Origin of the sequence: Novosphingobium sediminicola (genome assembly GCF_014196525.1) — a bacterium.
GTDB classification, from domain to species: Bacteria; Pseudomonadota; Alphaproteobacteria; order Sphingomonadales; family Sphingomonadaceae; genus Novosphingobium; species Novosphingobium sediminicola.
In genome coordinates this window covers 172,860-288,202 of the sequence record NZ_JACIDX010000003.1, presented here as the reverse complement: position 1 = coordinate 288,202, position 115,343 = coordinate 172,860, and the positions used below count along the sequence as shown (strand labels likewise).

Annotated in this window: 97 protein-coding genes (2 of these 97 cut by a window edge); 33 read left to right on the top strand and 64 right to left on the bottom strand. The window is 64.1% G+C overall.

The window, feature by feature from the left end; genetic code table 11:
- Window positions 1-528, top strand: the 3' portion of a protein-coding gene (locus tag GGR38_RS05470; RefSeq protein WP_183623478.1) for a DUF1838 family protein. Its footprint begins 390 nt before the window's first position; the window shows 528 of its 918 coding nt (coding positions 391-918); its start codon lies beyond the left edge, outside the window; the stop codon is at window positions 526-528.
- A gap of 33 nt (window positions 529-561) precedes the next feature.
- On the opposite strand, the gene GGR38_RS05465 is transcribed toward GGR38_RS05470, so the two are convergent.
- Together GGR38_RS05465 and GGR38_RS05460 are read right to left on the bottom strand one after the other, a co-directional pair.
- The gene (locus GGR38_RS05465; protein ID WP_221227013.1) at window positions 562-1,461 is read right to left on the bottom strand and encodes a formylglycine-generating enzyme family protein; all 900 of its coding nucleotides are present in this window, start codon (window positions 1,459-1,461) and stop codon (window positions 562-564) included.
- A 1-nt stretch (window position 1,462) separates the two neighbouring features.
- Window positions 1,463-2,551: a Gfo/Idh/MocA family protein gene (locus tag GGR38_RS05460; protein WP_183623476.1), complete on the bottom strand. Its 1,089-nt coding sequence runs from the start codon at window positions 2,549-2,551 to the stop codon at window positions 1,463-1,465.
- A 169-nt stretch (window positions 2,552-2,720) separates the two neighbouring features.
- Between GGR38_RS05460 and GGR38_RS05455 the strand changes: the two genes are divergently transcribed.
- From GGR38_RS05455 to GGR38_RS05445, 3 genes are read left to right on the top strand one after another with little or no spacing between them, the layout of a single operon-like run.
- Window positions 2,721-3,521 (top strand): alpha/beta fold hydrolase, encoded by an 801-nt coding sequence (locus GGR38_RS05455; RefSeq protein ID WP_183623474.1) that lies wholly within the window; start codon window positions 2,721-2,723, stop codon window positions 3,519-3,521.
- Window positions 3,496-4,509 (top strand): phosphotransferase, encoded by a 1,014-nt coding sequence (locus GGR38_RS05450; RefSeq protein WP_183623472.1) that lies wholly within the window; start codon window positions 3,496-3,498, stop codon window positions 4,507-4,509. Before GGR38_RS05455 ends, GGR38_RS05450 begins: the two co-directional genes overlap by 26 nt.
- Window positions 4,509-5,846, top strand: a complete 1,338-nt coding sequence (locus tag GGR38_RS05445; protein ID WP_183623470.1) for an MFS transporter — start codon at window positions 4,509-4,511, stop codon at window positions 5,844-5,846. The genes GGR38_RS05450 and GGR38_RS05445 overlap by 1 nt, the downstream gene beginning before the upstream one ends.
- Here the strand turns inward: GGR38_RS05445 and GGR38_RS05440 are convergent, their stop codons facing one another.
- The 9 genes from GGR38_RS05440 to GGR38_RS05400 form a co-directional block, all read right to left on the bottom strand.
- The gene (locus GGR38_RS05440) at window positions 5,847-6,704 is read right to left on the bottom strand and encodes a DUF1838 family protein (protein WP_183623468.1); all 858 of its coding nucleotides are present in this window, start codon (window positions 6,702-6,704) and stop codon (window positions 5,847-5,849) included.
- Entirely contained in the window at window positions 6,701-6,994 is a 294-nt protein-coding gene (locus tag GGR38_RS05435) for a DUF1330 domain-containing protein (RefSeq protein ID WP_183623466.1), read from the bottom strand. Before GGR38_RS05435 ends, GGR38_RS05440 begins: the two co-directional genes overlap by 4 nt.
- Window positions 6,995-7,100: 106 nt before the next feature.
- A complete protein-coding gene (locus GGR38_RS05430) occupies window positions 7,101-9,533 on the bottom strand; it encodes a TonB-dependent receptor (protein ID WP_343058993.1) in 2,433 nt (810 codons plus the stop codon).
- Window positions 9,534-9,999: 466 nt separating this feature from the next.
- Window positions 10,000-10,962, bottom strand: coding sequence for an alpha/beta fold hydrolase (locus GGR38_RS05425; protein ID WP_183623461.1), 963 nt, complete (start codon window positions 10,960-10,962; stop codon window positions 10,000-10,002).
- Window positions 10,959-12,023, bottom strand: a complete 1,065-nt coding sequence (locus GGR38_RS05420) for a DUF3089 domain-containing protein (protein ID WP_183623459.1) — start codon at window positions 12,021-12,023, stop codon at window positions 10,959-10,961. The genes GGR38_RS05425 and GGR38_RS05420 overlap by 4 nt, the downstream gene beginning before the upstream one ends.
- A gap of 105 nt (window positions 12,024-12,128) precedes the next feature.
- Window positions 12,129-13,334, bottom strand: a complete 1,206-nt coding sequence (locus tag GGR38_RS05415; RefSeq protein WP_183623457.1) for a class I SAM-dependent methyltransferase — start codon at window positions 13,332-13,334, stop codon at window positions 12,129-12,131.
- Window positions 13,335-13,347: 13 nt separating this feature from the next.
- The gene (locus tag GGR38_RS05410; protein ID WP_168601467.1) at window positions 13,348-13,710 is read right to left on the bottom strand and encodes a hypothetical protein; all 363 of its coding nucleotides are present in this window, start codon (window positions 13,708-13,710) and stop codon (window positions 13,348-13,350) included.
- Window positions 13,703-14,272 (bottom strand): ureidoglycolate lyase, encoded by a 570-nt coding sequence (locus GGR38_RS05405; protein ID WP_183623455.1) that lies wholly within the window; start codon window positions 14,270-14,272, stop codon window positions 13,703-13,705. The genes GGR38_RS05410 and GGR38_RS05405 overlap by 8 nt, the downstream gene beginning before the upstream one ends.
- Entirely contained in the window at window positions 14,269-14,889 is a 621-nt protein-coding gene (locus tag GGR38_RS05400; RefSeq protein WP_183623453.1) for a cytochrome b, read from the bottom strand. The genes GGR38_RS05405 and GGR38_RS05400 overlap by 4 nt, the downstream gene beginning before the upstream one ends.
- 192 nt (window positions 14,890-15,081) lie before the next feature.
- Here GGR38_RS05400 and GGR38_RS05395 point away from each other — a divergent pair, with 192 nt between their 5' ends.
- Window positions 15,082-16,641, top strand: coding sequence for an FAD-binding oxidoreductase (locus tag GGR38_RS05395; RefSeq protein ID WP_183623451.1), 1,560 nt, complete (start codon window positions 15,082-15,084; stop codon window positions 16,639-16,641).
- A 64-nt stretch (window positions 16,642-16,705) separates the two neighbouring features.
- Here GGR38_RS05395 and GGR38_RS05390 read toward each other — a convergent pair whose 3' ends face one another.
- Window positions 16,706-17,746: a DUF1838 family protein gene (locus GGR38_RS05390; protein ID WP_183623449.1), complete on the bottom strand. Its 1,041-nt coding sequence runs from the start codon at window positions 17,744-17,746 to the stop codon at window positions 16,706-16,708.
- A 204-nt stretch (window positions 17,747-17,950) separates the two neighbouring features.
- Here GGR38_RS05390 and GGR38_RS05385 point away from each other — a divergent pair, with 204 nt between their 5' ends.
- Both GGR38_RS05385 and GGR38_RS05380 read left to right on the top strand, forming a co-directional pair.
- Window positions 17,951-19,180 (top strand): class I SAM-dependent methyltransferase, encoded by a 1,230-nt coding sequence (locus GGR38_RS05385; protein WP_183623447.1) that lies wholly within the window; start codon window positions 17,951-17,953, stop codon window positions 19,178-19,180.
- A gap of 11 nt (window positions 19,181-19,191) precedes the next feature.
- Window positions 19,192-19,554, top strand: coding sequence for a hypothetical protein (locus GGR38_RS05380; RefSeq protein ID WP_183623444.1), 363 nt, complete (start codon window positions 19,192-19,194; stop codon window positions 19,552-19,554).
- A gap of 113 nt (window positions 19,555-19,667) precedes the next feature.
- On the opposite strand, the gene GGR38_RS05375 is transcribed toward GGR38_RS05380, so the two are convergent.
- The 6 genes from GGR38_RS05375 to GGR38_RS05350 form a co-directional block, all read right to left on the bottom strand.
- Entirely contained in the window at window positions 19,668-20,564 is an 897-nt protein-coding gene (locus tag GGR38_RS05375; RefSeq protein ID WP_183623443.1) for an alpha/beta fold hydrolase, read from the bottom strand.
- A 20-nt stretch (window positions 20,565-20,584) separates the two neighbouring features.
- Complete coding sequence (locus GGR38_RS05370; protein ID WP_183623441.1) at window positions 20,585-20,971, bottom strand: c-type cytochrome; 387 nt, start codon at window positions 20,969-20,971, stop codon at window positions 20,585-20,587.
- A gap of 56 nt (window positions 20,972-21,027) precedes the next feature.
- On the bottom strand, window positions 21,028-23,181 hold the full coding sequence (locus GGR38_RS05365) for a TonB-dependent receptor (RefSeq protein WP_183623439.1): 2,154 nt from the start codon (window positions 23,179-23,181) through the stop codon (window positions 21,028-21,030).
- Between the two features lie 171 nt (window positions 23,182-23,352).
- Complete coding sequence (locus GGR38_RS05360) at window positions 23,353-24,738, bottom strand: MFS transporter (RefSeq protein WP_183623437.1); 1,386 nt, start codon at window positions 24,736-24,738, stop codon at window positions 23,353-23,355.
- 109 nt (window positions 24,739-24,847) lie between these two features.
- Entirely contained in the window at window positions 24,848-25,495 is a 648-nt protein-coding gene (locus tag GGR38_RS05355; protein WP_183623435.1) for a hypothetical protein, read from the bottom strand.
- Window positions 25,492-26,307, bottom strand: coding sequence for an alpha/beta fold hydrolase (locus tag GGR38_RS05350; RefSeq protein ID WP_183623432.1), 816 nt, complete (start codon window positions 26,305-26,307; stop codon window positions 25,492-25,494). The genes GGR38_RS05355 and GGR38_RS05350 overlap by 4 nt, the downstream gene beginning before the upstream one ends.
- Window positions 26,308-26,470: 163 nt before the next feature.
- On the opposite strand from GGR38_RS05350, the gene GGR38_RS05345 reads away from it, so the two are divergent.
- Window positions 26,471-27,709 (top strand): MFS transporter, encoded by a 1,239-nt coding sequence (locus GGR38_RS05345; RefSeq protein WP_183623430.1) that lies wholly within the window; start codon window positions 26,471-26,473, stop codon window positions 27,707-27,709.
- Here GGR38_RS05345 and GGR38_RS05340 read toward each other — a convergent pair.
- The 6 genes from GGR38_RS05340 to GGR38_RS05315 form a co-directional block, all read right to left on the bottom strand.
- The gene (locus GGR38_RS05340; protein ID WP_183623428.1) at window positions 27,703-27,990 is read right to left on the bottom strand and encodes a cupin domain-containing protein; all 288 of its coding nucleotides are present in this window, start codon (window positions 27,988-27,990) and stop codon (window positions 27,703-27,705) included. The two genes, GGR38_RS05345 and GGR38_RS05340, sit on opposite strands and share 7 nt — an antisense overlap.
- A gap of 44 nt (window positions 27,991-28,034) precedes the next feature.
- The gene (locus GGR38_RS05335; RefSeq protein WP_183623426.1) at window positions 28,035-28,559 is read right to left on the bottom strand and encodes a cupin domain-containing protein; all 525 of its coding nucleotides are present in this window, start codon (window positions 28,557-28,559) and stop codon (window positions 28,035-28,037) included.
- Between the two features lie 101 nt (window positions 28,560-28,660).
- Entirely contained in the window at window positions 28,661-29,851 is a 1,191-nt protein-coding gene (locus tag GGR38_RS05330) for an MFS transporter (protein WP_183623424.1), read from the bottom strand.
- Window positions 29,852-29,962: 111 nt separating this feature from the next.
- Window positions 29,963-30,844, bottom strand: a complete 882-nt coding sequence (locus tag GGR38_RS05325; protein ID WP_246404244.1) for an EamA family transporter — start codon at window positions 30,842-30,844, stop codon at window positions 29,963-29,965.
- A gap of 39 nt (window positions 30,845-30,883) precedes the next feature.
- The gene (locus GGR38_RS05320; protein WP_168601450.1) at window positions 30,884-31,084 is read right to left on the bottom strand and encodes a hypothetical protein; all 201 of its coding nucleotides are present in this window, start codon (window positions 31,082-31,084) and stop codon (window positions 30,884-30,886) included.
- Window positions 31,085-31,154: 70 nt separating this feature from the next.
- Complete coding sequence (locus GGR38_RS05315; protein WP_183623422.1) at window positions 31,155-31,868, bottom strand: glycosyltransferase family 2 protein; 714 nt, start codon at window positions 31,866-31,868, stop codon at window positions 31,155-31,157.
- 244 nt (window positions 31,869-32,112) lie between these two features.
- On the opposite strand from GGR38_RS05315, the gene GGR38_RS05310 reads away from it, so the two are divergent.
- Window positions 32,113-33,246: a ThuA domain-containing protein gene (locus GGR38_RS05310; protein WP_183623420.1), complete on the top strand. Its 1,134-nt coding sequence runs from the start codon at window positions 32,113-32,115 to the stop codon at window positions 33,244-33,246.
- A 4-nt stretch (window positions 33,247-33,250) separates the two neighbouring features.
- On the opposite strand, the gene GGR38_RS05305 is transcribed toward GGR38_RS05310, so the two are convergent.
- Window positions 33,251-33,853: an RBBP9/YdeN family alpha/beta hydrolase gene (locus GGR38_RS05305; RefSeq protein WP_183623418.1), complete on the bottom strand. Its 603-nt coding sequence runs from the start codon at window positions 33,851-33,853 to the stop codon at window positions 33,251-33,253.
- Window positions 33,854-34,125: 272 nt separating this feature from the next.
- Between GGR38_RS05305 and GGR38_RS05300 the strand changes: the two genes are divergently transcribed.
- On the top strand, window positions 34,126-36,585 hold the full coding sequence (locus GGR38_RS05300) for a TonB-dependent receptor plug domain-containing protein (RefSeq protein WP_183623416.1): 2,460 nt from the start codon (window positions 34,126-34,128) through the stop codon (window positions 36,583-36,585).
- A gap of 43 nt (window positions 36,586-36,628) precedes the next feature.
- Here GGR38_RS05300 and GGR38_RS05295 read toward each other — a convergent pair whose 3' ends face one another.
- From GGR38_RS05295 to GGR38_RS05230, 14 genes are all read right to left on the bottom strand, one after another.
- A complete protein-coding gene (locus GGR38_RS05295; protein WP_183623414.1) occupies window positions 36,629-37,570 on the bottom strand; it encodes a glutathione S-transferase family protein in 942 nt (313 codons plus the stop codon).
- Window positions 37,571-37,584: 14 nt separating this feature from the next.
- A complete protein-coding gene (locus GGR38_RS05290) occupies window positions 37,585-38,136 on the bottom strand; it encodes a YceI family protein (RefSeq protein ID WP_183623412.1) in 552 nt (183 codons plus the stop codon).
- A gap of 20 nt (window positions 38,137-38,156) precedes the next feature.
- Window positions 38,157-38,726, bottom strand: a complete 570-nt coding sequence (locus GGR38_RS05285; RefSeq protein WP_183623410.1) for a cytochrome b — start codon at window positions 38,724-38,726, stop codon at window positions 38,157-38,159.
- Between the two features lies 1 nt (window position 38,727).
- A complete protein-coding gene (locus GGR38_RS05280; protein ID WP_183623408.1) occupies window positions 38,728-39,315 on the bottom strand; it encodes a YceI family protein in 588 nt (195 codons plus the stop codon).
- A 104-nt stretch (window positions 39,316-39,419) separates the two neighbouring features.
- A complete protein-coding gene (locus tag GGR38_RS05275) occupies window positions 39,420-40,466 on the bottom strand; it encodes an FUSC family protein (RefSeq protein ID WP_183623406.1) in 1,047 nt (348 codons plus the stop codon).
- 37 nt (window positions 40,467-40,503) lie between these two features.
- Window positions 40,504-41,244, bottom strand: coding sequence for an MgtC/SapB family protein (locus GGR38_RS05270; RefSeq protein WP_183623404.1), 741 nt, complete (start codon window positions 41,242-41,244; stop codon window positions 40,504-40,506).
- A 72-nt stretch (window positions 41,245-41,316) separates the two neighbouring features.
- A complete protein-coding gene (locus tag GGR38_RS05265) occupies window positions 41,317-42,225 on the bottom strand; it encodes a LysR substrate-binding domain-containing protein (RefSeq protein WP_183623402.1) in 909 nt (302 codons plus the stop codon).
- Complete coding sequence (locus GGR38_RS05260; RefSeq protein WP_183623400.1) at window positions 42,218-43,291, bottom strand: FUSC family protein; 1,074 nt, start codon at window positions 43,289-43,291, stop codon at window positions 42,218-42,220. Before GGR38_RS05260 ends, GGR38_RS05265 begins: the two co-directional genes overlap by 8 nt.
- Before the next feature lie 57 nt (window positions 43,292-43,348).
- Window positions 43,349-44,290, bottom strand: a complete 942-nt coding sequence (locus GGR38_RS05255; protein WP_183623398.1) for a SphA family protein — start codon at window positions 44,288-44,290, stop codon at window positions 43,349-43,351.
- Between the two features lie 62 nt (window positions 44,291-44,352).
- The gene (locus tag GGR38_RS05250; protein WP_183623396.1) at window positions 44,353-45,813 is read right to left on the bottom strand and encodes an aldehyde dehydrogenase; all 1,461 of its coding nucleotides are present in this window, start codon (window positions 45,811-45,813) and stop codon (window positions 44,353-44,355) included.
- Complete coding sequence (locus GGR38_RS05245) at window positions 45,810-46,202, bottom strand: c-type cytochrome (protein ID WP_183623394.1); 393 nt, start codon at window positions 46,200-46,202, stop codon at window positions 45,810-45,812. Before GGR38_RS05245 ends, GGR38_RS05250 begins: the two co-directional genes overlap by 4 nt.
- A gap of 13 nt (window positions 46,203-46,215) precedes the next feature.
- Window positions 46,216-47,787: an FAD-binding oxidoreductase gene (locus GGR38_RS05240; RefSeq protein WP_183623392.1), complete on the bottom strand. Its 1,572-nt coding sequence runs from the start codon at window positions 47,785-47,787 to the stop codon at window positions 46,216-46,218.
- 20 nt (window positions 47,788-47,807) lie between these two features.
- A complete protein-coding gene (locus tag GGR38_RS05235; RefSeq protein ID WP_183623390.1) occupies window positions 47,808-48,137 on the bottom strand; it encodes a c-type cytochrome in 330 nt (109 codons plus the stop codon).
- Window positions 48,138-48,143: 6 nt separating this feature from the next.
- Window positions 48,144-48,476, bottom strand: a complete 333-nt coding sequence (locus tag GGR38_RS05230; protein WP_183623388.1) for a hypothetical protein — start codon at window positions 48,474-48,476, stop codon at window positions 48,144-48,146.
- Window positions 48,477-48,785: 309 nt separating this feature from the next.
- On the opposite strand from GGR38_RS05230, the gene GGR38_RS05225 reads away from it, so the two are divergent.
- Entirely contained in the window at window positions 48,786-50,384 is a 1,599-nt protein-coding gene (locus tag GGR38_RS05225) for a sigma-54-dependent Fis family transcriptional regulator (protein ID WP_183623386.1), read from the top strand.
- Here GGR38_RS05225 and GGR38_RS05220 read toward each other — a convergent pair.
- From GGR38_RS05220 to GGR38_RS05200, 5 genes are all read right to left on the bottom strand, one after another.
- Complete coding sequence (locus GGR38_RS05220) at window positions 50,363-50,656, bottom strand: Dabb family protein (RefSeq protein ID WP_183623383.1); 294 nt, start codon at window positions 50,654-50,656, stop codon at window positions 50,363-50,365. The two genes, GGR38_RS05225 and GGR38_RS05220, sit on opposite strands and share 22 nt — an antisense overlap.
- Window positions 50,657-50,670: 14 nt before the next feature.
- Window positions 50,671-51,759: a Gfo/Idh/MocA family protein gene (locus GGR38_RS05215; protein WP_183623381.1), complete on the bottom strand. Its 1,089-nt coding sequence runs from the start codon at window positions 51,757-51,759 to the stop codon at window positions 50,671-50,673.
- A 67-nt stretch (window positions 51,760-51,826) separates the two neighbouring features.
- Window positions 51,827-53,071: a dicarboxylate/amino acid:cation symporter gene (locus GGR38_RS05210; protein ID WP_183623379.1), complete on the bottom strand. Its 1,245-nt coding sequence runs from the start codon at window positions 53,069-53,071 to the stop codon at window positions 51,827-51,829.
- Between the two features lie 41 nt (window positions 53,072-53,112).
- Complete coding sequence (locus tag GGR38_RS05205) at window positions 53,113-54,627, bottom strand: sensor histidine kinase (RefSeq protein ID WP_183623377.1); 1,515 nt, start codon at window positions 54,625-54,627, stop codon at window positions 53,113-53,115.
- On the bottom strand, window positions 54,617-55,282 hold the full coding sequence (locus GGR38_RS05200; protein WP_183623375.1) for a response regulator: 666 nt from the start codon (window positions 55,280-55,282) through the stop codon (window positions 54,617-54,619). The genes GGR38_RS05205 and GGR38_RS05200 overlap by 11 nt, the downstream gene beginning before the upstream one ends.
- Window positions 55,283-55,566: 284 nt before the next feature.
- Here GGR38_RS05200 and GGR38_RS05195 point away from each other — a divergent pair, with 284 nt between their 5' ends.
- From GGR38_RS05195 to GGR38_RS05170, 6 genes are all read left to right on the top strand, one after another.
- Window positions 55,567-57,897 (top strand): TonB-dependent receptor, encoded by a 2,331-nt coding sequence (locus GGR38_RS05195; protein WP_183623373.1) that lies wholly within the window; start codon window positions 55,567-55,569, stop codon window positions 57,895-57,897.
- Window positions 57,898-57,959: 62 nt separating this feature from the next.
- On the top strand, window positions 57,960-59,258 hold the full coding sequence (locus GGR38_RS05190) for a M20/M25/M40 family metallo-hydrolase (RefSeq protein WP_246404243.1): 1,299 nt from the start codon (window positions 57,960-57,962) through the stop codon (window positions 59,256-59,258).
- 19 nt (window positions 59,259-59,277) lie between these two features.
- Window positions 59,278-60,381, top strand: a complete 1,104-nt coding sequence (locus GGR38_RS05185) for a nucleoside hydrolase (RefSeq protein ID WP_183623371.1) — start codon at window positions 59,278-59,280, stop codon at window positions 60,379-60,381.
- Window positions 60,382-60,404: 23 nt separating this feature from the next.
- On the top strand, window positions 60,405-61,688 hold the full coding sequence (locus tag GGR38_RS05180; RefSeq protein WP_221227010.1) for an NCS2 family permease: 1,284 nt from the start codon (window positions 60,405-60,407) through the stop codon (window positions 61,686-61,688).
- An 11-nt stretch (window positions 61,689-61,699) separates the two neighbouring features.
- Entirely contained in the window at window positions 61,700-62,821 is a 1,122-nt protein-coding gene (locus GGR38_RS05175) for an adenosine deaminase family protein (RefSeq protein ID WP_221227009.1), read from the top strand.
- Between the two features lie 37 nt (window positions 62,822-62,858).
- The gene (locus tag GGR38_RS05170) at window positions 62,859-63,389 is read left to right on the top strand and encodes a nucleoside 2-deoxyribosyltransferase domain-containing protein (RefSeq protein WP_246404242.1); all 531 of its coding nucleotides are present in this window, start codon (window positions 62,859-62,861) and stop codon (window positions 63,387-63,389) included.
- Here the strand turns inward: GGR38_RS05170 and GGR38_RS05165 are convergent.
- The 5 genes from GGR38_RS05165 to rutB form a co-directional block, all read right to left on the bottom strand.
- On the bottom strand, window positions 63,376-65,130 hold the full coding sequence (locus GGR38_RS05165; RefSeq protein WP_183623366.1) for an amidohydrolase family protein: 1,755 nt from the start codon (window positions 65,128-65,130) through the stop codon (window positions 63,376-63,378). The genes GGR38_RS05170 and GGR38_RS05165 overlap by 14 nt on opposite strands.
- A 105-nt stretch (window positions 65,131-65,235) precedes the next feature.
- Window positions 65,236-66,294, bottom strand: coding sequence for a pyrimidine utilization protein A (rutA, locus tag GGR38_RS05160; RefSeq protein WP_183623365.1), 1,059 nt, complete (start codon window positions 66,292-66,294; stop codon window positions 65,236-65,238).
- 4 nt (window positions 66,295-66,298) lie between these two features.
- The gene (gene rutD / locus GGR38_RS05155; RefSeq protein WP_183623363.1) at window positions 66,299-67,105 is read right to left on the bottom strand and encodes a pyrimidine utilization protein D; all 807 of its coding nucleotides are present in this window, start codon (window positions 67,103-67,105) and stop codon (window positions 66,299-66,301) included.
- Complete coding sequence (gene rutC / locus GGR38_RS05150) at window positions 67,105-67,488, bottom strand: pyrimidine utilization protein C (RefSeq protein WP_183623639.1); 384 nt, start codon at window positions 67,486-67,488, stop codon at window positions 67,105-67,107. The genes rutD and rutC overlap by 1 nt, the downstream gene beginning before the upstream one ends.
- The gene (rutB, locus tag GGR38_RS05145; RefSeq protein ID WP_183623361.1) at window positions 67,488-68,228 is read right to left on the bottom strand and encodes a pyrimidine utilization protein B; all 741 of its coding nucleotides are present in this window, start codon (window positions 68,226-68,228) and stop codon (window positions 67,488-67,490) included. The genes rutC and rutB overlap by 1 nt, the downstream gene beginning before the upstream one ends.
- A gap of 160 nt (window positions 68,229-68,388) precedes the next feature.
- On the opposite strand from rutB, the gene GGR38_RS05140 reads away from it, so the two are divergent.
- From GGR38_RS05140 to GGR38_RS05125, 4 genes are all read left to right on the top strand, one after another.
- Complete coding sequence (locus GGR38_RS05140) at window positions 68,389-69,030, top strand: TetR/AcrR family transcriptional regulator (protein ID WP_183623359.1); 642 nt, start codon at window positions 68,389-68,391, stop codon at window positions 69,028-69,030.
- A 435-nt stretch (window positions 69,031-69,465) separates the two neighbouring features.
- Window positions 69,466-70,737, top strand: a complete 1,272-nt coding sequence (locus GGR38_RS05135) for an efflux RND transporter periplasmic adaptor subunit (RefSeq protein WP_183623357.1) — start codon at window positions 69,466-69,468, stop codon at window positions 70,735-70,737.
- 19 nt (window positions 70,738-70,756) lie between these two features.
- Window positions 70,757-73,936 (top strand): efflux RND transporter permease subunit, encoded by a 3,180-nt coding sequence (locus GGR38_RS05130; protein WP_183623355.1) that lies wholly within the window; start codon window positions 70,757-70,759, stop codon window positions 73,934-73,936.
- Between the two features lie 11 nt (window positions 73,937-73,947).
- Complete coding sequence (locus GGR38_RS05125; RefSeq protein WP_183623353.1) at window positions 73,948-75,354, top strand: efflux transporter outer membrane subunit; 1,407 nt, start codon at window positions 73,948-73,950, stop codon at window positions 75,352-75,354.
- 32 nt (window positions 75,355-75,386) lie between these two features.
- On the opposite strand, the gene GGR38_RS05120 is transcribed toward GGR38_RS05125, so the two are convergent.
- The 7 genes from GGR38_RS05120 to GGR38_RS05090 form a co-directional block, all read right to left on the bottom strand.
- The gene (locus GGR38_RS05120; protein ID WP_183623351.1) at window positions 75,387-76,373 is read right to left on the bottom strand and encodes a DUF6607 family protein; all 987 of its coding nucleotides are present in this window, start codon (window positions 76,371-76,373) and stop codon (window positions 75,387-75,389) included.
- A 24-nt stretch (window positions 76,374-76,397) separates the two neighbouring features.
- Entirely contained in the window at window positions 76,398-78,602 is a 2,205-nt protein-coding gene (locus tag GGR38_RS05115) for a TonB-dependent hemoglobin/transferrin/lactoferrin family receptor (RefSeq protein ID WP_183623637.1), read from the bottom strand.
- Between the two features lie 226 nt (window positions 78,603-78,828).
- On the bottom strand, window positions 78,829-79,587 hold the full coding sequence (locus GGR38_RS05110) for a GntR family transcriptional regulator (protein ID WP_183623349.1): 759 nt from the start codon (window positions 79,585-79,587) through the stop codon (window positions 78,829-78,831).
- A gap of 137 nt (window positions 79,588-79,724) precedes the next feature.
- Window positions 79,725-81,431, bottom strand: a complete 1,707-nt coding sequence (gene nagE / locus GGR38_RS05105) for an N-acetylglucosamine-specific PTS transporter subunit IIBC (RefSeq protein ID WP_183623347.1) — start codon at window positions 81,429-81,431, stop codon at window positions 79,725-79,727.
- On the bottom strand, window positions 81,431-83,941 hold the full coding sequence (gene ptsP / locus GGR38_RS05100; protein WP_183623345.1) for a phosphoenolpyruvate--protein phosphotransferase: 2,511 nt from the start codon (window positions 83,939-83,941) through the stop codon (window positions 81,431-81,433). The genes nagE and ptsP overlap by 1 nt, the downstream gene beginning before the upstream one ends.
- A 1-nt stretch (window position 83,942) precedes the next feature.
- Window positions 83,943-85,094 carry an N-acetylglucosamine-6-phosphate deacetylase gene (nagA, locus tag GGR38_RS05095; RefSeq protein ID WP_183623344.1) on the bottom strand — a complete coding sequence of 384 codons (1,152 nt, stop codon included), beginning with the start codon at window positions 85,092-85,094 and terminating at the stop codon, window positions 83,943-83,945.
- Complete coding sequence (locus GGR38_RS05090) at window positions 85,091-86,116, bottom strand: SIS domain-containing protein (RefSeq protein ID WP_183623635.1); 1,026 nt, start codon at window positions 86,114-86,116, stop codon at window positions 85,091-85,093. The genes nagA and GGR38_RS05090 overlap by 4 nt, the downstream gene beginning before the upstream one ends.
- 536 nt (window positions 86,117-86,652) lie before the next feature.
- Between GGR38_RS05090 and GGR38_RS05085 the strand changes: the two genes are divergently transcribed.
- The 4 genes from GGR38_RS05085 to GGR38_RS05070 all read left to right on the top strand — a co-directional run bounded on the left by GGR38_RS05085 (window position 86,653) and on the right by GGR38_RS05070 (window position 95,322).
- Window positions 86,653-89,310 (top strand): TonB-dependent receptor, encoded by a 2,658-nt coding sequence (locus tag GGR38_RS05085; protein WP_246404241.1) that lies wholly within the window; start codon window positions 86,653-86,655, stop codon window positions 89,308-89,310.
- A 112-nt stretch (window positions 89,311-89,422) separates the two neighbouring features.
- Entirely contained in the window at window positions 89,423-91,708 is a 2,286-nt protein-coding gene (locus tag GGR38_RS05080; RefSeq protein ID WP_183623340.1) for an alpha-N-acetylglucosaminidase, read from the top strand.
- Window positions 91,705-92,826 carry an acyltransferase family protein gene (locus GGR38_RS05075; protein WP_183623338.1) on the top strand — a complete coding sequence of 374 codons (1,122 nt, stop codon included), beginning with the start codon at window positions 91,705-91,707 and terminating at the stop codon, window positions 92,824-92,826. The genes GGR38_RS05080 and GGR38_RS05075 overlap by 4 nt, the downstream gene beginning before the upstream one ends.
- 15 nt (window positions 92,827-92,841) lie before the next feature.
- Window positions 92,842-95,322, top strand: a complete 2,481-nt coding sequence (locus GGR38_RS05070; protein WP_183623335.1) for a glycosyl hydrolase 115 family protein — start codon at window positions 92,842-92,844, stop codon at window positions 95,320-95,322.
- Between the two features lie 45 nt (window positions 95,323-95,367).
- Here GGR38_RS05070 and GGR38_RS05065 read toward each other — a convergent pair whose 3' ends face one another.
- Together GGR38_RS05065 and GGR38_RS05060 are read right to left on the bottom strand one after the other, a co-directional pair.
- On the bottom strand, window positions 95,368-96,498 hold the full coding sequence (locus tag GGR38_RS05065; RefSeq protein ID WP_183623333.1) for an alkaline phosphatase: 1,131 nt from the start codon (window positions 96,496-96,498) through the stop codon (window positions 95,368-95,370).
- A 172-nt stretch (window positions 96,499-96,670) separates the two neighbouring features.
- Window positions 96,671-97,450 (bottom strand): TIM barrel protein, encoded by a 780-nt coding sequence (locus GGR38_RS05060; protein WP_183623331.1) that lies wholly within the window; start codon window positions 97,448-97,450, stop codon window positions 96,671-96,673.
- Between the two features lie 569 nt (window positions 97,451-98,019).
- On the opposite strand from GGR38_RS05060, the gene GGR38_RS05055 reads away from it, so the two are divergent.
- The 6 genes from GGR38_RS05055 to dld all read left to right on the top strand — a co-directional run bounded on the left by GGR38_RS05055 (window position 98,020) and on the right by dld (window position 104,047).
- A complete protein-coding gene (locus tag GGR38_RS05055; RefSeq protein ID WP_183623329.1) occupies window positions 98,020-99,225 on the top strand; it encodes an MFS transporter in 1,206 nt (401 codons plus the stop codon).
- Window positions 99,226-99,243: 18 nt separating this feature from the next.
- On the top strand, window positions 99,244-99,906 hold the full coding sequence (locus GGR38_RS05050; RefSeq protein WP_183623327.1) for a TetR/AcrR family transcriptional regulator: 663 nt from the start codon (window positions 99,244-99,246) through the stop codon (window positions 99,904-99,906).
- A 65-nt stretch (window positions 99,907-99,971) separates the two neighbouring features.
- Window positions 99,972-100,826, top strand: coding sequence for a fumarylacetoacetate hydrolase family protein (locus tag GGR38_RS05045; RefSeq protein ID WP_183623325.1), 855 nt, complete (start codon window positions 99,972-99,974; stop codon window positions 100,824-100,826).
- A complete protein-coding gene (locus GGR38_RS05040) occupies window positions 100,826-101,566 on the top strand; it encodes an SDR family oxidoreductase (RefSeq protein WP_343058987.1) in 741 nt (246 codons plus the stop codon). The genes GGR38_RS05045 and GGR38_RS05040 overlap by 1 nt, the downstream gene beginning before the upstream one ends.
- Complete coding sequence (locus GGR38_RS05035) at window positions 101,563-102,342, top strand: SDR family oxidoreductase (RefSeq protein WP_183623323.1); 780 nt, start codon at window positions 101,563-101,565, stop codon at window positions 102,340-102,342. Before GGR38_RS05040 ends, GGR38_RS05035 begins: the two co-directional genes overlap by 4 nt.
- A 13-nt stretch (window positions 102,343-102,355) precedes the next feature.
- On the top strand, window positions 102,356-104,047 hold the full coding sequence (gene dld, locus GGR38_RS05030) for a D-lactate dehydrogenase (protein ID WP_221227008.1): 1,692 nt from the start codon (window positions 102,356-102,358) through the stop codon (window positions 104,045-104,047).
- 9 nt (window positions 104,048-104,056) lie between these two features.
- Here dld and GGR38_RS05025 read toward each other — a convergent pair whose 3' ends face one another.
- The 4 genes from GGR38_RS05025 to GGR38_RS05010 all read right to left on the bottom strand — a co-directional run bounded on the left by GGR38_RS05025 (window position 104,057) and on the right by GGR38_RS05010 (window position 107,550).
- The gene (locus GGR38_RS05025) at window positions 104,057-104,662 is read right to left on the bottom strand and encodes a TetR/AcrR family transcriptional regulator (protein ID WP_183623319.1); all 606 of its coding nucleotides are present in this window, start codon (window positions 104,660-104,662) and stop codon (window positions 104,057-104,059) included.
- An 80-nt stretch (window positions 104,663-104,742) separates the two neighbouring features.
- Window positions 104,743-105,147 carry a C-glycoside deglycosidase beta subunit domain-containing protein gene (locus GGR38_RS05020; protein WP_172340381.1) on the bottom strand — a complete coding sequence of 135 codons (405 nt, stop codon included), beginning with the start codon at window positions 105,145-105,147 and terminating at the stop codon, window positions 104,743-104,745.
- 21 nt (window positions 105,148-105,168) lie between these two features.
- Window positions 105,169-106,071, bottom strand: a complete 903-nt coding sequence (locus tag GGR38_RS05015) for a sugar phosphate isomerase/epimerase family protein (RefSeq protein ID WP_343058986.1) — start codon at window positions 106,069-106,071, stop codon at window positions 105,169-105,171.
- 33 nt (window positions 106,072-106,104) lie between these two features.
- Complete coding sequence (locus tag GGR38_RS05010) at window positions 106,105-107,550, bottom strand: MFS transporter (RefSeq protein ID WP_183623317.1); 1,446 nt, start codon at window positions 107,548-107,550, stop codon at window positions 106,105-106,107.
- A gap of 294 nt (window positions 107,551-107,844) precedes the next feature.
- Between GGR38_RS05010 and GGR38_RS05005 the strand changes: the two genes are divergently transcribed.
- Together GGR38_RS05005 and GGR38_RS05000 are read left to right on the top strand one after the other, a co-directional pair.
- Window positions 107,845-109,062 carry a Gfo/Idh/MocA family protein gene (locus GGR38_RS05005; RefSeq protein WP_183623315.1) on the top strand — a complete coding sequence of 406 codons (1,218 nt, stop codon included), beginning with the start codon at window positions 107,845-107,847 and terminating at the stop codon, window positions 109,060-109,062.
- 33 nt (window positions 109,063-109,095) lie between these two features.
- The gene (locus GGR38_RS05000) at window positions 109,096-110,079 is read left to right on the top strand and encodes a 3-keto-disaccharide hydrolase (RefSeq protein WP_183623313.1); all 984 of its coding nucleotides are present in this window, start codon (window positions 109,096-109,098) and stop codon (window positions 110,077-110,079) included.
- Between the two features lie 63 nt (window positions 110,080-110,142).
- Here the strand turns inward: GGR38_RS05000 and GGR38_RS04995 are convergent, their stop codons facing one another.
- Window positions 110,143-113,496, bottom strand: coding sequence for a glycosyl hydrolase (locus GGR38_RS04995; protein WP_221227021.1), 3,354 nt, complete (start codon window positions 113,494-113,496; stop codon window positions 110,143-110,145).
- A 148-nt stretch (window positions 113,497-113,644) separates the two neighbouring features.
- Window positions 113,645-115,343 carry the 3' portion of a TonB-dependent receptor gene (locus GGR38_RS04990; protein ID WP_183623309.1) on the bottom strand. Its footprint extends 515 nt past the window's final position, so the window shows 1,699 of its 2,214 coding nt (coding positions 516-2,214); its start codon lies off the right edge, out of view; it ends in the stop codon at window positions 113,645-113,647.

Genomic DNA, 115,343 nt, shown 5'->3' with positions numbered 1-115,343 from the left:
AAACGCAAAGTCTGGCAATTCTACGGCGGCCCTTTCAGCGTCGCCATCGGCCCGGACGGCATCGTCACCAAGGGGGCTGACCTCAACCCGGTCGTGCTGCCGATGGAGGAACTGGGTGATATGGTGATCGTGCCCACCTCATCCTCGGCGGCCTTTCCCAATGCTGCCACGCCCGATGCCTATCCGCATCTCTCGGCGGGCAAGACCATTTTCTGGGAAAGCCATGCCACCTATGGCGCGCGGGCGCAGGATGCGTTCAACGAAAAGCTGACCAACGCGCCTGCCTTCTGCACATTCCAGAATATGGCGACATGGCACCCGTGGCTGGGCATGGGCGGTCGGGCCGAGACCACATCAGGCCGTACATGGGGCCGCGCCTATGGCGCCAAGATCAGCAGCCTTGACGAGATCCCCGCCGCCGCGCGCAAATCGCTGGAAAGCCACACGCCCGACATTTTCAAATGGAAGGAATGGACCGGCTTTCGCAACGATATGGGCGATTATCTCAAAACCGTGCCCAAGGGCTGACCGGCGTGGGGGCCTTTACCAAGGCCCCCATCATCACGGCAGATCGCGCGCGACGCGAAAGCCCAGATGGTTGTTGCGCTGTTGCGGCGGATCACCGATGCGCTGGGCCACATGCAAGGTCCAGTCGAGCAGGCTCCACCCTCCGCCTCGCACATTGCGCTTGGTGCAATCGCCTCCCGCGATCCATGCCGATCCATCGCCGGGCGCGCCCGTAAAATCGGGGTGATGGCAATCGGCCACCCATTGCGCAGTGTTGCCCGCCATATCATACAGGCCAAACCGGTTGGGCGGATAGGGCCCCACCGGCGTCGTGCGGTCATAGAAATTGCCGTAATTGGCGTCATCATGGGTGATGCGCGTGCCGAAATAGAAGGGCGTGACCGTGCCGGCGCGCGCGGCATATTCCCATTCCGCCTCGGACAGCAGGCGATAGGGCTGGCCGGTTTTGCGGCTGATCCAGGCGACGTAGGCCTGCGCATCGTCGTAATTCACGTTGATCACCGGCCGCCGTCCGCGCCCCCAGCCCTCATCTGCCGGACGATAGACGCCGCAGCCGCCATCGGCCACACAGGCATCCCATTGAGCGAAGGTGACGGCATAGCGCCCCACGGCGAAGGGCCGCGCGATGGTAACGGGATGCACCGGCCCCTCCATCGCATCGAACATCGGCCATACGCCCACCGAGCGATTGTCCTTGGCCGTGGTGCCCATCATGAAGCGCCCGGCGGGCACCACCACCATTTCGGGCAGGTCGGCCCCATCGGCAAAGGCCGATCCGGGGCGAAGCGAAGGAAAGCCGGGCGCAGGCGCGGCCCGGATGATCGGCGTACCGTCCGGCCCCAATTCAGGTTTGGGCGGAGTTGCGCCCATGACCGCCGCGCCTATCGCCATCATGGCCGCGCCGCGCATCCATCGAGACAGAACATCGCGCATCTCAGGCCTCCTTGCGACGGCTGAACGCATCGGCCTGCACATTGGCGGTGATGTCCAGCGCGAGTTCGGGCGGGGGTGACGGATCGATGGCGTCGGCGCCATTGCGCCGCGCATCGGCCAGAATGCGGTCGATGAGCGCGATGGTGCGCGCGGCGTCAAAACCGCTGACGCTGCGATGGGGGCGGCCACGCGCGGCGGCAATGAATTCCTCCATCTGGATGCGGAAATAATGGCCCAGATCGCGCCCGCCCATCACGCGGGCATCACGCACCACGCCGGGCGCGGGCTTCACCAGCAATTCGCGGTTGAAACGCAGAAATTCGCCATCCTCGATTTCGACCACACCCTTGCTGAAATGCAGGACCTTGCGGTCGATGATGCTGGGCTGGTTATAGCTGATATGGACGCTGGCCATGCGCCGCCCCGGATAGGCGAGCAGGATCATAGCCTGATCCTCGCCCTGCCATCCGGTCTGCCAGCGGGCGGCTTCGGCATGGACCCGGATGGGATCATCCGCCCCCATGCACATCTGCACGAAATCGAGCGAATGGGGGGCAAAAAGCGAGAGGATCAGCCCTTCCTCGGGCTTGCGCGTGGCCCACCATGGCGCCTGCGGGCCGTTCCAGCGCACGCAGGAGGTGACCTCCACCGCCATCAGCTTGCCAAAATTCTGCCAGTGGTCGAGCAGATAATGGAAGGCCGGACCCTGACGATAGGTATGCCCGGCGGCCAGCACCACGCCCTTGTCCGCTGCGGCCTGCGCCAGCGCGAGGGCCTGCGCGCCGGTGGGGGCCAGCGGTTTTTCCACCAGCACATGCTTGCCCGCCGCAATGGCCGCCATCGCCTGTTCGGCATGCAGGTCATTGGGGCTGGCGATCAGCACCGCCTCAACCTCGGGCATGGCCAGTACCTGCGCCAGATCATCGCTGGCCACAGCGCCAAAGGGCTGCGCCGCCGCCTGCGCTGCGGCCAAATCGCGGTCCACCGCCGCAACCAGCCGCACCCGGTCCGCCAATTGCCCGACCGCGCCCAGATGCGCGCCCGAAATCCGCCCGCATCCCACCAATGCCAAACCCAGCGGGTTCTCCATCTGCCATTCTCCTGTTGCGGCAAGCCATCAGGATGGCGCGACCGGCCGCAATGCCATGCCCCGATAGCCCAAATCTCCGCCCAGCGGAGAGTCCGCCGTGACGCCCTGTTGCGCAATCCGCGTGGGATCATGTTGGCGCAATAATTATACGGACACCCCCGATCCGATCATGACCCTGTCGCGCGCCTATACCACCTGTCGCTATGGCCAACTGCATTACCGGCAGGCGGGCGTCGATGGCGCGCATCCGCCTTTGGTGATGCTGCATCAGAACCCGTCCTCGGGCTGGGAATATGAGCCGCTGATCGCCGCCATGGCCCAGGACCGCCGCGTGATCGCCTTTGACACGCCTGGCCATGGGATGAGCGATGCTCCCCCCGCGCCGCCGGGCATGGCCGGTTATGCCGCCGCCTTTGCCGATGGGCTGGCCGCGTTGGGAGTGGATGGGCCGATTGATCTTTACGGCTATCATACCGGGTCGCTGCTGGCGGTGGAACTGGCGCTGGCCTTGCCGGGGCAGGTGCGGCGCATGGGCCTGACCGGCATTCCCATGTATCCGGCCGAAATCCGCGCCGCCAAATTGCGCGAGGCCGAGGAATTTCCCGAGGCCGACGAAGATGGCACGGTCATTATCGACCTATTGACGCGGCTGTGGGCCTATGTGGTCAAGGCGCGCAATCCGCGCCAGTCGCTGCCCCGCGCGATCCGTCATTTTGCGGACAAGGCCTTCATCCTTGACCGCTTCACATGGGCCTATCGCGGCGTATGGTCCTATGACTATGCCCGCCTTGGCCAGATCACCTGTCCGGTACTTTTGCTGCAACCGCATGAAGCCCTGCGAGAGCCTGCGCTGGCGGCGGCGGCGTTGATACCGGATATTTCCATCCGCGATCTGCCCCAATTGGATCGCGATATTTTCGACATTGCTCCAGAGGTGCTTGCCCGTGAATTACGTCTCTTCCTTGGTTGAATCCGGCCTGCCGATTGCCGACATTTCGCATTCGGTGCTGCACCCCGACTTTATCGCGCGCGAGGTCAAGGCCCGCTATCCGGTGGTGGGCAAGCTGGACGTGTGGCTGCTCTATCGCGGCATGAACGATGTCTATCTGGTTCAGGACGAGCAGACGAAATATGCGCTGCGCGTGTGGCGCAAGACGTACCGCGATGTTGACGATGTCGCCTATGAACTCGATTTCCTCGCTTTCCTGAAGGATAAGGCCTTCCCCGCCAGCGTCGCCGTGCCCCAGCATGACGGATCGCTCTATTGGAAAGCCGCCACGCCCGAAGGCGCGCGCGCAATTGCCATGTATGACTGGGCGCCGGGCCGCAAATTCGGCGATATGCTGTCGGAGGAAACCTCGTTCCGCATCGGGGCGGCATTTGCCAATCTGCACCTTCAGGGCTTTGAATGGGCGGGCAAGGACCACAAGTTCACCACCGACACGGCCAAGGATTACAACATCTGCATGCCCGCGCTGATCGACTTTGTGTATGATCGGCCCGATGACCTGCGCGACTATCCGATCATTGCCGCCAATATGGACAAGCGCCTCGATGAACTGGCCGCCGCGGGGGTTCCGCTGGGCGTGTGCCACCGCGATTTCCACCCCTCCAACGTCCATGTCGATGATGCGGGCACGATCACGCTGCTCGATTTCGACGCAGCGGGTGAGGATTTCCTGATGCAGGATGTGCAGAACTTCGTCTGGGGCAACCTGTTCTACGGATTTTCGGAAAGCTATGGCACGGCGTTTGAGGACGGCTATCAGTCGGTCCGCCCCTTCACCGCCGAGGAAATCGCCAACAAGGAACTGTTCCTGATGGGCAAGGCGCTGCGTCTGGTGGCGGGCATGGCCCATTCCAGCACGGCGGTCGGGCGCGGCACGCTGCGTTTCCGCAACCTTGACTGGCTGGGCGATTATATCAAGACGCGCGCCCGCGCCTGCGGCCTGCTCTGATGCGGGCCCCGGCCGAAAGCTGGCCCCGCGCCGCCACCGCATGGTGGATGGTCGCGTTGCTGTTCCTTGCCGGGATCTGTTCGGTCATCGACCGGGCGATCCTGAACATGGTGGTCGATCCGGTGCGCCATGATCTGGGCATTGGCGATGGCGCGATCGGTTTGTTGCAGGGGCTGGCCTTCGGCCTGTTCTATGCCTTTATGGGCATGCCGATGGGGTTGGCGGCGGATCGCGTGTCGCGCCGCAACCTGTTGACCGGGGGCATCGCCCTATGGTCTCTGGCCACGATCGGCAGCGGCCTTGCGGCGGGTTTCGGGCAATTGTTCGCCGCCCGCCTGCTGGTGGGCCTTGGCGAGGCGGCGCTGGGACCATGCGCGATCTCGCTGATTTCCGACCTGTTTGCGCCGGACAAGCGCGGCCGCCCAATCAGCATTTATATGATGGGCCAATCTCTGGCGCAGGGTCTGGGCATTGCCTTCACCGGCATCGTGCTGAGCGCGGCGGCCAAGGGTGCCTTTGTCCACTGGCCCGTGCTGGCCGGGCTCGCCCCATGGCGCACGGTTTTCGTCATTTCCGGCTCGCTGGGCCTGATCGTCGTGCTGGGCATGATGACCACGCGCGAACCGGTGCGGCGGGGCCTCTCGCCGCTGGCCGCGCATCCGGGCTTGGGCGAAAGCGCGGCATGGTTCTGGCGCAACCGGGCGGTGCTGGCGCCGCTCTATCTGGGCTTTGGCGTGTGCTTTATCGCAGCCTATGGCGGCGCGGCGTGGCAGCCCACGATGCTGATGCGCGGCTTTGGCGTTTCGCCGCAATTTGTCGGCGCATGGCTGGGGCCGCTCTCCATGCTGTTTTCGGCCACCGGGCCGCTGGTGGGCGGTTGGCTGCTCGACCGCTCGATGAAGGCGGGCAAGCCCATGCTGCGTTTCCGCCTGCTTTCCTTCATGCCGCTGCTGGCGCTGCCCTCGACGCTGGCGGTGCTGGCGGGCGATGCGCGGACGGCGGCCTTTGTCGTGGCCACGGGCAATGCCATATATGCGGTCTGCGGCACGCTGATGTTCGCCACCTTGCAGGCCATTGTTCCGGCGCGGATGCGCGGCACCTCGATCGCGCTGACGCTGGTGCTCAACACATTGCTGGGCGCGGCCAGCGGGCCTTTGCTGGTGGCCAGCGTCAATGGCGCGGTGCTGCATGATCCCGCCAAGGTGGGCTGGGCGATTGCGCTTGTGGCGGGGCCTGCGGTGATCGTGGCGGCGGGCCTGTTCAACATGGGCCGTATCGCCATGGCGCGCGCGGCAAAACAGGGCGACGAGACCGCCGCCCTGCTGGGTGTCGTCTGACTACTTTTCGTTCCAAAGAGGCGCGATCAGCGCTGCCGGATCTTTGAGCACTTCCGGGCGGAACTGGCGGGTCGCGGCCTGCCATTCCGCCGGGATGCTCTCCATCGCCGCGCCCTGTTTGCCGATGCCGATGGCCGACATATGGCCCGCAATATCACCCATCTCCATCCATGGGCGCCAACTGCACACATTGGTGAAGCTCACATCGCTGGGCACATGGCGCGCGCCTGAGAGCACATCCGACAGCCGGGCATGGAACGTGTTGCTCTCCGAATAGCGGAAAGGCTTGGCGCCGGGGGCAAAGCGCATCGCGGTGCGCGAACGTTCGGTGATATAGAGATCATCGCCCCGCACCTCGAAGGGCAGCACCTCATGCTCGATCTCCAGCCCCGGCACCGGCTTGGCCAGCCCAAAGCCCAGATCGGGGCGGATGAACACCTTGGACGGCGCATAGCCCCCCATCGGCACCTTCACATCGCGCCCGGTATAGGGATTGCGCCATTGGGTCAGAACCGCGCCCGTATCAGGATCGGTGAACCAGGCGATTTCGGCATTGATGGCCTCATAGCCGCCATCGGAGGCCGGGCGATAGCGCGCAAAGACCGCCGAGCGCACATTGAACAGAGGCCGCATCTCATCGCCGGTGATGCCGTAATAGCGCGCCGAGACCCAGCTCGCGATCAGCCGGTCATCCAGACTGCCGCGCATTTTGACAAAAGCCTTGAGCCGGTCGGCAGGCGCGGCCAGATCCAGCCCCCGAACCGGCCCCCGCACCGCCGCCAGCGCGGGCACGGCCAGCAACAGCCCCCCCGCCCCCAAGGCGCCGCCCAGCACCGCGCGTCGCGACGCGCCCGTCATGACGCCACCACAAGGCGCGAATTGACCGATCCGCCCGCCCCTTCACGCAGCGCCTTTGCGGCTTTGTAGCCCTCGCTGTTCATATAGGCGCGCGCGGCATCGGCATCGGGAAAGCGGATCAGCACCGCCCGGCCCGCATCCTCGCAATCGCCCTCAAACACCTGATCGATCAGACCGCGCACGATATATTCTCCGCCAAAGCCCACCGCGACCTGCGCCGCCGCGCGAGCATAGGCGAGGAATTGTTCAGGCTCGCCGCTTTTTACCGTGGCCCAGATATAGGCTGTCATATGCCGCTCTCCTCTGACAAAAAAGGCTGGCCCCGCATGCGCAGAGCCAGCCCGAAACCATTTGCCGGTCCGGGACGACGGATCGCGCCGCCGCCCCGTCGGGCCATTACATCTTGACCTTGAGCTGCAGACCAAAGGTGCGCAGTTCGGGCAGACCCACCACAGCCGCCGAGTAGAAGCCAAAACGCGAGAGCGTGTTGTCGATGGCATAATTGTCGCCAATCGAGGTGTAGGTGTGGTTGTTGAACAGATTGTTCACGAAAGCCTCAACCGAGACATTGCCCTTCGACACCCCGCCGCGCAGGTTGAAGATATGGCGGTCGGGCGTGCGCAGGATATTGGCCTCATTCGACCACATGCCCGACTTGAAGTTCCAATCGAACCGGGCAAACCACTTGCCATCGCTCACCGAGGGCAGGTCGCCATGCAGCAGGATGCCCAGATTGGCCGAGTATTTCGAGGTGTTCTTCATCTCCTTGCCGGAGAAATCGAACATGCCCGTCAACTGGCTGACCGTGGTGCTGCGATACTGCTTGATGTCCGAGGCATTGATCGCACCGGCGCCGTCCAGCGTGATGAGATCATTGACCTTGAGCGAGAAATCGCCCTCAACACCATAAAGGTCGACATTGCCGGTGTTGGCGGACACGTTCTGGAAGCTGGTGCCTGTGGCCGAGGTGGGGTCGGCCACGATGATCGAGATCGCGTTGATCTGATCGCGCCACTGGGCATAATAGGCCGCAGCGGTATAGCGCAGGCGGCCGTCCAGCAGCTTGCCCTTCACACCCAGTTCGTAGTTGGTGACCTTTTCCGGCTTGATCGAAAGCTCGCCGCCCGCAGCGATCGCGGCATTCTGGATGGCCGAGCTGGTAGCCAGAATGGCGGTGTTGAACTGCGCCGGGTTCACGCCCTTGGCCCACGAGGCATAGGCCATGAAGCTGGGCGTGAACTGATAGTTCACAATCGCACGCGGGGTGAAATTGTTATACTTGGCCGAAGCCAGCATGCTGCCGCCGGTATAGGTCCCGGCAGGCAGATAACCGGCCTGAATGGTCTGGCCCGAGGGACGGGCAAAAGCGCCGAGCCAGTCGATCTGATAACGCCCTTCGACGCTGGCCGACAACTTGTCGGTAAAGTCATAGGTCGCACCAAAGAACATACCCGTCGTGCGGCTTTCCGCCTTGCCGCCCGGCAGCAGCACGGCCGGGCTGAGCGCGGCAAAGCCGCCGCCGCCGCCCTGAAGCTGTTGCGCCTTGAGGTAGGAGGCGCCCACCACACCGCGCAGTCGGCCGAACTTGTAATTCAAACGGCCTTCCATCGACCAGTCATTGGTCTTGCGTTCGATCAGGTAAGGATAGTCCCAATAGCCCTTGGGGTTGGCGGCATAGGTGATGCTGCTGGTGTCCAGACCGTCAAGGTCGATCACCGTGGACCAGACTTCGCGGTTGTAACCGGCCAGAACCGTTGCCGTGATATTGGGGTTGATGACCCATTCGGCATTGGCATGGGCATGGTGGCTGATGCGGCGCAGGCCATAGCCATCGACGGCTTCGCTTGGGTCGACGATGCGGTTGGTCGGGCTGGACAGCCACGAGCGCAGCGCATCATTGTTGGTCACGTTGGCCGAAACCGGATAGGCCAGCTTGGGCGTGACGCCGCAAAGATAAGCGTTGGTGACGGCGCTGCCCTGACCGGCGACGCCGCGGGTATTGCCCTGGAACGAACAGTTCGACTGGCTGGGCGCGATGATGGCGCCGGAGCTCGACTTGATGTCATAGGCATAGAGGCGGGCCTGCGCCGGGGCGCCGTCGCGGTCTTCGCTCATCAGGCCGAACAGCTTGAGGGTGAAGTTGGGGGCAGGCTTGAACAGCAGCGTGGCGGTGCCGATCGTGCTCTTCTGGTCGCCCAACGTGCCGCCGCCGGCAGCGTTATTGGCCCACGAACCGCTCTTGGCCCAGCGGTCGCCGGTGATGCGGAAGGTCAGCACGTCACCAAAGATCGGACCTTCGACCGAGCCCTGCAGGCGATAGTTGTCACGCGTGCCCACCATGCCCAGCAGGGTGCCGTGCCATTCCGAGGTCGGGTCCTTGGTGCTGATGTTGATCGCGCCGGCGAAGGTGTTGCGGCCGTAATAGGCGCTCTGCGGACCCTTGACGACTTCGACCTGCTTGGGATCGGAAATCGACATGATCGCCGAGGGCGAGGCAACCGCCACGCCGTCGATGAACATCGAGGTGGTGGTGGCCAGCGTGGTCGAGGGCGTGAAGCCGCGGATCACGATCTGCTGGAACGAGCGGTCGGCGTGGCCCGATGAATTGTCGTTGATGTTGATGCCGGGGGTCGACTGCGCCAGACCGGTCATCGAAATGACGCCCTTTTGCGCCAGCGTTTCAGCCGTAAGCGCGGTGACCGTCACGGGAACCTTGAGAATGTCTTCGCTGCGTTTGCGCGCGGTGACGGTGATGGTGCCGGCATCCTCGACGGGCGCGGCGGCGGCCGGTTCAGCGGCCAGCGCGGGCGTGGCAACCCCAAGTGCCACGAAAATCGCAAGAGCGGAGGTCGTTGTCGCCACAGAGGCTTTCAAAAAGCGAGTTTCCATTTTTCCCTCACTGGATAATTGTTATGTCGGCACATTTCAGTTGAATTGGGCCGATCCAGAATTTGTTCTAGTTCCCGCTGCTATCTGTTATTATGAAATTCTATCCGCATGTTGTTCACGCGGCGCCAATTGGCGCGATCCATCCAGCAGGGAATGTGGCGAATTACGCATCGCGTAAAACACCCCGGCCCCAAAGTAGGCCGTTTGACTTGAACTCCCCTATCTGGCCGATTCCGCTTATCCCTTTCGGCTGAAGAGAGAGTGCCTTGCCCCCGCCCCGCGTGGCGCAGGAAATACGGCCTATTCGCCTGTCGGATGCAGAGGCCCGACCAAACAGTCACAAAAGCGTGCTAGGCACTGCGCGTCCAGCGTGAAATTCGCAGGAATCCGTAATTGACGGGGCAATTTAGCGGGAAATACGGCCCAGAAAGGCCTGCACGGACGCCAATGAGGCCTGCGGACATTCCAACGGCATCATATGGCCGCAATCCTTAACGACAGCCATCGCCTTGTCCTTTGCCCCCAGCCTTTCCAGCGTTTGCCGCCCGTCTTTGGCCAGCGGCACTTCGGGATCGCGATCCGACCACAGCACCAGCGTGGGCGTGGTGATGGCCGCCAGATCTGCGGGCGTGCCGGAAAAGGGCGGCGCCTTGCCGAAATGGCGCGGCCAGCCCTGCGCGCGATTGTTCAGTTCGGCCCATTCACGCGCCAGTTCGGGCGATACGCGGGCCGGATCGGCATAATTCATCCGCAGGATACCGCCCCACATCGCCGGTATGTGATGCCCACCCAGCAGACCGTCAAAGGCCAGCACCGCCTTGAACCATGGCGTGAAATGCGGGGCCGGTTTCAGCGGCCCGGCGGCAATATTGGCCAGCACCAGACCGCGCAGCGCCTCGGGATGCTGCGCAGCATAATGGGCCACGCCCTCGCCCGCGCTGCTGGTGCCCACCAGCACGAAAGGCGGCAGATCCATTTGCCGCGCCAGCGCCGCGATCAGCGCCGCCTCGGCATCGCCATTATACAAACCCTGCGGCTGCGGCCCGGAAAGGCCCATTCCGGGGCGGTCAAAACGGATCACGCGATAGCGGTCCTTCAAACCCGCCGCCCAGCCATCCCACATATGCACCGAGGCAAAGGAACCATGCACCAGCATGACGACGGGCACATCGGCGCGATGAGGGCCTTCATCCACCACATGCAGCGCCTGACCGTCCACCGTGATGAAGCGCGAGGCGGGCGTGGCATAGCGCGCGCGCATGTCGCCCTCATCCGGGCGCAGCCATCCGGCCCGCGCCGCCCCCACATAGGCCCCAGCCCCCAAGGCCGCCGCGATCAGCGCGGCCCCCGCCCAGCGCCAGAGCTTCACTTGCCACCCGCCAGATAGGCGCGGGCGCGCAGCACGGCATTGGCGCTGGTATCGGCCCAGAACAGACCCAAGTCGTGATAGTGCATCGCCCCGCCCGGCAAAGGCTCCAGCCCCAATTCCTTGTGAGGCCGGACCAGCAACAGGCCGGAATCGCAACGCGCCGAAACCGCCCCTGCCTTCAAAGGCTGCATGGCGCCAAAGCCCGGACTGCCCGGCACCGCGCCCTTGGCCGCCGCCGATGGCGCCTCCTTCAGCTTTGCGTCAAAGGTCAATGGATTGACGCAAAGCGTGACCTTGCCCGCATCATCGCCATATTTCTGCACATAGGTCGATTGCGAGTAGCCCGCCATTTTCGCCACATCGGCCACGTCATCAAGATAGGCGTTCCATTGCACCACGCATCCGGTCTGGTCCGGCGCGGCGCAGGGCGTCACGCTCTTGAACCGTTTGCCGAAATCGCCCTGCGCCAGATTGATGCCGATGATATAGGCTGCCACCAGCCGCTTTTGCAGCGCCGCGCCGTCGATCCGCCGCTCCAGCAAGGTGGCCGAATGGAAGGCCCCCTGCGAATGGCCCGCGATGATGAAGGGGCGGTCGGCGATCTGTTTCAGAAACGCATCAAAAGCCCGCTCGACATCGCCATAGGCCAAGGCAAATGCCGCCTCGCGCACCGGGCCGCTGGCGAAACTGTTATAGGTGGCGGCGCGATAGCGCGGGGCATAGACATCGCAACAGGCGGCAAAGACGCTGGCCTGTCGGGCGATGCTGCTTTCATCGGTCCAAGTGTTGGCCTTGGCATCGGCCGTGTTCTGGTTCAATTCGCCCGTCTCGCTGCGCAGCGTGGTGGGGTGGAGGAAAAAGACCGCAACCTTTGCCGCGCGGGCCGGTTTGGCCGCGCCCGCCGGCAGGGGCGAGGCCCAGCCCTTGGAGGCAAACACCGACCAATTGGCGCGCATGGCGTAATCGGGCGCAGGCGGCGCCTTGGCGGCCACCCCATCCTGCGCCCTGACCGGCCCCGACACCGCAACAGCAAGCAACATCCCAACAATCGCTTTACGCATTCCAGACCCCTTACCCACCAAAACGGCCGCCATCATGCCCGGATCATGCAGGGCAAAATGGCGGCCGGTCTTGCGCTCGAAACTCTAGCCGACTGGCGGACAGGATCAGTCCTTCACCGCCGCGCAGGCATACCAACTGCCCATCAGCGTGCGCCCTTCCGGGTGGCCCTCGGTAAAGAAATCCTCCGTGTTCGGATTGAGGAAATAGCTGCCCTTGCGATAGCCGACCGCCACCTTGTCCGCCGCGAAACCGGCATCGGTGGCCACTTTCATCCAGTCCGTGCGGGCCAGCGAGGTCATGAAGGGTTCGTTATTGTAATGCGATTCAAAATCGCAGCGCATCTGGTCCCACAGGCTCAGATGTTCGTGGCGCGGCGGCACATCGACATGGCACATGATCCCGCCTGAACGCAGCAGGCGGTGGCTCTCCTTGAAGATCTGGCGCATGCCCTTGGCCGAGGTTTCATGCAGCGTGGCCGAAGAGCAGACCAGATCGAAGCTGCCGTCCTCGAAATCGGTGTGTTCGGCGTCCTGCTGGCTGAAATGGATGGCCACGCCCATGCTTTCGGCCCGCGCATGGCCATAGCGCAGCATCGGCGCGCCCACGTCCAGCGCATAGACCTCGGCATCGGGAAAGGCCTGCGCGATGGCCACGGTCGAATGGCCCACCGCGCAGCCCAGATCGAGGATGCGCTTGGGCTTGAAATCGGGGAAGAAACCCTGAACATGGCTGGCCAGCGTATGGCCGCGCCCGTCATTCTTCCACCCGCCGTTCAGATTGCGCAGATAGGTCGAGGCGAAACGGTCATACAGAGCGCCTGCGCGGAAATCGGCATCCGACGTATCGGTGATATAGCCGCCCGCCATGCGGTGATGGTCGATCGAGCTGATATAGCGCGGCATGACCAGATCGGGGTTCAGCCGCAGCGAACCCTTGGGATTGGCCGCCTGCTCGGCCACCTTGCCCGCCAGTTCGTCATATTGCCGGTCAATCGCGCCATCCAGCGCCTGCCAGATGCGGTCCTGATAGAACAGCGAGAGGGTCAGCCAATATTGGTGCAGCGGATGGTTTTCCAGCGCATTGCGCACCTCGGTGCTGCGGGTGGGCGCCTTGCCCGTTTTCGCGGTCACTTCCGGCACGATCACCTCGTCCAGCAGGCGCCGGTCGAGCGGGTCCATCTTCTGGTTGGTCCACATGCGCATGGCCAGAAAGTGATCCTCCAGCGCCTGTTCGTCATGGGTGGCCTGGGGCATCACGGCATGGCCGTAATGGGTGGAATTGGGGCGGGCGGTTTCAGCAAGAGTGGCCATGGGGGGAACCTCCTCAGTTAGCATCGGCGGCGACACGCGCCAGTTCGTTTTCATAGGCGTTCTGATCGGCCAGCGCCTCAGGCAGCAGCCGGTCGCGGGCCACGCCCAGCACACGCTCATAGGCCTTCTGCTTATAAGCGCCGCGACAGGCGCGCGCCTCGGCATCGGGGTGATAGGCGTCAATATCCTCCGGCCCATGCAGCCCGGCGGCCTTGAGCAGCCGCTCATTGGCGTCCAGCCGGTCCTTCAGCACCATCACCTCGCCCAGCAGCGCCAGCACCATGCCCGCCAGCGCATCCTGAGTCGCGCTTTCCAGCACCACGGGCTGGCTGCCTTTGGAACGGGCGGTCCGGTCCAGATTTTTGCGTTCAACCAAGATCTTGCTCCAAACTGAATCGAAACAGACGCCCTGTGCGGGCGCGAATGTCTTTCTTGTCGAGGTCCGGCCCATGGGCCTCCTCGGTCACCTCGTCCTTGGCTTTGAGATCATACCCCGTCTGGCTGGAAAGCAAGACGACGATCTGCGTATCGGGCAGCAAGGCGAAGGGAAATTCGTGCCATGTGCCGCGATGCATGGCAAAGCCCGCACTGCCGTCGAAATGGAAGGCGCGCACGGCCGAGAGATCAGGCAGATCGCCCTCGCAAGGTGGGGCCATCACCGCAACAAAGGGCTTGCCGCCCAGCGGGATGAAGGCCTGCGTATGCTGGGCATGGCGCTCCATATAACGCACTTCGCCGGGGCGCGGGTCCATGCTGGCCAGAGTGATCTCGACCGGATGGTCGCATTCAAAGGGGGCGGGATAGCTCATCCGCACCGCGCCCTTATAGAAATCGACCGCCACGCTCTTGGCCCCGCTGGCCGCGCCGATGATCGCGCCAAAGGGGGCCAGTGCCTCGGCCGTGGCCGGTTCCGGGATCAGGGTGATGATCTCACTCATTGCCCGCCTTTCCACATGCGGATCAGCACATCGCTGCGCGCGATAAAATGCTGTTTGAACGCGCCCGCAATATGCAGCACCAGCAAACCCCCGCCCAGCCACAGACCCCAGACATGGATACGGGCAAACAAGCCATACTTGAACAGAACCGGCGCATTCCACGCCACGGGCGGCACGATATGCGGGATGAACCCATGCGGGCCAAAGCCATCCGTGCCAAAGAACCACATCTCTGGCGCGGGATAGCCCGCCCCCGCCGCCATCGAGGAAAGCGCCGCCCAGCCCGAAAGCGGCAGCGCCAGCAGCAGCAGATAGAGCAGCCCCTGCACGGCGGCGGCCAGCACCACCTCAAAGCGGCTGGACGTGGCGGGCGGCGGCGGCGTGTCATGGGTCAGGCGCCAAGCAATGCGAAACACCACCGCGAGCAGCACGAACAGGCCCAGCGTATGATGAATCTGGCTGGAAAGAATATGGTTGGCCTTGCCCCCCGGATCGCGGGCGGCATAGGTCCAGCTCATGATAAAACCGGCCGGAACCTCGACCAGCACGGCCAGCGCCGTGCCCCAATGCAGGGCGCGGGCGATACGGTTCCAGCCTGATGCGGCGGATGCTCCCATGGGCGACTCTTTCTCCCGCCGCGTATGATCTGCGGCTTTGACGGGAGGATGCATGCGATCCCGTCCGGCCCGCTGCCCCTCGCCCGATTTGCCCGCAGGCCGGATAAATCACCCCCATGCCTCGCCCGGCCCCCTTGCTTGCGCCAGCGATAGAGGCTGAATATGCCCCCGACAGATGAAAGGCCCGGACCGATGAGCGCAACAATGCAGGATGACACGCTGAAGGCGCGGCTGGTTCAGGCGCTGGGGGCCGGGGCGGTGGTGGTGGATGCCGGTCGCCTCGCCTATGTGGCCAATGACGTTTACCGGACCGGCGGCGCGCCCTTGTGCATCCTGCGCCCGGCCAGCGTGACAGCGCTGCAGACCGCCGTGCACCTCTGCGCCGAGGCGGGCGTGGCGATTGTACCGCGCGGGGGCGGGGCCTCCTATACCGATGGCTATCTGTTCCCGGCGGGCGGCCATGTGCTGATCGACACGGGCGCGCTGACCGCAATGGAGATTGACGAGCGCAACGCCATCGTCACCGTCGAGGCGGGCGTGACTTGGGCCGCGCTGAAGGAAGCGCTGGATGCGCGCGGGCTGCGCACGCCCTTTTGGGGGCCGTTTTCGGGCATTGCGGCCACTGTCGGCGGATCGGTCAGCCAAAACAGCGTCAGCCATGGCACCGCCGCCCATGGCATTTCGGCGCAAAGCGTGCTGGGGCTGGACGTCGTGCTGGCCAATGGCGAATTGCTGACCACCAATGCCGCCGAAGCGATGCGTTTCTATGGCCCGGACATCACCGGCCTGTTCACCGGCGATTGCGGTACGCTGGGGGTCAAGGCGCGCATCCGTCTGCCGCTGATCGCCGCCCTGCCCCATGCCGAGGCGCTGTCCTTTGCCTTTGACAGTTTCGAAGCCTATCACGCCGCCGTGCGCCGCGCCCAGATCGCACGGATCGACGACAGCCATTTCATGATCGACCTTGCCCTTTCACAAGGCCAGATCGGGCGCCAGCAAAGCATGGGCGCGCGGATGCAGATCGCGTGGAGCGTGTTCAGCAAGGCGCCCAACAAGCTCAAAGGTCTGGCGCAAGTGCTGAAAATGGCGTTGGCGGGCGAGAACCCGATGCGTTCGGGCCAGTATATGTGCCATTTCATCGTCGAGGGCTTTGACCCCGCCGATGCCGCCCACCGGGCCGAGCGCCTGCGCCGGATCATCGGCGATGACGGGCGCGAGATCGCCAACACCATCCCCGCCTTTGTCCGCACCATGCCTTTCGCGCCTTTGGGCAATATCCTTGGCCCCAATGGCGAACGCTGGGTGCCGATCCATGGCGTGCTGGCCCATGAAAAGGCCGTGCCGTTTCACAGCGCGTTCAAGGCGATGCTGGCCGGGCGCAAGGCGGATATGGATCGCTTGGGCATCTGGACCGGGACGATGGCCTCGCCGGTCAATTCCAGCGGGTTCCTTTATGAAATCGCGCTTTACTGGCCCGATGCGCGCACGCCCTATCATCTCGAAACGCTGGGGCCGGACTGGATCGCGGGGCTGAAAGACTATCCGGCCAACCCCGAGGCCAAGGCCTATGCCAATGAGCTGAAGGAAGCGATTGTGGCCTTGATGCAGGACTATGGCGCGGGCCATTTCCAGATCGGCCGCGCCTATCCCTATCAATCGCGCCTGACGTCGCAGGCCAGCGTGCTGGTGCGCGCGCTGAAAGATCAGCTTGATCCCAAGGGCGTGATGAACCCCGGCGCACTGGGCTTCTGATACTCCGGGCATGAAAAAGGGGGCGGGAAGGTTGATCCCTTCCCGCCCCCTTTTTGTTTACCCCTTACTTGGCCGCAAAGGGATTGCGCGGCGCGGGCGGCTGGGGCGGGCTCCAACCGGCAGGCACCGGCGCGGGCTTCTGCTCGCGGGCATAATTCTCAAGACTGGAAAGCGAGGGGCCGTAATCCGTCTCAGGCGCGTGCAGCCACTTTTCATCCATCGCGCGGGCAGCCGCCACCAGATCCTTGGGCAGACCGGCGATGCCATCGGGGATGGTCGAGAAATGGGTGAAATAGGACATATGGCCCGGCGCCTGCCCCATCAGCATCCACGGCAGCCAGGGGGTGATGCGGCTCCACGACCCGGTGTGGGGGATATGGGTCATATGCGGATTTTCGACATCCTCTTTCTTGACCACATAGATGAACTGTTCCGACACGCGGTTCATAAAGCCCGAGCTTTCACGCGGCCATTTGTCGGGCTGCAGCGCGTTGGGATACATCATGTCGATCCCGGTGTTCAGGATCATCGTGCCTTCCGGCCCCCATTGCCAGTCCTGAAGGAAGGGCTTGGGCTCGCGCTTCACCGTCTGCAAGCCGCCATAGCTGGGCGGTTCGGGGACAAATTCGCTGATGGTGAAGTTGAACGGGTCATTGGCGATGGGCACCACGCGGACGCGCTCGCCCGTATAGGGATTGTCCCAGAACTTCAGGATCTCATTGGTGTTGATGTCGCGGTAGAACACGATCTCGCGCAGCAGGCGGCGCCACGAACCATCGGCCTGACGGTTGATGCGGACGAAGGAAAAGCCCTCGACATTCATCAACGGGCGCACCGGCTCATTGTCGCGCACGCCAAAGATCTTGCCGCGAATCCAGCCGCACTTTTCCTTGCCTGGCTCGACATTGGCGTCAAGGCGCGCATAGGTATCGCGGGTCCACTTGGGGTCCTTGAAGTCGATCTTGGTCACGAAATCGATCTTGGGCTTGCCCTTGGGGGCGGCTTTCTTGGCCGCCGCATCGGCCGCAACCGGCACCAGCGCCGCGCCGGCCGCCGCGCCTGCCATGCCCAGCGCGCCGCGCCGACTTACCTTCATCTCGTCCATTTTCATCCGACTCCTGATACGCCCAAGCGGGGGATAATCTTGGGCGCAGTTTTCCGTATTCCTGTCTGCACCACACGGCGGCAGGCTGACGCTGTCCACCAGACGGATAGCGCAGGACGCTCTGCCTTGCCATCCGGCCCGCAACCACCCATTTCTGGTGTCAGATCAAAATCCCCCGGTGCCCATTTTTCCGATGGAGTCGAGATGCTCAACACGTTTCAGCAAGCGAGCCACAAGATGCTCCCCACCGCGACGGCCGATGAAGCCGCGCGGCAGGAATTTGCCAAGAGCCTCAAGGGCTTTGTCCAGAGCACCCTGCTCCCCGGCCTGACGCCGGTTTACAATACGCGCGTATCGGCGGCCTTTGAAAAAGAACATGACCGCAAGCCGCAAAACCGCCGCGACATCCGCAACGGCATGGTCAAGGACGCCTATTTCCAGCATTACGCCGCCACCAACCGCATCGCGCAGGAATTGCTGTGGGAATCGGTCAACGTCTCGGTGGACCGTCAATTGCCCGAACTGATCGAACGGGCGCGCGAATTGTCGGCCGGGACCAAGGCCGAACTGCGCATTCCCGAAGGCTTCGTGCCGCCGCGCTATGTCACGGCTTTCGATATCCACTGCATGCCCGGCGGCTATTGCAGCGAAGTGGCCAAGGATGACGTCTCGGTGGGCGCACTCTATGATCGGGGCGTGTTCCTCTATGCGATGGGCTATACCGGGCCGGACAATGACGACATGGGCCGCAGCGTGTGCAACTATCTGCGCCGCCATGCGCCCGATTTCAAACCGCGCCGCATTCTGGATATGGGCTGCACGGTGGGCCATTCGACCCTGCCCTATAAGGAATATTTCCCCGAGGCCGAGGTCTGGGGCATTGATGTGGGCGTGCCCTGCGTGCGTTATGCCCATGCCCGCGCCGCCGGGATGGGGCTGGAGGTCAATTTCGCCGCGATGAATGCGGAGGAAACCACTTTCGAGGACGGCTATTTCGACCTCGTGGTCAGCCACATCCTGCTGCATGAAACCAGCGGCAAGGCCATGCCCCGCGTGTTTGCCGAAGCGCATCGCGTGCTGGCGCCGGGCGGCATGATGATCCATGCCGATCTGCCGCCGTTTGACCTGATGGACCCGTTCACCCAGTTCATCCTCGACAATGAGACCTGGTACAATAACGAGCCGTTCTGGGGCGCGATGCGCGACATGGACCAGATCGCCCTGGCCGAAAAGGTCGGGTTTGACCGCGCCGCCGTGAAATTCGACACCGCGCCGATGGCGGTGATGGAATTTGCCGCGCAAGCCGATGGATACAGCCAGCAGGCCGCCGAAGACGTGGCCGAGCGCGAATTCACCGCCGGCGAATTTGCCCCCGGCGGCGGCTGGGAAGTGCTGATCGCGCATAAGGCTGACGCTGCGGCTCTGGCCGCCTGAGAGGACAAGAGATGACCGACACCATTGAACGCCCGCACGTCATCCGCGATGCCAAGGGCAAGCGCCCGCAATTCTATGACACCGACGGGCTGGACACCGCCATGTCGATGATCATGGTGCTGGCCAGCGAAATCTCGACCCTGCGCGACCGGCTGGACAGCGCCGAACGCGCGGCCAAAGTGCAGGGGATCGACCTTGCCGCCGGAATCGAGGCGCTGGTGCTGGATCAGGAAGCGCTGGAAGAGCGCGAGGCGCGGCGGCAGGATTTCCTTGGTCGCCTGTTCTACCTTGCCCGCAAGGACGCGCAGGAAGCCCGCGATGCCGAAACCGAAGCCGGGTTTGCCAAGGCGATTGAGGAGATTGCCGAGCAGTAAGTTTAGGGGTGCGAGGGTCTAGACCCTCGCGCTCCCGTTACTGTCTATGTCGTGCCAAGGATTTGGCCTCGGCACGCAATACGCAGCGTTGCAGGCCCAAAAGCCTGCGGCGCTTATTTTTTCATCAAACGCACCGGCAGGTCGGGCGATACAGCACGGTCCAGCGCGGTCAACGCCCGCTTATCTCCCTGCCCATAGGCGCCAAGGAACAGGCCCGCGATGCGGTTCGCATCCTTCAGCCCCTGCAACGCAGGCGGTCCCTTTTGCGCATAGTCACAGATCAGCCCGCCGAAATAATGGCTGACATCCGAAAGCACCAAGCCATAGCGATGCCCCTCCGGCGCGGCGGCCTCATAGGCGTCGAGATGCACTTTCCAGCCATCGGGATCGGCAGCCGTCATCCCCGGCACCAGATCGAGCGTACCGGTCTGGACCAACGCGGGCACGGACAGCTTGCCATAACCCTCACGCGTGATCAGCACCGGAATCGCGGCGGGCGGGGAAAACGCAATGACCGCCTTGGCCTTGCCGTCGCTCTGCGGTCCGCTCCAGCCCTGCGGCGCGACGCTCTGCGCGCCCCCCAGCACCAGAGCCGTCAGCCCGCCATAGGAATGGCCCACCGCCACATAGGGCCGATGCCCGATATGGGCAGTCAGCGCGGCAAAATCCTCAAGCCGCGCCTTCCAACTGGCCAATCCGGCGAACTTGGCCGTATCGGGATGTTCACGCGAATCCACATGCAGCGGAGCCAGCACATGCCAGCCCGCCGCGACCATCGGGCCGATCATCGCCTCGTAAAAGCGCGGGGATGAAGCCGCACCATGGCTGAACAGGATCGTGCCGACCGGGTGGGCCGGACGCCATTGGGTGATGGACACCTTGCGCCCGCCCGCCGCCTCGATCTCGAACACAGTGGACACCGGTGCAGCCAGCGCGGGCAACGCCGCCCCCACCCCAAGCGCCGCGCCCGATGCGATCATGGCACGGCGGGAAAGCAGCGCGCCGCTCATTTGCCCGCTCACTTCCCCACTCACTTCAACGTCTTGATATAAGCGATCACCGCCTTGCGATCTTCGGGCTTGGGCAGGCCGGGGAACAGCATGATCGTGCCCGGCGCCAGCTTGGCAGGCGCGGCCAGCCACTTGTCCAGATTGCCCTCATTCCAGGTCAGGCCGGCCTTGGTCAGCGCGGGCGAATATTTGAAACCGGCCGCTGCGCCCGCCTTGCGCCCGAACACGCCCGACAGGTTCGGCCCCACCTTGGCCGGAGCGCCCGGCACCACAGCATGACACGCCCCGCATTGCAGAAACAACAGCTTGCCCCGCACCGCCGGATCGGCGCCCTGCGCCTGCGCGGCGCCCGCCGTTGCCAGCCCCATGGCCATGACCGTCAGACCCATGAAACGCGAAACCTTCATCCCTCTTTCTCCATTGCGCGCGCGGGCGGCACCCGATGGCCCCGCCCGCCCGTATTTTACATCTTATAGGTGAACGTCAGCTGCCATGTGCGCGGATCGCTCATGTAACGCGGGCGCACCACCGAGAAGCCAAAGCCGGTGGTCCACACGATCTGGTTGGTCAGGTTCTTCACATTGGCGCGCAGCGACCAATTGTCCTTGCCAAAGCCCAGATAGGCATTGGCGATCGTGGTCGAAGGCACATGGCCGATGTAGAGATTGTCGGGCGTCGAATAGTAATCCGAACGCGCGGTGGTGTTGATACCCATGGTCACCTCGCCGCCATGGGCGGGGACGGAGGCGTCTGCCCCGAAGGAAGCCTGATATTTGAACACATTGGTCATCGCATTGCCGACATAGGAGGCAACGCCCGCAACCGTGGCGGCCGATGCCTTGTACTTGCCGTCATTATACGTGCCATTGGCCCAAAGCGTCAGGCCGGTGATGGGCCGAAGCGAGAATTCAGCCTCGATGCCCTTGTGATCGGCGGCGTAATTCTGGGTGATGAAAGCGCCCGTGCCGGTCACGCCCTGCTGTTGCAGGCTGGAATAATCGTTGAAGAAGGCCGAGATGTTGAGCTTGCCTTTGCGGTCAAGAAACTCGGTCTTCAGGCCCAGTTCGTAAGCCTTCATCTTTTGCGGGGCAAAAGGCGAATTGAGCGCCACCGCATCGCTGGCCAGACCATTATAGCCGCCCGCCTTGAACCCTTCGGAGAAGCTGGCATAGGCCATCACGCGCGGGGTGATCTGATATTCCAGCGCCGCTTTGGGCAGGAACGTGCCCCAACTGTCCTTGCGGTTGACGGCGGTGCCGCTGATCACCGCATTCAGCTTTTTGTCGTCCTGCGTATAGCGCCCGCCCAGCGAGAGCGTCAGTTCCGGCGTGAAATGGATGCCGATCTGACCAAAGGCGGCATAGGAATTGGTCTCGATGTTAAAAACCGTGGTCGAGGGCGTGAAGAAGATGCTGGAGAGCAGCGTCTGCGCACCCGTCTCGCGGAAGAAATAGAGCCCGCCGACATAGCTGACCTTGCCGCCCAGCACATCGCCGTGAAGCTGCAATTCCTGGCTGAAGGACGTGTCATGCAGCGAGGAGGTGCGGTCGAACAGCGAAGTATAGCCCGGCAGCGGCGAACCCAGCGCCGACCATGGCACACCGCCCGAAAAATCCTGCGCCCAATTGTCGCGCAGATGGCTCCAGCCCGTGATCGAGGTCAGCTTGGCGCTGCCCACATCGGCCTCGATGTTCAGATTGGCGCCGTACTGCACCACCTTGGTAAAGCTCTTCGACGGGCTGAGCACGGTCTGATACGAACCGCTGGTGGGCGCCACGGCCAGATAGTCATTGCCCGCATAGGTTGGCGAGAGCGCGGAAGGATAAAGCCCATCGCCATCCAGCGTCGAATAATAGCCCGACAGGCGCGCGGTCAGACCGGCGCCGACATAGGCCAGATCGCCCTTCACCCCGTAATAATTCTCCGCGCCGACCTTCTTGCCCAGCGTGGCGTTATACTGACGCCCGCCATCCTGGCCGCGATAGAGCGCCGAAACCCCGGCGCGCCATGCGCCATCGGGCGACAGCGGCGTATTGCCCACCAGCTTGATGCTGCGCCCGTCCCAACTGCCTGTGCCGAATTCCAGCTTCAGCCCCGGCGTGGCGCCCGGCGTGCGGCTGACGATTTTGAGCGCGCCCGCGCTGGAATTGCGCCCATACAGCGTCCCCTGCGGCCCGCGCAGCACCTCGATCCGCTCAATATCCAGCAAGTCGATAAAAGAGGCCGCCGCGCGCGGTTGATAGACATCGTCGATATAGATGCCGACTTCAGGTTCCGACGTCACATTCGCGCCATCCGTCACCCCGCCGCCGCGGATATAGGGCGTGATGCCCGCTGACCCGCCCGAAACGGTGCGGATCTGAACGTTGGGGGCAATCTGGCTGATGTCCTTGACGTTGGTGATGCCCTGCTTGGCAATCGTCTCCGCGCCCAGCGCCGTCACCGCCACGGCAACCTTTTGCACGGTCGAGGCGGTGCGGGTGGCGGTCACGGTGATGTCGGCATTATCCGTGGTGACGGGGGCGGTGGTGGCCGGCGCCTGCTGCGCCCGCGCCGCGCCGCCGATGCCCAGCACCAGCAGCGCCGCGCCAGCGTAAAATCGGTAAGAATTCCTCATGTTCACTTAACTCCCCTGGCATGGTTGATCCCATGCCTATGCGGGGAAAGTTTGCGGCACTTGAAGCGGCGGACCATCGCTCGACGGGGCTTTCTCCGCAGAGTGGGCAAATTCTGTTCGCCCTGCGAACACATGTGCCATAGCGGTGAAAAGCCAAGACAGGACAAGGGCTTATCCGCCAATTACAGGCAGGCGATAGCGGCTGAACACCAGCAGCGCGAGGCCCTGCATCACGGCGGGAATCACGCTGTAGAGCAGGATGATCCCGGTAATCGCATGGTGAGTCTGGCTCGCCGCGCCGCCGGTCGAGGAAACGAAGCCGAAAGCGCTCATCACCAGCCCGGCAATCACCGGCCCCATGGCAAAAGCCAGCTTTTCAAAGGCGGAAAACAGCCCGGCAAACACGCCTTCATTGGCCACGCCCATCAACCGGCGTTGATAATCGACCGTATCGGTCATCATCGAAAGCGCCAGCAGGATAAACCCGCCATTGACCATGCCGATCACCACCGCGCGGGCCAGCACCAGCACATGCTGCGTGCCCAGCGCCTGCGCGCCCAGATGGCCGACCACATCATCGGCAGGCCCGGCCCAGAGCCAGGTGATCGTCACCGCCACCCAGACCAGCGCGGCGACCATATAGGCGCGCGGCTTGCCGATGCGGCGCGGCAGCCAGAGCCAGAGCGGCTGGGCGGCAAGGCTGGCCGCCGACATGCACAGGATGAAGATCGGGATCAGCCAGATCGCCTCCAGCGCATAAAGGAACACAAAGCCGATCACCGTATAGGAGGCGGCCTGACCGATGTTCGAGATGAAGCTGGTGAGCAGCAGCACGAGGAAAGGCTTGTTCTGCTTTACCAGCGCCAGTTGCTGCCACAGATTGCCCGGCACATCGCCCGCCATGATCAGCGGCACCCGGCGCAGCCCGCTGGCCGTGGTCAGCATGGAAACCAGACAGATCGCGCCCAGCACATAGCTCATCATATGCCAGCCCGCCGCGCCGCCGCCGAAATGCTCGATGATCGGTTGGGCCACGCCCACCCCGATCAGCACGCCGAACGTGGCAAAAAACATGCGCAGCACCATGATCCGGTTGCGCTGATGCGGATCGCCCGACAATTCGGCCGCAATCGCCAGATAGGGCACCGAATAGATGCTGAAGGCCGTGGACCCCACGAAAAACAGCGCGCAAACGGTGGCCGCCGCCCAATAGGGGCTGGAGAAACTGGTCGCGGCAAACAGCGCAACAAACGAGGCCGTCGTGCCCAGCGCCCCGCCGATCAGAAAAGGCGTGCGGCCATAGAGCGCCTTGACCCGGTCCGACCATGCGCCGACCAAGGGATCGCACAGGATCAGCCACAATTTCGGCCCCAGCACCACCAGCCCCGCCAGCCATGCCGGAACACCCAGCATCGTGGTCATGAACAAAGGCAGCAGCACGGCGGGCGTATCGCGAAACACCTGCGCGCCCAACTGGCCCACGCCATAGCGCAGCACGACGCCGGTGGGCACCGTGTCGTGAAGATCGGCCTGAAGGGTCGTGGCGGGGGATGTCATTGCGGGCAGTCCTGTGGGTTCGGGGGGATAGATTTGGTGACCGGATTGTTCCGGCCCGCCCATGCGCATTCTTGCGCAAGCGCGGCTATAGGCGTGTCTTCACCCAGACTTATCCGCCCTGCGGACAATCATGCCAGTGGGTCAGTTCAAACCATGCCGGAACCATGGCCCAGCGCATCATCAGGAACAAGCCGTCGCCCGCGCGCACCCACAGATCCGCCGGTGGCCAGTCATCACGCCAGCACAGCCGATAATGCCATGCCGCAAACTGCCCCGCCGCCACATTCAGCGCCGTTTCGCCCATATAGGCGACCGCGATCTCCATTGCCTGCATATGCAGATCCTCCTCGCCATTGGGCGAGATGGAATTGGTGATCGCGGCGATGGGGCGGTAGTCACCGGGCGCATCGGTCCCGCGCTGATGGATGATCAGCGCATCGCCCGACAGCGGGTGCAGGCCCAGATAGGGCAAGGGGGCGGCCAGCGGCAGCGCCTGATCGCCGCAAACCGCCTGATCCGGCCCGATGGCAAAACGCATCAGGCTTTCGGCCCCACCCTGCCAGATGCGGCATTGCCCATCGCGCGGGCGGAAGTCATCGCCCATGCCGATCGAGACTTCGCGGATCAGGCCGATGTCCTCCATCACGCAAAGCGCGCGCAGCAGGCGGCGGCCCTGCGCGGCGATGAGATCGAAGGTTTCATACCCCGTCTCCCGCCCCGCCGCGTCGCGATAGGCGATCCGCCCGCTCTGGATCACAGCGATTTCAGGAAATGGGCGACAGCATCGGCCCAGCCATGCGGATCTTCATCGCAAATGTCGATGCCGCCGCCCGCAATCTCGGCATAGGCGAAATCGGGGCAAAGGGCGCGGGCGGCCTGCGCCCATGGATGGGTCATATCGCCCGTGTTCGACAGGATCAGCACCGGCAGGCTCAGCCTTTGCAACGGAGCGGTGTGGTCATAGGCAAAGGCCGCGCTGTGCCCATAGGCATAGGCCCCCATGCGATAGGCCTGCATCGCCTGAACCACATAATCGGTGATGCGATCGGGCGCGATCCGCCCTTCCGACAGCCTTTCGCGGATGCGCGCCACATCGACGAAATGCGCGCCCTCGGCCCGTGCGGCAAAGGCGATTTCGCGCGTGCAAATATCCTCGGTCAGCGCCTTGCGTTCCTCCTCCGGCAGGATCATCGGCCCGTGGATCACCAGCGCCTCGACCCTGTCGGGCGCGGCAAGGGCGAATTCAGTGCCCACCAGCGCCCCGGTGTGATGCCCCGCCACCGCCGCCCGGCCGATGCCCAGCGCATCCAGCACCGGCGCCACACAGCGCGCATAATCGGCAATCACGGGCGCGACCGGGGGCGCATCCGACAGGCCAAAGCCCGGCATGTCGATGGCGATGGGCGCAAAACCATGCCCGATCAGCGGGGCAAACACATGGTCGAACTGCCCGCTTGCCATGATCGCCTGATGCAGCAGCACCAGCGGGCGGGCGCCCTCGGCCAGACTGGCTGATGCATATTGATAGTGGATCTGGCCAAAAGGCCCGTCGGCATAGGCGCGGCGCATCAATTCCTCCTGCTTGGTCGGCGGGCAGACTGCCCATAGCCCGCGCCAAAGCCTTGGCCCCGGCGCGGATTATCCGCACAGCGGAGTGCGGGCCGTGGCATCATTGCCGCCGACCCGCCCTGCTGCGCCAAATCGCCTCTTAAACCACAAGCACCGAGGCCCCATGAGCGATATGCCCCAACAAACCCTTACCGCCCGCGAGGAATTCTCGCGCGGGTGGGGCGTCATTCTGGCCTCCACTCTGGGCATAGGTCTGGGGATGGCGGCGGTGCCGACCTATTCGATGGGCCTGTTCGCGCCCTATCTGGTGCGCGAATTCGGATGGTCGGTGGGCCAGATCATGGCCTCGATGTCGATCATCACGCTGATGTCGCTGTGGGCGGGGCCGTCCTATGGCGCATGGGCCGAAAAGATCGGGGCGCGGCGGATCATTCTGGTGGCGATCCCCTTGTGGGGGCTGGGCTTTGTCTCGCTCTCGCTGCTCACCGGATCATTGGTGCAATTCTATCTGACATGGCTGGCCATCGGCCTTGTCGGCGCGGCCACCTTGCCGATCACCTTTACCCGCGCGGTCAATCGCGGGTTCGACCGGGCCAAGGGGCTGGCGCTGGGGCTGGCCATGACGGGGACGGGCCTGTTCGGCATTTTCGGCAAGCCCTTTCTGGGCGCGGTGCTGGCGGCCTATGGCTGGCGGATGGGCTTTGTCGCGGTGGGGCTGTTGCCGGTGCTGATCGCCTTTCCCGCCGCCTTTTTCCTGTTCCGCGAGGATGAGCGCAGCACACCCGACGGCCATCACGCCCCCGTCGAACGCCCCGGCATGACCGTGCCCGAGGCGCTGCGTGACTGGCGCTTCTGGCTGATCGCGGCGGCGCTGGTGCCGACCTCCTTTGCCATGGGCGGGCCGGTCCCCAATCTGGAACTGATCCTGAAAGACGGCGGCCTCTCGCCCGAACAGGCGCTGACCGTGACGCCGCTGATCGGGCTTGCGGCCATCATCGGGCGGCTGGTAGGGGGCTGGCTGCTCGATCGGATCTGGGCGCCGCTGGTGGGTTTTGTGATCCTCTCGCTGCCTGCCATCAGCCTGTGGTATCTGGGCAGCGGGCTGCTCGATGTCGGCCATGCGCGGCTTGCCACCTTCACGCTGGGTTTCGCGCTGGGTATCGAATACGATATGGTGGCCTTCTTCGTGGCGCGCTATTTCGGATTGCGGCGCTATGGCGCGATCTATGGGCTGCTCTATGTCTGCTTTGCCGCCGGGGCCGGGTTTTCGCCGATGGTGTTTGGCCATAACCATGACACCACCGGCAATTTCCATGCGATCCTTTCGGCTTCCTCCGTGGCGCTGGTCCTGTCCGCCGCCAGTTTCCTGCTGCTGGGCAAATATCGCCGCTTTGATCAGTAACGCGCGGGCGGGGTAAAAGGCATATCGGCCAGATGCGCCAAACGCGGCGGCAGGTCCGGCCGATAGGGCGCGGCGAAATCAAAGCCTGCCTCCGCCTCGGTCCAGATGTTGACATGCGCCCCGCCGACAAAGCGCATCAGGCACACGCTGCCCCAGCGCGCGCCATAGGGGCCGTGGGCAATATGGGGCGGCCGCCAGAAATAGGCGCCGGGATACATCGTCCCCTGCGGCCCGGTCAGCGATCCGGCGATGAGATAGCTTTCCTCGACCACCGGATGCATCTCCTGCGGCCCCTTGTTGCCCTGCGGGATCGCCTGAGGCAGGATCAGCGAGAGGAAGGTGCGCTCGCCCGTTCGGGATCGCGGCGCAGATCCTTGCGACTGATGCCCAGATGTTTGAGCTTGGGATCGTTCAGGCTCATGTCCCATGGCATGGCCGCCACATCCAGATAGGGCACCGCGCGGGCTGATTGCTCGGCCCGGCCATCGCCCGCATGGGCCACCAGCACCGGATCGGCGCTGTAAAAGGCGATCAACACACAGCCCGTGCGCGTCGAGGTCGTGTTCCGCGTCCACCCTGCGGGCAGGAAGGCATAGGTGTCCTGCGCGTAGTTCTGCCCGTTCAGTTCGATCTGGCCTTCGAGGACATAGAATTCCTCATCAGCCAGCAGATGCTCCGGCCCCTCCCTGCTCCACCCCGGCGGAAAGCGTAGCAGGACCGAACAGGCCCCGTCGCCCTCATCGCGGCTGAGCAGTTTGATCTCGGCATCGGGCCGCGCCAGGCCGGGACCGATGCGCAGCCATGGCAGCATCTGCGCCTGGACAAATTCGATATGTTCGCGTTCCAGCATCTCTGGCCTCCCTTGATGACAAGGGGGCAGATTGGACCAGCACGGCGGCGCCACTCTTGCGTCAGCGCAAAAGCGGCATCCGACAGGCGGAGAGTGCCGGATTATTCCTGCGCGCGATAAGGCCCAAGGCAGGCGATCAGCACCACCACCAGCCCCAACCCCAGCCCCGATCCGGCCAAAGCCGCGCCATAGCCGCCCGTCGCGTCCACGCTATATCCCACCATCATCGGTCCCAACGCCGCGCCAAGGCTGAACGTGCCAAGGATCACGCCATAGGTGGCACCGTAATTCTTCATCGCGGCATAACGGCTGGTGAAAAAGGCCAGCATGTCAACCTCAGCCCCCGCCGCCAGCCCCAGCATCAGCGCAGCAGGCAGCACCGGCCCGCCCAGCCCCAACAGCACGCATGACCCCACCGGCATCGCCAGAAACACCGCCGCGACATAGGGCGCATGGAAACGGTCAAACAGCCAGCCCACGATCACCCGCGCCGCGATCACGGCAAGGCCGATACTGGCCGCCATTTTTGCCGCAAGGCCCGCGTCCATCCCCCGGTCCACCAACATAGGCACCAGATGGATGATCAGCCCCGCCACGATCACCCCCACCAGAAAAGCAATGGCCAGCAGCATGAAAACCGGCCGGTTGCGTTCGAAGTGGCCTCCTTTCTCGCGCATAACCGGCGCAGGCGCCTCGCGGCTTTGCATCAGGCCCAGCGGGATGCCCACCAGCGCGGCGGCTCCGGCCATCACCAGCGTGGCCGTGCGCCAGCCATCATGGGCAAAGATCGGCCCCAGCAACGCAGGCACCAACGCTGCGGCCAACCCCGTGCCCACCAGCATCAGCCCCAGCGCCAGCCCGCGCGCCGCATCGAAACGCATTGAAACCATCCGCGCCCATGCCGCCGGTGTCGTCCCGCATCCGGCCAGCGAGACCAGCAGCCACAGCCCATACCAGCCCCACACCGAAGGCCCCGCCATGGAGAGCGCCACCAGCGCCAGCGGCATGGCGATATAGGAGGCAATCGCCAGAGGGCGCAGCCCGATCCGGTCCGCCAGCCGCCCGACCAGCGGGGCGGACAGGAAAATGCCCAGTTGCTGAAACGTGGCCGCGCCCGAAACCGCCGCGCGACTCCAGCCGAATTCGGCCTGAAGCGGTTTGACAAACAGGCCCAGCGAATAAAAGCCGATGCCCATGGTGCCAAAACCCACGCCCAGCGCGGCGGCCAGCACGATGGGCCAATGACGCGCCAGTTCCTGGCGCGCGGTGATGGGGGAATTGCGATCCGTCATGGCAATCATGATTGCGGGCATCGCCGTTGCGCTGCAAGCCGGACCTATCCGACAGGCGGATAGTTCTGAAAAATTCCGGTGACGGCGCCTTTGCCCGGTTTCCCAAAGAAATCAGGCGCGCCGCCCCGCCAGCGATCCGCCCGCGCTGGCCGCGATCATCAGGGCGATGGCCAGCCATTGCGCCGGGGTCAGCCGCTCGCCCAGAATGATGAAGCCGACCAGCGCGGCCACGGCGGGCGCGGCGCTGGTCAGCACGCCAAAAACCCGCGCGCTCAAATGGCCCAGCGCCTTCATTTCCAGCACATAGGGCAAGGCGCTGGACAGCAGCGCCACGCCGATGCCCAGCCCCAGCACCGAAGGATCAAGCAAATGTCCCCCCGCCGCCGACAGACCGAAGGGCAGCGTGACGCAGCAGGCAACCGTCATGCCCAGCGCCACCGCCGTGGTGCCCTTCACCTGCGCCGCGCGCTTGCCGACCAGAATGTAGAGCGCCCATGTCAGCGCCGCCGCCAGCGCAAAACCGATGCCCGCAGGATCGAGCCGCATTGCTCCGCCCGGCCATGGCGCCAGCAGCAGCAAGCCCCAGATCGCCAGCCCCAGCCACAGAAAATCGCGCAAGGAGCGACTGGTGGCCAGAACCACCCCCAGCGGTCCGCAAATCTCGATGGCCACCGCAACGCCAATGGGGATCCGCGCAAAGGCGGCATAGATCAGCAGGTTCATGCTGCCCAGGATCAGCCCATAGACCGCCAGCCAGCCCATTTGCGCGCGCGAGGGCATAGCGCGCCACGGCCGCGCAATCGCCATCAGCAGGATGGCCGCAATCGAGGTGCGCAGCGCCGCCACGCCCTCGGGGCCAACGCTGGCGAACAGGGTCTTGCCCAGCGCCGCGCCAACATTGACCGACACCTGCGCCCCCGCCATGCACAGGGCGGCCAGCGCGGTGCCGTCAGTCTTGCCTGCGCGCTTCATCGCGGGCGCCGGTCCTTCCATGGAGCCGACCCCCGCATGGCGCAGGGGCCCGCATCAGGCTCAATCCAGCAGCGCGCGCACCTTGTTGATCAGCGCGCCGATGCGCTCGGCCGCTTCGCTGAAGGTCTTGACGTCTTCGCGGTTGGCATTGCCGCGCGCTTCCTTGGCCGATTCCAGATAGCCTTCCATGTCGGCTTCCAGAGCATCGACGATGATTTCGGCTTCGTCCTCGGTCAGCGTCAGTTTGATTGCCTTGGTCACGGGATTTCCTGTCATCATAAAGGCCGCCCATCGGCATGAGCGGCAATCTGCGTCCAGAAGGACAGACGCCTTAGCGAATGTCCAGATAGCTCTTGGTGGCGGGCTTGCCGCGAAAGGCGATCGAGAAATAATTGATGAAATAGATCGCGGCGGTTTTGGCAAAGCCCTGACGCGCCATGCGGCGGCCCGATGTGGGCATGACAAAGCGGGGCGAGAAGAGGACCTTGCCCTGCTTCTTCGCGCGCTTGGCGATGTCCACGTCCTCGCCGTAAAATTCGATCGTGGCGTCAAACCCGCCCATCTTGGTCAGCGCCTCGCGCCGGATGGCGAAATTGCCGCCCACCAGCATATAGCCGGTGAAATTATAGAGCGGGCGCGCGGCCACGAACCATGCGTTCGAGATCGCATTGCGCAGCCCGCTGACGTCGTAAAAGCTGTAGGGGCCCGACAGGCAGGCCAGCTTGGCGTCTTTGCTGAACTGCTCGATGATCTGTTCCACCCAGCCCGCAGGCGGATGCGTATCGGCATCGACATAGGCCAGAATCTCACCCTTGGCCGCCTTGAAACCGCATTGGCGAGCGCGGGTGATGCCCTTTTCCGCCTCGAACACATAGGTCACGCCCGGATAGCGTTCGACCACCTGCTTGGTGCCGTCGGTGCTGTTATTGTCGACGACGATAATCTCGAACGCCTTGCCCGCCACATTCTGCATGACCGCATCAAGGCACGCGGGCAGATAATCTTCTTCGTTGAAGGCAGGGATAATCAGGCTGATAGTCGGCATGAAAGCTTGGTGTCCGGCGGTCTTAATGCTTGCGCAACAGCATGGTCTTGTATGCTCCTGCCAATGGGGAATTGGCGCGCGCTATATCGCCCTACCACCGGCAATGTCCAGCGCGGCGGGGCCGTCTCCCAATGTTTCTTTTCGCGACCACGGCCCGGCCGGCGCGGCTTCGCGCAATCTCCTATGGCAATGGTAGCGCAATCAGAGCATGATGGCGCCAAATCCATAATGAGAGGGGCCGAATATGAGCATGATAAGAACGGCAAAGCTGTTGGTCGGGGTGATGGGCGCGGGTTTTGCTCTGCCTGCGCTTGCGGCCAATGCCGTTACTGCCAATGCCGTCACCGATTGCCCGATGGCGCGGGCGCCCTATTCCATCGACAGCCCGCTCATCGACGTGCTGATCAACCCGGCGGCCAAGGCGGCGGCAGCGGCCGAACTGGGCGAGAGCTTCACCGGCCTCAACCCCTTCCTGACCGGCACCAAGGCACCCACCTTCAGCGTCATCGTCTCGCTGCGCGGGGTTTTCTCCAGCGGTCAGGCCGGGCCGCCCAAGGACCCGGCCCTATTGGCTCGGCTGGACGCGCGGCTGCGCAAATTGCCGGTGTCGAGCGCCGACCAATTGGCCCGATGCGCGCGCTATGACCATGAGCCCGCCGATCCGCGCCCCTCGGGCAAGGGGCTGCATGTGCTGGTGTTTGAAAAGATCAACGGCTTCCTCGACGCCAAATCGGTGGGCGCCGCGCGCGAGGCGCTGCAAGGGCTGGCGCAGGAAAACGGCTGGTCGATGCAGGTGACCGACAAGGGCGGAGCGATCCGGCCCGAAGTGCTGGCCCGCTATGATCTGGTCGTGTGGAACAATATCAGCGGCGATGCGCTGACCCTGCCCCAACGCCGCGCGCTCAAGGATTGGGTCGAGCATGGCGGGGGCTTTGTCGGCATCCATGGCGCGGCAGGCGATCCGGCCACCTTCTGGGACTGGTACACCGACTCTCTGGTGGGCGCGGCCTTTCTGGGCCATCCGGCCAATCCGCAATTCCGCCCGGCCACGCTGCATCTGGAAGGGCAGGATCCGGTAACGCGCGGCATCCCGGCGCAATTCGCGATGACCGATGAATGGTATTCCTTCCGCGCCAATCCGCGCCTGAGGGGTGTGCGCGTGCTGGCCACGCTGGATGAGGCCAGCTATGATCCGCCTGCCAATCTGCGCATGGGGGCCGACCATCCCATCGCGTGGAAACATTGCGTGGGCCGGGGCCGCGCGTTTTATTCGGCCATCGGCCATGTGCCCGCCGGCTTTGACGACGCCAATTACCGCCGGATGCTGACGCAGGCGGTGGAATGGGCGGGCAAGCCCGATCCCGCCTGCGCCAAGTAAGCCCTCAGCGTGCAGGCGCCACCGCCTGCACGCCTGCGGCAGGCCTGGCGGCGCCATCGACCATCTGCGTCAACAGCCGCCAGCCCTCCTCCCAATCGCCCAGCCCGCTGTCGGCATTGATATGCCCCAGCGCGCCCGCATCGAGGAATTGCGCGCCCCACATCCGCGCCAGAACCCGCGCCGCCGGTTGCCCGCAATAGGGATCGTTGCGGCTGGCCAGCAGCAGCGCGGGAAAGGGCAAAACCGCCGAGGCGGTGGGTGAAAAGGCGCTGACGCGGGTGTCGAGCGGAAAGAAATCGACCTCGGGCGGCGCGACCAGCAAGGCCCCGGCCACCAGCGAGGCCGCATCCGGCTCCATCGCGGCCCATGCCGTCACCGCATGACAGCCCAGACTATGAGCGGCCAGCAGCACAGGCCCCGGCGCGCGGCGCAGGGCAAGGTTGAGCTGATTGACCCATGAATTGCGATGGGGCCGGTCCCACAGGCCCAGTTCGACACGCTCGCATCGCGGGTGCAGCGCTTCCCAGCGGGTCTGCCAATGGTCGGGGCCGGAATTGTCGAGGCCGGGCACGGTCAGCACCAAAGGAAATTCGGGATGGGAGGACATGATGGACTCCGCGCAAAGGGATAATGTCTATTTATAAAGTAGAGTATAGACGTCGCGCCAACTATTCCTCTTTGCCCACCCCCAAGCGAAATTTGTCCGCCCCGCCCCTTTGAAATCAGAAATGCAAAACCGTTGAGCGCCGCCAATTTCGCGCGCGCAAAACTCATTTGCCCGCGCAATCCTTCAATCCCTATCCAATCAATAGAGTTTTCCTGCGACGGGCAGGAAGCCGTTCCGCGCAAACATGCGCCTCGTCCTTACAGGGGGAAATAATGAAACGATTGGGGAATTTCCTGTCCGCCGCCTCGGCTCTGGTTCTGGCCGCCACGGCCCAGAGCGCGAAGGCCGCGCCGGACAATGACAGCACGGGCGATAATACGGGCGAGGCGATCATCGTCACCGGCACCCGCCAGACCGGCATCCGCGCCGCTGACAGCGCCGCGCCCATCTCGCTGATCGATTCCGGCACGCTGACCCGCGTGGGCCAGCCCAACCTCAATCAGGCCCTGACCCAAATCGCGCCCAGCTTTGCCGCGCAGCAATTTGGCGGGGACGTGGCCAATCTGACGCTTTCGGCGCGGCTGCGCGGGCTTTCGCCCAACCATACGCTGGTGCTTGTCAACGGCAAACGCCGCCACAACACCGCCAGCTTTCAGGTTTCGGGCGGCGCGTTTCAGGGCGGCGCAGCGCCTGACATCGACCTGATCCCGCCCTCGGCCATCGCTCGGATCGAGATCCTGACCGATGGCGCGGCGGCGCAATATGGATCGGACGCGATTGCCGGCGTCATCAACATCATCCTGAAAGACGCCGACCACGGCTTTAACGCCAGCGCGACGGGCGGCGCCTATTATCAGGGCGGCGGATCATCCAACGCGCAAAGCGCCAATCTGGGCACGAAGCTGGGCGAGCAAGGCTTTCTCAACCTAACCGTGCAGCATCGCTATCGCGGATACAGCCAGCAGGGCGGCGCGGACCGGCGCGTGGGCAATGTCGACGGCAGCCTGCTCTCGGGCGTTCCTTCGTCATGGGGCAATATTGCCGGATCGCCCAATCTTAACCCGATCCTTGGCGATGCGCAGAACTATCTGACGACCGCCTTTGCCAATGCGGGCTATGATTTCGGCGCGGTTCAGGCCTATGCCAATGGCAGCTTCAGCCGCCGCGTGGCCAATTCCCAGCAGAACTACCGATTGCCCAACCGCATCCTGAAAAGCGACGGCTCCTATCTCTATCCCGGCGGCTTTGTGCCCCTGATCGGCATCCACGAACAGGATTACGCCGGAACGGTCGGCCTCAAGGGCGCACTGGGCAAGGGGACGTGGGATCTTTCCAGCACCTATGGCAAGGATCAGATCGACGTCTGGACGCTCAATTCGGCCAATGCCGGCCTCTATGCCGACACCGGATACACGCCGCGCAATTTCTATGACGGCCAGTTTTCCTCCAGCCAGTGGACCAACAATCTGGACCTGACCTATCCGGTCGAGGTGGGCTTTGCCGAGCCGCTGCATCTGGCCGCAGGCGCGGAATTTCGGCGCGAAACCTATGGCATCGTGCAGGGTGACGGCCCCTCGATCTATAAGGAAGGCCCGCAGGCCTATCCCGGTTTCCAGCCCACCGATGCGGGCCGCCATTCGCGCCGCGCCTTCTCGCTCTATGGCGACATTTCGGCCAAGCCCGTGGCGGCATGGCAGGTCAATCTGGCGGGCCGGTTCGAGCATTATTCCGACTTCGGCAATGCCTTCAGCTTCCGCGCCAACAGCCGCTACGATTTCAGCCCCGGCTTTGCCCTGCGCGGCACGGTCAACACCGGTTTTCGCGCACCCAACCTTGGCGAGCAATATTATTCGGCCACCAGCGTTTCGCCCACCAGCGCTGTGGTCCAACTGCCCGCCAATTCCGACGCAGCCAAATTGCTGGGCTTTCAAAACCTCAAGCCTGAGCGTTCGACCGGCATTTCGGGCGGTTTCGTCGCCCATCCCATCCCGCGCCTGACCATCACGGCGGACGCCTATGCCACATGGATCCGCAACCGCATCGTGGCCACGGGCACGATTCTGGGCAAGAGCGGCACCACCATTGTCAGTCAGGCGGTGCTGGACGCGGTGGCCGCGCATGGCAATGTGCTGGACCCGGCGGCCACCTATGCGGGCGTCAGCCTGTTTGCCAATGGCGCCGACACGCGCACGCTGGGCGCGGAATTTTCGGTAACCTATCCGCTATCCACCGCCATCGGCAAACTCGACCTCTCGCTGGCGGGCAGCGTCAATGACACCAAACTAACCCGCAATCGTCTGGGCAGCACGCTGCTGAACGAGGGGGCGGTGAGCAATCTGGAAACGGCGGCCGCGCCCTATAAGGTCGGGCTGGGCGGCTTACTGACCAGCGGCAAGTTGACGGTCAATCTGCGCGAAACGCTCTATGGCCCGGTCAGCGCCCGCGTTTCGCCCAACAGCGGCGCGACATGGTACACATCGCGCATCGCGCCCAGCGTCATCACCGATCTGGAAGTCGGCTATAAGCTGTCCAGCGCGATCGACGTGGCGATCGGCGCGAACAATCTGTTCAACCGCAAGCCGCCGCTGGTGCCGCTGATCCCGGGCACCGTCACGGCCACCAGCGGGGGCACGCTGATTAATGGCGGGACAGTGCTGAACGCGCCCAACACGCTTTCGCCCTTTGGCATCAATGGTGGCTATTATTACGCGCGGCTGTCTATTGCGCTATGATGCGTATGGCCCCCCGCGTGGCGTGGCGCGGGGGGCCATAGCCTTATAGGCCCAGCGCGCTCAAATCCGGCCCCACCGGCACGATGCCATTGGGGTTGAGCGACCGAATCGAGTAATAGCCCTGCTTGATATGGTCTATGCTGACCGTGTCGCGCACACCGGGAATGGCCAGAATGCGCGCGGTATAGGCGCTCAAGCCCGCATATTCGGCCAGACGCCGCAGGTTACATTTGAACAGACCGTGATAGGCCGCATCAAAGCGCACCAGCGTGACGAAAAGGCGAATGTCCGTCTCGGTCAGAGTCTCGCCAAACAGGAAAGGTCCGCCCGCCGCCAGCCTTGCTTCCAGCTCATCCAGCATGGCGAACACATCGCGATAGGCTTCTTCATAGGCAAGATGCGTGGTGGCGAAACCGGCGCGATAGACGCCATTGTTGAGCGCGGGATAGATCTGCTCGTTCAGAGCGTCGATCTCTTCGCGCAGGGCCGCCGGATAGAGATCGTAGGCATCCGAGGCCAGATCGCCAAAGCCGCTGTTGAACATGCGCAGGATGTCGGCGGATTCGTTGCTGACCATCGTATCGCTGGCCTTGTCCCACAGCACCGGCACGGTGGCGCGCCCGGTGTAAACCGGATCGGCGCGCGTGTAGACCTGATGCATATAGGTCGCGCCATGCAGCGGATCAGGGCCAGCGCCGGGATAATCGCCAAAGCGCCAGCCTTCATCGGTCAGCGCCGGTTCGACCACCGATACCGAGACGACATCGCGCAAACCTTTCAATTCCCGCGCGATCAGCGTGCGCGAAGCCCATGGACAGATCAACGCGACATAGAGGTGATAGCGCCCCGCCTCGGCCTTGAAACCAGTTGCGCCATCGGGCGTGACCCAGTGGCGAAAGCCGGAAATCTGACGGACGAAACCGCCCTTTTCATCGGTGGCCTGCACCGGCTGCCAATTGGCGCTCCATTTGCCTTCGACCAGCATGGGCTATGTTCCTTTCAGCGTGTCGCTTCGATAGCAATATCAACCCGGACATTGGCGGCAACCGCTTCTGTCCCGGCAAATTGCCCCTGCCCCACGCCAAAGGCGCGGCGGTCGATGGACAGGCTGCCGCGCATCACGGCCAGCCTGTCCTTGATCGCCAGTTGAAAGGGCAGCGCGACCGGGCGACTGATGCCGCGAATGGTCAGATTGCCCTGCGCGATATAGCGGCCCGGGCCGACCGATTTGAACTGGCTGGCCTTGAACTCGGCCTGCGGAAAGGCCTTGATGTTGAACCAGTCGGCCGTGGGCAGCGATTGATCGCGCGAGGCCTCGCCGGTGAAGGCGGAACCCGTGTCGATGGTGGCTACAACGCTGGCCCCGGCCAGATTGGCAGGGTCGAACTGGATGCGCGCATCGAACCTACGGAAGGCGCCATTGATCGCCTGACCGTTCATCGAAGCGACAAAGGCGAGGCGCGACTTGGCCTTGTTGACGCTCCACGAGGGCGCAGGCGCGGCCAGAGCAGGGCTGGCAACCAGCGCCGCCAGCAGGAAAGCATAACGCATGGGGGGATACTCCGGAAAACTCAGCGCGGTGTGGCCGACAGGAACGGCACCATCCGCCCCAGCACGCCATCGCGGTTAATGAATTGGTGCTTCAATGCGGCGGCCACATGCAGGGCGATCAGCGCCGCCCCGCCAAACGCCATCGCCATATACGCCCCGCCCGACAGCTTGCCCGCCGTGGCCCGCGCCGGGGCGGCCAGATCATGCAACATGGCGATATGGGGCAGCGGAATCGTGTGCCACAACAGCGTGGGGATGTTGAACGGGCTGACCGAAACCAGCGCCCAGCCGGTGAGCGGCATCAGGATCATCATGCCATAGAAGAACAGGTGGGTGGCATGGGCGGCAAAGCGTTCCAACGCATTCATCGTTTCGGGCAGGGCTGGCGCGCGGTGTGTCACGCGCCAGAGCAGCCGCAGGATGGAAAGCGTCAGCACGCTCATGCCGATGGATTTGTGCAATTGAAACGCCTCGAACTGGTCCAGCCCGATCAGGCGCTTCATCCACCAGCCCAGCGCCAGATTGGCCAGCAAGAAGCCCGCCACCAGCCAGTGCAGAATCATAGCTACAGCCGAGTAGCGGGCGCTCATATCAGTTGGCCTTTTCAAAGGCGGCGGTGATCGAGATCGCCAGATCGTCGCCCACATAGGGGACATATTTGGTCACGCCGAAATCCGAACGTTTGATCGTGCCGGTGGCGCTAAAGCCGACCGTATAGGCCTTGGTCATCGGATTGACGCCCGAACCGCCCAGCGTGGCGTTCAGCACCATGGGCTTGGTCACGCCATGAAGCGTCACCGTGCCGGTGATGCGCGCGGTACGGGGGCCGGTCTGCTCAACCTTTTGCGAGACGAAGCGGATGGTGGGGAATTTCGCCGCGTCCAGCCAGTCGGCGCTCTTCAGCTCGCCGTCCAGCACGGCATTGGTGGTCGAAATCCGGTCGACGGGCAACGAGACATCGAGCGAAGTGCCCGCCAGGCCCTGCGCGGGGTTGAGCACCAGCGTGCCGGTGGCATCAGGGATCACGCCGAAGAAATCGTTGAAGCCAAAGTGGTTGACCGAAAACTGGGCCAGCGTGTGATGCGATTCCACCTTATAGGTGCCGCCCTGAACCGGGGCGGTCTGGGCATGGGCTGCGATGGGCAGCGCGAGAGCGGCGGAAAGGACAAACAGTTTCATGGGGGACGGCTCCGAGAAGAAGGGATGGCCTGCTTCTACGCCCCTTACCCCAAGGCGATAATTGCCTATTTCCTTGAATAATCTTCAACCAAGAGTTGGCAATCCTAGCGACATTCCGCGATCCGCTCGCCCAGATCGTGGAAATCCTGCTGCATCCGCCGCAGGGTGAAGGCCATGCCGAAAACCCGCCCCATCGCGTCAAAGGGGATCGCGCGCGCCTCGTCGGAATGCTGCAGGGTGACAAAGGCCCGCTCGAAGGCCTCGGCAGCCTCGGAATTTTGCGCCAGCGCCCCGCCATCCGACAGAGCCGCCGCCGCATCCTGCGCCGATTGCGCATGGGCGCGCAGCATCGCCTCCACCGCCGGGCCGACAATCGTCAGCGCGATCGGCGGAAAAGGCGTGCCCAGAATCTGGCCGATCTGGGCAATGCCGTTGCGGATGCGCCAGAGCGTGCGCGGGATGGCATCGGACACATCCTCGCGCACCAGCCCCATAGCCCTTTCGCGCCGAGCGTCATTCAAGACCGCCTCGGTCGCCACCAGCGATTGGCGCAAGGCGATATTGGCCTCCGCCGACGCCAGCGCCTCGCCCCGCGCCAGCGCATCGGCCTGCGCATTCAGCAATTGCGCCATCGTGTTCAGGATCTCGCAAAAACGGGCAATCATCGCCCCGCGCGACCGCACGGGCAGGATGAACCGGCTTGCCATCACGCCAATCGCCCCGCCCAGCGTGATCTCGACAATCCGGTCCACGACAAAGACCCCGACCGGAATATCGGGCGAGCGGGTCAGCAGCACGATAGCCGAGGTCAGCGCCGCCCCGCGCAGCCGGGGCTGGCGCACGGCGGCAAAGGTCAGCACGCCCGAAACGGCAATCAACGAGGCCCCCACCGCCACAGGATCGCGCGGCGTGACCATCACCACCGCCCCGCCCATCACCGCCCCGGCAATCGTTGCGATCAATCGATCAAAGGCCGCCGTGGCCGTGGCCCCCAGCGAGCCCTGCATGACGATCAGCACGGTAAAGATCGCCCAATACCCCTGCTTGACCCCCATCAGCCCGGTCAGCCAATAGGTGACCAGACAGGCGGCCATAACGCGGATGGTCTGGGCGATGGCAAGGCGGCTGCGCGTCGGGAGAGCAAAGGGCATGGGCGCATCCTAGGCCGCCCCGCCGCCAAAGGCCATATCAGTTGGTGGCGCTGACGGTCCATGTTGCGCTGATAATGCCTTCGTGGCGGGCGATATGGGCGGTGATCGCGTCCAGATCGACCGGATTGGCCGTAGAAGGCACCAATATCGCGGCCAGTTCGACATGGGCCTCACTATCGGCCAGCGTTTCTATGTCGCGGATCGGGTAATGGTGGGTTTCCAGTTCCTCGAACAACAGGTCACGCGCCTGCGACACCCCGCCCGACGGGCAAACCACATGGACGCGATAGAGCGCCTCGGTTTCCTCCGGGTCCATCGGGCGGCGATTGACCGCATCGACCAGCGGGCGCAGCAGCGTGTTGCCCGCAAGCACGAAACCCGCCACCAGCACCGCCTCGGCCGGTTTGCGCGCCCCGGCAAAACTGCCCACCGCCGCGCTGGCCCACAGCGTAGCGGCGGTGTTAAGGCCGCGCACATGGGTGCCTTCCTTCATGATGACCCCCGCGCCCAGAAAGCCGATGCCCGACACGACATAGGAAATCACCCGGACCCCGCCATCGACGCCCGCCACGCGCAGGCCCAGATCGGCAAAGGCCGCCGCCCCCACCGCCACCAGCACATTGGTCCGCAATCCCGCCGTGCGCTGTCGCCATTGCCGCTCCAGCCCGATCAGCGTGCCCAGTACAAAGGCGGTCAGCAGGCAGATGAAGCTGGTGATCAGACCAATCAGGTCGACATCGAAGAGCGCGGCGATCTGGGCCGGGTTGGGGGTATTCATGCGCAAAATCCTGTCAGACGGGCCAAGGGCGCCTCTTTGCCCCGGCAATATGAACACAAGACGACAGCGCCGTCACCAATGGCGCGCGATGGCGGGCAATCGCTCGGCCAGAAAGTCGATCCACGCCCGCGTGCGCGCCGCAGGCCGCCGCGTGGCATGGGTAACAGCATAGATCGCCCCCAGATCCAGTAGCGGCACACCCACGTCGATTTCCACCAATCGCCCCGCCGCAATCGCCCCAGCAGTCATGAAGCGCGGCGCATAAACAATGCCCTGCCCCGCACAGGCCGCGCGCACCAGCGCCTCGCCATTGTTTGCGATAAAGGGCGCGTTGATCGGCACGCGGATCGCGCCATGGGGGCCAAAGGCCCATTCGCGCACCCCCACCAGCGGCGCCAGCGTATAGCCAAGGCATTGATGGACCGACAGATCCTCAACCCTTTGCGGCGCGCCATGCGCGGCCAGATAGGCGGGCGAAGCGCAAAGCGTGAAAGTCTCGCTCACCAATTTGCGCGCCACCAGAGTGCCGTCGGCCAGCCGCCCGATGCGGATCGCCACGTCCCAGCGCTCCTCCAGCAGATCGACGAAACGGTCGTTCAGGCCCAGCTCGATGGTCACCTTGGGATGGCGCTGATGAAATTCAGCCACCAGTCCCGAGAGATGCAGCACCCCGAAAGACACTGGCGCGCTGACCCGCAGCAGGCCCTCGATGGCGATGGAATGGGCCGAAACCTCGCTCTCGGCTTCGCTCAGGTCGGCGATAATGCGTTCGGCGCGTTCGAGAAATTGCGCCCCCGCCTCGGTCAAGGACAGGCGGCGCGTGGTGCGGTGGACCAATGTCGCGCCCAGCCTTTCCTCAAGCTGGGCCAGATGTTTGGCCGCCATCGCGCCGGACATGTTCATCTCGCGCGCGGCGGCCGACAGGCTGCCCCGCCGGATCGCGCGGACAAAGACCTCGATGCCGGTCAGCCGGTCAGCCACGCGCGCGCCGCCCCGCCGCCAATACCCGCACCTGCGGCGAATGCATCACCAAACCCACCGCCACCGCGACGAAACAGCCCACCACCGTATCCTCCAGCCGCGCCAGCGTGATCGCGCCGGGCGAGGCGGCCACGCTGGCCTGCGCCTGCCCCAGCAGGATGGCCAGCGGCGTGATGAAAATCGTGGCAAAGCCGTAATGGCGCACCACCGCCACCTCGATCACAAAGGTCAGCACGCCGATCATCACCGCCAGCCAGCCATGCGACAATTCAAGGCTGAGGATGCCCCATGCCAGCGCCACGCCAAGACCGGTGCCGATGATGCGGTGCATCTGTTTGGTCCACATCATCCGCATACTGGCCGACTGGATCACGGCAATCGCGCTGACCGGGGCCCAGAAGGGCTTGTCCAGCCCCAGCGCCTGCGCGGCGGCCAGCGCCAGACCTGCGGCAAGGCCGATCATCACCGGTTCAAACACCAATATCTCGAAACACAGCGGCGGCGCGGGCCTTTCCGGCTCCGGCGGGCGCAGGCGCAGGATATAGAGGCTGTAGAAAAAACCCATCGCGGCGGCGAACATCGCGCCCAAAAACAGGATGCCCACCCGCGCAGGGATCTGATCCCAAGACACATGCGAAAACAGCGCGATGGCGCAAGCCATCACCGGAAACATCGCAGCGGGCGGCCCCTGACGCAGATAGCGGCACCCCATCGAAACCAGCGCGCCCGTCACCATAACCACCGGCACCGGCGCGAAATGCACCAGCGCCGCGATCAGGCCGAGGGCAAAACAGGCGGTGATGGCAAAGCTCATCGCCATCAGCGTCAGCAGGCGGCGCTCCATCCCGGCATTGGTGAGATAGACGAACACCATCGTCCCCAATGCCGCCATCAACCCTTGCGAAAAGGCACCCAGCCACAGGCCCAGCGCCACCGGCGCCGCCGAGGTCACGCCCGCCATAAAGGGCATCTGCCACGGGCGCGGGCTGGAATTGACGCGCGAGAGTTCGGCCCACTCTCTGCGCGCCAGGGCCGATAATTGCTGGGTTGGGGACAAGCTTGCCATGGCCGACAAGTGCCTTGCCCCCGGCCCGCTGGCAAGGGGCCAAGAACCGACGAGCCTTTAGTGCCCCACAGGCAGGATCAGCTTGAGCCAGAGCTTGTCGCCCTGCGGGCGATAACGGGCGGAAAATTCATGCTGCCATGTGCCGATCAATTGCGCCTTGCCCAGCCCCACGCGCAGCGTCGGCCCGGCGGCCACCGCCTCGCCCTTAAAGCCGCCCAGAGCATCCAGCACCCTCTGCGCCGAGGCATCATTCACTCGGTCGGAGGAGGTCTGAACATAATAATAGCCCGAAACGCCAAGGCTGGCGCGCGGCGTGATCGCCTGCGTTACGGCATATTCGAGGTGAAACTCATTGCCCGAACGATAGCGCGCGCCGGTGGGGTTCAGCCCGTTGATCTGGGCATCGGGATTGGTGAAATTGATGTCGAACATGGTTTTGACATCCACCTGCAGCCCCTTGCGCCCGGTATAGGCCAGCGCAATGATCGGTTCGACATTCCAGTAATGGCGGCTGACCGTGGCCGGATTGGTGCGGTCATAGCGGCCGATGGGCACATTCACGTCGATCCCGGTGATGACATGCAGCCCGTTCTTCCAGTGCCAGCCCAGAATGAAGGGGTCGATGGTGACATCGGTAAAGCCGGTCTGCTGGCCCTGAGCGCTGCCCACGCGGACCTGCGCGGCCACCAGCGGGGCGACCATATGCATGGCGAAATCCGCGCCCAAAACCTTGCGATCTGTCACCCAGACAAGGCGGGTGACGGCGGCCTGCGCGTCGACGTGGAAATCGGGGAGCAAGCCCTTCTCGCCCTTGCCGTCGTTGAAACGGTTGGCCTCGTAATTCTGGAGATAGCCCAGATAATAGACCCCCGGCGGCGGCAAGGCCCCGCCCAGCGCCCCTTCGGCGCCCAGCGGATAGACCCCGCCGCCGCTTTCGGTCGCATAGGCCGGAGCGGCTGCAAACAGCGCGCAGCACAACAGAGTAAACTTGCGCAACATCCTCATATCTCCCTGTTTTTATGAAAATGGCCGGGCGAGTTTTGTCTAGCCCGGCCAGTAACTTAGATCGGCCAATGCGGCGTCTGCGTGTCGATGGTCACCCATTTCAGCTCGGTGAATTCGGCAATCCCCGCCTCGCCGCCAAAGCGGCCATAGCCAGAGGATTTGGTGCCGCCGAAAGGCATCTGGGCCTCGTCATGGACGGTGGCACCGTTGATATGCACCATCCCCGCCTCAATCCTGTCGGCCACGCGCAGGGCCCGCGCGATATTCTGGCTGAACACCGCCGAGGTCAGGCCATATTCGGTGTCATTGGCGATCCGCACCGCCTCCTCCTCATCACCGGCGCGCAGGATCGTGGTGACCGGGCCAAAGCTCTCCTCGGCATAGATCCGCATGTCGGACGTCACGCCGTCGAGCAGGATCGCGGGCATCAGCGTGCCGGGGAGCTGCCAGTCGCCATAGGCAACCGCGCCCTTGTCCACCGCATCGGCCACCAGATGGCGGATGCGATCGGCAGTGGCCCCATCCACCACCGAGCCGAGCGGGGCGTTTTCGCGTCGCGGATCGCCCGCGACAAGGTCCGCCACACGTTCACGGAAACGCGCGACAAAGGCGTCGGCAATCGGCTGCTCAAGGATGATCCGCTCGGTAGACATGCAGATCTGGCCGCTGTTCATATAGGCGCCGAAACCGGCCGCTGCGACCGCCGCATCCAGATCGGCATCGCCCAGCACCACCATCGGCGCCTTGCCGCCCAGTTCGAGCAGGCAGGGCTTCAACTCCTGCGCCGCCAGCGTGGCGATGATCCGGCCCACATGAGTCGATCCGGTAAAGTTGATCCGCCGCACCGCCGGGTGTTGCACCAGCGCGGCGACCACCGCGCCTGCATCCTTGGGCGCATTGGTGATGACATTGACCACGCCCGCCGGAAAACCCGCATCGCGCAACACCGCTCCGATCAGGCGATGGGTGGCCGGGCATTGTTCGGAGGCTTTGAGTACCACCGTATTGCCGCAGGCCAGCGGCGTGGCGATGGCGCGCACGCCCAGGATCACCGGCGCATTCCACGGCGCAATGCCCAGCACCACCCCGGCAGGGCGGCGCACCGTCATCGCATAGCAACCGGGTCGGTCCGAGGGGATCGTCTCGCCCTTGACCTGCGTGGTCAGCGCGGCGGCCTCGCGCAGCAGGCCCGCGCCCAGATGGACGTTGAACCCCGCCCAGCCCGCCGAGGCCCCGGTCTCCGCCGCCATGCAGGCGATGAAGTCAGCGGCGCGCGCCTCCATCGCATCGGCAGCGTCCAGCAGCAGGCGGCGGCGGACATTCGGCCCCAGCGCCGCCCATGCGGGCAAAGCCGCGCCTGCCGCAGCAGCGGCGGCATCCGCGTCCGCCACCGTGGCCGCCGCCGCGCGACTGGCCACGCCATCGCCCAAGGGGCCATGACGCTCGAACGTGGCGCCGTCGCTCGCCGCCCTGTCCTCGCCCCCGATCAGCAGGGCGACATCGAGCGGGGCGCTCATTTCAGCGTGCCCAGATAAGCCACGACATCGCCGCGCTGGGCCGCATTGGCCATGCCTGCATAAGGCATTCGATTGCCCGGCACCAATTTGGCAGGCGCGGTCAGCCAGAGGTCGAGGTGAGCGGCGTCCCATTTGAACCCGGCCTTGGCCAGCGCGGGGGAATAGGCAAAGCTCGCCCCCTTGCCAGCCGCGCGCCCGGCCACGCCCGCAAGGCTGGGGCCGACCAGAGTCTTGCCCGGAACCGTGGCGTGACAGATTGCGCATTGGGCCTGAAACGCGGCCTTGCCGCGCGCCGGATCTCCGGCCGCCTGCGCCGCATTTGCGCCCAGCACAGGCGCGCCAAAAAGCAGGGCCGCCGCGAAGGCGGCCCGGAAAAACTGGTGTGTCATGCAATTATTCCAATCAGATACGGATGCCCGATTTGCCCGGCGCGATGATGCCATTGGGGTCCAGCGCGCGCTTCAGAGCCTGATCGACATGGCGTTTGACCGGGCCATAGAGGTCGGCGGTCTGGTCCATAAAGGCGGTGTTGACGCGATAGACCGCATAGCCGCGCTTGCCGAATTCGCTCAGCAGCTTGGCGAAGCAGGCATGGGCGCGCTCCATTTCATCGGGGTTGGAACGGTCGAACAAGACGTCGATGATGTGATGCATATCGCGCATGCCGACGATATATTCGGCCACATAATCCAGCCCGAATTCGCCAAGGATCTTCTTGGCCAGCTCGGTCTGGTCCCTGGTTTCCGAACCCTTGGCCACGGTGACGGGGGCAAACCACATCGAGCCGCCGCCGCCGCGCCAGCGATAGAGGCCGAATTCCTGAAGCGTCATGTCGCCGCGCATCAGCTTGGCGCGGTACTTGAAGGGTTCGGTCTCGCCCGCTTCCTCCTCGGTGATGATCCGGCCCTTGCCGCTGGCCTTGATCGCGCCGGTGATGATGTTCCAGTTGACCTCGACCTGCTCCTTGGTGCCATAGAGCGCGGCATAGACGTTCCATGCGCCGATGCCTTCCTTGGCCTTGATTTCCTCCAGCACATGGTCGGGCGTGGTGCCGGTGCCTTGGTAATATTTGCTGCGCGGCATGATGGCGGCCGCTTCCCACATCACATTGGCGAAAACCATCGCATTGGGGATGACGCCCGCGATGCGCAGCGGGCGCAAGGTTTCCACGATATCGTGGATGTCCTCATCCTTCTCATAGCGGATCGAGAAGGGCTTGTAGACCGGCGGCTGGGGCATCAGCCACATGCCCATCTTGGTAACGACGCCATAGTTCGACTGGGTAAAAATGCCGTCGAGATAAGGCCCGTAGCCCCATTTGAATACTTGCCAGGCGTTGGTGTTTTGCACGCCGCCCATGCCGGTGCGCAGCACCTGCCCATCGGCCAGCACGACCTCCATCCCGCATTGCATCATGAAATGCTCGCCATAGGGAGTGTAGCCCACGCCCCGGTCCACCGTATTGCCCAAAGGTCCGGCAATGGCCGAAGGCGCCGGACAGGACAGCCAGAGCGGAATGTTATTCTCGACCAGATAGTCCTTGAGCTGCTGATAGGTCACGCCCGGTTCGACCAGCGCGGTGCACATCACCGGATCGACCTCGATGATGCGGTTCATATGGCGCAGGTCGAGGATGACCTGCCCAGCGCTTTGCGGCGCTGCCGAGCCATAGCCGAAATTGCGCCCGGTCGAAATCGGCCAGATCGGCACGCGCACGCGGTTGCACACGGCCATGATCTTTTGCACCTGTTCGACGGTGCGGGCCATGATGACGGCGGCGGGGCGATGCAGATCCTCGCTCTCGGCAACCATCACCTTGGTATAGGGGGCCAGATGGTCGGCATCGGTCAGCACATTTTCCGCGCCGAGAATCTCGATGAATTCGCGGATCGCCCCGGCGAAATCACTGGCGCTGACACCGGGGGGCAGGATGGCGGGGGCGGCGGGCGCAGGAGCGGCTTTTTGAGCGGTCATGGCAGGTTCTCCCAGAATTTTCAGAGCTTTTTGGCCGGGGCGGGCTTGGCGGGCGCGTTCAGGCGCGATTTTGAGACGTAGAGCGCGACCCCGTCGAGCGTGGCATCGTCAATCGCGCCATGGGGAAAGGCGGGCATGGCCAGAAAGCCGTGGCGCACCACCTGCTTGATATATTCGGGCGGCAATTGGCGCCCGCGCAGCTCCGGGCCGACGCCCGAAAGGTGGCAGCGCGAACAGACCTTTTCCCACGCTTCATTCGAACCGCGCCAGACGCCCGTGGGCGAGGCATGAACGGCAGGAGCAGCGCCCAGCGTCAGCAGAGCGGCAAGGGCAATAGGACGAAATTTCATAGCCGGTCACTCCTGTCCGGAAAGAGGGGCGCCCACCGCGTCATGGCGGGCAATGTCGAGCAGCACCGCATCGTCGGCATCCAGAAAGGGCGTCAGATGGACGGCGCCATGACGGGCGATGGCCGCACGGATCTGGGACAGGCGGGCCAGATAGGAGCCCTTGAGCAGGATAGCCTGCCCGCTCCAGCCTGCGGGCAGCGCCCCGGCATGGCTGGCCAGCGCGATCGGGGCGATGCGGGCCCATCCGGCGGCGGCGGCCGGAACGGCAGTGGCCAGCGTCGCCAGCGCGCTGGCGGACAGGAAGGTCCGCCGCGTCAGGTGGGAAAAGGCAGGGTCCATAGGTGGGATGTCTCCTTGATGCAGCCTCGGGGGCCGGTTGCAACAAGGGTGCGCGTAATGGTCCGGCATGATGGCTCTCTCCCTTGTCGCGGCCGCTGTCGCGCGGCCTGACCGGATCTCCGCAAAGCCTGTGCCAATCGCGGAAAGGGCGGGCAGAATTTTGATAGCTGTTTGTTTTTACGTCGATTGTCTTTTCAACCTCCGTCAGGCCGCCTTGGAACGCCTGCCGAAAATATGAAGAATTTCATACATTCCCTTTTTCGGATATGTCGAATATTCTACACATCTCTCCCACCAAAGGCCCGCCCCATGCCTCAGGATCTCTTCTCCCATCTCCATTTCGACCCGGCGCAGGGCCACATCTGGCTGGCGGGCAAGCGGATGATGATGCTCCACGCCCGCGCCTTTGCGTTGTTGCGGCGCGAGGTGATCGATGCGCTGGGGCTGGAGCAGGCCCGCGCGATCTTTACCCGACAGGGCTATCACTCGGGCGCGCTGGACGCGGAGAGCGCCGCCCGTCTGCGCCCCCATGCCACCATCGATGAGATGTTCGCCGTCGGCCCTGAACTCCACATGCTCGAAGGCATGGTCCGCTCCGAAGCGCTGCATGTCGAATTCGATGTCGAGCGAGGTGAATTTTCAGCCGAATATCTGTGGCATGGATCATCGGAATGCGGGGCGCACCTGGAAACCGCCGGGCGCGGGGCCTATCCTGCGGGCTGGTCGCTGGCTGGCTACGCCAGCGGCTATGCCAGCGTGTTCCTTGGCCGCCCGATCCTGTTCCGCGAGGTGGAATGCATCGCCATGGGCCACCCCCATTGCCGCGTTCAGGGCCGCCCCGCCGAAGAATGGGACGAGGGCGAGGAGGACCTGCGCTTCATGCGCGGCGAGGCGATCAACCAGATCGCGAGGGCATCAGCGCAGGGCGGGGGCGAGCAACGGATCGTGGGCGCCTCGGCGGGGTTTAACGTGGCCTTCGACATGCTCCATCATGTGGCCGATACCGATGCGGTGGTGCTGTTCCTTGGCGAAAGCGGGGTGGGCAAGGAGATTTTCGCGCGCAACCTGCACGCGATGGGGCGGCGGTCGGACAAGCCCTTTGTCGCGGTCAATTGCGCGGCGATCCCGGAAAGCCTGCTGGAGGCCGAATTGTTCGGGGTGGAAAAGGGGGCCTTTACCGGCGCCCATGCCGCCCGCGCAGGCCGCTTTGAACGCGCCGAGGGCGGCACATTGTTCCTCGACGAAATCGCCACCCTGTCCCTCGCCGCGCAGGGCAAGCTGCTGCGCGCCATTCAGGAGGGCGAGTTCGAGCGCGTGGGCGGGGTGCGGATGCACCGGGCCAATGTGCGGCTGGTAGCGGCCACCAATGTCGATCTGCGCGCCGCGGTCGAGGCCGGGACCTTTCGCGCCGACCTGTTCTATCGCCTCAACGTCTTTCCCATCCGCATCCCGCCCTTGCGCGAAAGGCGGGCCGATCTGCCCTTGCTGATGGAATATTTCCTCGAACGCTACAGCACCCGCTATGGCAAGGCCGTCACCGGATTTGAAGGCGATGCGGTGGCCGCGATGCTGGGCTATGGCTGGCCGGGCAATATTCGCGAGCTGGAAAATGTCATTGAGCGCGGCGTCATCATGGCGCGCGACGGCGAGCCTTTGCGCCTGCACCATATTTTTGGCGGGGGCGAGGCGCTTGGCCCCCTGCCCTTCCGCGTCCGCGCCGGGGGGCGCGTGGAAAACGGGCAAAAGGCCTCAGGCGGTGATGACCTCGATCTGGGGCGCAGCGAAAGGCGGATGATCGAAGAAGCGCTGGCGCGCAGCGGGGGCAACAAGGCCCGCGCCGCCCGCCTGCTGGGCATCACCCGCGCCCAGCTCTATTACCGGCTGGATCAGATCGGCTCGACATCATAGACCACCACGCGCGACCACAAATGCCCGCATTGCTCGACAAAACGCAGGTGGAGCGGGTGGTCCTGATAGGCTTTCTGATCGGCCAGACTGTCGAACTGCATCAACTCGGACACGGCAAAACCGCTCTCGACCACATCGCGCTGCTCGGTCGCGGCGGGGATGCCTATATGCAGCGCGCGGATCTGGGGAATGGCGCGCAGGCTCTCCAGCCCGGCGATCAGCGCATCGCGATCCGCAGGGTTGTGCAGCCAGAAAAAGACGTGGTGAAACATGCTGCCTCCCTCGGTTAATGTATGGCCAGCCAGCGCCCGCCCTGCGCGCTGCTTTCCACCGCGCGTTCGACAAAAGCCATGCTGCGCACACCCTCCGCAATGCCGGGCAGGCTGCACTGCTTCCCACCGCCGCAAACCGCCACAAATTCGCGATAAAGCGTGGCAAAGGGCGCGATCAGCCCATCGCCGATCCCCCGCATTCCCGGCACGCGCACCAGCAGATCCGCGCTGGTCGGGCCCAGCAGGATTACCTCACCCCCGCGCACCAGCCGCAACTGATCGGCGGCTGCAAAATCCCAATGCAGCGCGCCACGGTCGCCATAGACCTGAAAACTGATCGCATTGCGCTGGCCAAAGGCGATCTGCGAGGCGTGGATCATCCCCCGCGCGCCCCCGGCAAAGCGCAGCAGCACCGCATCATCATCATCCAGCGCCCGCCCCTCATGGCTGCCCAGATCGGCCAGCAGTTCGGCCACCTCTTGCCCGGTGACGAATTCGGCCAGATGGAAAGCATGGGTGCCAAGATCGGCGATGCATCCGCCCGCCCCGCTCATGCCCGGATCGGTGCGCCAGCCCGCCGATGGCCCCGCCATCACGCCCTGCGCATAATTCACCAGCACCTTGCGCACCGTGCCGATCTGGCCCGCCGCAATTCGCGCCCGCGCCTCGCGCACCATCGGATAGGCGCTGTAGGTAAAGCTCAGGCCATAGGCGCTGCGCCCCCGCGCCAGCGCATCGCGCAAGTTCAGCGCCTGGGCGAGCGTGGCGGTCGCGGGCTTGTCCGAGAAAATATGCACCCCCGCCTCAATCGCCATCAGCGCGGCGGGCAGGTGCAAATTGTTGGGCGTGGCGATGGCCACCATGGTGATGCCGTCCTCGCGCGCGGCCTCGGCGGCGAACATCGCGCGCGTATCGGCATAGCAGCGGTCAGAGGCAACGCCATAATCATGCGCAGCGCGGGCCGATTTTTCGGGGTCCGAACTGAACACGCCCGCCACAAGGTCAATCCCGGCGATCCGCGCGCCCAGATGGTGGATGCCCCCGATAAAGGACCCCGGCCCGCCGCCCAGCATGGCCAGTCGGGGCCGGTCATTCATCGCCATAATTTCCACGCCTTATGCAAAACCTGCCCCGCGTTTCCACAAGCGCGAGCATTTCACAAGGCAGAACTTACGCCCCCTCCTCGCCGCTGTGGCGCAGCGCCGCCGCCACGGCCAGATCGCCCACCACATTGGGCACCGTGCGGCACATGTCCATCAACCGGTCGATGCCGATAATCAGGCCAATCCCCTCATTGGGCACATGCAGCAGCGCCAGCAGCATCGTGGTCAGCGGCAGGCTGCCTGCGGGCACGCCCATCGTGCCCAGCCCCGCCAGGATCGAGAGGCCAAACACCATGAACTGCTGCCAGACGCTCAATTCCATCCCGAAACACTGGGCCAGAAAGATCACCGTCACCGTGGTATAGATGATCGTGCCGCCCTGATTGGCCACGCATCCCAGCCCCAGCGTGGGCCGCGCCACCCGTGCGGGCAGGCCCAGATCCTGCTCTGCGGCATGGAGCGCTGCGGGCAGGGTGGAAAAGGACGAGGAGGTGGTAAAGGCAATCACCATCACCGAGCGGAGCGAGCGCAGGAACCGGGCCGGGCTGATATCGCCCCCCATCCACGCCAGCCCCACCGAAACCACCAGCAGATGCAGGCAGAGCGCAGCCACCACCACGCTGAAATAGCCTGAAAGATGCACCAGCAGCGTCCAGCCGAACACCGCCGTCATATCAAACATCACGCAAAGCACCGCCACCGGCGCAAAATGCGCCACCAGCGTGACAATCGACATCCCCACCTCGAACAGGCCCTCCGTGGTCATCACCAAATGGCGAATGTTGCGGTTTCGGCTGCGGCTGATGGCAAAGCCGACCAGCACCGACATCACCACCAGCGCCATCATCGGCCGCGCCAGCAACATGTCAAGCAGGCTGCCCTCGTCCGCCGCCCGCGCGCCTGCGCCAGGGTTCTGGTGCAGGTCGATGGCCATGCCTTCGCCGGGGCGAAACAGATTGGCCATCGCCATACCGATCACCGCCGAAACCACCGTCATGCCCACCATCGCGGCAAACAGGCGCAGCAGCAGATCGCGCACCATTGCCCGCCCGCGCAGCCGCGCAAGGCCCGTGACAATCGCGGAAAACACCATGGGCAGGATCAGCAGGAACAGCACCTGAAGAAACAATTGTTCAATCGGGCGGGCCAGATTGACCAGCACGAAATCCAGCACCGCCCGGTCCACCGGCACTACATGCACCAGCGCCCCCGCCAGCGTGCCGATCACCAGCCCGGCCAGCAAGGGCCAATGCGGCAAAGGCCGTGACCAGCGCAAAGGCGATTGGGGCGAAGATGGGTTAAGCGTTGCCATGAGAAAGACCAGTGTGAAACAGCCTGCCTGTCAGCACCCTGTCACGGAAAGGCATCCAGCGCGGCGGGGCCAAAATCGATCACCGCCCGCGTGCCCCGGCCGCCTGCCCCTTCATCCAGCGCAACCCTGGCCCCCATCCGGTCGGCCAGCGCGCGCACGATGGGCAGGCCCAGCCCGCTGCCGCTGCTGTTGGCATTGGCGGCCATGCGGTAAAAACGCTCCCACACCTTGTCGCGCTCGGCGGGGGGAATGCCGGGACCGTCATCCTCGATCTCCACCCGCACCGAAGTCTTGCGACACAGCACGCGCACCACCACCTTGCCGCCCGGCCGGTTATAGGCCACCGCATTGTCGAGCAGATTGCCCACCATCTCGGCCGCCAGCGCCGCCTCGCCCGAGGCAAGGCCATGGCCGCTTTCCTCAAAGCTGATGTCCACATCGGCGCGCTGCAGCGCGGGCAGGCGCGCAGCGATCACATCGGTGGCCACCAGCGCGGGATCGAACTGCCCGGCGCTGCATCCGACCTGCTCATCCAGCCGGGCCAGCGCGAGCAATTGCTGCAGCAAGCGTTCGAGCGTATCGACCGAATGGGCAATGTCATCCAGCGCCATCTGCCCCTGCGGGCTTTGCGCGCCATAGGTTTCCAGCACATCGAGATGCACCCGCAGCACCGCCAGCGGCGTGCGCAATTGGTGCGAGGCGTTTGAGGTGAACTGGCGCAGCGAACCGACCGCCCTTTCGGCCCGCACCATCAGGGCGTTATAGGCGCGCGCAATCATCTGCGCCTCACGCGGGCCATCGCCATCGGGCAGGCGCTGAAAATGCAGCGGGTCGCGCACGCTGGCGGCGATCCGCTCGGTCAGCGTGGCGAAGGGGATCAGCCCCCAGGCCAGCGCCGAATAGAACAGCAGCAGCGCGATCAGCGTGACCAGCACACTGGCGCTGACCACGCGCTGGAAAGAGGCGCGGGTGGAAATTTCCCGATTTTCAAGGAAATCGGCCACCTGCACCGCCACCAGATGGCCATTGTCCGTCAGACGGCGCATTTCCGTGGCGATGCGCACCGGGCGCCCGTTCAACATGCCATTGTGCAGATAGGCGGGCTGAACCACGCCTTGCGCATCGCGCGGATCGACATAGCCGCGCACCATCACCGGATCGCGCGAGGTGAGCGTGAACCTTGCGCCGGGATGGAGCGGGCCGGTCAGCCGCCCGTCGGCCGAATAATCAGGCGGCGGGCGCAGATCGGCGCGGCCCGCAATCAGACGGTCGCCATCATAGATGCTGTAATGCGTGACCGGCGCGGAACGGCGCTGGAGCAGGCCGACGGCCAGCGGCAGCAGCCTTTCCTGAAGGATCGGGTCATAATTGACCGCCCGGCTGATCAAACGGGTCGAGCCGACCAGAATCCGGTCGGACGTATCGTTCATCGAGGAATCGATCATCCAGCAGGTGATCGTGGCAAAGATCGACACCAGCACCACCAGCGGCACCATGACGACAACCGTCAGATAGCCCCGCAGCGATTTGGGCAGAAACCGCGTCTTAATGGGCATCAATCATATAGCCCAGCCCGCGCACCGTATGGATCGTCGGCCCGCCCGGAGACAACTTGCGGCGCAGGCGGCCCACATAGACCTCCAGCGCATTGGGCGCGACCGCCTCGGACAGGGCAAAGACCTCGGCGGCCATGCGGTCCTTGGGCACGACCTTGCCGGGCCGCCCCATCAGCGTTTCCAGCACGGCCATCTCGCGGCGGCGCAGATCGACCGGCGCATCGGCCAGCGCGACCCGCCGCGTCGAGCGGTCCAGCGTCAGCGCCCCCACGCGCAGCACCGGGTCGGGGCTGCCGATGCTGCGCCGCACCAGCGCGCGCACCCGCGATTCCAGCTCGCGCGGGTGGAACGGCTTGGCCATGTAATCATCCGCGCCATAATCCAGCCCCGCCACCCGGTCGTCCACCGCATCGCGCGCGGTCACGATCATGATCGGCGTGGTGTCACCCCGGCGGCGCAGCATCCGCAGCAATTCCAGCCCATCGCCATCGGGCAGGCCCAGATCGAGGATGATCGCGTTGAACGGATCGGCGGCGGCAAAGGCGGCGGCGTCCTCGCCATTATGCGCGACATCGACGGCAAAACTGGCGGCCTCCAGCGAGGCGGCCATGCCGCGCGCCAGACGCGGATCATCCTCCACGATCAAAATGCGCAATGTTCCCTCCATTCCCCGACACCGGCATAGGCCCATGGCATCAACCGCCATGACATCACCGACTATGCCCCCAAAATACGCAAAACACGCCCCCTGCCTAGCCCCGGCATGACAGCTTGATGACAGGCGCGCGGCCTTAGCCTGCGTTTCAGCGAGAGGACGGACAGGGTTAAGCAGCACAAACCCGCATGGCCTCACGATGGACCGCGCCGCCCGGAAGAAGGCGCGCGCAAAGCCATCGTGGCCCCCGCGTCGGTTTGGGACTCGCCAATGAGGGATGGACTATGAACACTAAGCTTTGTGCAGCATGGCTGCTTTCGGTTTCGACATTGGCTGTATCGACGCTGGCGGCAACGCCCGCGATGGCGCAGACGGCGGGCCAGGGCGACGATATCGTCGTGACCGCTCTTAAGCGCGAAACCCGCGTGCAGGACACCCCGCTGGCGATCACCGCGATGAGCGGCAACATGCTCAACAACATGGGCGCGGCGGGCATTGCCGATGTTGCGCGCTCGGTCCCCAGCCTCAACCTGCTGGCCAGCGAATCGGGCCGCACCCGCGTGTCGATCCGCGGCATCCAGACCGCAGGCGAAGCCACCGTCGGCGTCTATTTCGGCGAAGTGCCGCTAACCGGGCCCGCGGGCACCACCTCGGACCCTTCGGGCTCGACCCCCAACCTCAACCTGTTCGACACCGAGCGCCTCGAAGTACTGCGCGGGCCGCAGGGCACGCTTTACGGGTCAGGCTCGATGGGCGGCACCCTGCGCGTGCTGTTCAAGCAGGCCAACCTGACGAAGTATGAAGCCGCCGTCGATGCGGGCGTGGAAACCACCAAGAATGGCGGCACCGGCTACAGCATCAAGGGCGCGGTCAACGTGCCGATCATCGAGGACATGCTGGCCGCGCGCCTCGTGCTCTATCGCCAGCGCACCGGCGGCTTTGTCGATGATCCCTCGATCGGCCGCTATAACATGAACAGCGTGATGACCACGGGCGGCCGCCTGATGCTGGGCTTCCGCCCGACCAACAATCTGCGCATCAATTTCATGGGCATCATCCAGGATCAGCACACGGGCGGCACCTCGCTTTGGGCGCCTTCGGTGGGCACCTATACGTCGGGCCTGCGCATCTACACGCCCGCCATCGACAAGCAGAAGATCTTCTCGCTCGACACCAAGTGGACCACGCCGATCGGCACGATCTCGCTGGCCAATGGCTACTATCGCTGGGATGTGCGCCAGACCAACGACAACAGCGACAATTATCAGTCGGTGGCCAATTCCTATCGCTATTGCGGCCTCTATCAGAACACCTATTCGGGATCGCTGCTGCAGACGGGCGCATCGGGCACCACCACATCGTCCAGCAATTGCGCATCGAGCGCGGGCGGATACAGCTCGGCCCAATTGCGCGCCAATTATCTGGGCTGGGCCAACAGCCAGATGCCCATCGGCAATTATCAGCCGCGCTGGGTGGAAAATGTCACCAACGAACTGCGCCTCAATTCCGATGGCAAGGGCCGTTTGAACTATACGCTGGGCGCCTTCTTTGAAAACCGCAAGGACCGGGTGGACACCACCGTTTTTGCCGGCGTTCCGGGCACGGGCCTGATGCGTGATCCGTTGGTTGATCTTGGCTCGCGCTTTGTGCGCGATGTCATCAACCAGACCGCGCAGTTCGGCGAGCTCTCCTATCGCCCCATCGACATCCTGAACATCACGGCGGGCCTGCGCCACTATCACTATAAGAAGATCGTGGGCGGCGCTTACCTCGGTTATAACTATTTCAACGGCCAGACGCCGATGAATTATACCGAGGTCAACGCCAGCGCCGATGGCTTCATCCAGAAGTATAATGTTGAATTGAAACCCAACCGCAACCTGATGATCTATGCCACCGCATCGCAGGGTTTCCGCCCCGGCGGCGCGAATCTGACGCCGGGCATCCCGGCCTCGGCCACGCAATATCAGGCCGACTCGCTGTGGAACTATGAACTGGGCCTCAAGAGCCAGTGGTTCGACCGCAAGCTGACCTTCAACGTGGACGCCTATCGCATCGACTGGACCAATATGCAGACTGCGGTCCAGGCCACCTATGGCAATTTCAGCTATATCAGCAACGTGGGCGCGGCGCGCATCGAAGGTTTCGAGGCTGAACTGAGCGGCACGCCCACCAAGGGCCTGTTCCTCAACGGTTCGCTCTCGGTGGTCTATCCGCGCCTGACCGCCGATCAGGTCAATTCCGAGGTGACGGCGGCGGGCCGCGTGGGCAACATCCTGACCGGCATTCCGCGCACCACGGCCAGCGCGGGCGCCGAATATGGCTGGACCATCAACAGCAACTGGAAGGGCATGATGCGTGCCGATTTCAGCTACACCGGCAAGATGACCACTCAGCTCAACCCCACCAACGCGCTTTATCGCACCTATGGCAAATATTCGCAGGTCAACCTGCGCGCGGGAATCGAGAATGAGCGTTACGGCGTCTATGTCTATGTCCGCAACCTGCTCGATGCTTCTGGCCTGAGCTATTATTCGGCGGTCAGCGGCACGCCTGATTACATTGCCACCACCACCCCGCGCACCATCGGCGTCAACCTGCGCGGCAATTTCTAAAATCCTGAAATCCCGGTCGGGCGCCCGCCCGGCCGGGAACTATCCAAACGAGGATGTCTCCTATGCGTAACACTCTGTTTGCCTTTGCATCGTTGGCGGCTGTGGCCATGATCGCGCCCCAGGCCAGCGCCGCCACCCCCGAGGAAACGGCCGCCAAGGCGCTGCTCAAGAGCCCCAAGTTCGCCAAGGCGACCGCCTCGCTGGCGGGCGATTATGACCGCATCGTCGCCGACATCATCACCCTGACCGAAATCGCCGCCCCGCCGTTTAAGGAAGAGGCGCGCGCCAAGGCCTATATGGCGATGCTCAAGGCCGAGGGTCTGGAAGACGTCGAAATGGACGGCGTGGGCAACGTGATGGGCCTGCGTCGCGGCACCGGGGCTGCGAAGGGCGAGGCTACCCCGCTGATCGTCATCACCGCCCATCTCGACACCGTCTTCCCCGAAGGCACCAATGTAAAGGTGCGCCGCGAAGGCGACACGCTCTATGCCCCCGGCATCGGCGACGACACGTGCAGCCTGCCGGTCCTGCTGGCGTTCATCCGCGCGATGAAGGCGGGCGCGTTTTCGACCAAGGCCGACATCCTGTTCATGGGCAATGTGGGCGAGGAAGGCCCGGGCGACCTGCGCGGCGTGCGCTACCTGTTCTCGCAGGGCAAGTACAAGGACCGCATCACCCATTTCATCAGCTTTGAACCCGGCCAGAGCGAGCGCATCACCAATGCGGGCACCGGTTCGCGTCGCTACAAGGTGACGTTCAACGGTCCGGGCGGCCACTCGATGGGCGATTTCGGTCTGGTCAACCCGGCCTATGCGATGGCCAATGCGATGGTCGGCTTTGCCAAGATGCAGGTGCCCAGCGATCCCAAAACCGTCTATAACGTGGGCATCGTCGAGGGCGGCACCTCGGTCAATTCGATCCCCTTTGCCACGGCCATGACCATCGACATGCGCTCGAACGGCAAGGCGCAGTTGGACGCGGAAGAAAAGACCTTCCTCTCGATCCTGCCCGAAGCCGTGGCGGCCGAAAACGCTGCACGCTCGACCGCCAAGGGCAAGATCACCTATGACGCCAAGCTGGTGGGCGACCGTCCGGGCGGCACCACGCCGATGGATTCGCGCATTGTGAAGGTGGCCGATGCCGTGGCCAAGGCCAATGGCTATGCCCCCAAATACAGCGCCGGATCGACCGACAGCAACATCCCGATGAGCAAGGGCATTTCCGCGCTCACGCTGGGTTCGGGCTTTGAAACCTTCCGCAACCACTCGCTCGACGAAGGGCTGAAGCTGGAAAAAACGGTCAACCTGCGCAATTTCAACAATGAACTGGCCACGGTGCTGGTTCTGGCCGAAGCGAAATAAGCAGGAGGGGGATCAGGGCATGAAATTGTGGCAGGCAGTGCTGGGCAGCGCAGCTCTCTCCATGGCGTCCCTCACCATGGCCGCGCCCAGACCTGTCGGCCATTCTGTCCCGGCCGGGCAAGACAGTCGCGCCATGGTATGGTTCGACAATGACTTCCTCGGCCCCGGACAGAGCAATCTTCAGGCCCTGATCCCTTTGATCCGCGATCCTCAGGTCAACCTTCTGGGCGTTGGCGTCGTCACCGGCGACCAATGGCTGGAGGAGGAAACGCAGCATGCCTTGCGCTTCCTCGAAATCGCGGGCCGCGCCGATGTGCCGGTAGCGAAGGGCGCGCAGACGCCGCTGATCCGCTCCCTGCCCGAAATGAAGGCGTGGGAGACCCGCTTTGGCCCGATCCCGTGGAAGGGCGCATGGAACGCGCCCAAGCCGGGCCGCCAATATCACCCCGAAGACCCCGATCTGGTCCCCCCGATGGCCGAGGGCGCGCCCACCATCAAGCCGGTGACTCAGGATGCCGTCCACCGCCTGATCGAGGCCGTGCGCGCCCATCCGGGGCAGGTGACGATCATCTGCGCCGGGCCGCTGACCAATATCGCGCTGGCGCTGCGCATCGCCCCCGATATTGCCGTCAAAGCCAAGGGCATCGCCATGCAGGGCGGCGGCTATGACATGCAGGCCGCCCGCGTGCTGGACAATGCCGATTATGCCACCGATTTCAATTTCGTCTTTGACCCCGAAGCGGCCCATATCGTGCTGACCGCGCCTTGGCGGAAAATCACCGTGGTGGGCAATGTCACCACCTCGGCGCGGATGAGCCGGGCGCTGGCCGATCAGATCGGCGCATCGGGCACACCCACCGCGCGCTATATCGCCCAATATGCCCGCATCGACCAGCCGCTGTGGGATGAGATGACCGTGGCCGTCGCGCTCGATCCCGGCCTCGTGACCAAGAAATTCACCGCGCGCATGGATGTCGATCTGATGCCCGGCGCGGGCTATGGCACGGCGCAGATGTGGAAGGACGAGTTGGCCCCCCATCGCGGCGAGCAAATGGTTGAGGTGGTCGAGAGCATCGACGTGCCCCGCTTCCTTGCCCGCTTTACCGCGCAGGCCCGCCAATGATGGGCGCATTATGGCGCCAACGTATGGCCGAACGAGGCACCACCCTGCCGCGCGAGGCCGTGGCGGGGCTGACCACCTTTATGGCCTCGGCCTATCTGGTGGTGGTGATCCCGCGCCTGCTCTCGGGCGGCGGCATGGATCAGGGCGCAGCCACCACGGCTACGCTGATCGTCATGGCGCTGGGCAGTCTGGCGATGGGGCTTTACGCCAATCTGCCCTTTATCGTCGGGCCGGGCATCGGCGGGGCGGCGCTGCTGGGCATCACGCTGACGCAGGTCGAACATCTGCCATGGCCCTCGGCGCTGGGCATTGCGATGGCCTCGGGCGTGTTGTTCACGCTACTGACGATCACCGGCGCGCGCGGCTGGGTGATGCGGCTGGTCCCGCGTGAGATCAAGCTGGGCCTTGGCGCCTCGATCGGCATGTTCATCGCGCTGCTGGGATGCCGTGATGCGGGGATGGTGGCGGTCAATGCCAAGACCAATGCGCTTTCCCTTGGCGATTTTTCGCAACCCGGGCCGCAAATGGCTCTGGTCGGGCTGGGCGTGGCGGTGGCGCTTCAGGCGCGGCGCGTGCCCGGCGCAATCCTTGCCGGTATCATCGCGGCGGCGGCGCTGGGCGCGGTTCTGGGGGTGACTCATGCGCCCGCCATGCCGCTGGGCCTGCCCCCCGCCATCGGGCCGGTGCTGGGCCATGTCGATTGGGCGGCGGTGTTCACGATTCGCGCGCTGCCCTATCTCTTCGCCTATTTCGTCGCCGAATTCTTCTCCACCATGGGCACCACGCTGGCCGTGGGGGCCAAGGCGGGGCTGACCGACCATGAGGGCAATCTGCCCCAGATCGACCGGCCCTTTCTGGTCGATGCACTGGCGTCCACCTTCGGCCCGGTGCTGGGCATTCCGGGCGGCACGGCGCTGGTGGAATCGGCGGCGGGGGCAAGCGCCGGCGGGCGCACCGGATTGGTGCCGATCACCGCCTCTCTCTGCTATCTGGCCTCGCTGCTGGCCATCCCGCTGGCCATGGCGATCCCAAAACAGGCGACCGCCCCGGCGCTGATCCTGGTGGGCGCGGGGATGATGGGGTCGCTGCGGCAATTGGGCGGCGAAAGGCTGGAGGAAACCCTGCCCCCGGTGCTGATGCTGCTGGCCACGCTGATCGCCAACAGTTTCGGGACCGGCATTGCCGTCGGGCTGGTGTCCTATGTGCTGACCTGCCTGATCGGCGGGCGGGCGCGGCAGGTGTCGCCCGGCCTGTTGCTGCTCTCGCTGCCCTTGGCCTATTACCTTTACACCACCGTCCACCGTTGAGAGCCGCCGCGATGCCGATTGCCATGGAAGAAACGCTGTCGGTACTGCCCCCCTCGGCCACAGGGCGGGTGGTCCGCGCGGATCAGCGCGCCTTCTTCACTCGCCTGCCCAAGGTGGAACTGCATTGCCATCTGCTGGGCGCGATGCGCGAGGAGACGTTTCGCGATCTGGCGCGCCGCTATGATGCGCCCATCCCCTCGGATATGGCGGCTGGGCTTTACACGCGCGGGCGCAAGCCGGTCGGCGTACTCCACGCCCTGCGCGCGATGGAGCAGCATTTGCTGCGCCGCCCGGAGGATATCGCCCGGCTGGTGCGCGAATATCTGGAGGATGCGGCGGCCGATAACGTCCGCCACGCCGAATTCTTCTGGAACCCCACCGCCACGCTGGCCGCCCATGCCATCCCCTATGGCGAGATCCAGCAGGCGATGGTGGAGGCGATGGAAGCCGCGCCGATCTCATCGCTCCTCATCCCCGCCATCGACCGTGAGGCCCCGCCCGTACAGGCCGTGGCCATGGTAGAGGCGATGCTGGCCCATCGCCATCCGCGCGTGGCGGGCATCGGCATCGATTACCGCGAGAATGACGGCCCGCCCGAATGGTTCGCCCCCGCCTATGCGCTGGCGCGGGAAAGCGGGCTGCGCGCCACCGCCCATGCCGGGGAATTCGGGATGCCATGGACCAATGTCGCCATTGCCGTCGATCAACTGGGCGTCGATCGGATCGACCACGGCTATACTGTGATCGACAATCCCGATTTCGCCGAGAGCCTGCGCACGCGCGGGATGGTGTTCACCGTGGTGCCGACCAATTCCTATTACCTGCGCACCATGACGCCCGATGATTGGGCGCGCCATCATCCGATCCGCGCGATGATCGCCATGGGCATGTCGATCCACCCCAACAGCGACGATCCCCAATTGCACCGCGTCAGCCCGGCGGGCGCGTGGGAATTGATGTACAGCCATATGGGCGCCAGCCGCGACGATCTGCGCGCCATGATGATGGCGGGGATCCGCGCCAGTTGGGCCGATGAGGCGCAAAAGGCGGCATGGTCGGCGGACTGGCCGGAGGAGTTTGACGATTTGGCGGCGCAGGCCGCGTGGGATGAGGATGCGGCAAGCCGCCGTTGATCGCGGGGCGCTTCGGCCCTATCGCGGGGGTATGAGAATGCTCTTTCCCCTCACCCTGCTGTTGGCCGCTCCACTCGCCCATGCGCAGACTTCAACAGTCGTCACCTCGCCCGAACCCCTGCCCGCCGCGCATGACCGGCCCCGCGTCTTTCTGGGCGGCAGCATCGATATGGGCAATGCGCCGGACTGGCAAAAGGGCATGATCGAGGCGCTGGCGGCGGACAATGTGGTGATCCTCAACCCGCGCCGCCCCGACTGGAACCCCAAATGGCGGCCCGAGGCCGACGAGCCGGAATTTCGCCGTCAGGTCGAATGGGAACTGGGCGCGCTGGAAAGCGCCGATGTCATCGTTCTCTATTTCTCGCCCGGATCGCAAAGCCCGATCAGCCTGCTGGAAATGGGGCTCCATGCGCGCGGCGGCAAGTTGATCGTGCTGTGCCCGCCCGGATATTGGCGCAAGGGCAATGTGGACATCACCGGCGCGCGCTATGGCATCGAGCAGGTGTCCAGCCTGCCCGAGCTGATTGTTGCGGTGAAGCGGCGAGTAGCGGCGATCAATAGAAAGTGATGTTGTCCACCTCGACCCAGAGCCGCTGACCGCCTTCGCGCGATCCGCCCAGTTCGAGTTGCACAAGACCATCGCCGGTAAAGGCAGGCCCCGGCTTGCCCCGCTGCGCCGCAGCCACCAGCGCGGTGAAAGGCACCTCGACGCTGGCCCATTGCGCGCCGCCCGAAACCGGCGCGCTCCATACGCCATCCAGCCCGTTGAGGCGCAGAACATAGGCCCCATCGCCCCGTATATCGAAGCGCACGCCCTTATACCCCGTCAGATTGACCGGCACCACCGAACCGCGCGTCAGCGGCACGGCAAAACCGGCATAGGCATCGCCCTTCACCGCCATTTTGGCCGAAAGCAGCAAGGCCTGTCCGCCGCCATCGCGCGGCACGGTTTGAATGATCTCGACGGTGCGGTCCATGCCGCCATCGCCGGTTTCCAGCCGCAAAGTATCGAGCGATGAGCGGCCGTCCTTGCGCTCAAAATCATCGACCAGCGCCGCGATTTTGACCGAGGGCAGGCGGTTGGCCAGATTGGCGGCGGGCAGAGGCGGTGCGCCGATGCCGCTGACCAGACGGCCGTCGATATAGACCTGTGTGATCTTGTGAATGTCTCCGATATTCTCCCATGGCTTGCCGTCGATAAGGAGAATGTCGGCCCTCTTGCCCGGCGCAATCGTGCCGCGATCGCCATCAAGGCGCATCACTTTCGCGCTGGTCTGCGTGGCAGCCACAAGGGCCTGCGCGGGCGTCAAACCGGCGCGCACCAGCAGTTCGAGTTCATGCAGCGTGGCCGCGCCATGGGGCGTGCCGGGCATGCCCGCATCCGTCCCCACCGAAATCGGCACACCGGCATCAAACAACGCTTTCACATTTTTCAGCGCATAGGAGAATTTGCGCAGACGGGCCTCGTCCGCCTTCGGCTGTCCGGGCTTTTCGGGATCATAGACGGCCAGCGTGGGGGCCATGCCCATGCCGCTTTTGGCGATCTGGGCCACCTCTTCGGGCGTGGCCAGACGGTCCTGTATCACATGGCCCAGCGAATCCACACCCGCCATCGAGGCCGCCACCCCGCGCTCGACCGTCACCGTATGGGTCAGCACCGACCAGCCCCGCTTATGCGCCTCCTCGGTCAACGCCTGCAAGGTCCAGCGGTCCATGCTGGTGTTGTCGGGCGCCGCGCCATACCGCCAACCGTCGGTGAAGGCCTTGATGAGGTCGGGCTTGTAGGCTTCGAGGCTTTTGATCGCCGCGCGGGCGGCCTCGGGCGTGTTGATCCAGATCGTGGTGGCCTGATCGGCCCAATCGGCACCGTGGCCGCCCGGCGTGCTGATGCGGGCCGCGAAATTGACATGAGGGGCCACCAATTGCGCCAGCCAAGCCCGGCGCGGGGCATAGGATTCGGGCTGCTGGTGGAAATCATTGACCGTGGTGATGCCCGACTGGACATAGGCGGTGGCGATCTGGGGCGTGGTTTCGGGCGATCCGCCCGGTGTCCAATGGGTATGAACATCGAAAAAGCCGGGCAGCAGCGCTTTGCCCTGTGCCGCCACCTTGCGCGTGCCTGCGGGCAGCTTAAGCTTTGCCCCCACGGCCACGATCCGCCCATTCTGCACCAGCACGGTTTCCCGGACCGGGGCCGCGCCCGTGCCGTCGAACACCGTGGCGTCGATAAAGGCGATGGCCGGATCGGCCATGGCCTGCGCCGGGATCAGCGCCGCGCCGCAAAGCAGGATCGGAAACAGTTTCGACATGGCGGGATTCCTCGACCAATAGGATCATCCCTGTTTTCATGTCTTTGCGCCCTTTGCCAAGCGAGTTCGGCAAAAGCTTCGGATGCAATTTGGCGTATTGCCCTGCTATTTCCGGCTTTTCATCAGCGGTTGAATGCGGGTGCCAAAGGCCTCCACCCCTTCGACAAAATCATCGAAAGTCAGCAGCACGCCGCCCGTATTAGGCACCAGCGCCATTTCATCCAGCATCCGCGCCACGCTGGCATAAGAGCCGACCAGCGTGCCCATATTGATGTTCACCGCGCCCTCCGGTGCAGCCAGTTGGCGAACATTGGTGTCGGTGTTGACCTTATCCTTTGCCCCCTGTTCGGCCAGCCAGGCGATGGCCTCAAGGTCCACGCCATCATTATAGCTCTTCCACTTGGCCATCGCCTCTTCATCCGTCTCGGCCGCGATAATCATCACCAGCACAAAGACCTGAACCTCGCGCCCCGTCACCTCCAGCGCCTTGGCCAAACGGTCATTGTTGAAGGCAAAGGCGGTGGGCGTGTTGACGCCCTTGCCCAGACAAAAGGCGTAATCCGCCCATTTGGCCGAGAAGGCCAGACCAGCATCGGATGACCCGGCGCAGATGATCTTCATATCGCCTTCGGGCTGAGGCCGGACGCGGCAATCCTCCATCCGGTAATAGTCGCCCTTGAAATCGGACACGCCGGTTGCCCACAATTCGCGCAGGATATGGGCATATTCGTCCAGCATCTGATAGCGGTTGCGGAAATGCTCATCGCCCGGCCACACGCCCATCTGAGTATATTCGGGCGGCTGCCACCCGGTGATCAGATTGAGACCAAAGCGCCCATGACTGATGCTGTCGATGGTCGAACACATGCGCGCGGCAAAGGCGGGCGGGATGACCAGAGTGGGGCAAGTGGCGTAAATCTTGATCTTTTCCGTAACCGCCGCCAGCCCCGCCATCAGCGTAAAGCTTTCCAGCCCATATTCCCAGAACTGCGTCTTGCCGCCAAACCCGCGCAGTTTTATCATCGAGAGCAGGAAATCGAGTCCATATTTCTCGGCGCTCTGCGCGATCTGTTTGTTGAGGTCAAAGCTGGGGTGGTATTGCGGCGCGTTCTCGCTGATCAGCCAGCCATTGTTGTTGATGGGCACGAATACGCCGACTTGCATGGGGCTAGCTCCTAAATAGCGTGGCCCCGCTGGTCAGCCAGTCGAGGATGTCGCGGTTGAACCGATCGGATGCGGTAACATTGAGCGCATGGCCGCCCCAGTCGAAATGACGGTGGACGGCATGGGGCAGCGCGTGGGCAAGGGCCTGCGAATTGCGCCATGGCACCAACAGATCGTCGGATGCGCTGATCGCGAAGACCGGCGAGTCGATCATACCCAGCCATGGCGCGGCATCAAAGGCGCGCGCCGCCGCGATGCGTTTTTCCATGGTCGCATCGCCCGGCCAGTGGGCAAGGTGATGCTCGCTCTCCTCGCGCAGGGCCGCGTCATGCTCGCTCAGCCAGTCGGGCGGGAAGAGGAACAAAGGCTGCGCCTCCAGATAGGCCCGCGCGCCGGCCTTGCGCAAAAGTGTGAGCCGCACATCGAAACAGCGCGCCGTCTGCGGATCGAGCCGCGCCCAGCCGTTGATGATGACGATCCGATCCACCCTCTCGGGCGCGGCGCGGGCAGCCTCCAACGCCGCCATCCCGCCAATCGCATGGCCGATTATCCCGGCCCGCGCGATGCCCAGCCTGTCCATCAGCGCCAGCATATCCGCCCCCAGATCGGCCAGAGTCACGCGCTCGGGCAAGGCCCTGTCGCTGCGCCCCGTGCCGCGATGGTCATAAGCAATCACGCGGAAATGGCGGGAGAGCGCGGCCAGATTGGGCCGCCAATAGGATGCCGATCCGCCCAGACCGCTCGACAGGATCAGGGGCGGCGCGTCGGCCCGCCCATGTTCTTCATAATAAAGGTCCGCCGCCGTCGGCATCACCCGATATGCGCCACGCTGGCAATCTCGACCAGACAATCAGGTTTGACCAGATCGGCCCGGATGCAATAGCGCGCAGGCTTGTCGCCGGGGAAATATTGGGCGTAAACCTGATTGAAGGCGGCGTAATCATTCAGGTCTTTCAGGAAGATATGGTTCATCGCCACATCCGCCATGGTCGCGCCTGCCGCCTCCAGCGTGATGGCGATCACGTCCAGAATATGGCGCGTCTGCGCCGCCGCATCGCCCACATGCAGCACCACGCCCCCCTCGCCCAGCGCCAGCACGCCCGAGACATAGACCGTGTTGCCCGCCTTCGCGCCTGCGGAATAGGGCGCGATGGGGGTGGGAAATTGCGGCGGATTGATCGGCTCGAAAGGCATCATTCCCCTCCCTTGGGCAATTGCCCCAAGCTGCCGCAGAAATCGCCCACCGTGCTGACCCAGCCGAAGAATTTCTCGACATTGTAGATCGTGGCCTGATGGACGAAATCGGGGCCAAGATGATGGGTGGCATCCTCCAGCATCACGCTGAAATATTCCAGATGGAACGCGTCGCGCAGGGTCGATTCGACGCAGACATTGCTGGCGATGCCAACAAAGACGATGGTTTTGATCCCGCGCGAACGCAGCACGCTGTCGAGCTGCGAGTTGAAAAAGGCGCTGTAGCGGGTCTTGTGAACGCGAATGTCGCCGGGCTGCGGCTGTAACGCATCGACCAGTTCATAATCCCATCCCCCGCGCGCCAGCAGCTTGCCCTGCAATTCAGGCCTGGCGCGCATAGTCTTGAGCGCATTGGATTTATGCCAGTTGGGCGATCCCGGCCCGCCCGCCTCGACATAATCGCTATCCCAGCCGTTTTGCAGAAAGATCACCTGAACCCCGGCCCCGCGCGCGATATCCAGCACCTGCGCGATGCGGCCGATCACGCCGGCTGCCCCGGCAATGTCAAACCCGGCCAGATCGACATAGCCGTCAGGCGAGGCATAGGCGTTCTGCATGTCGATGACGACCACCGCCGTGCGGGCCGGGTCAATGCGCATGGCCTCGGGCCGCGCGGGCAGGATGGCGCTTTTGCCGCCGGACGCGGCCGTGTCGGGCGTTGGGTCGATGATCACCGTCACAACCGGTTCTCCTCACGCGATTCGTGAAGTTTCCCAGAAAGATGGCATGGGCGCAAGCCCCATGCTGCACCGCAGCAAAACAGGCGATTGTCAGGATTCCTGCGACAGATCGCGGCAAGTGCTATGGACCATGTCACAAAACTCTTATATACTGCGTGGTATGAAATTCGATCCTGACACCATCGTGGCGCCCAATTCATCGCATCAGGGCTCTTCCCATCGGGGCCGGCCGCGACAGTTTTGTCCCGATGCTGCGCTGACCGCCGCGCTCAAGGTGTTTTGGGAGCGAGGCTATGAAGGCGCCTCGATGGCCGAATTGACCGAGGCGATGGGCATCACCAAGCCCAGCCTTTACGCCTGTTTCGGCAATAAGGAAGCCTTGTTTCGCAAGGCGCTGGATCTGTATGAAAAGGAAAAGCTGGCCTATGTGCGCGCCGGTCTGACCGCGCCCACGGCCAAGGGCGTGGCCGAGGCTTTCCTGCGCGGATCGCTGGCTATGCAGACGGGCAATGATCCGCGCGGATGCCTCAGTGTGGTGAGCGCGGTGGCCTGCACCAATTACGCCGACTCGATCCGCGACGAAATTACCTCGCTGCGTCTGGCCACCGACCGCGCGATCATCGAACGTTTCGAACGCGCCCGTGACGAGGGCGATTTCCCCCCCGACGTCGATCCGGCGGCCATGGCCCATTACCTGACCGCGATCCTTCAGGGCATGACGGTGCAGGCCCGCTCGGGCGCCACCCCGGCCGAGCTGGAACGGCTGGTGGCGACGACTCTGGCAATCTGGCCGGGACGTTAAGATAAATCATCCTCTTTTCAACAACATGAAATAAAAATACCGTTCGGTATAAAAATCAGGTTGACGTCTGGCCCGTCCTATTTTATACCGCTTGGTATTGAAAGGGTACGGGCCGACTACCCCCGTCCACCAAGCGCAGGACCGTCCGTTCCTGCCCGGTTCGTCTCTTTCAACGGGCGCCTGAACAGCGCGTCCGACCCAAGGCGCGGCGTTTACCCCAAACGCCGTTTGCCCAGACCGGTTCCCGTCCGGGGCGCAATCCCCCCACCCCCCCCGCGCGTCGCGGACGGGGCCGGTTTTATCCCATCCCTGCGCGGGCATCACGCCCGCCATCCGTTTCTACCCGGCGCGCCGGGGAAGGTCCGTTGACGTGCCCTGCTGGCGCGCGGCGCAGCCGTCCCCTGCGCGTTTTCCTGCCTGCCCGGAGCCGATCCAATGGACATGCTGACCTCTCACCTCGACAATGCCTATCAGCGCGATACAGAGCGCGACACCGGCCAATCCCGCCTTTTCCGCCGCATCACCTGGGTGACGCTCGCCCTTGCCCTTGCCGGCGGCTTCGGCTGGAGAGCGCTGCATCACGATGCCGCCACCGCCGCCGTCATGCCCATACCCACCCTTGGCGTGGCCACGCCGATGGTCGCCCCGGTCACGCAATGGGATGATTACGTGGGCCGTTTCGCCCCCAGCCAGAGTGTCGAACTGCGCCCGCGCGTAGGCGGCCAGATCACCGCGCGCCATTTCCGCGATGGTGATATCGTGCAAAAAGGCCAGCTCCTTTTCACCATCGACCAGCGCCCCTATCGCGCCGCTCTGGCTGAGGCTGCGGCCAATGTCGCCTCGGCGCGCAGCACGCTGGCGCTGGCCCGCAACGATCTGGCCCGCGCATCGCGTCTGTCGGGCGATGAGGCGATTTCGGCGGGCGAACTCGATGGTCTGAAGGCCCGGGTTCAGGCCGCGCAGGCCGCCCTTGCCGCCGCAGAGGCGCGCCAGCAGGCCCGCGCACTGGACATGGAATTCACCCAGGTGCGCGCCCCCATCGCAGGCCGCATTTCGGACCGCCGCGTCGATGTCGGCAATCTGGTGGCCGCGGGCGAAGGGGCCAATGCCACGCTGCTCACCACGATCAATGCGCTCGACCCCATCTATTTCACCTTCGATTCCTCCGAAGCGCTTTACCTGAAAGCCCAGCGCGACCGGGCATCGGGCAACACCAGCACCAAGGTCGAAATCAAGCTTCAGGACGAGGCCGACTATCGCCATCAGGGCCAATTGGACTTCACCGACAATGGCCTCGACCCGCATTCGGGCACGATCCGGGGCCGCGCGGTGATGGCCAATCCCGGCCTGTTCCTGACGCCCGGCATGTTCGGCGCGATGCGGCTGAGCCATGGCGGCACGGTGCAGGCGCTGCTGGTTCCCGACGAGGCGATCCAGTCCGATCAGGCGCGCAAGACCGTGCTGGTGGTCGGCCCTGACGGCACGCTGGCGGCCAAGTCCGTCACGCTGGGACCCGTGGTGCGCGGATTGCGCGTGATCCGTTCGGGCCTTGCCCCGACCGACCGCGTGGCCATCACCAATCTTCAGGCCGCCATGCCGGGCGCCAAGGTGAACACCCGCCCCGCCACCATCACCGCACAGGCGCCCACCGCCGCCCCCGCCGCGATCAACACCCCCGCCGCCGCGCAAGCGACGCTGGCGCGTTAAACCCAAAGGGCATCCCCCCATGCGCTTTTCCCGTTTCTTCATAGACCGCCCGATCTTCGCGGCGGTGCTGGCGGTGCTCATCACCGTGGTGGGCGCGCTGGCCTTTGTCGGCCTGCCCGTCTCGCAATATCCCGAAGTGGTGCCCCCCACGGTCACCGTTTCGGCGCAATATCCCGGCGCTTCGGCCGAAACCGTGGCGGCCACCGTCGCCACGCCCATCGAGCAGGAAATCAACGGCGTCGACAATATGCTCTATATGAGCAGCCAGTCGACCGGCGACGGCAAGGTGACGATCACGGCCACCTTCAAGATCGGCACCGATCTGGATGCCGCGCAGGTCTTGGTGCAGAACCGCGTGGCCATTGCCGTGCCGCGCCTGCCGCAAGAGGTGCAGCGGCTGGGCGTGGTGACGCGCAAGACCAGCCCGGACTTCCTGATGGTGGTCAATCTGCAGTCGACCGATGGCAGCCTGCCGCGCGACTATATTTCGAACTATGCGCTGACGCAGGTGCGCGACCGTCTGGCGCGACTGGACGGCGTGGGCGATGTGCAGCTGTTTGGCGGGCGCGATTATGCGATGCGCGTGTGGATCGATCCCTCGCGCGCGGCGGCGCTCAACCTGACGGCGGGCGAGATCGTTGCGGCCCTGCGTGCGCAGAACGTGCAGGTGTCCTCAGGCGCTCTGGGTCAGCCGCCTTATTCCAAGGGCGAGGCGTTCCAGCTTGGCGTGGAAACGCAAGGCCGCCTGACCGATCCGCAGCAATTCTATGATGTGGTGATCCGCACCGACGCCGCCGGCCATCAGGTCCGCGTGCGCGATGTCGCCCGCGTCGAATTGGGCGCGCAGGATTACGGCATCAACACCTATCTGTCGGGCAAGCCCACCGTGGTCATCGCGGTGATGCAGCGCCCCGGCTCGAACGCTCTGGCCGCGGCCGGGCGGATCAAGGCCGAGATGGACACGATTTCCAAGACCTTCCCCAAGGGCATGGAATATTCCACCATCTACAACCCCACCGAATTCATCAGCCAGTCGATTGATGCGGTCTATCACACGCTGTTCGAGGCCGTCGTGCTGGTGGTGCTGGTGATCCTCATCTTCCTGCAAAGCTGGCGCGCGGCGATCATCCCGGTGCTGGCCATCCCTGTCTCGCTGATCGGCACGGCGGTGATGCTGGCCGCTGTCGGCTATTCGCTCAACAACCTCTCGCTCTTCGGATTGGTGCTGGCCATCGGCATCGTGGTGGATGACGCCATCGTCGTGGTCGAAAATGTCGAGCGCAACATGGCGCTGGGCATGAGCCCGCTGGAGGCAGCACGCACATCCATGGACGAGGTGGCCGCAGCCTTGGTCGCCATCGTGCTGGTGCTTTGCGCCGTCTTCGTGCCCACCTTGTTCATCACTGGCCTGTCGGGCCAGTTCTACAAGCAGTTCGCCGTCACCATCTCGACCGCCACGGTCATCTCGCTGCTGCTCAGCCTGACGCTGTCGCCTGCCATGGCGGCGCTTTTGCTGCGCGGCCATGTGGACGGCGCCCATGCGCATATGTCGCGCTGGCGGCGGATGCTGCAGACGGGCGCGGACCGCTTCAACGCTGGTTTCGACCGGATGAGCACGGCCTATGCCCGCCTGACGCGCCGGTTGCTGGGCATGCCCAAGCGGATGATGGGGGCCTATGCCGCCCTGATCGCGGCCACCATCGGCCTGTTTGTCATCACACCCTCGGGCTTTATCCCGGCGCAGGATCAGGGCTATTTCTTGGCCATCGTGCAATTGCCCTCGGGCGCCTCGCTCGAACGCACGGACGGTGTGGTGCGCGATGTGGCCCAGCGTATCCTGCCCATCAAGGGCCTGCGCGGGGCGGTGATGTTTGCGGGCTTCCACGGGCCTTCGCGCACCTCGGCCCCCAATTCGGGCGCGATCTATTTCCCCTTCAAGAGCTTTGCCGAACGCAAGGCGCTGGGCGTGACCTATCAGGGCATCATGGATCAGGCCAACAAGGCCATGGCCGGTTATGACAAAGCGCGCATCATCCTTGTGCCGCCCCCGGTCATTCAGGGTCTTGGCGCGGCAGGCGGCTATCGCTTCATGCTGCAGGACCGCGAAGGGCGCGGCTATGATGCGCTCAATGCGCAGGCCTGGGCGCTGATTGCCAAGGCCAATGCGCAGGCAGGCCTCAAGCAGGTTTACACCCTGTTCGATGTCGGCACCCCGCGCGTCTATGCCGATATTGACCGCCAGAAAGCCGATCTGCTGGGCGTGCCGCCGGAACGCATCTTCGAGGCGCTGGAGGTCTATCTGGGTTCCGCCTTCGTCAATGACTTCAACCTTTTGGGCCGCACCTATCGCGTGACCGCGCAGGCTGATCCGGAACATCGCTCGACCGTGGCCGATATCGCCAACCTGAAGACCCGCTCGAACACCGGCGAGATGGTGCCTATCGGCGCGGTCGCCAATTTCGAGGACAAGACCGGACCCTATCGTGTGGTGCGCTATAACCTGCAACCGGCGGTCGAAGTGGATGGCGACACCGCCCCCGGCTTCTCCACCGGCCAGTCGCTGGCCACGATGGAAAAGCTGGCCGATGAAACGCTGGCGCCCGGTTATGGCGGCGAATGGACCGACATTGCCTATCAACAGGCCCATGCGGGCAACACCGCCGCGATGGTCTTTGGCATGGCCGTGCTTTTCGTCTTCCTCGTGCTGGCGGCCCAATATGAAAGCCTGACGCTGCCGCTCTCGATCATCCTGATCGTGCCGATGTGCCTGCTTGCAGCCATGCTGGGGGTCAATCTGCGGGGGATGGATAATAATATCCTGACGCAAATCGGCCTTGTGGTGCTGATCGCTCTGGCGGCCAAGAACGCCATCCTTGTGGTGGAATTCGCCAAGCAGGCCGAGGACGAGCAGGGCATGACCCCGGTGGACGCGGCGGTCTATGCCTCGCAAACCCGCCTGCGCCCGATCCTGATGACCAGCCTTGCCTTCATCCTTGGCGCAGTGCCTCTGGTAATCGCCACCGGCGCGGGGGCGGAACTGCGTCAGGCGCTGGGCACGGCGGTGTTCTTCGGCATGGCGGGCGTCACCGGCTTTGGCCTGATCTTCACCCCCACCTTCTATGTGCTGTGCCGGAAACTGGCGCTGCGTCTGGCCCGGCGTCGCCGGGGCCATGGCGGCGCGCTGCAACCGGCCGAATAAGGAAGTTTGCGATGACACGCATCATTCCCCTCCTGTTGGCCACCAGCCTGTTGACCGGCTGCGCCGTGGGGCCGAATTACAAGGCCCCGGTGGCCAATGCCTCGGCCAAGGCCCCCTTTATGGGGGCCGAAACCCCGGCCTTTGCTGCCACCCCTGCTGCCGATCACTGGTGGACCATGTATGGCGATCCGGTGCTCGACGGCCTTGTGAGCGACGCCCTTGCCGCCAACACCGACATCCGCGTGGCCGCCGCGCGGGTGGAGGCGGCCCGCGCCAGCCTGACCGGCGCGCGCGCACCGATCCTGCTGCCCGAAACCACGCTGTCGGCCTCGGCCAATCGCCAGCGGATTTCCTCGATCCAGACCATTCCGGGCCAGTCGCGCGAGCGCTGGGCCTATGATGGAGGATTGGCGCTGTCCTATGAGGTCGATGCCTTTGGCCGTTTGCGCCGGGGGATCGAGGCCGCCAAGGGCGACGCCGCCGCAGCGCAAGCCGATGAAGATGCCGTCCGCCTTGCGGTGGTGTCCGACACGGTGCGCGCCTATCTGGATGCCGCCACCAGCGCCGAGCGCGAAAAGGTGGCGCAGGAAACGGTGGATCTGCTCGACCGCTCGATCCGCATCACCGGGGCGCGGGTCGATGTGGGGCGCTCGGACCGGCTCGACCTCATCCGCGTCACGGCCCTGCGCGACCAGCAGGCCGCCACCATCCCGCAATTGCAGGCCGACCGTCAGGCCGCCCTGCTGCGCCTTGCCACGCTGACGGGGCGCAATCCGGGCGATCTGCCCGCCGCCCTGCGCACCGTGATCGCCACGCCCACTTTAAAGCAACCGATTCCGGTGGGCGATGGCGCGGCGCTCTTGGCCCGGCGGCCCGATGTGCGCGCGGCCGAAAGGCGTCTGGCGGCCGATACCGCGCGCATTGGTGTGGCCACGGCTGATCTCTTCCCGCGCATCACCCTGGGCGCCTCGGCTGGGGCCAGCGCGCTGGGCGGGATGGATGTGACCAGTTCCTCGGCCTCGCGCTGGTCGCTGGGGCCGTTGGTCAGTTGGTCGATCCCCAATATTGTGGCCGCGCGGGCGCGGATCGCGGCGGCAAAGGCCGAATCCAAGGCCTCGCTGGCGCAATTCGATGGCGCGGTGCTGGTGGCGCTTGAGGAAACCGAGCGGGCGCTGTCCAACCTCTCGCACGCCCGCCAGCGCGCCGACACGCTGGAGCGCGCCCGCGATGAAGCGATGCGCGCAGCCCGCATCAGCCTTGCCCGCCAGCGCGAAGGTCAGGTCGATTTCCTGACCGTGCTGGACGCGCAGCGCACATTGGCCGGGGCCGAGGCCGATCTTGTGGCCGCCCGCCGCGCCAGCGCCTTTGCCGAGGTGGATGTGTTCCGCGCTCTGGCCGGGGGCTGGCAGACGACCTGAAGGAAAGGGCGGGATAGTCCCGCCCTTTCACCTTAACGCGCGACTTCGGCAATCACCGCACGGGCGGCGGCAACCGCCTTGTCAGTGGTCAGTTTTCCGGCCTTCACCTCATCGGCCAAACCCATCAGCCTTTCGGCCCCCGCCGATCCGGTTTCGGCCACTTCGGCCACTTTCACGCCCTGATGGCGCGCGATGGTCTCATCCCATGCCCCGCGCACCGCGGCCCAGTAATCCTTGGTCGCGGCCCAATAGCTTTCTGCCGCCGCCACATCGAACTTGCCGTCGCGGACATAGGTGTTGAGGCCCGATTCCTGCACAAAAGGCACGATCTTGCCCGAGCCTGCCGGGTCGGGGCCTTCCTTCATATTGTCCTGCCAGTGAATCCAGCCGGTGGGCGTGGGCGAATGGCGGTTGATGGCCAGATAGCGGTCGTAAACCGGATGGCGCACCGCATCGCGCCGGGCCAGCGGGCGCAGCGTCCAGCTCGACCGCCAGCGGCGCACCCCGCCCTCATCGCTCCATTGGCCCCATCCGCCATAGCGCGGGGAATCGTCGGTCTGCCACACGGTCTGCGACCAGCGGCCCGCGCGCATCGGGGCCGGGATGGCTTCGAGCTTCCATTCCCCCTTGCCCGCATAGGTCAGAACATTTTCCGGCTGGTAATTCCAATCCTGCCGCCAGTGTTTGATGACCATGGTCTTGCCGCCCTCATCCTTGACCACCAACAGGTGTTGCAGGGCGATATGGGGGCCGGTGTCCTCGATCACGCGCACCACCTCATGCCCGCCCGACAGTTTTGACGGGATCGGCGTGTAATCGCCCCGCCAGCTCGTCGTTTCGCGCAGGTCAAAGGTGACCTTGTAATCGCCCGCCATGGCCAATATCGCGGCGCGATCAGCGGCAAAGGCCTGGGCATCGGCCTGTGCTGAACGCGGGGCGACGGGGCCGTCGGCCATGGCGGGCGCTGCCGGGGTCATGGCCAGCCCCAGCAGGAGGGAAGCAAGAAGGGCTTTCTTCATGGGAATTGTCCTTAAGCGTAGAAATCAGAAACGCGCGGTCAGCGAGACCGAAGCATTGCGCCCCGGCTGGGTATAGGCATCGGTGACGGAGGAACTGGCCGAGAGGCCGCGCACATCGCTCCACCATGCGTATTTGGCGTTGGTCAGGTTGAACACGCCCGCGCGCAGCATCAGCGCCTGTCCAAGGCGGACATAGGCGGTGGCGTCGAGGATGGTGAAAGCGCCGGGGCGATAGCATAGGCTGTTGCTGCAATCGGCGGCATTGGTGGCCGACATCTCCTTTTGCGCCGAATGGGTCATGATGATCTGCCCGCCAAAGCGGCCCCCCGGCGCGTCATAGCCCAGCCCCATGATGAGCTTGAGCGGGTCGATGGTGGAGAGCGAGGTCTGCGCGCCATCGGTGCCGGTGACGGTGCCCTTGGCATAGGAAACGGCCATGCGCCCGGAAAGTCCGCTTTTCGCGCGCAGCATCACCTGCCCCTCGGCGCCCGAAATGCGCACGCGGTTGAGGTTGATGAATTGATAGACCGCCGGGTTGGTCGGGGTGAAGGCGCCGCTCACCACCTGCTGGCTGATGAAATCGCGGTAGCGGCCGGTAAAGCCGGTGATGCCCGCGCTGATGCCGCCTTGGGCAATGCGGATGCCGCCCTCGAAAGTCTCGCTGGTTTCCGGCTTCAGATTGGGGTTGGGCACCGATGTATAGCCAAAGGCGAGGTTCTCGAAGAACTGGTTGACCTGCGTGGGCGCGGGGGCCTTGAAGCCTTGGGCGTAATTGCCGAAAACGCTGACCAGACCCAGCTTCACCCGCGCGCCGATCTTTGGCGAAACGCGCGATCCGCTCTGCCCCTGCCCGGTGAAATTCGAGGGTAACCCGTCGCTCTTGGGGCTGAGCCGGTAATGGTCGAAACGCAGCACCGGATAAAGCGTCAGCACCTTGCCGCCCACCGCGATTTCATCGCCCAGATAAAAGCCCGCCAACGTGAAATCGGTGGGCGGAAAGGCGCGGGTAGGGAAGGTCTCGTTGGTGGGCGGTACAGTGCCGTCGCGCAGGCCCTCCTGCCGGGTAAAGCTGGCATCCGCGCCATAGACCAGCGCATGGGAAAGCGCCCCGGTGTTCAGGCTGGAATGCAGTTCGGCCGAAAGACCCAGCACGCGATTGGCAAAAGTATTCAGCCGCGTGCGGTCGGCGGCGGTATAGCGATCCTCGGCTGAATATTCCCGGTTGTCCGATTTCTGATACCATCCGGTGATCTGCGCCATCTCAATCGCGCCCGCCCCCTGCCAGCGCCAGTCAAGGCTGACCCGGTCGCGCCGGACCGTGTCGCGCCCGATCAGGCCGATCACGCTGGTCGAAGCGCTGGCGGTGGGGGCAATGCCCGACAGGCCGTTGGTATAGGTGTGGTTATCGAGATGATCGAGCGTCAGTCGCAGGCGGTGTCCCGCCGAGGGCGACCAGACCAGCTTGGCCAGCACCGCGTTGGATTGGGTGTCCTGCGGATTGGCGGCGGTGCGGGTGGAATTGGCGGCATAATTGCTGCCCTTGTTCTCCTGCTCATGCCCATCGCGGCGGGTATAGGCAACCAGCGCCGACCATGCCCCCGATTGCCCCGCCAGAATGCCGGTTTCGGTGGCCTTGTTGTCGGCGGAATCATAGGCGACGCGGGCCAGACCGGCGATTTTGCGGCCGCCTTTGAGGAAATCCTCCGGGTCGCTGGTGATAAAGCTGACCGCGCCCGCCAGACCATCGCTGCCATAGAGCGCCGAGGCCGGGCCGCGCAGGATCTCGACCGATTTGACCAGGCCAAGGTCGACATAATCGCCGCGCCCGGCGGCCTGCGCGCCAAATTCGAACCCATCGGGCACGCGCACACCGTCGACCTGCATCAGCACCCGGTTGCCCTCAAGGCCCCGAATGTTGAAACCCGCATTGCCGTCGCGTCCGGTCGTGCCGCTGGCCGCGCCAAAGCGGGCCGGGGCGCGATGCACCGAAACACCCGGTTCAAAGCGGATCAGGTCCTTGATGTCGGCGGCCATCTGATCGGCAATCTGGCGCGCGCTGATCACCGAGACGGTGGCGGGGACTTCGCCGATAGTGGTGGGGCGGCGGGTGGCGGTAACGGTGATGGCATTCATCGGGTTGAGCGTGACCAGCGGGTCGCCGTCCTGCGCCATGGCGGGGGCGGCGAAAATGGGCGCGCACAAAGCGGGGGCGACAAAGATGCTGAGCATCACGCGGCGAGAACGAAAGACGGAAATGACACGGCCCCTTTAAATATGCGATTGATTCGCAATAGCGTTTAATCGGGGCAGGCGTGCGCGGTCAAGCGGTTAGACCGCGCACTATGAAGTTTTTGCGAATTATTCTCAATTACTCCCTGCGGACGACGCGCGGCACAAAGCCGCCGATGACCATCCGGCCATCGACCCAAGCCCGCGATCGGGCGTCATATCAGCCTCAGTTCTGGCTCAATTCCGCGACCAGATCATAGGCATCGCCGCGATAATAGCATTGCGCCACCTCGATCACCCGCCCATCGGGCAGAAACGCGCGGCGGTCGATGAACAGGCAGGGATCGCCCTCCTCCACCCCCAACAGCGCGGCATGTTCGGCGTTAAAGCCGATGGCGCGCACCCTTTGCAACACCCGCACCGGGCGCAAGCCCCGCAGGTCGAGCGCGTCATAGAGCGATTCCTCCACCGCCTCCGCCGAGGGCAAGCCCCAAGCAGGGACAGCGACATGCTCCAGCGCCATCGTCTCGCCATCGGCATAGCGGATGCGTTGAAACCGATAGACCGGCGATCCGGGCGAGAGGCCCAGCGAGAGCGCCTCATCGGGCGTCACCGCGCCTTCGCTGCGGTCCAGCCAGCGGCTCGACGGCTTGCGCCCGCGCGAAAGCATGTCTTCGGAAAAGGAGGAGAGTTTGGAAATGCTCTTTTCCACCCGGCCCGATTGCGCCGGGGCCGCGCCGCCGACAAAGGTGCCCGCGCCCTTGCGCCGCTCCAGCAACCCCTCATCGACCAACTTGTCGATCGCCTTGCGGATCGTCACGCGTGAGAGGGCATAGACCTCGCCCAATTCGCGCTCGCTGGGCAAGGCGCTGCCCACCGGCAGGCGGCGGTTGTCGATGGCGTTGCGCAACAGCTTTTGCAGCCGCAGATAGCGCGGCCCGGACTCGTCTTCATCCAGAACACCGACCTGATCGATAAAGGCCATAATACTCCCTTGCCCGGCCCCTGCCCAGATGGTCGGGCCTGCGCGGTCTGCTATCTGTCTTATCCAAAAAGGAATGGGGCTCGGCAAGACCTTAATATGTCTTGCCAAGCCCCCTCCTGCAAACGCCTGTCGGTTGCTTATCTGTCCCAGGCGGAAATTGTCTCGGGGGCAAAGAGCAGATGCCATTGCCCGCCCAGTTGAACGCCCCCGCGCAGGCCATGGGCCGACAAAGCCTCCAGATCGGGCGCGGATGGGCCTTCGACCACCAGGCGGCTGTGCCCGGCACGCAGCGATGTGACCGTCCCCAGCGCGGCGCGAACCGGCGCAGGCAGGGATTGCGGCGACAGGGCAGCCAGACTCTCCGCCACCGGAGCGGCCACGCGAACCACCGGCCCGCCCGCTATGGCGGCCTGCATCTCGCTGGCCACACTGTCGGCCTGCGGGCCAAGCACCACCTGAAGCCCCTGCGCCGAAGGCCGGATCAGCCCGCGCGCGCCCAAAGCCTTCAAAGCGGCCTCATCCACCGCCTCCTGCCGCGCGACAACCAGCCGCAGCCGCGTGGTGCAGGCGCCCACCTCGACCAGATTGTCCGCCCCGCCCAGCGCCGCAACAAAGGCCGCGCCCCGGCCCTGTTCGGTCAAAACCCCGGCCGCATCGCCGCTGTCCTCTTCGCGCCCCGGCGTTTTCAGATCGAGCCGGACAATCGCAAAGCGGAACACCGCATAATAGATCGCGAAATAGGCCAACCCCACCGGGATCAGCACCAGCGGCCGCGTCGCCTTGGAAAAGTTCAGCACATAGTCGAACAGGCCCGCCGAAAAGCCAAAGCCCAGATGGACATTAAGCAAGGACATCAATGCCATCGCCGCCCCGGTCAGCACCGCGTGGAGCGCGAAAAGTGCGGGGGCGAGGAACATGAAGCTGAACTCAATCGGCTCAGTCACGCCAGTGAGGAACGAGGTCGCCGCAAGGCTGGCCAACATCCCGCCCGTCTCGCGCCGCTTTTCGGGCCGCGCGCTGCGATACATGGCAAGGCAGGCAGCGGGCAGGCCGAACATCATCACCGGAAAGAAGCCGCTCATAAACGCGCCAGCGCTGGCATCACCCGCGAAAAACCGCCGCAGATCGCCGGTCACCCCATGATAATCGCCCAGCACGAACCATGCGATATTGTTCAGAATATGGTGCAGCCCCGTCACCAGCAGCAGCCGGTTGAGCAGGCCATAGGCGAACAGGCCAAACGCCCCGCTGTTCAAAGCCGCGCGCGAGGCGCCATCGACGCCCGCATTGATCGCATCATGGCTGAACCCCACCAGCGCGGCCAGCAGCACGCCGCAGGCCCCGGCAATAATCGGCACAAAGCGTTTGCCGCCGAAAAAGGCAAGGAAATCAGGTGGGCGGAAGCCGGAAAAGCGATTATAGCCAAGCCCCCCGATCATGCCCGAAACAATGCCCAAAGGCACCGCCACGCGGCCGATCTGGCCCTGACGCCATGCGCCCTGCACCGCCCCGCGCGCCGCCTCGGCCACGCCTGCCACCACATCGGCGGGCACTTTGAGCAGCGCCTTGGCGCCCTCAGTGGCCACCAGAAAGCATACGACCCCGGCCAAGGGCGCCGCGCCATTGCCGTCGCGAGCAAAGCCGGTCGCCACGCCAATGGCGAAAAGCAGGCCCAGATTGGCGAACATCGCATCGCCCGCCGCGCTGACAAAGGGCAGGTTCAACAAATCAGGCTGGCCCATGCGCAGCAAGAGCGCCGCCACCGGCAGCACCGCAATCGGCAGCATCAGCGCCCGGCCAAGGCGTTGCAGCCCCTGCGCGGCGCCATGGAATGTCGATGTCATCACGCCAACCCTCCGATAAATTCCGCAGCCAGAGCGCGCACCTGCGCGGCGCCGTCGGCCTCCAGCACGCGCGCGGCCAGTGCGCGGCATGCGTCCATGTCCAGAGCGCGCACCAGCGCCTTGATTTCGGCCACCATCGCAGGCGCGGCGGACAATTCGCTCACCCCCAACCCGATCAGGATCGGCACCGCCAGCGGATCGGAGGCCAGCCCCCCGCACACACCGACCCACTTGCCATGCCGCGCCCCTCCGGCGCAGGTCTGGGCGATCAGGCGCAGGACCGAGGGGTCCAGCCCGTCCAGCCCCGCCGCCACCGCCGAATTGCCGCGATCCATCGCCAGCGTATATTGGGTCAGGTCATTGGTCCCGATCGACAGGAAAGCGCATTGCGCCGCCAACGCATCGGCCATCACGGCGGCGGCGGGCGTTTCCACCATCACGCCGATCTCGGGCAAATCCACGCCCAGCGCGGCCGCCTGCGCCGCCGCCACGCTCTGCAATTCGCGCAGTTCGCAAACGCGGGCCACCATCGGCGCCATGATCTTCACCCGCCGCCCGGCGCCCGCACGCAGGATCGCGCGCAATTGCGTGGCCAGCACATCGGGCCGCGCCAACCCCACGCGCAGGCCGCGCAGGCCCATCGCCGGGTTCTCCTCCGCCGCAATCGGCAGATAAGGCGCGGGCTTGTCGCCGCCAATGTCGAGCAGGCGGATGATCAAAGGCCGCCCCTCCAGCGCATCGGCGATGGCGGAATATTGCGCGGTCTGCTCGTCCTCATCAGGTGCATTTTGCCGGTCGAGGAACAGGAATTCGGTGCGCAGCAATCCGCAGCCCTCGGCCCCGCCCACCACCGCAGGGGCGGCCTCGGACAGTTTGCCCAGATTGGCAAAGACCTCGATCCGGGCGCCGTCACGCGTGCGGCCTTCCTCATGTGCGTGGGCCATGGCGGCGGCACGGCGGGCGGCGCGGGCTTCGATCATGGCGCGCACGCTCACCAACCGATGCGCCTCAGGCGCGATTTCCAGCGCCCCGCCATCGGCGTCCAGCACCAGAGGCGTGCCTTCGCCCACCAGCATCAGCCCATCGCCCAGCGCCACCAGCGCGGGCAGGCCCCGGCTCGCCGCGATGATCGCCACATGCGATGTCGGCCCGCCGCGCGCCGTGGCCAGACCGACCACGCGGGAAAGATCAAGCGCAGCCACCTCGCTGGGCATCAGATCCTCGGCCACCAGGATCGCGCCATACGGGGGCAAGGGCGCCTCAGGCTCTCCGCCGCACAATTGCCATTGCAGGCGCAATTCCAGATCGAGCAGATCGCCCGCCCTTTCGGCAAAGCGCGGATCGGGCAATTGCCGCAAAGCCTCGGCCTGCGCCCACAAAGTCCGGCGCCAGCCCATGGCGGCGCTGGCCCCGGCGGCGATGGCGGCATGGGCCTCGCCCACCAGTTCCTCATCATCGAGCAGCGCGAGATGAGCGTCCAAAATCGCCTTTTGCTGGGCGCTTCCCGCCTCGGTCTGGGCGGTCAGGGCCGCGCGCAGACCGGCCAGAGCCTCGTCGAGCAAGGCCCTTTCGGCGGCCTCGCCCTTGCTGATCGCGGCCAGTTCCGGCTCTGCGCGGCGCGGGCGCCAGACATGGCCCACCGCGATACCGGTTGCGGCGGTTACGCCAGTCATCCGGTCGCCCGGTTGCGGCGCCGATGCTGCGGCAACCGGGACAGCAATCACTTCGGCAACTGTTTCTGAAACCGCGAGAAATTCGCCCATCCCGCCAGCGATCATTTCGCTCAGGGCGTCCAGCGCTTCGGCCGCCGCCTCGCCCCGCGCCAGCAGGCGAATCGTGTCGCCATGACCCACACCCAGGCGCAGCATTGCGCTAGGACTGGTGATCGCGGCGGATGCCTCGCCCTTTTCCACCTGCACCTTGGCCGCAAATTCGCGCGCGCGGGCGGCCAGACGCGCGCTGGGCCGGGCATGAAGCCCATGCGCCAATGGCACGCGCAGGGTGCAAGACAAAACCTCGCCGCCCGCATCCGCGCCCGCATCGGCAACGCCCGCGCCAGTAATCCGGCCCAGCACATCGCCCTTGGCCACGAGCCCTTGGGCCAGCGCCGGTTGCCATTGCCAGCCCTCGGCCTCGATCAGGATGATCGGCATGACAAGGCTCTTGGCCCGCCCCACCACCGCGCCCAGATCGACGCGCAGCAGCGGATCGCCCGCTGCGACATGCTGGCCCACAGCCACCAGCGGAGCGAAACCTTCGCCCCCCAGCCGCACCGTTTCCAGCCCGAAATGCAGCAACACATCAAGCCCCGGCGCCAGACGCAGCGTCACCGCATGGCCTGCGGCATGAACCGCCAGCACCTCGCCCGCGGCCGGCGCGCAGACCGTATCCCCCAGCGGATCAATCGCCAGCCCCGGCCCCAGCAACCCGCCTGCAAAGGCATCGTCGGGAACTTCGGCCAGAGGGCTGATCCAGCCGTCCATCGGCGCGCGCAGATCCAGAACCATCATCTTATCCCGCAAAGCGGCAGGTGCCGCCGATCCACGTTTGCGCCACGCCCAGATCAGCGTTCAGCGCGACAAAATCCGCCGCCATGCCCGACGCGATCCGGCCGATCCGGCCTTCCAGCCCGATGAAAGCCGCAGGCGTGGCCGAGGCCATTTGCGACACATCGTTCATCGGCAATCCCGTCATGGTCAGCGTGTTGCGCAAAGCCGTGGCCATATCCAGCCCCGATCCGGCCAGCGTTCCGGCCTCATCCGTACACATGCCGTCGCGCACATAGATCGGGCGGCCGTCGAGCATGAAGGGTTGCCCCCCATTGCCCACGCCCGGCATCGCATCGGTCACCAGCATCAGCCGCTCCGGCCCCTTGACCCGGCATGCCAGACGCACCGCAGGGGTGGCCACATGGACGCCATCGACGATCAGCCCGCAGTAAACATCGTCGCGGTCGAATGCCGCGCCGACCATGCCGGGCGCGCGATGCTGCAACGGGGTCATCGCATTATAGAGATGCGTGACGCCGCGCACACCATGATCGAAACCGGCGATGGCCTCTTCATAGGTAGCATCCGTATGGCCTGCGCTGATGATGACGCCGGCGCGGGCCAGCGCGACGATCTGTTCGGGCGCGGCCAGTTCGGGGGCAATGGTCAGCATCACCACGCCTTTGCGCGGGCGGGTGAGCAACGCCATGGCGGCATCGTCAAGGCGGCGCAGGCGGGCCTCGCTGTGGATGCCCTTGCGTGCGGGGTTGATGAAGGGGCCTTCGATATGGACGCCGACGATGCCGGGCACGCCCTGTGCGATGGCATCATCCACCGCATCGAGCGCGGCGGCCACCGCCTCGACCGAATCGCTGATCAGCGTGGGCAGCAGCGCCGTCGTGCCAAAGCGCGCATGGGCCGCCGCAATCGCGGCCACACCATCGGCCGTGGGGCAATCGTTAAACAACACCCCGCCGCCGCCATTGACCTGCGTATCGACAAAGCCGGGCAGCAGATAGCCGCCTCGCAGATCAATTACCGCATCGGCACCACCCCCAATATCGCCAGCATCATCCACCGACACGATCCGCCCGCCATCCATTGTCAGACGGACCGATGAACGCCATTGCCCCGCAATCAGGGCCTGACCGTTAAGGACATCAACCGTGTTCATCGCGTGCGCGTCACCTTGGCAAGATAGGGGGGCTGATCGGGATCATGGCCCCGCGCCTGCGACAAAGCGTTAGCCATGCGATAGAAGCTGGCAATCATCAAGATCGGCGCCAGTTCATCGCGCGCGGCCAAGGCGGGCAGATGGGTCACGCCCTCGGGCGCGACATCCCTGGCATCGGCCAGCCAGACATGCGCGCCGCGCGCGGCAAATTCGCCCGCGATCTTGCGCACATCATCGCCCGTGGCGTCGCCGCCCGCAAAAGCCAGCACCGGGAAACCTTCACGCACCACCGCCATCGGGCCATGGCGCACCTCGGCGGCGGAAAAGGCCTCGCCATGCAGGGCCGAGGTTTCCTTGAGCTTGAGCGCGGCCTCCTGAGCAATGGCCAGACCATAGCCGCGCCCCAGAATGAACAGGTTCGAGGCATCGAGCAGGCCGCTGATCAGCGGGGTCCAGTCGAGCGCGAAAGACGCATCGAGCAGCGCGGGCAGCCCCTCGACATCGCGGGCCAGCGCCTCATCCCCTGTCCAGGCCGCCACCAGCGCGGCAATGCCCGCCAGCGAGGTGATATAGGATTTCGTGGCCGCCACCGAGCGTTCGGCCCCGGCATAAAGCGGCAGGGTGAAATCGGCCATCTGGGCCAAAGGCGAGGTCTCGTCATTGACCAGCGCCACCACAGTCGCGCCCGAGGCCTGCTGACGCTCGACCGTGGCCAGCATGTCCGGGCTGCGGCCCGATTGCGAGATGGCAAGGCACAAAGCCGCGCCGCCCGCCGGGTGGACCACCGGGGCGTCATAGACCGAAACGGTCGAGAAAGCCGCCGAGGCCGTGGGCAGGCCAAGGCGCGTCTCGATCAGATATTTGGCATAGGTGGCGGCATGATCGGACGATCCGCGCGCGCAGGTGATGACAAAGGCGGGCGGGCATTGCGCCAGATGCGCGGCCAGCCGGGCCAGTTCGACGCGATTGCCCGCCACGAAACGCGCAACAGCCGCGCCCGCCTCGGCGGCTTCGGCATACATCAGGGTTGAGGCGAGAGGGGGGCGATGATCATCAAGTGAAGGTGTCACAAATCGGGTCCTGCCTTGCGCCGCCCCGCGAGGGGGGCGAGTCTGTCATGCCAATATGTCGGCAAGTGATATGCAATTGGTATTATTTTAAGCTCATCATCATTGCAACAGCTTTCATCTGCATTCGCAATTTGACGTATCAGGCGTGTCGAAGGTCGGGCGGGATAAACCACGGCCGCCATCTCGGTGAAAGCATAAAAATAACATACATTCATTGACTTATTGAATTTCAGCACCCTTTTTGGACAGGCCAATCAGGCCTTTTCGCCGTCAATCGTCGCATATTTGCAATACCAATTTGAACAAATGTGTCATTGAAATGACTTGACAGACTCGCCCTTCCGACGGATTTCTGAGCGCGAACGGGGCAGATGCCGCACCAAATGCGCCAACCCCGGGAGGATACAGGGTTCAGCTCAATTTCTTGAGGGGGTTTTATGACGATCTTGCGTGCTTCGCTTGTTTCGCCGCTTTCACGTGCTGCCAGAATGACGATGCTTTCCACCTGCGGCGCATCGGCGCTGATCGTGGCGGGCGCTGCCCATGCGCAAACCGCAGCGCCCGCTGCTGATGCCAGCGACGGCATCGTCGTCACCGGTTTCCGCGCCAGCCTGAAATCCGCGCTGGACGCCAAGCGCAAGGACACGCGCGTTTCGGACGGCATTTCGTCGGAAGACATCGGCAAGTTCCCGGCCGAAAACATCACCGAATCGATCCAGCGCATTTCCGGCGTCCAGATGTCGAACATCAACGGTCGCGGCGCCACGATCAGCATTCGCGGCCTTGGCCCGCAATATGCGATGACCACGATCAACGGTCAGACCATCAAGAGCGCCGACTTCACCGACGGCTTCCGCTTCGACATCATCCAGACCGAACTGGCCAGCGCCATTCAGGTCATCAAGTCGCCCACCGCCGATATGGACGCGGGCGGCCTGTCGGGCACGGTCAACATCGAAACCACCAAGCCGCTGGATTATCACAAGCGCCAGCTCGTCGTTTCGGCCAAGGCGCAGAATTCGCAATATGCCGGGGGCAAGATTACGCCCAAGGTCGGCGTCAGCTATATCGACCAGTTCCTTGACGGCACGCTGGGCGTCTATGTCAACCTTGGCTATCAAAAGCTGAATGACCGCGCCGACTATATGTGGATGGACCGCTGGACCACCCAGACCGTCGGCGGCGTGAGCGGCATCCTGACCCCGCGCCGTCCGCGCTATCGCCGCATCGACCGCGAAACCGAGCGTCTGATGGCCAGCGGCGGCCTGCAGTGGCGCCCTTCGGATCGCATCGAGGTCGGCTTCAACGCGATCTATGCCAAGGACAAGACCACCTATGACGTGAACCAGCAGGTGTTCCTGTTCGACACCTCGCGCATCACGGTCAATTCGGTGTCCAATGGTGCGGCCACCAATGTGACGGCCACCAATTTCACCATGGAAAACAACCGTCAGCACGAAGACCGCAACCTGACCACCCAGCTTTACACGCTGTCGGCCAAATGGAAGGGCGACAATGGCTGGAGCGGGCGCACGATTGCCAATTATTCCAAGGGCACCTCGTATCAGCGCGAAGCGGCCGCCATTCTGGGCATCAATATCGCCAGCGCCACGCTGGACATTTCGAACCCCGAGGCGATCAGCTTCAACACTTCCTCGGCGCTGAATTCGACCGGGACCTATGCGCCGTCCACGCTGACGCGCAACGAATATCCCAATGGCGCCACCCGCCAGATGCGCACGACCGAATGGTCGGGTCAGGCGGACCTGTATAAGGAAGTCGGCTTCGGCCCGATCAGCAAGCTGGCTGCGGGCGTCAAGTTCCGCCACGAAACGTTCAACCGCTTCGTTTCGCGCCACGACCTGATCGCGCTGGGTTCGGCCCAGCCCGCCGCGTCGAGCAGCATCTTCCCGGCCATGGCGACCTATAATTATTCGGTCTCCGGCTTCCTGAACAACGCTTCGGGCATTCCCAACGCATGGGTCGCGCCCGATCTGGCCGCCTATGACAAGGCGCTGGCCGCCGCAGGCATCACGGTGCCCGAAATCTATGCGCCCGAAGCCTCGTATCACGTCGATCGCTATATGCCCTCGGTCTATGGCCAGGCCACGATCGAGACGGAAATCGCAGGCATGCCGCTGCGCGGCAATGTCGGCCTGCGCTATGAATATACGACGCAAAAGGTGCGCGGCAATGTGACCGGCCCGCGCAGCGACGGTTACAGCGAGGTTCAGGCCAAGATCGGCGATTACAACCTGAGCCAGAAATACGGCAACCTGCTGCCCAGCATGAACCTCGTGCTGGAACCGGCCAAGGCGGTTCAGGTTCGTCTGGCCGCGGCCAAGGTGCTGGTGCGTCCGATCATGGACAGCAACACCTCGATGGCGCAGACCTCGTCCTCCTCGGTCAGCGGCGGTCAGCGCACCTTTACCGTCGATCTGGGTCAGGCGGGCCTGAAGGCCTTGACCGCCAATCAGGTCGATCTGGGCGTGGAATGGTATTATGAGCGCTCCAGCGCGATTGCCATCAACGGCTTCTACAAATGGATCAAGAACGGCACCTATACGTCGCTGATCTGCCCCTCCTCGTTCAACGGCACCTCGCTGGCCAAGAACTCGGCAGGCGATTGCGCCGATGCCGCAGGCAATGCCTATGACATCACCCAGTCGCTCAACGATCCCAGCACGATCAAGGTGAAGGGCTATGAAATCAGCCTCAACCATTCGTTCGACAAGATGCTGCCGATCAAGGGTTTCGGCCTGATCGCCAACTATACCCGCGTGATCCCGCAAAAGCTGGCCGTGGGCACGGGCTACACCATCCGCAACCTGTCGAAGGTGACGTGGAACGTGACGCCTTATTGGGAAAACCGCATGTTCTCGCTGCGCGCTTCGCTCAACTATCGCAGCGCCTATGACCAGAACAGCGCGGACAGCTTCTTTGCCCGCGAAGGTCATACGGTCAAGGCCCGCACCCAGATTGACCTGAGCGCCGGTTATACGCCCGACGCCCATCTCAGCTTTACCGCAGGCGTGATCAACCTGAACAACAGCAGCGAGAAGGCGGCCTACACCGGCACTTCCGTGTGGCAGGAAAGCAGCTTCTACGGCCGCAGCTTCTATGCCTCGGCTTCTTACAAGTTCTAAGAACCTACCCTGACTGTCCGGCGGGGGGAGAGCGATGCGTCGCTCTTTCCCTCGCCGGATTTTTTGTGTTTGCCCGCTTGTCCTGCCCGCCTGCACGGAAGAAAACCCCCGTATGCCGATCCTGCCCCCCTTGCGTGTCACCAGCCTTGCCCTGGCTCTGGCGTTGAGCAGCACAGCCCATGCCAAAGACACGCCCGATGTGGCCGCCGCGCGGGCCGCCATGGCGCGCCTTGGGGTCAAGGCCGCGCAGGTCGATCTGTCCATCCGCCCCGCCGCGCATCCCACCTATCGCGTGCGCATCCGCCACGGCGCGATTGCCGCCACCGGCTCCTCTCCCATCGCGCTGGTGCATGGCGTGGCGCAGGCGCTGGAGGCCAAGGGCAAGCTGCATCTAAGCTGGGAAGGCCGCCGCGCCGTGCCCCTGTCGCGCGCCGATAATTTCGACAGCGGCGAGGTTTCCTCCCCCTTCGATCTGCGCGCCTATCTCAACACCTGCACCTATGGCTATACCACGCCGTGGTGGAACTGGGCCCGGTGGAGCAGCGAGATCGACTGGATGGCCGCGCATGGCGTCGATACGCCATTGGCCATGGAGGGGCAGGAATATGTCTGGCGCGCGCTCTGGCGCGAGGAAGGCATGGATGAGGCCGCCATCGGCCAGAGCCTGTCGGCCGCGCCCTTTTTGCCGTGGCAGCGGATGGGCAATATCGCGGGCTATCGCGCCCCGCTCTCGCCCGGCTGGATCGAAAAGAAGCATCAGCTTCAGATCAAAATCCTCGCCCGGATGCGCAGCCTTGGCATGAAGCCGGTGCTGCCCGCCTTTGCCGGCTATGTGCCCGAAGGCTTTGCCAAGGCCCATCCCAAGGCGCGGATCTACAAGATGCGCAGTTGGGAAGGTTTCCCGCCGACCTATTGGCTCGATCCGTCCGACCCGCTTTTTACGCGTCTGGCCAGGCGTTTCATCGAGATCTACAACGCCACCTATGGCGCGGGCGATTATTACCTTGCCGATGCGTTCAACGAAATGGTCCCCCCGATTGCCGAGGACGGATCGGACGCGACCAATGCGCAATATGGCGATTCCATCGCTAATACCGCTGCCGCCAATACGCAGGCCGAAAAGGTCGCCGCCCTGCCGCCTGCGGTGCGCGATGCGCGTCTGGCCGCCTATGGCGAGAAGCTCTATCATTCGATCACCGCCGCCGCGCCCAAGGCCACATGGGTGATGCAGGGCTGGCTGTTCGGCGCGGACAAGGCGTTCTGGACGCCGGAGGCGGTGCGCGCATTCCTGTCAAAGGTGCCGGATGAGAAGATGCTGGTGCTCGACATCGGCAATGACCGCTATCCAGGCATCTGGCAGCAGACGCAGGCCTTTTACGGCAAGCAATGGGTCTACGGCTATGTCCATAATTATGGCGGCAGCAACCCGGCCTATGGCGATCTTGGTTTCTATAAAACCAATATGGCCGCCGCGCTGAACAACCCGGCCAAGGGCCATATGGCAGGCTTTGGCCTGTTCCCCGAAGGGCTGCATTCGAACAGCATCGTCTATGCCTATGCCTATGATCTGGCATGGGGGCCAAAACGCGATCTGGGCGAGTGGCTGAAAACCTATACGGCCGCGCGCTATGGCAGCACCTCGCCCGCGCTGGTCTCGGCATGGCAGCGGGCGATTTCGGGCGCCTATCAGACCCGCTACTGGACCCCACGCTGGTGGAACCAGATGGCGGGCGCCTATCTCTTCTTCAAACGACCCTCGGCCACGGGCGCGGATTATCCCGCAGCTCCCGGCGATCCTGCGGCGCTGCGCCGGGGGATTGAGGCGATGCTGGCCGCCGCGCCTGCGCATCCCTCCCCCTTGTTCGCCAAGGATATTGTCGATCTTACCCGGCATTATGCCAGCATGAGGCTGGACGACCGGCTTAAAACCGCGCTGGCCGCCTATAAGGCGGACGATGTTGCGGGCGGCGACCGCGCGCGCGCGCAAATCTCCGATCTGGCGCGCAGGATCGACACGCTGGCCGCCAATCAGCAGGAAACGCTGGCCACATGGGTGAAGGACGCCCGCGCCTATGGCGACAGCCCCGCCGAAAAAGCCGATTACGCCACCCAGGCCAAGGCCATCGTCACCATCTGGGGCGGGACGGGCCATCTGTCCGATTATGCCTCGCGCGCATGGTCGGGGCTTTATGCGGATTATTACCTGCCGCGCTGGCAGATGATGCTGGAGGATGCGCGCGCCGCCGCTTTGGCGCATAAGCCTTTGGATGAAGCCGCCACCATCGCCCACATCCGCGCATGGGAAGAGCAATGGGTGGCCAATGGCAAGGATTACGCCCATGCCGCCCCCGCCGATCCGGTCAAGGCCGCCGCGCAATTGCTGAAAGAACTGCCATGAGTGGTCCCGTTAAGCCCCAGCGCTTCGTCTCGCTTGATGTGTTTCGCGGGGCAACGATGTTTCTGATGATCCTCGTCAACACGGCGGGGCCGGGCGCGCGGGCCTATGAGCCGCTGATCCATGCCAAATGGATCGGCTTCACGCTGGCCGATCTGATCTTTCCCACCTTCCTCTTCGCCATGGGCAATGCGATGAGCTTTGCCATGCGCCGTCCCCTGCCCGCCGGGCCTTATCTGGCGCGATTGCTGCGGCGGGGCGCGATCATCTTTGCGCTGGGCTTTTTGATGTACTGGTTTCCCTTTGTGCATCACACGGATGCGGGCTGGGAACTGATCCCCTTTGCGCAGACCCGCGTGCCGGGCGTGCTGCAAAGGCTGGCGCTGTGCTATGTGCTGGCGGGCGTGATCGTGCGCTGGGGCGACTGGCGGGTGGTGCTGGGGGCCTGCTGTGCGCTGTTGCTGGGCTATTGGGCGATATTGCTGCATTTCGGCGTGCCGGGCGATGTCTATGGCAAGCTGGGCAATGCCGGTACGCGGCTGGACATGGCGCTGCTCTCGCCGGGGCATCTGTATAAAAAGGATGGCGGGTTTGACCCCGAAGGCTTCCTCGGCACTTTGCCCGCCGTGGTCAATGTGCTGGCAGGCTATCTGGCCGGATTGCTGGTCCAGCGGGGCGGCGATCTGCGCGACGCCCTGCGCGTGATGCTGGTGGCGGGCCTTGCCTGTATCGCGGCGGCCCATGCGTGGGAGCCTTTGTTCCCCATCGCAAAGAAGCTGTGGACCAGCCCCTTTGTTCTGCTGACCACGGGCCTTGATCTGCTGCTGCTGGCCTGGACCATCTGGATCATCGAATTGCGCGGCAAGCGCGGAGGCGTCCGCTTCTTCACCATTCTGGGGCGCAATCCGCTGGCGATCTATCTGTTTTCCGAAATGTTCGTGACCGTGCTCAACATGGTGCCGCTGGGCGAGGACGGGGTTTACGACTGGGTCGGCATCCGCCTGTTTCAGGCCGTGGCGCCGGGCGCCTTGGGCTCGCTGCTCTGCGCGCTGGCCTATACGATGGTGTGCTGGGCCGTGGGTTGGTGGATGGATCGCAAGGGTTTGATCCTCAAAGCATAAGGCCGGGAGAGTATCATGAAATTTGCCAAGACCGCCCTGTTGGCCGCCGTCCTTTGCGCGACCAGCCTTTCGGGCCATGCCTATGCCGCAGACGAGATCCTCCGCTTTGTCCCGGTCAAGGGCGGCTTCGTGCTGGCGGAACAAGGCCGCATCGCCCCCATCATCGTCGCACCGGGCGAGACCATGGCCGTGCGCCACGCCGCGCAGGATCTGGCGCGCGATCTGGCGCAGGTGACCGGCCAGACCCCGCAGGTTCTGGGCCAAGCCGCTCACACGCCTACGCCCGCCCCCGCCGCGATCATCATCGGCACGCTGGGGCAAAGCGCGATCATCGACGCCATGGTCAAAAAGGGCGCGATCAATCCGCAAGCGCTGGCGGGCAAATGGGAAAGTTTCCTCATCCTCTCGTTGCAAAAGCCCCTGCCCGGCGTCGCCCGCGCGCTGGTGGTGGTGGGCAGCGACCGGCGCGGCACCGCCTTTGGCGCCTATGAAGTCTCGCGCGCGATGGGCGTCAATCCGTGGAGCTGGTGGGCCGATCTGGCCCCGCGCCATCATGATGCAATCTATGCCGCGCCCGGCCTGCATCATTTCGGCCCACCCTCGGTGCGCTATCGCGGCATCTTCGTAAATGATGAGGATTGGGGCCTGTTTCCATGGGCCGCGCGGACTTTCGACCCGCAGCGCAAGGATATCGGCCCCAAAACCTATGCTCGCATCTTTGAACTGATGCTGCGCCTTAAGGCCAACACGCTCTGGCCCGCGATGCACAAGACCACGGCGGCCTTCAATTCCGACCCCGCCAATGCCAAACTGGCCGATGATTACGGCATCATCATGGGCTCGTCCCATTCCGAAGTGATGCTGCGCAACAATGTGGGCGAATGGAAGGATGCGCCCGAGGCCTTCAACTATGCCGCCAATCCCGAAAAGATCCGCCTCTATTGGGAGGAGAGGGTGCAGAAGAACGGGGCCTATGAGAACCTCTGGACCATCGGCATGCGCGGGTTGCATGACACCGGCATGGTCGGCACCAGCACGATGGCGGAAAAGGTCGCCCTGCTCGACCGGGTCATCAAGGACCAGCGCGCCTTGCTCGACAAGCATGTCGCGGGCGGGGCTGAAAAGGCGGGGCAGATTTTCGTGCCCTATAAAGAGGTGCTCGACATCTACCGCTCGGGCCTGAACGTGCCGGAGAATGTCTCGATCGTCTGGCCCGATGATAATTTCGGCTATATCCGCCAATTCCCCAGCAAGGCCGAGGCCCATCGTTCGGGCGGCGCGGGGGTCTATTATCACCTGTCCTATCTGGGCTATCCGCTCTCCTATCTCTGGCTGTCCACCACCCCGCCCGCGCTGGTGCGCGAGGAAATGACGCGGGCCTATGACAAGGGCGCGCGCAACATCTGGATCGTCAATGTGGGCGATATCAAGCCCGCCGAAATCGGCACGACCCATTTCCTCGACATGGCATGGGACGTGGAGAAGCATCGCGGCGAGAGCCAGAAGGACTACCTGAAGCACTGGCTGGGCGAGGCTTTCGGGCCGGAATTGAGCGCGCAGGCAAGCGCGATGATGGATGAATATTTCCGCCTGAATTTCGCCCGTCGCCCCGAACATCTCGAATGGCCCGCCAAGGCCGAGGACCGCCACCTCTCCGACTTTACCGTGGCCGAGGCGCATGACCGCCTGCGCCGCTGGCGCGCTCTGGCCGCAAAGGCGCAGGCCATGGCCGCGCAGGTTCCGGCCGACCGGCAGGATGCCTGGTTCGAACTGGTCGAATTTCCGATCCGCGCCGCCTCGGCGACCAATATCCGCTATTTCGCGGCGGAATATTATGACGAAATGATCGAGGTCACCCCTGCCGAAGCCTATTCGGCGGGCGGCGCGATGGCATGGGCGGACGAGGAAATCGCCGCAATCACCGACCGCTATAACAATGCCATCGCAGGCGGCAAATGGCGCAACATCATGCCCGCCGAGCCCGCCGATCCGCAATGGCGCATCTATCGCCCGCGCCCGCTGGTCACACCCGCCGCATCGCTGCGCAGCGCTCCGGATCGCTTCTTCGCCCGCGTTGATGCCACTCAAACGCCGCCATCGCCGGGGATCGAGGCCGGGGACATCCCCGCCAAGGGCTGGCGCAAGGTCGAGGGCATGGGGCGCGGCCATGGCGTGATGATCGCCGACACGCAGGGGGCGCCATGGTCGGCCAATTTCACTTTGGCGCGGGGCCAGAACGGCGTCACGCTCGGCCTGCTGCCGATGTTTCCCGATGGCGAGGATCGCGAGTTGAAGCTGGAGGTCAGTATCGACGGCGGCGCGCCCATCGCCATCGCCGTCCCGCGTCAGGTAGGCAGCGCGCCTTGGGTCACGGGCGTGCTGGCCAATCTGCTGCGCGTTCCTGTGCCCGCAACGCTGACTCCGGGCGCGCATCGCATTGCCGTTACCGCGCGCAGCGGAGGCATCGCGCTCAACCGGCTGATATTCTGGCCTTAAATTCTGTTGCGGGCCGGATGATGCCATCCGGCCCGCAACATCGGATCAATTCTCTTTCTTCCACCCCATCGCCGCCAGCATCACATCGAAGAGATGCGTATTGGCCAGAAAGCCATGAACCCGGTTCGCGCCCGGCCCGCTGGCTGCGGCGATGACTTCCTCGCCGGTGTGGGTGTCCTCGACGCTGATGACCGGATTGCTGGCAATGGTCGTGCCCGGCTTGGCGGCGGCTTCGGCATATTGCTGGGCCATCGGCGCGCTTTGTTGCTGCGCCATCGGCGCATGGCGCTTACCGCCGCGCATGCGCAGCCCGAAGCTGTGGTCGGCGGTAAACAGGATCAGCGTGTCCTTGCCCGCAATTGCGCTGATGCGGCGGATCATGTCGTCCATCTCGGCCGCATGGCGCAGGCCCTTTTGCGGGTCATCGGTATGCATGTCCCATTCGACCATCAGGAAATAGCCCTTGGGATTGCGCGAAAGCTGGCGGAGCGTGGCCTCGACCGCCGGGATCGGGGCGAAATCTTCGTCGCGCAGCACCGCCGCCCGGCCCGCGCCGCCCACCAGCGCCGTGTCATGGCCAAAACGATAGCCCGCCTTGGCAAAGGCCTGATCGGGCGTCACGCCATCCTTGGCAAAGGAGGCCACCGCATCGGCCTGCCCCTTGCCGATCAGCACATCGACGCCATCGCCAAAACGAGGCTGGAGCATCTGGCGAAAGATCTGGTCCTTGTCCTTGCGCGAAGGGACATGGGCAAAGGTGGCTGCAGGCGTCGCATCCCAGATCGGCATATTGGTGACCACACCGGTCGACAGCCCGCGCTGCTCGGCATATTCAAGGAAGGTCTTGAGCGGCTTATTGCCGCCATCGGGCGAAGGCAGGGCCGACACCATGCCATTGTTGGTCTTGTTGCCGGTCATGATCGCAGTCATCCCCGCCGCCGAATCCGTCACCCAATTGTTGAGCGACGACGTGTCCGACAGGGCGACATGGGGCATGGATTGAATGAAGAGCGATTGCGGCCGGTCATGCGCCATGATGCCTGCGGCATTGAGCGTGGGAACCCCGCCCGCATCGCCCAGAAACAGGATGACATTGCGCGCCTTTTGCGCCGATGCCGGAACCGCGCCCAGCAATGCGCCCGCCGCCGCCACGACCGCGATGGATCCAAATTTCATCAAAACAACCCCTTTTCAAAATCCTGCCCGAATACAGGCGGTTGGCGCACGACCACCACCGGATCGGTGAAAGGGGTATGACATATATATTACCATTACAAGACACAAGCATCACCAAAGCCCGGAGCATCGCCCCGCGCGGCAACCCTGGCCCCTCATGACGCCGACAGGGTCACGCGTCGGCGCAGATCCGTTGGATATAGGCCAGAGCATCGGCGGTCGGCGCTCTGGTGGGTTTCAGTTCGAGGCCGATCAGGCCTTTGTATCCCAGCGTTTTCAACAAGGCGAGTTGCGCGGGCCAGTCGATGGTGCCCGAGCCCGGTTCACCCCGGCCGGGAACATCGCCGATCTGGATATGGTCGGTCAGATGGATGACGCGCGGCAATTCTATCGCCGGGTCTTCCCCCTCCACGACCGAGTGATAGAGATCGTAGATCAGCCTGACGCGCGGCGAGGAGATCATCTCCACGACGCAGGCGCTGTCCTGTGTTGTCGAACACAGGACCCCGGGATGGTCATGGCGCGTATTGGCCGATTCCAGATAAATCGTGACGCCGAGTTCCTCCGCGATCGGCAGCAGCCGCACCAGCGCATCAGCGAAAATGCGAAGCTGGACCGGACGAGTCAGCCATGGAACCCCGCGTCCCGATGTCACCACCACATTGCGGCAACCCAAAAAGAGCGCATCTTGTGCCGCCTTGCGGAAGATGTCGCAAAAGCCATCATGCGTTTGCGGATCGACCAACTGGGTTACATAGTCTGCGACAGTGCTGACAAGCTGCACAGCATTGCGCTCCAACGCGTCGCGAATTGCGGGCAGATCGCGCCCCTTCAGCAGGAACAGTTCGACGTATCGGAACCCGGCGGCGGCGGCGGCGTCAATTCTCTGCTCGATTGTTTCACCGGCATCCTGGAATGCATACTCAAGATTGACTGAAATTTCGAAGGACATGCTCTATCTCACTTGGAGGCGGATGTTAAAAAAGCCGAGTTCAGGGCATACCCAAAGCGCTCACGACGCTCCTTGAGGAGCCCAACAATTTGGGCTTGGGCGCAACCTCTTGTCTTGGCACCGAAAATGTTTCGCGCGGCTTCGCCTATTTTAAAAGCGGTGCCCGGCCCCCAACGGCTGCCTGCAGCAGCGCCGCGCCCGATGAACGACTTCTCCCGGAATCGTGGACTTGGCCGCGCACAAGCCCTTTCGAAGCAATCCAGATCGGCAAAAGGCCGCTTTATATAAACAGTGTTTAGTTTGCACCTGACGACCGGTCAAGCCCTATTTCCCGGCCCCACCGCATAAACAGCCGTTGAATTTGAAGGATCACGGGCAAGGCCACACCACAGTTCGCGGTTTCGAATGTTTCGCGGGTGGGAGCCATTGGAAAAAGCCGCACAAAGAATCGCTTGCCAGTGTGCGCCCGCGTGTTCTAAACATCGTTTAGTTTGAAGTCGGCGGAACAAAGCCGAGCGGGGGGCCAAGCACACGACAATGCAGGCACCCACGCCGCACAGGGAGAGAAGATGAACCCGTTCAGCCGTTTCCTCGCCGGTATGACCCTGCGCCCGCAGGGGCTTACTCTGATCGCGGCCGGTTTTTTGCCGGTGTTCGCCATAGTAACGATGTTTCCCATCGTTGCCGCCATGATCCAGCATTTCAGCAACGATCCCGCTGCGGCCAGCAAAGTGCCCCTGATGGTAACCGCGCCGGGGCTCACCGTGGCGGTGCTCTCGCCCTTTGCCGGGCTGATTGTCGACCGGTTCGGTCGGCGGCGCCTGCTGCTTGTCAGCACGCTGTTGTATGGCGCCTTGGGCAGCGCGCCGTTCCTGCTTGACGACATCAACCAGATATTCGCGACGCGCCTGCTGCTGGGGGCCTGTGAGGCGGGCATTCTCACCATCGTCAACACGCTGATCGCAGACTATTGGGACGACACGGGCCGCAAAAACTGGTTGTTTGTGCAAGGTTTCGTCGGCACATTTTTCGGCTCTGCGGCCATGCTGGCGTCCGGTCTGATCGCGGGCGTGCGATGGAACGGCGGCTTCCTGATTTATCTGGTCGCCTTTCCGATCTTTGCGGCCATGCTGGCGTTCATTTATGAGCCCCAGTCCAAGGATCAACGCGCCCAATCCGCCGCGCGAACCCGCACACCTTTCCCGTGGATCGAGGCCCTTGCGGTGGTGCTGGTCACCTTTTCCGCATCCGCGCTCTACTATATTTTCATCGTCAACGGCAGCATCGCCTTTGCCGAAATCGGCGTGAAAGACTCCGCTGAACTCAGCCGCCTCACCTATATTCCCAGCCTGTTTGTCATGCTTGGCGCGGTGATCTTTCGTATGTTGGCCAAGCGGTCGAATGCCGTCCAGTTGACGGCCTTCCTCCTCTTTCTGGGAACCGGTCTGGTCGGCGTGGGAATGGCCAAGAACTTGCCCTCGATGATTATGGCTGTCACTGTGCAGCAAATCGGCGCCGGTATGGCCGTGCCCACGCTCATCGCCTGGGCGCAGACGAAATTCACCTTTGAACACCGTGGGCGCGGCATGGGCGCGTGGACCAGCGCCTTCTTCATGGGCCAGTTTGCCTCGGCATGGGTCGCCAACAATCTGGCGCAGGCGACAGGCTCCATGCGAGGCGGCTTCCTGATCGCGGGATTGATCGCCGTGGCGTCTTGCGGCGTGGTCGTTCTGTGGGGCCTGCTGGCACGCGGAAAAGCTCGCCTGGCCATTTGAGGGATCACCATGCGGCCCATGCCATCATTCCATGGTGATCCAGAACACCCCGCAGCGGCGGCCAAACTGCCCGAGCAGGACCGCAGCAAGGCCAGCCATGAACGCATGATTGCCGCCACGCGCCAACTGATCGCCCACCATGGCAGCGACGATTTCACGCTGAAGGATGTCGCCCTTGCCGGCAAGGTTTCGGTTGGCTCGATCTATCTGCGCTATCCATCCAAAGACAGGCTGATCCGCACTGTGCTAAGCCTTGAGCTGGACAGGATTGCCGCAGAAGAGGAGCAGATGATCCGAAACGTTCTGAACAAGGCGTTTAATCTGGCTGAGGCGGTCGCGCTGTACATTGAAGGGTATGGGCACCTTCTGGCCGCGAACGCCTTGATCCTGCGTACCGCGATGAACCGCGCCGAACATGATCGGGAACTGTCCGATATCGGCAAGGCTCAGGCGGAACACTCGGTGGCCGCCGCCATGCAGATCTTTCTGGCCTTTCCCGAAGAAATCGGCGGGCCGCGCAAGCGGGCGAAGGCGGACGTCGCCTTCCGCCTGATCTTTGCGGCGCTGGCGCGGGAATTCGGGCTGGGGGCGACGCGCGATTCTGCCCGGTGGATCGATTGGGCCGCGTTTCGGAAAGAATTGGCGCTCGCCTGTCTTGCCTATCTGCAACACGCGCCATGACCATCCGCATGGGGGCGCCACGGCGATCCTCAATCAAGAAATCACGTCTATTTTTGGAGAATTCTATGAAACTGGTACGTTATGGGGCTGTCGGCGCGGAAAAGCCGGGTTTGATTGATGCGCAAGGGCAATTGCGCGACCTTTCGGCCCATGTCGCAGACATCACGCCCGACTGGCTGGCGCCCGACCGTCTGGCCGCGCTGCAGGCGCTTGATGTCGAAGCCTTGCCTGTGGTCGACAGCGCGTCGCGTCTGGGCGCACCGTTTTGCGGCACGCGCCAGTTCATCGCCATCGGCCTCAACTATTCCGACCATGCCGAAGAAGCCGGAATGGCTATCCCGGCCGAACCGATCATGTTCACCAAGGGCGTATCCTGCATTCAGGGCCCCAATGACGACGTGCGCCGTCCGCGCGGATCGGAGAAGATGGACTGGGAAGTCGAACTGGGCATCGTGATCGGCACCCGCGCCGCCTATGTCGACAAGGACAAGGCGCTGGACCATGTGGCGGGCTATGTCGTGTGCGACGACCTGTCCGAGCGCGAATATCAGCTGGAGCGCGGCGGCACATGGGACAAGGGCAAGGGCTGCGACACCTTTGGCCCCGTGGGCCCCTGGCTGGTCACGCGCGACGAGGTGGGCGATGGGCAGAACCTTGGCATGTGGCTGGACGTGAACGGTCAGCGCATGCAGACCGGCAACACCAGCACCATGATCTTCGATTGCGCCACCATCGTCAGCTATGTCAGCCAGTTCATGGTCCTCCTCCCCGGCGACATCATCACGACCGGAACGCCACCGGGCGTGGGCATGGGCATGAAGCCGCCGGTGTTCCTGAAGGAAGGCGATGTGGTGGAATTGGGCATCGAAAAACTGGGCAGCCAGCGCCACACCGTGCGTTCATGGAATGACGGGGTCTGATGGCCATGCAGGGGCGACTGAAGGGCAAGACCTGCCTTGTCACAGGCGGGGCGCAGGGCATCGGCCGCGCCATCGCAGAGCGCTTTGCCGCCGAGGGGGCGCGGGTCATCGCGGCGGATCTGCGCTTTGATGACACGCCCCCCGCCACCGACGGCATTGAACGGCTGCCGCTCAACGTGACGGACGAAGCCGCCGTGGCCGAGGCGGCAGCCGCGCTGGGCGACGTGGGTGTTCTCGTCAATTGTGTGGGGCTGGTGGCGCATGGCACCATTCTGGATGGCGCGATGGAGGATTTCGACCGCAGCATGAGCGTCAATGTACGCTCGATGGCCCTGATGATCCGGGCGTTCCTGCCCGCGATGCTGGCGCGCGACGATGGTTCGATTGTCAATGTCGCCTCGGTGGTTTCCAGCGTGATGGCCGCGCCCAACCGCTTTTCCTATGGCACCAGCAAGGCGGCGGTGATCGGCCTGACCATGTCGGTGGCGCGCGACTTCATCGACCGGGGCATCCGCTGCAACGCGATCAGCCCCGGCACGGTCGAGACCCCTTCGCTGCATCAGCGCTTTGCAGCGACGGGCGATGCGCAAGCCGCAAGGGCCGCCTTCATCGCGCGCCAACCGATGGGGCGCATGGGCCAGGCCGAAGAGATCGCCGCCACCGCCGTCCTGCTGGCCAGTGACGAAGCGCGTTTCATGACCGGCAGCAATCTGGTGATCGACGGAGGAATGAGCCTGTGACACAGCCTGTTTCAGGGCCCCTTGCCATCCTGACCGGAGGCAGCACCGGCATCGGGCATTATCTGGTGGGCGCGCTGGCGCGGGCGGGTTACGCGGTGGCCTTCAGCTATCGCTCCTCGCCCGACGCCGCGCAGGCCAGTGTGCAGGCGCTGGAAGCCCAAGGGCTGACCTCGCTGGCCCTGCCATGCGATGTGGGCATCAAGGCGCAGGTGGAGGCCTTTGTGGCGCAGGCGGTGGCGTGGGCGGGCGCGGTGCCCACACTGCTGGTCAACAATGCGGGCATCCAGACATGGTCGCCCCTGCTCGATCTGGACGAAGAGCGTTGGGATGACGTGATCCGCACCAATCTCAAGGGCTGTTTCCTGCATACCCAGATCGTGGGCCGCCTGATGGCCGATGCCGGTCAAGGCGGCTCGATCATCAACATCGGTTCGGGCTGCAACAAGCTGGCCTTCCCCAACCTTGTCGATTACACCGCATCCAAGGGCGGGATTGAGCAGTTCACCAAGTCAGCGGCGGTGGAACTGGGCCGCTATGGCATCACGGTCAATTGCGTGGCCCCCGGCGCCATCGCCACAGAGCGCACGGCCGAGGAAGCGCCCGATTATGCCGCGACATGGGCGCCCATCACCCCGCTGGGCCGGGTGGGCACGCCCGAGGATCTTCTCGGCGCGGTGCTGTTCTTTGCCGGCGCCGGATCGCGTTTTGTCACCGGCCAGACCCTGTGGGTCGATGGCGGCGTCTTCACCCGCGCCGCGTGGCCCTATGCCCAGTGAGATGAATGGTTTAATGCCCCGGACCCTGCTCGATCAGCTCGCCGCCATCGTCGGCAAACGCCATGTGTTGACACAGGACAGCGCAACCCGGCCCTATGCCACCGGTTATCGCTATGGCACAGGGCCGGTGCTGGCCGTGGTGCGGCCCGCCACCCCGCTGGAGCAATTCCGCGTGTTCGCCGCCTGTGTCGCGGCCGATGTGATTGTGATCGCGCAGGCCGCCAACACGGGCCTTACCGGCGGATCGACGCCCGATGGGCTCTATGATCGCCCGGTTGTCATCATCAACACCATGCGGATCAAGGGCGTCCACCTGCTGGGCGCGGGCGAGCAGGTGGTGTGCCTTGCCGGGGCCACCCTGTTCGAACTGGAGCGTGTGCTGGCCCCCATCGGGCGCGAGCCGCATTCGGTGATCGGCTCTTCCTGCATCGGCGCATCGGTGATCGGGGGCGTGTGCAACAATTCGGGCGGCGCGCTGATCCGGCGCGGCCCTGCCTATACCGAACTGGCGCTTTATGCCCGCGCCACGGCGGACGGGCGGGTGGAACTGATCAACCATCTGGGCATCGATCTGGGTGTGGATGCCGAAACGATGCTGGGCGCGGTAGCACAGGGCCGGTTCGCGGCGGTGGCGGCCCCGGGCGCGGCCTCCACGCCCGATTATGCCGAGCGGGTGCGGGCGGTCGATGCCCCTTCCCCCGCCCGCTTCAACGCCGATGCCACGCGCCTGTTCGAAGCATCGGGCTGCGCGGGCAAGCTGATGGTGCTGGCCGTGCGGCTCGACACATTCCCCAAGGATCAGCGCACCGCCACCTTCTATATCGGCACGAATGATCCGGCCGAACTGGATATGCTGCGGCGGCGGGCGCTGGGCGAATTGCGGCATTTGCCGGTCTCGGGCGAATACATCCACCGCGAGGCGTTCGATGTCGCGGCCACCTATGGCAAGGACGTGTTCGTCGCCATCGAACGGTTCGGTACGGACCGCCTGCCGCTGTTCTTCGCGCTGAAAAACCGGCTGGACCGGCTGGGAGACAGGCTGCGGTGGCTGCCCGACCATGTTTCCGATCGGGTCTTGCAGGCCGTCAGCCGACTGTTGCCGCAACATCTGCCGCCGCGCATGCGCCAGTGGCGCGACCGCTTCGAACATCACCTGATCCTCAAGGTCGCCGATGAGGGGATCGAAGAGGCGCGCGTCTTGCTCGCATCGCTGTTTCCCAGCGCCCATGGCGATCTGTTCGAATGTACGCCGGCGGAGGCGCAAAAGGCGTTTCTGCATCGCTTTGCCGTGGCGGGCGCGGCCTTGCGCTATCGCGCCATGCACGCCCCGGCGGTGGGCGAGATCATCGCGCTGGACGTTGCGCTGCGCCGCAATGAACGCGACTGGTGCGAACAATTGCCCCCCGACATGGCCGCCTGCATCGACAAGTCGCTCTATTACGGGCATTTCTTCTGCCACGTCTTTCATCAGGATTACGTGCTGAAACCCGGCGTCGACCCCATCGCGTTGGAGCATCGCATGTGGCACCTGCTGGATGAACGCGGAGCGCGTTATCCGGCGGAACACAATGTCGGGCATCTCTATCAGGCCGGGCCGGAGCTGGCCGCCCATTATCGGGCTCTGGACCCCGGCAACCGGCTGAACCCCGGCATCGGCCACACCAGCCGACAGCGGCACTGGGGCAATCAGGAAGGTTGTTGTTAGTGTCCTTGCTCAATCGCCGATCGTGCTGCGGGCGGCGCGTTCAAGCACCCAATCGGAAATGTCGTCAATGGTGGCCTTGCCATTCTCGAACGGCCTGATGATGCCCTTGTTGATCATCGACACCAGACCATAAATCGACGTCCACAAGGTGATATTGCGCAGGTCGGCTTCCTTGTCGCTGATATCGGGCAGGAATTGCCGGATGACGGCCACCCCTTTGGCGTGGCTGATTTCCTGATAGTGATGCAATGCAGGATCGATCTGGGGCCGGGTCAGCTCGCTCTCATACATCAGTTCGATCAGGTAGGGGTTTTCCAAGGCGAAGCGGACAAAGCGCGATGCTCCGGCCTTGATCATCTCCACCGGCGAAAGCTCGGTTTCCTGCGGCTCGATGACCTGATTGAGCAACCGTTCGAAACCGTCGATCGCCACAGCCAGAAGGATCGCCCGCCGATCGGCAAAGTGATGATAGGCGGCGCCCGGCGATACGCTTGCCAACTGGGCCAGCGTGCGCATGGAAAGCTCATGGTGGCCGTGCTTCTGCACAAAGTCCCGCCCTGCCTCAAACAGATCCCGTTTCAGATTTTCACGGTGATAGGGCTTCTTTTCCGCCATGATGTCTTTCCTGCGATATGCCGGTTCCCTTAGCAGCAAATCGAACCGGGGCCAGCCAGAATTGACCGGCCCCTGACCCGTCAGGGCAGCACGATGGTGGCCAGACGCTCGCCATGCACCGGCAAAGGTTGCAGATGCGGCGGGAAATAGGGCGAGCGCACCAGAGCCGCCACCTTGACATGATGAATGCCGGGCAGCAGCCCGCCCGGCTTGGGCACCAGCACGCTGGCATGTTCGCCCATCGCCCAGCGCACCGTGGTGGCATCGCGCATGGCGGCAAGGTCATACACCGTGCCGCCCAGGATCAGGCTGGTGACTTCGTGACTGAAGAACTCGCCGTCGAGCGTAACGTCGATACCGTCCAGCAGCGAGAGGCGCATGCCGCGATAATTGGGCAGGCGCAGGCGCACTTCAACGCCGTCGCGCGCGCCCTCGGGTCCATGGTTGCGAAAACCGGTGCTTTGGATCAATTGGAATTCATACATGATGGTCATCCTGAAGGGGGATTAGGCGGGCACGGCGTCGCAGGCAGCCTCAAGTCGGCGCAGCAGCACATGCTGGCGGCGCACCTGGTCGATCGCCACCCACGGCTCGCGCACGCCCTCATATTCGCTCGACAGATAGCCGGTGTAGCCAATGCGCTTGAGCACCGGCATCACCTTTTCCCACGGGATATTCTCATCATGGAGGTTGTCGTCGATGTGGTGGAACTTGGCCTGAATAAAGGCGATGTAGGGCGCGATGCCCACCAGTTCCTCCGGGTTCACCTTCATGCCGTTGATCAGCTTGGCATGGTCGCTGTCGCCTTCGGGCACTTCATGCACCCAGCTTTTCAACGGACGATCCTGAAAAATCCCGGTGTCGATCAGCAAGGCGAAGTTCTTGGTGCCGGTGCGTTCGATGAAATCGATATAGCCATGGACGACCGGATGGTTGATGGGCGTGGGCGAGTGGATTTCAGGGCAGATCACGATGTTCAGCTTGTGCGCCAGATCCAGCACGCGCTCGACCGCAGGCGCCCAGATCGGGTCCGGCACCAGATCGGCGGAGATCACGCCGAATTTGGGCCGCAAAAACTTGAAGCCCAACTGATGCGCCAGCGTCAGGTCGCGGGTAAGTTCTGCCGCCCCTTCCTCGACCGACAGCGACTGGCCAAGGCGCAGCTTGGTGTCCACCCACGAGCACATGTTGGTCGGCTCCAGCCCGGTACGGTCCAGCAGGCCGAACCAGCGGTCCAGCCATGCCTTGTCCGGCGTGGGATAGCCCGTGACATGGGTTTCGCCCAGGATCTCGATACCCGTGGCGCCCGTGTCGGCAATATGGTCAAAGCCTTCCTCGATCGACATGACGCTGCCGAAATCCTCGGTAAAGCTGTAAAGAGACACGCCGTATTTGAAGCGATCCTCCACCTGAAACTCTCCTTTTCTTCAATGGTTTGATGTTCAACCCGCCTGGCGCGGGAAAATTTCCTTGGGCAGCCGCGCAGCCCAGAACAGGCACAGCGCCAGCAGGGCGAGCATCACGGCAAGCGCTGCGGCCTCGCCGCGCCCGTTTTCGGCAAACCGGAGATAGGCCGAGCCGACCAAGGCAATGCCCAGCGCCCCGCCCATCTGCTGGACAGTCTTGATGATGCCGCTGGCCGATCCGGCCTGTTGTCGTTCGACCCGCGCCACCGAAACCGCGCCCAAAGGCCCCGAAACCAGCCCCATGCCCACACCGGCCAGCAGGAGAACCGGAATGAGCAGCACCGGCCGCACAGCGCCAAGAGCCATCCACCCCAGAATGCCCATGCACCCCGCGCCCATGATGATGGCCCCAACGATCAGCACCAGACGGCCATATTGCGCGAGAAACCGGCGCACCAGAAAGGCCATGGCAAACATCACCCCGGCGCTGAACGGCACGTGCAACAGGCCGGTCTGCAGCGCGGAAAAGCCCAGGTCGCGTTGCAGCGCATAGGCGAACACGAAAAGAAAACCCGTGTTGGCGGCCGAAAAGCCCAGTGAAATCAGGACGCCCAGACGAAAAGTGTCGTTGGCGAACATGCCCGGCTCGATCACGGTGGCCTGCCCTTTGCGCTGACGGCGGCGTTGATGGATCAGCCCTGCCCCGGCCAAACCCAGCGCGGCCAGCCACCACGCCACCATCGCCGCATCAAAACCATGGCGCTTTTCCTGAATCATCGGAAAAAGAAAGGCGAACAGGCCCGCGCCAAACAGCACCGTGCCGACAAGGTCGATCCTGCGATCCGGGTGACGCTCGGCCCGCGGCAGCAGGGCAATCCCAGCCAGCACCGCCAACAAGCCGATCGGCACATTCAGCAGGAACACCGCCCGCCACCCCAGCCCGAACAGGTTCAGCGCGATCAACACCCCGCCCAGCAAAGGCCCGACGATGGCCGACAGGCCGCCCACCACGCCAAACCACGCGATCCGCCCGATGCGCTCCACCGGATCATAGAGCAACTGGATCATGGTCATCACCTGAGGCGCCATCATCGCACCGGTCATGCCCTGCAGCGCCCGCGCCGCGATCAGATGGTCCGGTGTTGCGGCAAGACCGCAGAGCAGCGACGAAGCTGTAAACCCGCCCACGCCCAGCAGGAACATGCGCCGCCCGCCAAACAGATCGCCCAGCCGCCCGCCCAGAATCAACAGCACGGCAAAGCTGAGCGAATAGGCCGCGATCACCCATTGCGACTGAGCAGAACCGGCCCGCAGGTCATGTTCAATGGCGGGCAGCACCGTGTTGACGATGGTGAGGTCGATGATTTCCAGCGCCAGAGCGGCCAGCAGCGTAAAGAACGCCAGCGACTTTTGCCGCGCCGACAGTTCCGCCGCCGCCTCGCCATGACGATGCAAGGATATCGACAGTGGGGCAGACGCCACTGGGCTCTTCATGATGACAAACCTCAACCTTCGGGCAAATCGCGGGAGACGCCCTTACCGACGCGCCCCGCAGTTCGGGCCAAGCTATGGATGGAGCAGCGCCCTTTAATCTGACCACTGTTTAGATTAAAGGGCGAGCGATGTCAAATGCGCGCAGGGGAGGCCGACAGGCGCGGCTTCTCCCTTGCGTTGCGGCGCCATCCCTCCCTGTTCGATCGCCAGACACAGTTTCGCCATTGACAGTGAAACGAATTTATTTAAACGTTGTTTAGATAACGATACGGGAGAGAAATTATGGCTATCGATCCGGTCTGCATCGGCGTGATCGGTGCAGGCGATATCAGTCCGGTGTATCTGGGCGCCATTGCGCGCTCCTCGGTCGTGACGCTGCGCAAAATCGCCACCCGCAACCGCGACAAGGCCCAGGCCATCGCCGCGCCCTATGGCGCCACCGGGTCCGGCGTGGCGCAATTGCTGGCCGATGACGCGATCGAGCTGGTCGTCAACCTGACCCCCGGCAGCGCGCATGAAGAAATCAACCGCGCCGCGATCGAGGCGGGCAAGCATGTCTATTCCGAAAAGCCCTTCGCCCTGTCGCGCAAAATGGCAGAGGAACTGGCCGAACGGGCCGAGGCGCGCGGCGTCCTGATCGGATCGGCCCCCGACACATTCTATGGCAGCGCTCATCAGGCCGCGCGCCGTGCGCTGGACGGCGGCGCCATCGGCGGCCCGGTGTTCGGCACATCGCTGCTGGGCCTGCCGGGGCTGGAACATTTCCACCCCAATCCGGCGGCCTTCTATCAACCCGGCGGCGAGCCGCCGTTTGATGTCGGCCCCTACTATATCACGATGTGGCTGCATCTGCTGGGGCCGGTGCGCCGCGTGTTCGCCGCATCGGGCAGCGGGCAGGCAGAGCGCACCATCCGGCGTGGTCCGCTGGCGGGAACCTCCTTTACCGTCGAGGTCGACACCACCTTTAATGCCACGCTGGAATTTGAAACCGGCTTCGTCAATCTGACCATGTCGCTCGATGTGGTGGCGCCGATCCAGCGGCCGGGCGAACTCTATGGCGCGCAGGGCATTCTCTCGCTGGCCGACCCGATCTTTTTCAGCGGCGAGCCATCGCTGCTCCGCCCCGGCGAAGGGCGCTCCGCCCTGCCCGGCCATGACCTGCCCTTTTCCCAACCCAATCGCCTGAACCACGCGGGCCAGCCCGTGGCCGATTACCGCGGCGTCGGGCTGACCGATCTCGTCCTTGCGCTGCGCCATGGCCGCCAGCACCGTACCGCACCCGACTTCATCGTCCATGCGGTCGAGGTGATGGAAGCCATCGCGCAATCGGCCCGTATCGGCCAAGCGATCACCATGCAGACCCGGTGCCGCCGCCCGGACCCGATTGATCCGGTGGCCGATGCCGATCTGATCGCGCTGACGCCATCGCCCTTCGATCTGGCCGATGCGGTGGATCAGCCAAAGCCACATCTGGCCCCGCTGGACGCCGATGCGTCCTGATCGCCCCTCTTTTGATCCAATTGGAGATATTTGATGCTTTTTCGCAAGGCACTGCTGGGCTGCACTTTGCTGACGGCCCCCCTTACCCCCGCCTATGCCCAGGAGGGGCCGCCCGATGGCTCCACCCCCGAGCAGAAAGCGGCCATCGCGGCTGATCCGGCCTATCAGCCGATGCACCTGACGCTGACCAACCTGCCCAAGGCCGGAAAACCCGTCCCGCTGTTCAATGGTCGCGATCTGTCGGGCTGGGACAGTTGGCTGGGCTATACCGTGCCCGCCACCACTTATGGCACGCCCAGCAGCGAGCCCATCGGCCTCAACCATGATACCTATGGCGTCTTCAAGGTCGTGAAGGAGGACGGCGCCCCGGCGATCTATTCCAGCGGCAAGCTGTTCGGCGGCCTGATCACCAAACAGCCCTATCGCAATTACCATCTGCGCCTACAGTTCAAATGGGGCCCCGGCCATTGGATGCCCATGCCGCGCAACAATGGCGTGGTCTATCATTCGCATGGCAACTATGGCGCGTTCTTCGGCACATGGATGTCCGGCGTGGAATTCGAGATCGTGCCCCATTCGGTGGGCATGTTGCTGACGGTGGGCGATGCCAAGGGCACGCATTCCTTCACCACGGTGGACTGGCGCGTGGGGGCCAAGGTGGAGGTGGCGCATGATCCCGCCATCATCTATCCCGGCCGCCGCTATATGCCGGGGGGCAAGCTGGCGCCGGTGCAGTTCCCCGCCTATAATGTGGATGCGGGCACCGATGCCGAAAAGCCGTTGGGCCAATGGAACACGCTCGACCTCTATGTCTATGGCGACAATTCGATCCATGTGGTCAATGGGGTGCCGGTGATGGCGGCCAACGCGCTGACCACCAAGGATGAGAAGACCGGCAAGGTGATCCCGCTGACGGCAGGACGCATCCAGTTGCAATCGGAAGGCGCGGAAACCTATTTCCGCAACATCACCCTGCAACCCATCGACCATCTGCCCACGATCACGCGCAAGCCGTGACTTGAACACAATAAAAACCGGCGGATCCCAACGGGGTCCGCCGGTTTTTATCTGTCCGGATTTTCACCGTCCCGCCTGAAGCGTGACCGGCCCGATCAGACCCGAGCGGCGCAAGGCGGCAGTGGGTTTGTAGGTAGGCACAGAGGTCCACGAAACCTTGTTCTTCGCCGCAGGGTCGGCATCCGCGATCAGGCGGTTGACCCACAGGTTGGCCACGCGGATCTCGAGGCGGTTGGCCTTGCCCGGACGGGTTAGCGCGCCCACCTCGACCGTATAGGGCGCCCGCCAGACCGAGCCTGCCGCCTTTCCGTTCACCGACACCTCGGCAATTTCGCGCGCCTCGCCCAGATCGAGCGAGAGCGGCTGACCGGGCCGCCATCCCTTGGGCGGGGCAAAGCTCGTGGAATAGGTGGCGATGCCGGAGAAATGGCGGACCCGTGGATCGGCATTCTGATCCAGCGGTGCCAGAACCCCCATGTCGATCTGTGCGGGCGCGCCGCGTCCCGCTTCAAACCGCACCTCCCAACGGCCGGTCAGTGTCGCCATCGCCCCCTTGGCGGCCGGTGCGATGCGCCGCTCGCCGCTGTCGGCGGGGCGGCGGAACACCACATGCACGGCATCGCCCGCCTTCATCTCCATCGGGACAATGGTTTCGTTCCCGGCCATCCGATAGGCCGCCTCCTCCACCGCGCCGGTTTCGGCATGCCACAATTGCGGCGCCTTGCCCGAGACCGCGAAGTGGGCCTCAAAGCGCTCCGTCTGCCCGCTGCGGTTGACCAGAAAGTAGCTCTCGCCGTCGGCAAGGTGGCGATGGGCAAAGGCAATGTCGGCCTTGTCGGTGCCGCCCATGGCGCGAAAATCCGGCGCAATGCCCAGATCCGCCAAGCTCCGGTCCATGTTGGTCGAGGCGATCACCCGCCCCTTCCCCACATGGGCCACCCCACCGGAGGCGGGCCACAATTTGCGCACCAGCGCGTCATATTCCCGCTGATCATTCATCAGCCCCGGCGAACTTTCCGGCGCAATGCCGATGACCGTCGCCCCGCCTTCGACCAGTTGGGCAATCCGGCGCAAGGTGGGCAGTGTCATCCGGCGCGAAGAGCCGCCCAGATAAAGGGCGCGATAGCGCGCACCGCCGGGCGAGACCAACGCATCTCCGTCATTGGCCAGCACCGAGGTCAGGGCATCGACATTGACGAAATCATAGGCGTAACGGCTGGGCGCATCGGCCACGGGCCGCGTGCCGTACAGGCCCGAAAGGGGCGCTTCCTCGCCATAGAAATAGGCAACATCGGCCCAGTTGCGCCCCTGTTGCAGCATAAAGGCATTGCGCGAGAGGTAATCCACCCAGGGTTTGGCCAGTTCGGCCCAGCTCTCGTTGCGGTTGAAGAATTGCCCGATCCCGGCCAGCGACAGGCCGGGCTTGCGATCCTCGACCGGCACATGCACCGAGGTGTGGACAACCGGCCGGTTGACACCCAGCACGAATTCCTGATCGATGATATGTTTGAGATCGGCGGGGCCAAACGCCCATGGCGCCATACCGGCGGTCATCGATTCCGCAGCAATGATGTTCTGGCCATAAATATGGCCGACCGAGGCGGCCCCGCGAACGTCGATCACATAGGAGGGCGCGGGGCCCTGCTTGGCCGGAAAGGCCCACATGGCCGCCATCGGATAATCGGCATAACGGCGCATGGCCATGTCATCGCCAAAGCTCGACCGATTGCCCTCAATCGCCTCGCCATAGACTTTCAGGCCGTGGCGATGGGCCACATCGGCGATGGTCCCGTAATGCTCGCTGGCCATCAGATCGGACAGGGTGCGGCGATAGTCGAAGAGAAAGCGCTCGCTCTCCTCACGCGTGCCCATCAGCATTCCGGCCAAAGTCGGCAACCATGGCACCGGATCATAGCCGCGCAGCCGTTTGAACTGTTCGATCATGCGCGGCGTCCAGTTGGCCGCGCCGATCTCGATGGAATCGTTGAGTAACGCCCGCACGCCCTGCGCGCCCATCATGCCCTCGCCCGCCGCATCGCGATAATTGGCAAGGTAATGCTCAAGATAGCGGCGGACGGCATCGGCGTCATATTTGTCGACTTCCAACCCCGTGGCTTCGGCCGGGGCCGGATGGTTGGTCTTGCCCACCAGCGAGGAGCCAAAGCGCAGGATTTTCCACGTGCCGGACGGCGGGGTCCAGTCCAGCGTGCCATCCGGCTTCATCCGGTCGGTCAGATCGAGCGTGCGGTCCGCCGCCGGGCCGGTGGCGCCATCCTGCACGGCAGGAAGCGCGTAATAGTCCGGGGTGATGGAAAAGCCCGCCTTGACCTCATAGCGGTCGATCTTTGTTTCCGCGCCCAAATCCAGCAGGCCGATGGTGACAGGCGCGGAGATCAGACGGCCCATGCCCTTGCCGAACACATCGTCCATGGCCAGATCGCCGGCGTGCTCATCGGGCGCCGGATTGCCATTGGCGGAGGCATGAGCGGGCTTGATCACCAGCCGGAAATAGCGGGCGGTGACCGGGTTGAAGGCCAGCGTGCTCGGCGTCGCTTCGAGCGGGACGGTGGCGATGTCGGACCACGCCTTGCCATCGGCGCTCGATTGCAGGACCGGCGCCAAAAGCGGGCCGATGAGGGGGATGGCGCCGCCCGGAATATGCAGGGTGACCGTGCGGATGGTGATAGGACGGCCAAAATCCAGTCTGAGTTCAGGCGCCGTCTTTGCGATCACCGGCCCAAGCTGGACATTGGCGATCAGCGCCCCGCTTTGACCTTTTGCGGCCACCAGCGCCTTGCCCTCGCCATCGGTCAATTGCGGCGCAGGCAATGGCTCAGCCGATGGGACCGGCACGGCCAAGACCTTCACATCGCGATAAAAGGCAGGTCCGGCCTTGGGCGTTTCGCCCGAAATCAGCTCCGTCACTTCAACCTGATTGCCCAGATCCTGAAAAGGTCCGGCAACCGATGGCGGCTGCTTGAGGCGAATAGTCTGGCGCCGGCCGCCCTGAGCCAGCGTTTCGCTCCAAACCAGTTTCTTGAGCCCGTCTTCCGGCGCGACCCATGGCCCCCCGGTTTCGGACCAGCCGGGCGAAGAGGCAATCGCCAGTTCCAGCCCCAAACGCTGTGCCTCGGAGGCGGCAAAGCGGAAGGCGTCTTTCCATGGCGGGGTCATATAGACGAGGCGCTTGTCGACAATCTGCTGTGTATCCAGATCGATATCGAAATTCTGGACCCCGCCGATGCCCATGCGCTTCATCCATGCAAGGTCGGCCGCGATGCCTTCCTTGGTGATATTGCCGTTCATCCAATGCCACCATACCCGCGGGCGCGCCGAAGCGGGCGGGGTGCGAAACCCTTCCTCCATGCGATCGGCATCGGGGGAAGCAGCGCGCCCATGGCCGCCCACCACAAACATCGAAAACACCGCGACGCCGCAAAGTAGGCAATGAACGGAGAATCTGGACAGTTGGGCCACGGATTTCCCTCCAATGAGTTGGAAATACAGAAAAATGGGCCTGCCGCATGATATTCGGCAGGCCCAACGGTAAGGATTTGAACCGAGTTTAGAAGGAATAGTTCACACGCGCACCAAACGTCCGGGGCGCCTGAAACTGATAGGCGTTGACGAAAGGCGTAGGGGTAAAGTTGCGCTGGGCACTGGCATACACGGTCTTGTCGGTGAAATTGCGAATAAAGACGGCGATCTGCAACTTGCTGTTCTCAGGCTGATAGGTCAGGCTGAGATTGCCGGTGGCATAGCTCTTCTGAGCCGTATCAACGTCGTTGAACACATCGAAATAATAGTTCGAACTGTATTTGCCGTCGATGCGGGGGGTGAGCGACCCCGACTTGCCCATGTCGAAACGGTATTCCAGCGAGGCCGAAACCGCCAGCCCCGGCGCGTTGGGCAGGCGATGCCCGACCACATTACGCGAGATGCCATTGCCGGTGGCCGGATCGGTGGTCAGGATCGGTTGAGTGCCCGCGCCGAATTCGGTGTGCAGATAGGTGCCGTTCAGCTCAAAACGAAGGTCGCCCGCATTGAACACGGCCTGCGCTTCGGCGCCATAGATCGTGGCATTGCCGACGTTGAACACGCCGCTGCCGCTGGAAACCGCAGGGGTGGCCTGCGACGCCTGATACCCGCGATAGGTCTGATAGAACACATCGCCGTTGAGCAGCAATTGCCCATCCAGCAGCCGGTTCTTGGTGCCCAGTTCCCACGAGGTGATATTTTCAGCGCCATAGGGCACGGGCGGCGCGGAACCGTTGGAATTGAAGCCGCCCGATTTATAGCCGGTCGAGAATTTGGCATAAACCATATTGCGGTTGGTCGGCGTCCAGTCGACGCCCAGCAGCCATGTCGGCTTGGATTGGGCAATATTGCCCGCATCCGTGGCAGGATGGACCGGCGGCGTACCCGAGCAACCGATGATGCCATACAGGAACGGCGGAATGCCCGCGATATCACAGCGCAACTGGGAATCGCCGGTCCGCTGCTTCTTGTCCCATGTATAGCGCGCACCGGCGGTCAGACGGATCGTTTCGGCCGGTTTAAAGCCGAACTGACCAAAGACGGCATCCGATTGCGTCTTCGTCAAATAATTGAAGTGAACCAGATACTGACCGGAATACGCGCCCGACAGATTCTGGAAACCGGCCGAAAGCGGGCTGGTTTCGTCAAAGTGGAAATAGCCCACCTGCGCCGAGACCATGCGGTCCTGCGGCGTGGCGATGCGAACCTCATGGTTCCATGTCGCGGGCTGCTCGCTCTGAATGAAAGTGGCAGGCGCAGAGGCCGAACCCGAACCGTCCAGCTTGTGCGCCCACTTCTGCTTATCATAGCCGCCCGCATAGGACAGGGTGGCGTCCAGCGGCAGGCCGTGCAGCGCAAATTCCCAGCGGATGCGATCACCTGTCAGGCGGTTGCTGGTCGGCGCATAGCTGGCAAAGCGCTTGGGGTCGTAATTGGTCGGCACGGCGGCGATGGTCGTATTGAAAGCCACATCGCCCACATTGTCGATATCGTCATGCTGATACTGGATCAGGCCTTCAAAATTCTCGAAGGGTTGAAAGGCCAGCGTAGCGCGGCCCGAAAGCGTTGCATCATCATCGCCGCGTCCACCGATCGAGAGCAATTCGCGATAGCCGTCGTGGCGGTGGGAAATCCCCGCCAGGCGCAATTGCACCTTGTCCGACAAGGGCAGGTCGACCGCCGCATCGACATTCATCTGGCGGTAATTGCCCGCCTCGATGGTGACA

Excerpts from the sequence above, each read along its gene's own strand:
- GGR38_RS05300 (WP_183623416.1), top strand. The coding sequence starts at position 34,126 with ATGAAACGATTGGGGAATTTCCTGTCCGCCGCCTCGGCTCTGGTTCTG.
- GGR38_RS05340 (WP_183623428.1), bottom strand. The coding sequence starts at position 27,990 with ATGCATCCGGTGGTCGAGGAAAGCTATCTCATCGCCGGATCGCTGACC.
- GGR38_RS05270 (WP_183623404.1), bottom strand. The coding sequence starts at position 41,244 with ATGAATACCCCCAACCCGGCCCAGATCGCCGCGCTCTTCGATGTCGAC.
- GGR38_RS05305 (WP_183623418.1), bottom strand. The coding sequence starts at position 33,853 with ATGTCCTCCCATCCCGAATTTCCTTTGGTGCTGACCGTGCCCGGCCTC.
- GGR38_RS05250 (WP_183623396.1), bottom strand. The coding sequence starts at position 45,813 with ATGAGCGCCCCGCTCGATGTCGCCCTGCTGATCGGGGGCGAGGACAGG.
- GGR38_RS05345 (WP_183623430.1), top strand. The coding sequence starts at position 26,471 with ATGAGCGATATGCCCCAACAAACCCTTACCGCCCGCGAGGAATTCTCG.
- GGR38_RS05210 (WP_183623379.1), bottom strand. The coding sequence starts at position 53,071 with ATGGCAACGCTTAACCCATCTTCGCCCCAATCGCCTTTGCGCTGGTCA.
- GGR38_RS05050 (WP_183623327.1), top strand. The coding sequence starts at position 99,244 with ATGCCATCATTCCATGGTGATCCAGAACACCCCGCAGCGGCGGCCAAA.
- GGR38_RS05405 (WP_183623455.1), bottom strand. The coding sequence starts at position 14,272 with ATGAGTGAGATCATCACCCTGATCCCGGAACCGGCCACGGCCGAGGCA.
- GGR38_RS05420 (WP_183623459.1), bottom strand. The coding sequence starts at position 12,023 with ATGCGTAAAGCGATTGTTGGGATGTTGCTTGCTGTTGCGGTGTCGGGG.
- GGR38_RS05310 (WP_183623420.1), top strand. The coding sequence starts at position 32,113 with ATGAGCATGATAAGAACGGCAAAGCTGTTGGTCGGGGTGATGGGCGCG.
- GGR38_RS05125 (WP_183623353.1), top strand. The coding sequence starts at position 73,948 with ATGACACGCATCATTCCCCTCCTGTTGGCCACCAGCCTGTTGACCGGC.
- GGR38_RS05350 (WP_183623432.1), bottom strand. The coding sequence starts at position 26,307 with ATGCGCCGCGCCTATGCCGACGGGCCTTTTGGCCAGATCCACTATCAA.
- GGR38_RS05190 (WP_246404243.1), top strand. The coding sequence starts at position 57,960 with ATGCGTAACACTCTGTTTGCCTTTGCATCGTTGGCGGCTGTGGCCATG.
- GGR38_RS05175 (WP_221227009.1), top strand. The coding sequence starts at position 61,700 with ATGCCGATTGCCATGGAAGAAACGCTGTCGGTACTGCCCCCCTCGGCC.
- GGR38_RS05315 (WP_183623422.1), bottom strand. The coding sequence starts at position 31,868 with ATGCCGACTATCAGCCTGATTATCCCTGCCTTCAACGAAGAAGATTAT.
- GGR38_RS05240 (WP_183623392.1), bottom strand. The coding sequence starts at position 47,787 with ATGACCGCTCAAAAAGCCGCTCCTGCGCCCGCCGCCCCCGCCATCCTG.
- rutD (WP_183623363.1), bottom strand. The coding sequence starts at position 67,105 with ATGCCGACGGCGGCGGACCTTTATTATGAAGAACATGGGCGGGCCGAC.
- GGR38_RS05440 (WP_183623468.1), bottom strand. The coding sequence starts at position 6,704 with ATGACGGGCGCGTCGCGACGCGCGGTGCTGGGCGGCGCCTTGGGGGCG.
- GGR38_RS05005 (WP_183623315.1), top strand. The coding sequence starts at position 107,845 with ATGGCTATCGATCCGGTCTGCATCGGCGTGATCGGTGCAGGCGATATC.
- GGR38_RS05395 (WP_183623451.1), top strand. The coding sequence starts at position 15,082 with ATGAGCGCAACAATGCAGGATGACACGCTGAAGGCGCGGCTGGTTCAG.
- GGR38_RS05390 (WP_183623449.1), bottom strand. The coding sequence starts at position 17,746 with ATGGACGAGATGAAGGTAAGTCGGCGCGGCGCGCTGGGCATGGCAGGC.
- GGR38_RS05040 (WP_343058987.1), top strand. The coding sequence starts at position 100,826 with ATGGCCATGCAGGGGCGACTGAAGGGCAAGACCTGCCTTGTCACAGGC.
- GGR38_RS05000 (WP_183623313.1), top strand. The coding sequence starts at position 109,096 with ATGCTTTTTCGCAAGGCACTGCTGGGCTGCACTTTGCTGACGGCCCCC.
- GGR38_RS05380 (WP_183623444.1), top strand. The coding sequence starts at position 19,192 with ATGACCGACACCATTGAACGCCCGCACGTCATCCGCGATGCCAAGGGC.
- GGR38_RS05180 (WP_221227010.1), top strand. The coding sequence starts at position 60,405 with ATGGCCGAACGAGGCACCACCCTGCCGCGCGAGGCCGTGGCGGGGCTG.
- GGR38_RS05295 (WP_183623414.1), bottom strand. The coding sequence starts at position 37,570 with ATGCTGGTCGAAGGCAAATGGAGCGCCAATTGGCAGCCGGTGCAGGCC.
- GGR38_RS05115 (WP_183623637.1), bottom strand. The coding sequence starts at position 78,602 with ATGCTCAGCATCTTTGTCGCCCCCGCTTTGTGCGCGCCCATTTTCGCC.
- GGR38_RS05275 (WP_183623406.1), bottom strand. The coding sequence starts at position 40,466 with ATGCCCTTTGCTCTCCCGACGCGCAGCCGCCTTGCCATCGCCCAGACC.
- GGR38_RS05465 (WP_221227013.1), bottom strand. The coding sequence starts at position 1,461 with ATGCGCGATGTTCTGTCTCGATGGATGCGCGGCGCGGCCATGATGGCG.
- GGR38_RS05085 (WP_246404241.1), top strand. The coding sequence starts at position 86,653 with ATGACGATGCTTTCCACCTGCGGCGCATCGGCGCTGATCGTGGCGGGC.
- dld (WP_221227008.1), top strand. The coding sequence starts at position 102,356 with ATGCCCCGGACCCTGCTCGATCAGCTCGCCGCCATCGTCGGCAAACGC.
- GGR38_RS05290 (WP_183623412.1), bottom strand. The coding sequence starts at position 38,136 with ATGCGTTATGCTTTCCTGCTGGCGGCGCTGGTTGCCAGCCCTGCTCTG.
- GGR38_RS05130 (WP_183623355.1), top strand. The coding sequence starts at position 70,757 with ATGCGCTTTTCCCGTTTCTTCATAGACCGCCCGATCTTCGCGGCGGTG.
- GGR38_RS05370 (WP_183623441.1), bottom strand. The coding sequence starts at position 20,971 with ATGAAGGTTTCGCGTTTCATGGGTCTGACGGTCATGGCCATGGGGCTG.
- GGR38_RS05090 (WP_183623635.1), bottom strand. The coding sequence starts at position 86,116 with ATGTATGCCGAAGCCGCCGAGGCGGGCGCGGCTGTTGCGCGTTTCGTG.
- GGR38_RS05110 (WP_183623349.1), bottom strand. The coding sequence starts at position 79,587 with ATGGCCTTTATCGATCAGGTCGGTGTTCTGGATGAAGACGAGTCCGGG.
- GGR38_RS05255 (WP_183623398.1), bottom strand. The coding sequence starts at position 44,290 with ATGTTGCGCAAGTTTACTCTGTTGTGCTGCGCGCTGTTTGCAGCCGCT.
- GGR38_RS05120 (WP_183623351.1), bottom strand. The coding sequence starts at position 76,373 with ATGAAGAAAGCCCTTCTTGCTTCCCTCCTGCTGGGGCTGGCCATGACC.
- rutC (WP_183623639.1), bottom strand. The coding sequence starts at position 67,488 with ATGCCTTTCGAGCCGATCAATCCGCCGCAATTTCCCACCCCCATCGCG.
- nagE (WP_183623347.1), bottom strand. The coding sequence starts at position 81,431 with ATGACATCGACATTCCATGGCGCCGCGCAGGGGCTGCAACGCCTTGGC.
- GGR38_RS05375 (WP_183623443.1), bottom strand. The coding sequence starts at position 20,564 with ATGAGCGGCGCGCTGCTTTCCCGCCGTGCCATGATCGCATCGGGCGCG.
- GGR38_RS05365 (WP_183623439.1), bottom strand. The coding sequence starts at position 23,181 with ATGAGGAATTCTTACCGATTTTACGCTGGCGCGGCGCTGCTGGTGCTG.
- GGR38_RS05435 (WP_183623466.1), bottom strand. The coding sequence starts at position 6,994 with ATGACAGCCTATATCTGGGCCACGGTAAAAAGCGGCGAGCCTGAACAA.
- GGR38_RS05220 (WP_183623383.1), bottom strand. The coding sequence starts at position 50,656 with ATGTTTCACCACGTCTTTTTCTGGCTGCACAACCCTGCGGATCGCGAT.
- ptsP (WP_183623345.1), bottom strand. The coding sequence starts at position 83,941 with ATGATGGTTCTGGATCTGCGCGCGCCGATGGACGGCTGGATCAGCCCT.
- GGR38_RS05335 (WP_183623426.1), bottom strand. The coding sequence starts at position 28,559 with ATGCTGGAACGCGAACATATCGAATTTGTCCAGGCGCAGATGCTGCCA.
- GGR38_RS05065 (WP_183623333.1), bottom strand. The coding sequence starts at position 96,498 with ATGAAATTTGGATCCATCGCGGTCGTGGCGGCGGCGGGCGCATTGCTG.
- GGR38_RS05235 (WP_183623390.1), bottom strand. The coding sequence starts at position 48,137 with ATGAAATTTCGTCCTATTGCCCTTGCCGCTCTGCTGACGCTGGGCGCT.
- GGR38_RS05055 (WP_183623329.1), top strand. The coding sequence starts at position 98,020 with ATGAACCCGTTCAGCCGTTTCCTCGCCGGTATGACCCTGCGCCCGCAG.
- nagA (WP_183623344.1), bottom strand. The coding sequence starts at position 85,094 with ATGAACACGGTTGATGTCCTTAACGGTCAGGCCCTGATTGCGGGGCAA.
- GGR38_RS05415 (WP_183623457.1), bottom strand. The coding sequence starts at position 13,334 with ATGGCCACTCTTGCTGAAACCGCCCGCCCCAATTCCACCCATTACGGC.
- GGR38_RS04995 (WP_221227021.1), bottom strand. The coding sequence starts at position 113,496 with ATGTTTGTGGTGGGCGGCCATGGGCGCGCTGCTTCCCCCGATGCCGAT.
- GGR38_RS05330 (WP_183623424.1), bottom strand. The coding sequence starts at position 29,851 with ATGACGGATCGCAATTCCCCCATCACCGCGCGCCAGGAACTGGCGCGT.
- GGR38_RS05225 (WP_183623386.1), top strand. The coding sequence starts at position 48,786 with ATGCCTCAGGATCTCTTCTCCCATCTCCATTTCGACCCGGCGCAGGGC.
- GGR38_RS05080 (WP_183623340.1), top strand. The coding sequence starts at position 89,423 with ATGCCGATCCTGCCCCCCTTGCGTGTCACCAGCCTTGCCCTGGCTCTG.
- GGR38_RS05020 (WP_172340381.1), bottom strand. The coding sequence starts at position 105,147 with ATGTATGAATTCCAATTGATCCAAAGCACCGGTTTTCGCAACCATGGA.
- GGR38_RS05205 (WP_183623377.1), bottom strand. The coding sequence starts at position 54,627 with ATGCCCATTAAGACGCGGTTTCTGCCCAAATCGCTGCGGGGCTATCTG.
- GGR38_RS05195 (WP_183623373.1), top strand. The coding sequence starts at position 55,567 with ATGAACACTAAGCTTTGTGCAGCATGGCTGCTTTCGGTTTCGACATTG.
- GGR38_RS05170 (WP_246404242.1), top strand. The coding sequence starts at position 62,859 with ATGCTCTTTCCCCTCACCCTGCTGTTGGCCGCTCCACTCGCCCATGCG.
- GGR38_RS05260 (WP_183623400.1), bottom strand. The coding sequence starts at position 43,291 with ATGGCAAGCTTGTCCCCAACCCAGCAATTATCGGCCCTGGCGCGCAGA.
- GGR38_RS05025 (WP_183623319.1), bottom strand. The coding sequence starts at position 104,662 with ATGGCGGAAAAGAAGCCCTATCACCGTGAAAATCTGAAACGGGATCTG.
- GGR38_RS05400 (WP_183623453.1), bottom strand. The coding sequence starts at position 14,889 with ATGGGAGCATCCGCCGCATCAGGCTGGAACCGTATCGCCCGCGCCCTG.
- GGR38_RS05185 (WP_183623371.1), top strand. The coding sequence starts at position 59,278 with ATGAAATTGTGGCAGGCAGTGCTGGGCAGCGCAGCTCTCTCCATGGCG.
- GGR38_RS05445 (WP_183623470.1), top strand. The coding sequence starts at position 4,509 with ATGCGGGCCCCGGCCGAAAGCTGGCCCCGCGCCGCCACCGCATGGTGG.
- GGR38_RS05455 (WP_183623474.1), top strand. The coding sequence starts at position 2,721 with ATGACCCTGTCGCGCGCCTATACCACCTGTCGCTATGGCCAACTGCAT.
- GGR38_RS05135 (WP_183623357.1), top strand. The coding sequence starts at position 69,466 with ATGGACATGCTGACCTCTCACCTCGACAATGCCTATCAGCGCGATACA.
- GGR38_RS05215 (WP_183623381.1), bottom strand. The coding sequence starts at position 51,759 with ATGGCGATGAATGACCGGCCCCGACTGGCCATGCTGGGCGGCGGGCCG.
- GGR38_RS05060 (WP_183623331.1), bottom strand. The coding sequence starts at position 97,450 with ATGTCCTTCGAAATTTCAGTCAATCTTGAGTATGCATTCCAGGATGCC.
- GGR38_RS05385 (WP_183623447.1), top strand. The coding sequence starts at position 17,951 with ATGCTCAACACGTTTCAGCAAGCGAGCCACAAGATGCTCCCCACCGCG.
- GGR38_RS05070 (WP_183623335.1), top strand. The coding sequence starts at position 92,842 with ATGAAATTTGCCAAGACCGCCCTGTTGGCCGCCGTCCTTTGCGCGACC.
- GGR38_RS05280 (WP_183623408.1), bottom strand. The coding sequence starts at position 39,315 with ATGAAACTGTTTGTCCTTTCCGCCGCTCTCGCGCTGCCCATCGCAGCC.
- GGR38_RS05360 (WP_183623437.1), bottom strand. The coding sequence starts at position 24,738 with ATGACATCCCCCGCCACGACCCTTCAGGCCGATCTTCACGACACGGTG.
- GGR38_RS05460 (WP_183623476.1), bottom strand. The coding sequence starts at position 2,551 with ATGGAGAACCCGCTGGGTTTGGCATTGGTGGGATGCGGGCGGATTTCG.
- GGR38_RS05045 (WP_183623325.1), top strand. The coding sequence starts at position 99,972 with ATGAAACTGGTACGTTATGGGGCTGTCGGCGCGGAAAAGCCGGGTTTG.
- GGR38_RS05165 (WP_183623366.1), bottom strand. The coding sequence starts at position 65,130 with ATGTCGAAACTGTTTCCGATCCTGCTTTGCGGCGCGGCGCTGATCCCG.
- rutA (WP_183623365.1), bottom strand. The coding sequence starts at position 66,294 with ATGCAAGTCGGCGTATTCGTGCCCATCAACAACAATGGCTGGCTGATC.
- GGR38_RS05230 (WP_183623388.1), bottom strand. The coding sequence starts at position 48,476 with ATGGACCCTGCCTTTTCCCACCTGACGCGGCGGACCTTCCTGTCCGCC.
- GGR38_RS05325 (WP_246404244.1), bottom strand. The coding sequence starts at position 30,844 with ATGGAAGGACCGGCGCCCGCGATGAAGCGCGCAGGCAAGACTGACGGC.
- GGR38_RS05075 (WP_183623338.1), top strand. The coding sequence starts at position 91,705 with ATGAGTGGTCCCGTTAAGCCCCAGCGCTTCGTCTCGCTTGATGTGTTT.
- GGR38_RS05285 (WP_183623410.1), bottom strand. The coding sequence starts at position 38,726 with ATGAGCGCCCGCTACTCGGCTGTAGCTATGATTCTGCACTGGCTGGTG.
- GGR38_RS05245 (WP_183623394.1), bottom strand. The coding sequence starts at position 46,202 with ATGACACACCAGTTTTTCCGGGCCGCCTTCGCGGCGGCCCTGCTTTTT.
- GGR38_RS05140 (WP_183623359.1), top strand. The coding sequence starts at position 68,389 with ATGAAATTCGATCCTGACACCATCGTGGCGCCCAATTCATCGCATCAG.